The sequence below is a fragment of the Bordetella flabilis genome (assembly GCF_001676725.1).
GTDB classification, from domain to species: domain Bacteria; phylum Pseudomonadota; class Gammaproteobacteria; order Burkholderiales; family Burkholderiaceae_B; genus Bordetella_C; species Bordetella_C flabilis.
In genome coordinates this window covers 4,612,755-4,724,086 of sequence record NZ_CP016172.1, presented here as the reverse complement: position 1 = coordinate 4,724,086, position 111,332 = coordinate 4,612,755, and the positions used below count along the sequence as shown (strand labels likewise).

Sequence of the window (111,332 nt, the reverse complement as noted above, 5' to 3'; positions counted from 1 at the left end):
GAGCGCAGGCTCAAGTCCAGCTCGCATTCGATTTCCGGATATTCGTCGGTGAAGGCCTGCAGGGATTCCGGCAGCAGCAGCGTCGCCAGGCTGGTGGGCAGGCTGATCATCAACCGTCCCTGTGGCCGCGCCGACAGCGAAAACAGTTGCTCGTGGGCAAAGCGCGCCTCGTCGACCAGGCCCTGGCAGCGCTCGAAGTACTGGGATCCCGCTTCGGTCAGGTCCAGGCGGCGGGTGTTGCGGTTCAATAGCCGCATTCCCACCGCGCGCTCCAGTTCGCTGATGCGGCGCGATAAGGTGGACGTCGGGATACTCAGCGCGCGCGCGGCCACGCTGAAACTCTTGCGGCGGGCGACCTCGACAAAAAGCGCGATGTCGTTCAGTTGAACAGTGGCGGCGTCCATGCGCGATCCGGAAGAATGGCGGGATTTTACTTCGGCGGCGTGGACATCATTCCACCGTCCCCAGATACGCTTCGAGTACTGCGGGGTGTCGTTGGATCGCCGCGGGCGTGCCTTCCGCGATCTTCTCGCCGAAGTCCATCACGATGACATGGTCGGCCAGGTCCATGACGAATTCCATGTCGTGTTCGACCACGAGGATGGCCAGGCCCTCGGCCCGGAGTCTCCTCAGCAGGGCGGCGAGTTCGCGCTTCTCCTGCAAGCGCAGCCCGGCCGCCGGCTCGTCCAGCAGCAGCAGGCAGGGGTCGGCGGCCAGGGCGCGCGCCACTTCCAGGATGCGCTGCCGTCCCAGGGGCAATGTGCCGGCTTCGTCATGCATGTGGGCGCCCAGGCCGACGCGCTCCACCTGGCGCGCGGCCTCGGCCAGCAGGCGCGCCTCCTCCCGGCGGTCGGCGCGCCACGCGGCGGCGCAGACACCATGCGTTCCGCGCAGATGGGCGCCCAGCGCCGCGTTGTCGAGGACGCTCATGCGCGCCAGCAGGCGCACATGCTGGAAGGTCCGGCTCATGCCCAGCGCGGCGATATGGCGCGCTTCGCGTCCGGCCACCGGTTCGCCCAGGAACAGAATGGATCCCGAAGTCGGCGCGTCGATGCCGGACAGCAGGTTGAACAGGGTGCTCTTGCCCGCGCCATTCGGGCCGATCACCGCCACGATGCTTCCCGCCTCGACGGCCACGTCGATGCCGCTGTTGGCCACCAGCCCGCCGAAGCGCCGGGTCAGGCCGCAGGCTTCCAGTACCACGTCGCCACGCGGTGGCAGCGGTCGCCGCGGCAGCGGTTCGGCGGACATATTGAGCGGCCGGGGCTCGCGCTTGATCGGCGCCCAACGCGCGATGACCGGCCACAGGCCGCTGCGCGCGCGATGCAGCAGCAGCACCATCCCGAAGCCGAAGACGATGATCTCGAAATTGCCGTTCTCGCCCAGCAGCCGCGGCAGCCAGTCTTGCAGCCCCTGTTTGGCCAGCGTGAAGATGCCCGCGCCGGCCAGCGCCCCCCATACCTGGCCGGCGCCGCCGACGACCGTCATGAACAGGTACTCGATTCCCATCTGCAGGCCGAAGGGTGTCGGATTGACGAAGCGCTGCATGTGCGCGTACAGCCAGCCCGACGCGCAGGCCTGCAGGGCGGCAATCAGGAAAATGGCCGTGCGGGTGCGCGTGGTGTCCACGCCCATGGCTTCCGCCATGATGCGGCCGCCGCGCAGGGCGCGCATCGCCCGGCCCTGGCGCGAGTCCAGCAGGTTGCGCGTATTCCAGACCGCGAGCAGCAGGAATAGCCAGATCAGGAAGTAGGTGCCGCGCACCCCCAACGCCCAACCCGCGATGCGCACGGGCGGGATGTCGCCGATGCCGCTGTAGCCGCCGAGTCCGGGCAGCGCGCCGAACAGGAAGTAAAGGCTCAGCCCCCAGGCAATCGTCCCCAGGGGCAGGAAATGCCCCGACAGCCGCAAGGTAATGGCGCCTATCGCGCGCGCCAGCACCCATGCCAAGGCCAGGCCCGCGATCAGCGCCAGCCACGGCGAGCCGCCCAGCCATGCCAGCCAGCCCGGTAGCGTATCGGCGCGCGCGGTCAGTACGGCGGTGGTGTAGGCGCCCACGCCCACGAAGGCAGCCTGTCCGAAACTGGTGAGGCCCGCGATGCCGGTCAGGAGCACCAGTCCCAGGGCAACCAGGGCGTACAGGCCGATGGACTGCAACAGGCTGATGTAGAAAGGAGGCAGCAGCCAGGGCGCCGCGGCCAGCGCGGCAAGGAAGACCGCCAGCGCATGTCGGCGCGTCATTCCTCTTCCTCCTCGATTCCGTGGGTGCGCAGCGATCGCCACACCAGGAAGGGGATGATCAGCGTGAAGACCACGATCTCCTTGTAGGCGCTGGCCCAGAACGCTGAAAACGATTCCACCAGGCCCACCGCGACAGCGCCGGCGACCGCCAGCGGATAGCTGGCCAGCCCCCCGACGATGGCGGCCACGAAGCCCTTCAGGCTGATGAGGAAGCCGGAGTCGTAGTACAGCGTCGTGGCAGGACCGACCAGGATCCCCGAACCCGCGCCGATGGCGGCGGCGAGAAAAAACACCGTTCGCCCGGCAAAGGCCGGCGATATCCCCACCAACCGCGCGCCGGCGCGATTGTCTGCAGCGGCGCGCAGCGCTTTGCCGTACAGCGTGCGGCCGAAGAAGCGGTACAGGGCCAGCATCAGCAAACCCGCCACCGCGACGATCCACAGGTTCTGGGCCGCCAGGTTCAGCGGGCCCCAGGCCAGGCGCGCATCGTCGATCGGTGCGCTGCGCGCGCCTTCGGGACCGAAGGCGAGCAGGCCCAGCCCGACCAGGGCCAGGTGCACCGCGATGGACACGATCAGCAGGACCAGCGTCGATGCCTCCGCGGCCGGCTGGTAGAACAGGCGATAGAGCTGGGGACCCAGGGGCGCGACGATGGCCAAGGTGAGCGCGGCTTGCGACCACATGGGCAAGCTGGCCAGGGGCAGCCCATGCAGCAGGGCGGCGAGGACAAAGGGATAGGCGGTCCGTGCCGCCAGTCCCCATGATGGGTGCCGGCCTGTACCGGCGGCCTGGGCCGGCGCGCCGGGGGCGGGAGGCGCCCGGGAGACCCGTGTCCAGCGCCGGCCGGTCGTCTCGGCGAGGGCCTCGGCCACCGCGAAGGCCGCCACCAGCCACACCAGCGAAGGCGCGCGGCCGGCCTGCAGGGCGGCCATGCATAACGCGCCATAGACCACGAATTCCCCCTGGGGGATAAGCAGCACGCGGGTCACCGAAAAGACCAGCAGGATGCACAAGGCGAGCAAGGCATAGATGGCGCCGTTGGCCATTCCATCCTGGCCCAGGATCAGGGCGATCTGTGCGTTCATGCGGGCTGGTTCCTCGGCGCGGCGCGGGCGTTCTTGCGGCAGGGTCGGGTCGCAGGCGCTATTTCGCAAGCGTCCAGGCGCCGTCCTTCACGGTGATCAATTCCCGCCCGCGTTCGTCGAATCCGCTGTGGTCGGCCGGCGTCATGTTGTAGACGCCCTGCGTACCCACCAGCTCGTGCGTCTGCTCCAGGGCATCGCGCAGCGCCCGGCGGAAATCCGAAGTACCAGGCTTGCCGGCTTTTTCCGCCAGCGGCACGGCGCGCTCCAGCAGCAGGCCGGCGTCGTAGACGTTGGCGCCGAAGGTCGCGGGCGCCGTGCCATACCGCTTGCTGTAGGCGTCGATATACGCCGCCGCTACCTTCTTGGAGGGATTGCTGTCCGGTATCTCCGGCAGTACCAGCATGAGACTGGCGGCGAGGATGGTGCCTTCCACCTTCTTTCCACCCAGTTTCAGGAAGTCGGGCAGGGCGGCGCCATGCGTCTGGTAGAACTTGCCTTTGTAGCCCAGGTCGAACAGGGTGGTCTCGGGCAGCACGCTGGCGCCCCCCGGCGCGGCCACCAGGACGGCATCCGGCGCTGCCGCCAGCAGCTTCAGCGCCTGGCCCGTGACCGAACTGTCGGTGCGCAGGTACCGCTCGCTGGCGACGATGTCGATGCGTTGCTGCGCGGCCAGCGCGCTGAATACCTTGTACCAGTTCTCGCCGTACGGGTCGTTCAGGCCGATGAAGCCGACGCGCTTGATGCCCGTGCGGATCATGTGTTCGACCAGGGCCTTGGCGATGATGTCGTCGTTCTGGGTGGTCTTGAACACCCACTTGCGCTGGTTGTCCATGGGCAGCACGGCCGCCGCGCTTCCCACCGGCGCCAGCAGCGGCACGCCCGCTTCCGCGACGAAGGGCAGGATGGCCAGCGTATTGGGCGACCCGGGCGGTCCGATGATCGCGTCCACGCGGTCTTCGTTGATGAGCTTGCGTACCGCGGTGACGGACTGCGTGGTGTCGCTGGCGTCGTCGAGGACGATGTACTGCACCGTCAGGTCGCCGATTCTGGTCGGCAGCAGCGGCACGCTGTTCTTCTGCGGAATGCCGACCAGCGCGGTCGGGCCCGTGGACGAGGTGACGACACCGATCTTCAATTGGGCAAGCGCCGGTAACGCAAGGCCCAGGGCCAGCGCCGCGAGCGCGGCGCGCAGGATTCTGAACGGCATGGGGGAACTCCAGGGCGTGAACGAAATGCCCGCTATTGAACCACGCAGCCTGCTGCCCCGCGGGTGTGCCGACCGGCTGTTTCGTGCCTTGGATGAATCCGGAGCGTGCCGTCGCATGACGGAGATGTGCCGCGTCCATCCGCGGCCGGACGCGCTCAGTGGCGCGGCATCACTATCCGCGCGTGCCCGTTGTGCTCGTCGTCGTCCTGGTCGTCGTCGTCGTCATCCTCGTCGTCTTCCAGCAGCAGCAGGTTGTCTTCCGACAAGGCAAAGGGCAGGACATCGGCCAAGGTATCGGACCACGCGGATTCTTCGCCATCCTGGTCCAGCTTCACGAAATGCTCGCCTTCCGCCAGGGTGATCTGGATCGCCCAAAGATAAAGGCAGTCGTAGGCGTCTTCGTCGGTCCCGGTCAGGCCGCCGCGGTTGCCCAACAGGCGCGCATCCGGGCCGCCCAGCTGCACGCGCACCGGCTCGTGCTCGTTATCGCCGTCCAAGGCGTCTTCGTCCAGCGGGATGCCGAAGGTGACCCACTCGAGTCCGTCTTCGGCGGTGCCTACTTCGGCCAGGACCGGCTTGCCCAAATAGGCGCTGAGCGCATCGGCGGTCTTGGCCAGCATATCGAGCTCGGCCGCCTGGAAGCGGGATATGGAATCGGGGGGGGTGGCTGAAGCGGACATGGGCGTTCCTACGGCAACGACGTCACGTCATGGCTGACGCACGCCGGAAAGCTGTAAGAATATCGAAAGACAGGGCAAAGGAGAATCGGCCTGAGGGGCGTCCCTCGTTTTTATTCCTTGTCGGCTGATGGCACGCAGCGCTGCTGCCATCCCCATGCCGCGCGCCACGCCCTACAATCGCCCTTCGACACACACTTTCGAATGACCCATGGCCCAATACGTTTACACCATGCATCGCGTCGGCAAGATCGTGCCGCCCAAGCGGCAGATCCTGCGCGATATATCGCTTTCGTTCTTTCCCGGCGCCAAGATCGGCGTGCTCGGCCTGAACGGATCGGGCAAGTCGACGCTGCTGAAAATCATGGCCGGCATCGACAAGGACATCGAAGGGGAAGCCATCCCCATGCCGAGCCTGAATATCGGCTACCTGCCGCAGGAACCGCAACTCGACCCCGAGCACACGGTGCGGCAGGCGGTAGAGGAAGGCCTGGGCGCCGTATTCACGGCGCGCAAGCGCCTGGACGAGGTCTATGCCGCCTACGCGGAGCCGGACGCGGACTTCGACAAGCTGGCCGCGGAGCAGGCCGAGCTCGAGGCCATCATCGCGGCGGCCGCGACCAGCGGCGCCGACGATATCGAGCATCAGATGGAAATCGCCGCGGATGCGCTGCGCCTGCCGCCATGGGATGCCACCGTCGGCAACCTTTCGGGCGGTGAAAAGCGCCGTGTCGCGTTGTGCCGCCTGCTGCTGTCCAAGCCGGACATGCTGCTGCTGGACGAGCCGACCAACCACCTGGATGCCGAAAGCGTCGAATGGCTGGAGCAGTTCCTGCAGAAATTCCCCGGCACCGTGGTCGGCGTGACCCACGACCGCTATTTTCTCGACAACGCCGCCGAGTGGATCCTGGAACTGGACCGCGGCCATGGGATTCCATGGAAGGGCAACTACAGTTCCTGGCTCGAACAGAAGGACGCACGCCTGAAGCAGGAAGAGGCCTCGGAGTCCGCGCGCCAGAAGACGATCAAGAAGGAATTGGAATGGGTCCGGCAGAACCCCAAGGGACGCCAGGCCAAGGCCAAGGCACGTCTGGCGCGGTTCGAGGAACTGTCTTCCTATGAATACCAGAAGCGCAACGAAACCCAGGAAATCTTCATTCCCGTGGGCGAGCGGCTTGGTAACGAAGTCATCGAGTTCAACAACGTCAGCAAGGCCTATGGCGACCGCCTGTTGATCGACAACCTCAGCTTCAAGGTCCCGCCGGGCGCTATCGTGGGCATCATCGGCCCGAACGGCGCCGGCAAGTCGACGCTGTTCCGCATGATCGCCGGCCGCGAACAGCCCGATTCGGGCACGGTCACGCTGGGCCAGACCGTCAAGCTGGCGTTCGTGGACCAATCGCGCGATTCACTGGCCGACGGCAAGACGGTCTTCGACGCCGTGGCGGACGGCGCCGATGTACTTACCGTGGGCAAGTTCGAGATGTCGTCGCGCGCCTACCTTGGACGCTTCAACTTCAAGGGCGGCGACCAGAACAAAATCGTCGGCCAGCTCTCCGGGGGCGAGCGCGGCCGCCTGCATCTGGCCAAGACGCTGATCGCCGGCGGCAATGTGCTGCTGCTGGATGAACCGTCCAATGACCTCGACGTGGAAACGCTGCGTGCGCTGGAAGATGCGTTGCTCGAATTCCCCGGATGCGTGATGGTGATCAGCCACGATCGCTGGTTCCTGGACCGCATCGCGACCCATATCCTGGCGTTCGAAGGCGAGTCCCAGGTGGTGTTCTTCGACGGCAACTACCAGGAGTACGAAGCCGACAAGCGGCACCGCCTGGGCGAGGAAGCCGCCAAGCCCAAGCGCTTGCGCTACAAGGCCTTGAAATAGCGGGCGCCGGGCTGGCCCAGGCATATCGGCCAGCCCGTCGTTCGCGTACCGGAGTATCCATGTCGACGTACCACGCTGCCGACGCCACCCTGCTTATCGTCGATATGCAGGCTCGCCTGATGCCGGCCATCCACGACGGCCCCGCCGTGCTGGCGGCGGCCGCCAGGCTTTCGGCCGGCGCGCGGCTGCTGGAGGTGCCGGTGGTGGCGACGGAGCATCACCGCGCCGCGCTCGGGGCCACGGTGGATGACGTCGCGCGCCACGTGCGCGCGGTGTTTTCCAAGATGCACTTTTCCGCGGCGGCGGAAGCCGGGTTCGAAAGCTGGCTGCCCAATGCGCGCGACACGATTTTCGTGGCCGGTTGCGAAACGCATATCTGCGTGCTGCAGACTGCGCTGGGCTTGAAGCAGCTTCATCGTCGCGTCGCCCTGGTGGCCGACGCCTGCGGCTCGCGGCGCCGGGAAGATCGCGAACTGGCCTTGCAGCGCGCCCGCGCGCACGGGATCGATGTGGTGACGACTGAAATGGTCTTGTTCGAATGGCTGGGGACTTGCGAGCATCCGGCCTTCCGCGAGGTGTTACGTCTGGTCAAATAGCAGCGCGCCGTTGCAACAGGTCAAGGCGATTGTGCAATTTGCGGAACTGCTTTGACACAACTGCTGGGCATTCCTCACACCCCCCGGGCGCGCCGTTTGCGAAGCTGATCCTGTCGTTGATGACGGCATCGCCGGAGACATCTGATGGCCGCCCGGGCGGTAAACCCGAGTTCCTGCGGTGTCTTCGATGTCTGGAGGAAAGGATCATGAAAATCACATCCATTACGAAGCTTTGTGCGGTAAGCCTGCTGGCCCTGTCGGCGGCCGGCTGCTCCACCTGGGACGGCATGAGCCATCGGCAGAAGGCCACGGTAACCGGGGCCGGTGTCGGCGGCGTGGCCGGCGCGGTCATCACCAATGGCGGGGTGCTGGGCACGGTCGGAGGCGCCGCCATCGGCGGTGTCATCGGCAACCAGGTCGGCAAGTAGCCACGCGGCCGTCGGTAGCGCCCAGGCCGGGCCTGGCCCGGCGTGTACCGGCGGCGTCCCAACGAAAAGCCCGCCTGGCGCGAATGCGCCGGGCGGGCTTCTTCATGGCGGCGCCGCCTCAGGGCTGCGGCATTTCGATCTTGACTTCCAGGATCTCCAGCGTGTCCTGGCGTTCCAGGTGCACCTTGATGTCGTCCGGATTGATCTTCACGTATTTCGAAATGACGGCGATCAGCTCCTGCTGCAGTTGCGGCAGGTAATCGGGCGATCCGTCGCGTCCCGAACGTTCATGCGCCAGAATGATCTGCAAGCGCTCCTTTGCGACGCTGGCGGAGGATTTCTTCTGACCGAGTAGAAAGGACAAAAGCGACATCGGTTACTTGCCTCCGAATATGCGTTTCAGGAATCCGGGGCGCGCATAATCGGTGAAACGGAGCGACCGTTCCTCGCCCAGATAACGGGCCACGACATCCTTGTAGGCTTCCGACACGTCGGTGTTGTTCAAGTGGATGGCCGGCAGACCCTGGTTGGAGGCCTGCAGCACCGATTCCGACTCCGGAATCACGCCGATCAGCTTGATGCGCAGGATGTCTTCGATATCCGTCAGCGACAGCATTTCGCCGTCCGACACGCGTTTGGGGTTGTAGCGGGTCAGCAGCAGGTATTCCTTGACGGGCTCGTCGCCTTGCACGGCACGGCGTGACTTGGCGGCCAGGATGCCGAGGATGCGATCGGAATCCCGTACCGACGAGACTTCCGGATTCGTGACCACCAGCGCGTCGTCGGCGAAGTATGCCGCCATCAGCGCACCGGTTTCGATACCGGCCGGCGAATCGCAGATGATGTACTCGAACCCCATTTCCTTGAGTTCCTCCATCACCTTGCCGACGCCTTCCTGCGTCAGCGCGTCCTTGTCGCGGGTCTGGGACGCAGGCAGGACGAACAGGTTCTGGAGCTGCTTGTCCTTGATGAGGGCCTGGTTCAGCGTAGCTTCACCCTGGATCACGTTCACGAAGTCGTATACCACCCGGCGTTCGCAACCCATGATCAGGTCCAGATTGCGCAAGCCGACGTCGAAGTCGATTACGGCGGTCTTGTGCCCGCGCATCGCGAGGCCCGAAGAGAAACTGGCGCTGGTGGTCGTCTTGCCCACCCCGCCTTTGCCGGAAGTGACCACAACAATACGCGTCATGTCTATAGAACCCTTATGTCCTGGATAAATCGCAGTATCGTAAAGCAAAACACAGGGTTTAGCGTTTCTTCAACTGCGGCGGCAACCGTTGGTCACCAATCGCGCGGCGCGCGGCCGTCATGCCTTCAGTGCTTCGATACGTAATGTGTCGCCATCCAGGCGCACCAGCGCCGGTTGGCCGTGCAGCGTCGCATCGAGCTTGTCTTCGACTACGCGATATACCCCGGCGACAGCCAATAATTCGGCGTCCAGGTGGGTCGTGAAAATGCGCGCCGAAGTATCGCCGCGTGCGCCGGCCATGGCCTTGCCGCGCAGCGGTCCATAGACATGGACGTTGCCGTCCGCGATGACTTCCGCGCCGGGACTGACCATGCCGATGACGACCAGGTCACTGTGGCGCGCGTACACGCGTTGCCCGGATCGCAAAGGACGGCTGATTACCAGCGCGGACGACGATTGCGGATCGCCCGGGGTGGGCGTGGGAGCCGAAGTGGTGGCGCGCGCAGCCCTGGCCGGCAGCGGTTCCCGGCTTGTGGCGGGAGTGGCCGGGCGCGCGGCGCCAGCGCTGGAGGCGTCCGCGTCGGGCGCACCTTCGCCGGGGGCGGCATGCGCGGCGTCCGGCTTGCCGCCATCATTTGACGCGGGATTCGGCGCGGCATGCCCCGCTTCGGCCTGGACATCCTTCCCGGGGGCCTGTTCGGCGGCCGTGGCGCTGGCGGGATCCACATCCACGGCATCCGCGCTTTTGTCCTGGGACGCCGGGGCGTCCGGCGCCGGCGCCGTCGTCAGTGCGGCCGCGCGCTGCGTGGGCAGGGGTGGCGGCGTCGTGGCGGTGTCCACCGCGGCGGGACGCACCGGAGGCGTCGACAGTTCGACCGGGGTCAGCCCGGCCGCCTGCGCCGCGCGCAGGTTGTCGCCTTCCGCGACGACGCCTATGGGCGGCAGGTTGTGGCCGCGCAGGGCATGCAGCAGCGCCGTCCAGTCCACGGGCCCATCGACGCGGCTGGCGTCGATGACTACGGGCTCGTTCTCGAAGAAACTGCCCGCATCGGCCATGCGCTTGTCCAGCGCGGCGGCGAGCCGCTCGATTTCGGCGCTGTGCAGCACGACGCGCACGGCATAGAGCGTGGCGCTCTTGAAGTCCAGGGCGAGGGATTCGGTGTTCATGTCGGTAGGAAAGGCCCGGAGCGCTGCCCCGGTTGCGGAATGTCGGGCATGATAACCGAGCACGCTCGCGTCAGTAAGGAAGCAGGACGCTGTCAGCGCGCTCTTGGACGCCGCCCGGTCCCTCCTGGCGCCGCGCGCGGCTCGGCCCCGGCGGCGCACGGCCGTGCAGGCACAGGCCTTGCCCCTGCGAACGGCTGTATTGCGAGCCGATCCCACGAGCCCATAAGGAGCGCCCATGTCGAACGACACCACGCCGAAACGTCCCGCCGGGTTGAGCGGCCAGGAAGAGGAGGACCTGCGCGCGCTGGAAAAGGGCTATGACCCCGACGGCGGCGCCTTGCCCGATCCCGACCATTCGGACGATCCGACCCGCAAGCCGGGCGACGATTCCGCCACTGGGCAAGGCCGCAAACCCGCCGAAGGCGCGCAAGCGGGCGGGTCCTCGCCCGCGCGGGGCAAGCCCCTGGCCGACGCCGAGCGACGGGGGCTGGTGCCGTCCGGAGATGCCGCGACGCCGCCCATGGACCGCCCCGACGACAGTGCGCCGGGCGCGGTCGACCTGGATCCGGATCCCGGGCGCCGGCGCCCGTGATGGGCGCCGCACGCGCCCGCGAAGCGGAGCGCGGCCCTCGACCGGTCAGGGCTGCGTCCAGGAATCCTTCAGCGTGACGACCCGGTTGATGATCGGCCGCTCGGCGGTCGACGTCGCGCTATCCAGGATGAAGTAGCCCAGGCGTTCGAACTGCCACGCAACGCCCGGCTCCAGCGCGGTGCCCGGTTCGAGCCAGGCCTGGACCGTCTTGCGCGAATCGGGATTCAGCGCGGCGATGAAGTCCTTCTCGCCCGCGTCCGGATGCGGGTCCGCGAAGAGCCGGTCGTACAGATGTATGGTGACGCCCAGCGCGTGCGCGGCGCTGACCCAGGTAATCGTGCCCTTGACCTTCACGGCGTCCGCGCCCGGCGTGCCGCTGCGCGTCTCCGGCAGGTACTCGGCATGCACTTCCACGACATTGCCCTGGTCGTCCTTGACGCAGCCGGTGCAGCGCACGACATAGCCGTATTTCAGCCTGACCGTATTGCCGGGGAACAGCCGGAAATACTTCTTCGGCGGATCTTCGCGGAAGTCGTCCCGTTCGATCCATAGCGTGCGCGAAAAGGGGAATTCGCGCTGCCCCTGCGCCGCATCGTGCGGGTTGCGCGGCGCGCTGCACATTTCGACGCGATCTTCCGGATAGTTCGTGATGACCAGTTTCAGCGGCTGAAGCACCGCGACGGACCGTGGCGCGATCGGATCCAGTTCGTCACGCACCGCCGCTTCCAGCAGGCTGTAGTCGATGCGCGAATCGGACTTCGATACGCCGGTACGATCGCAGAACAGGCGGATGGCCGATGCCGGATAGCCGCGCCGGCGCATGCCGAACAGCGTGGGCATGCGTGGGTCGTCCCAGCCGTCGACGTGGCCGTCGCGCACCAGTTGCAGCAGCTTGCGCTTGCTGGTGACGACATAGGTCAGGTTCAGCCGGGCGAACTCGTATTGGTGCGGCAGCGGCTGCGCCAGCATGCCCAGTTCGGCCAGGCGCGCCAGCGTCCAGTCGTAGAAGGGCCGCTGGTCTTCGAATTCCAGCGTGCAGATGCTGTGCGTGATGCCTTCGAGCGCGTCTTCGATGGGGTGCGCCCAGGTGTACATGGGGTAGATGCACCACTTGTCGCCCGTGCGGTGATGCGTGGCGTGGCGAACGCGGTATATGACCGGATCGCGCAGGTTGATATTGGGCGAGGCCATGTCGATGCGCGCGCGCAGCACCAGGCTGCCATCCGGGTGGCGGCCATCGCGCATTTCGGCCAGCAGGTCCAGCGATTCCTGCGCCGGCCGGTCGCGCCACGGCGAATCCTTGCCGGGTTCGGTCAGCGTGCCGCGATTGGCGCGGATCTCCTCGGCGGACTGCTGGTCGACATAGGCGTATCCCGCGCGGATCAAGGCCTGCGCGAAGGTATACATGTAATCGAAATAGTCGCTCGCGTAATACAGCTGCTCGCGGCCATCGGATGCCTTCCAGTCGAACCCCAGCCAGCGCACGGCTTCCTCGATGGCGTCGACGTATTCCTGGTCTTCCTTCTCCGGATTCGTGTCATCGAAGCGCAAATGGCAGGTGCCGCCGTAGTCGCGCGCCAGGCCGAAGTTCAGGCAGATACTCTTGGCATGGCCGATGTGCAGGTAGCCGTTCGGTTCCGGCGGGAAGCGGGTACGGATGCGCGCCGGGTCGGGGCCGCCCTGGGTCTGGACTGTCGCCGGGCCTGGAACGCCGGCCCAGCGCTTGTCCTTGAAACGGTCGGCCTTGAGATCGGCTTCGATGATGTGCCGCAGGAAGTTGGGCGCGGCGGGAGGCGGGGAAGCGGAGGTCATGCTCGTGGGGAGGCGGCGGCAAAGCGTCAATTTTGCCACGTTCGGCCCGCGCGAGCCCGTTGGCCCGTCGGCCGGGTCCGCCACGGCGATTTTGCGTAGTCCCCGCGGCGCCGCCACGATATTGCTGAGTAGCTCTAAACTAGCGGCCATCATGAACCTCCCCCCCTTGTTCCTGGGACGGCTGCAGTTCACCGTCTGCCTGACGTTTCTGGCGCTTTTCATGGCGCTGGCGCTGGCCCTTTCCTGGCTGTTGCTCTATTTCAAGTTGCGTGCGCGGTCCAGCGGCGATGCCGGCTGGACCGCGGCCTATCGCTTCTGGGTGCGCATCTTCGCCCTGGCCTTCGTGCTGGCGCTGGCCGCCGGCGTGCCGGTGTTGCTGCAGATCGGCACCCTCTGGTCCGGGCTGATGGACAGGATAGGCAACGTGGCGGGGCCGCTGCTCGGTTTCGCCGTACTGTCCGTGTTCGCGCTCAAATCGTGCTTCCTGGGCGTCATGCTGTTCGGCCAGCGTCGCGTATCGGAAGGCGTCCACACCATAGCGGTGTTCATGGTGGCTCTGGGGCACCTGGCCAGCGCGTTCTGGGTGCTGGCGCTGGTGTCGTGGATGCAAACGCCGGATGGCGCCGTCATGGTCGACGCCCGCTACCAGGTCTACGATTGGGCGCGGGTGGTGTTCAATCCCTCGCTGGGGTGGACCCTTGCGGTCAGCGTGCTGACGGCCTTGCTGGCCACGGCTTTCATGGTCATGGGCATCACGGCGTGGCAGGCACTGCGCCGGCCGCTGAACGACGGCGAACGCCTGGGCTTTCGTGCCGCGCTCGGATTGGCCTGCGTAATGGTGGTGGCCCTGGCGCCGGTTGGCGCGGGCGCGGGCAAGATGATCGCGCACTACCAACCGGCGAAGGCCGCGGCGGCGGCCGCGTATTGGCACCAGGGGGACCCGCCGGACCTGGTCCTGGTGGGCTGGCCGGATGCGGCATCGGCCACCAATCGCGCCGCCTGGACCGTGGATGGCGCCGCGGCGCGTTGGCTCGGCCGTAACGTGGATGGCCACTTCCTGGCCCTGGAGAACTACGCCAACATGCATCCGCCGGTTGCCATCACATTCTGGTCGCTGCGTATCGTGATCCTGCTGGTGGGCTTGATGGCCATCGCCGCATGGGCGACCCTGTTCAAGCTGCGCAAGCGCGGCTTCGATCCGGCGTTCCTGCCGCGGCGCTGGCTGCGGATCCTGGCCAGCATGGCGTGTTCGGGCGGCGTGCTGGTCGTTGCCGTATGCACCTTCACCGTCGTGGGACTACAGCCTTATGCCGTCAACGCCGCCATCACGCAAACGGAAATCCTCGGTCCCGTTTCGCCGCGTGCCCTGTTCTACGGCACGCTGGGCTATGCCGCCCTGTACGCCGTGTTGCTGACCGCCTTCATGCGTATGCTTTTCCACGCGGCCCGCTACGGCGTCGTGCCCGTGCGCAAGATGACGGGAGCCGTATCTTGATCGGGGCGCTCGCCGCATCGCTGGGACTGAGTCCGGACGATCCTTCCTTCTGGATGCCGCTGGTGTTCATGGGCATGCTGTTCGTCCTGATCGTCGCCGGTACGGTGCTGGACGGCTTCGACCTGGGCGTCGGTATCCTGCTGCGCCTGGCGCCCATCGAAGAGCGCGGGCGAATGATGGCGCTGCTCAGCCCGTGGCGGGATGCGAACGAATTCTGGATGCTGCTGGGCGTAGGCCTGTTCGCGGCCGCATTCCCATTTGCCTGGGGCGTCATCCTGGGCCAGCTGTACGCGCCCTTGACGCTGATGCTCATGGGTATCGTCCTGCGCAGCGTATCCTTCGAATTCCGCCTGCGCGCACGTACCGAGGCCAAGCCGCGGTGGGTCCACGGTTTCTGGATCGGATCCTTGATGACCGCCTTCGGGCAGGGCATGGCCCTGGGCCGTATCGCAACGGGCTACCAGGACGTGGCGGGCTACTACTGGTTTTCCATGTTCGTCGGCCTGTGCGCGGTGGCGGCGTATGTGCTGCTGGGGGCGACGTGGCTCGTCATGCGCGTCGAGGGCGACCTGCAGCGCCGCGCCGTGAACTGGGCGCGGCATGCCATCCGCTGGACGGCGGCGGGTATGGTGGCGATCGCCGTCACCCTGGGCCTGGCCAACGCCGGCATCTTCTACAAATGGAGCAACCTGTCCCACCTGGGCCCGGCTGTCGCCGTATGGGTGGCGATGCTGCTGGGTTTCGTGGGAACCGAGATGGTGCTGATGCGCCTGCCGCGCCACGCCGAACGTTTCAGTTGGGTGCCTTTCGTGGGTTGCGTGGGGCTGTTCCTGCTGATGCTGGGCGGGCTGGCGTACAGCCTGTTTCCCTATCTGGTGCTGGATGACATGACGATATGGGATGGCGCCGCCGCGCTGGGCTCCATGCGCCTGGTGCTTTCGGGCGCGGTCGTGGCCGTGCCGCTGATCGTGGTCTTCAATATCCTGGCCTACCGTTCGCTTTTCGGCAAGGCCAGGCGTCCGGCGCCGATGCCCGGCGCCGACATGTCCAGCCGGAACTAGGGCCTGTTCGCGCTGGCAATCGTCCGGCACCGTGCGGGGCCCGGGCGACCCGGCAAGGCGCGCGCGATGTGGCGTACCGGACAGGGCTTCATGCCTGCAGGGGCAGGGCGACTTCCACGCTGAGCCCGCCTTCGGCGGCGCGGCCCAGCGTCAGCGTGCCGCGGTGCGCGCGCGCGATCGCGTCGGCCAGGGCCAGCCCCAGGCCCACATTCCCCGAGCGGGTGCGCGCATCGTCCAGGCGCGCGAAGGGACGCAGGGCTTCGGCGCGCCGCTCGGCCGGGATGCCGGGGCCATGGTCGGAGACGCCGAGCACCGCCATCCCGTCGCGTTCGGCCAGCGTGACCTCCACTGGCGGCGCACCGTGGTGCAGGGCGTTGCCGATCAGGTTGTCCAGCAGCCGGGCCAGCGCGACGGCGTCACCCTGTATCGTCATGGGCTGTTCGCTGGCGATGGCCAGTTGCACCGGCGTCCCCGCGCCCTGCCAGCCCTGTACGCGTTCGGACAGCCATTCAGCCAGCGGGACCGGTGCGTAGCGGTAGCCGGCCGGGTCCGTGCCCCGGACGAAACCGATGAACTGGTCCACCATGTGCTGCATGTCCTGCAAGTCCTTGCGCAGGCCTTCCTTCAAGGTGGGGTCGTCGGACATTTCGATGCGCAGCCACATGCGGGACAAGGGCGCCTTCAGGTCGTGCGGCAGCCCGGCGAGCAGAGTACGCCGCACGGATTCCGATTCCTGCAGGGCGTCGAGCATGGCATTGAATCGCTGGCCCAGCACGCGCGTTTCATGCGGCCCGGACGGCACCACGCGCTGCGGCTGTCCGGCCGCCAGCTTGTCCGCGGCTTCGGCCAGGCGCGTGAGGGGCCGCGTGATATGCCACGAGAACCAGGCCGCCAGGATCAGCACCAGGCCGAAGCCGGTCAGCCACGTCACCACCATGGGCGTGGCAAGCGGCGGATCCAGCCTGTCGAGCGGGATGACCAGCCATTCGCGCAACTGGGGCGCGTCTTCGCTGGTGGGGTTGGGCGCCAGCGATATGAAGACTTCGGGCCGCGGGCCGCGCGACAGCGCCACCCGGGTGCCATCGTTGAGCCGCTGGTTGAGCTGGCGCACCAGGCCGCGCAGGTCGCGCCGGATATCGTCGTCCGGCGGCCCGTCCGGGTGCATGCGCCGGTACTCGCGCAGTTGCGCCATGCGCGCCTCGCGGGCCGCGTCCGGCTGGGCGTCGCGCGGCGGCGGCGGGGGAAGCCCGCCGCCGTGGAAACGCTGCAACTGCGCTTCGGCGGGCAAGGCGCGGCTCCACAGGTGCCACTGCCCCTGCGATGCGTCGCGCACGAAGTCGGCGCGGTCCTCGGCCGGAACCTCCGACACCGCCGCGCGCAGGGTCCGTATGGTGGTGACGATATAGTCCATCACCACATCGTCGACAAAGCGCTTGCGGTAATGCGAACCCACGGCCAGGGTGCCGGCCTGGACCAGCAGCATGCAGCCGAGGACAAGCAGGATCAGCCGGGTGCGAAGCGAGCGCGGCAGCAGCGATTGCGGAGAAAACTTCATCAAGGCGAGAAGCGGTAGCCGATGCCCCACACGGTCTGGATCCAGCGTGGCTGCTTGGGGTCTTCCTCGATGGCGCGGCGCAGGCGCAGGATGGCGATGTCGATGGCGCGATCGTTGCGTTCGCCGCTGTCGTCGTCCCGCGCCAATGCCAGCAATCGTTCGCGCGACAGCGGCTTGCCCGCGTTGCGCACCAGCGCTTCGAGCAGATTGATTTCGCCGCCGGTCAGTTTGACCGGCACGCCCTCGCGCAGCAGCTGCCGGGTGGCGGGGTCGAACACGAAGGGGCCGAAACTTACCGGCGCATCGCGTGTCAATGCCGATGGGCCCTTCTTGCGGCGCAGGACGGCCTCGATGCGGGCCAGCAGCTCGCGCGGGTCGAACGGCTTGCCCAGGTAATCGTCGGCGCCGGCTTCCAGGCCGATGATGCGGTCGACGGCCTCGTCCCGCGCGGTAAGCAGGATCACCGGGATATCCTCGCCCTGCTCACGCAGCCGCCGGCAGGCGTCCGCGCCGTCCCCGCCGGGCAGCATCCGGTCCAGCACCAGCAGGTCGGGCGCGTAGCGCGCAATGCGGGCGGCCAGGTCGCCGGTATCCGGGGCGAGCAGCGTGTCGTAGCCATGCCGGTTCAGGTAGTCGGCCAGCAGTTGCCGCAGGGCGGGATCGTCGTCGACGACCAGCAATTTGGTATGAGGCGTTTCCATGTGCGCATATTGCGAGGCCGGAGCCTGCTGGGCAAGGGGAGGAAATGGACTGAAATCGGAAATCCCGCTGAACTATACGGCACGACTGTCGAGCATCGTCATCAAAAGCTTTTAAACTTGGCTTATGCGTTTTCCCGATTCGCGTCGCGTGGCGCGTCTGGCGCTGGCCGTACTGGCCGCCGCCGTCGGGGCCGGCACACAGGCCGCCTCGATCGCGCCCCCCGAAGCTCTTGTCCCCCTTGCATCTTACCCGGGCTCCGCGACCGCGCCGCGCCCGCCGGTGGTGCTCGCGCGCGCGGGCATCGGCACTGGATTGAGCGCGCTGGCGCCGGCCGTCCCCTTGCCGGTGCAACTCGGCGACGGTGGCGACGTCACGGCAGAGCTGCCGCCTTGCGAGCCCCTGGCCGCCCCGGACAGCACCGACGCGCCCGGGCTGCACGAGGTCCCGTCACCGGCCTGCCCGGCCGTCCCTACGGGCGACCCGAGCGTGCTGGTGGGCTCGACGCCCGTCCTGGACTATGTCCCCCCGCCTCCGGGCAGCAGCCCGCCGGTCAACTGGGGCCGGCCCCTGGGCACGCCCAAGCCCTGGTTCGCCAACGTCACGCCGCAGGAAGGCATGGTGCTGGGAGACCGCAGCCTGACCTACCGCTCGGTGGATGGTCCCTCCTTGTCGGTGGGCAGCCTGACCCCCTTTACCCCGGCGTGGGGCAGCGCGGCGCCGATCGGCGGTGTGCAGCTGTCCAACCTGACCGCGGCCAGCGATGCCACGGTGCCGGAGGGCAAGCTGGGGTACTCCTCGGTATGGGGACGTATCAACAACACGGACACATCGCAAAGCGCCGGTGGCGTCGACTATGGGCCCCCGGCGGGCACCAGCAGCCTGCGCTACGGACTGACGCCCGACCTCACCCTGGAGGGGCAGGTCCAGAGCGCGCGCGCCCTGACCGCGACGGGACTGGGCACGACGTATTCGCTGGGCCGCTGGGGCCGTGTGCAGGGCGGGGCGACCCAAAGCCATTTCGATGAGTCGCAAGGCTGGCGTTATCGCCTGGGATACAACGTCGATGTCTTCGACAGCCTGACGCTCGGCTATGCCAATGAACTGACCAGCAGCGGTTATGGCGACCTGTCCAATTACGAGGACGGCGCCGTCGGCAGCCGCCAGCTGCGCAGCACGTTTTCGGCGGGCGTGCCCATCACGGGCTGGGGGCAGATCAGCGGCACGTATTCCGGGTTGCGCGATGCCGGCGGCGATGTCCTGGAGCGCCGCTACGGTTTTTCCCAGAGCATGATGCTGTCCCCGCATGTGCGGTTCGCGGTAGGCGCCGACCATGACGTGGTCAGCGGCGACTACGCGCTGAATATGCAACTGTCCCTCCCCATCGGGGGACGATAGTGCCATGCAGGGCATCGTCGCCGGCACGGCGGCGGGGGCGTCCTATAAAATGCGGCGCATGATGCTATCGGCTTTCCCCCATGTCTGAGCCGCGCGCCCTGGATATCCTGCGGCGCGTTTTCGGCTACGAATCCTTCCGCGGCGAGCAGCAAGCCATTGTCGATCACGTGATCCAGGGCGGCGACGCGCTGGTGCTGATGCCCACCGGCGGCGGCAAATCATTGTGCTATCAGGTGCCGGCGCTCGTGCGCGAGGGCACCGGCGTGGTGGTGTCGCCGCTCATCGCGCTGATGCAGGACCAGGTCGACGCCTTGACTGAATTGGGCGTGCGCGCAGCGTACCTGAATTCGACGCAGGACTGGCGGGTGGCGCGCGAGGTCGAGCAGGCCTTCATCAATGGGGAGCTGGACCTGCTCTACGTGGCCCCGGAACGCTTGCTGACCGACCGCTGCCTGCAGTTGCTGGAGCGGGGCCGCATTGCGCTGTTCGCGATCGACGAGGCCCATTGCGTTTCGCAGTGGGGGCACGATTTCCGTCCCGAATACATGGGCCTGTCGCTCCTGCACGAACGCTGGCCGGATGTGCCCCGTATTGCGCTGACCGCGACGGCCACCGAAGTCACGCGTACGGAAATCGCGCAGCGCCTGTCGCTGGACGAGGCCCGCCATTTCGTTGCCAGTTTCGACCGCCCCAACATCCGCTATCGCATCGTGGAGAAGAACGAGGTCCGCAAGCAATTGCTGGATCTGATCCGCACCGAGCATGCCGGGGATTCGGGAGTCGTGTATTGCCTGTCGCGGGCCCGCGTGGAGGAAACCGCGGACTTCCTTTGCGGCCATGGCGTGAACGCCTTGCCTTATCACGCCGGCCTCAGTGCGACGGTACGCGCGTCGAACCAGTCTCGCTTCCTGCGCGAGGACGGCATCGTGATGGTGGCGACCATCGCTTTCGGCATGGGGATCGACAAGCCCGACGTGCGCTTCGTCGCGCATATCGACCTGCCGAAATCGGTGGAGGGCTACTACCAGGAGACGGGGCGCGCCGGTCGTGACGGCCTGCCGGCCACGGCCTGGCTGGCCTATGGCTTGCAGGATGTGGTGCAGCAGCGCCGGATGATCGACGAGTCGCCGGGCGACGAAGTGTTCCGGCGCCGCCTGGGCCAGCAACTGGACGCGATGCTGGGCCTGTGTGAAACGGTGGAATGCCGGCGCGTGCGTCTGCTGGCGTATTTCGGCCAGCAGATCGGGCCTTGCGGCAATTGCGATGTGTGCCTGGAGCCGCCGCAGGCCTGGGATGGCACGGTGGCTGCGCAGAAGGTGCTGTCCGCCGTATATCGCTTGTGGAAGGAGCGGGGCCAGCGTTACGGCGCCGGACACATCATCGATATCCTGCGCGGCAAGAGCACGGACCGGGTGAGCCAGTACGGTCACGATGCGCTGTCGGTGTTCGGCGTGGGCGCGGACCTGTCGGAGTCCGCTTGGCGCGGCGTGCTGCGGCAGTTGCTCGCGCAAGGCCTGTTGACGGTGGACCACGAGGGATACGGCACCCTGGCATTGACCGAGGGCAGCCGGGCGGTCCTGAAGGGCGAGCGGCAACTGATGTTGCGGCGCGAGTCCCCGAAGGCGGGACGCGCGGCCCGGACGGGAACCGTGCGTGGCCGGTCGCCGGCCATCGAGTTGCCGGCGGAGGCCCAGCCCCTGTTCGAGGCCCTGCGGGCCTGGCGCGGCGACGTGGCGCGCAGCCATGGCGTGCCCGCTTACGTCATCTTCCACGATGCAACCTTGCGCGAGATCGCGCTGGCGCGGCCCACGACGGTGGACGAACTGGGGCGTATCAACGGCGTGGGGGCGCGCAAGCTGGAGGCTTACGGCGCGGATATCCTGGAGCGGGTCGCCACGCTGGTCGATTGAGGCGGCCGGCGTCCGGCCCGGCCGGGCTTCAGGCGTCGAACAGGTCGCCGGTGGCGGCCGTGGCGCCGGGCGGAGGCGCCAGGCCCAGATGGCGCCATGTGGTTTGCGTCGCCATGCGGCCGCGCGAGGTGCGCTGCAAATAGCCGTGCTGGATCAGGTACGGCTCGATCACGTCTTCGATGGTGTCGCGCTCTTCGCCGATGGCCGCGGCCAGGCTGTCGACGCCGACCGGCCCGCCGTCGAACTTGTGGACAATGGCTTCCAGCAGCTTGCGGTCCATCAGGTCCAGGCCCTGTGGATCGACTTCCAGCATGGCAAGCGCGGCGCCGGCAACCTTGGCGTCGATGCGGCCTTGTGCCTTCACTTCCGCATAGTCGCGCACACGCCGCAGCAGGCGGTTGGCGATGCGCGGCGTGCCGCGTGCGCGGCGGGCGACTTCGTCGGCGCCTTCGGGCGTGATGGCGGCCTGGAGCAGGGCGGCGCTGCGCGTGACGATGCGCGCCAGGTCGGTGGCGTTGTAGAACTCCAGCCGGGAAACGATGCCGAAGCGGTCGCGCAGCGGGTTCGTCAGCATGCCGGCGCGCGTGGTGGCGCCGACCAGCGTGAAGGGCTGCAAGTCCAGCTTCACGCTGCGCGCGGCCGGCCCTTCGCCAATCAGGATGTCGATCTGGAAGTCTTCCAGCGCCGGGTAGAGGATTTCCTCGACCACGGGCGAAAGCCGATGGATCTCGTCGATGAACAGGACGTCGTTCTTTTCCAGGTTTGTAAGCAGCGCCGCCAGATCGCCGGGGCGCTCCAGCACGGGTCCGGAGGTCTGGCGCAACTGGACGCCCATTTCGTGCGCAATGATGTGCGCCAGCGTGGTCTTGCCCAGCCCGGGTGGCCCGAAGAGCAGGACGTGGTCGAGCGCTTCGCCGCGATTGCGCGCGGCGGCGATGAAGATTTCCAGTTGTTCGCGTGCCCGGTCCTGGCCGACGTATTCCCGCAGGGCCTTGGGCCGCAGGGCACGCTCGATGGATTCCTCGTTGGGCGAGACCGGCTGCGGCGCGACCAGGCGGGTGGAATCGGGACGGGACGAAAGAGAGTCGGACTGGATGGCCATGACGAAAGCGCGAGAAGGGCTGGGCTATCGTACACCAGGGGCTGGCGCGGCGTGTGCGCCGCATCCGCATTGGCCAGCACAGGGCGCACGGCGCCGATGCGCGGGCGGGCCGCGACTGTTCTATGATCGCCGGGTTCCCAAACTCCTGCAGAAAGGACCCCCCCATGTCCCGCGAATTGCCCACCTATGCCGACGTCGTCGCGGCCAGTGAAAGACTGGCAGGCGCCGCGCATCGTACGCCCGTCCTGACCTCTTCCACCGCCGATGCGCGGACCGGGGCGCGGGTTTTCTTCAAGTGCGAAAACTTCCAGCGCATGGGCGCCTTCAAGTTCCGCGGCGGCTATAACGCCATCGCGCGCTTGACGCCGGCGCAGCGCGCGGCCGGGGTGCTGACGTTTTCCTCGGGCAACCACGCCCAGGCCATTGCGCTGGCCGCGCGGCTGCAGGGTGTGTCGGCGACGATCATCATGCCCTTGGACGCGCCCGCGGCGAAGCGGGCGGCCACCGAAGGCTATGGCGGAAAGGTGGTGACCTATGACCGCTACAAGGAAGACCGCGAGGCCGTGGCCACGCGCCTGCAGGCCGAGACGGGCGCGACCCTGATCCCGCCTTATGACCACGCGGACGTGATCGCGGGCCAGGGTACGGCCGCCAAGGAGTTGTTCGAGGAAGCAGGCGAACTGGACTACCTCTTCGTCTGCCTGGGCGGCGGCGGGCTGTTGTCCGGATCGCTGCTGTCGGCGGCGGCGCTCAGCCCATCCTGCAAGGTATACGGGGTGGAGCCGGAGGCCGGCAATGACGGACAGCAGTCCTTGCGGGCGGGGCGCGTGGTGCCGATCCCGACACCGAAATCGATTGCCGATGGCGCGCTGACGACCCACCTGGGGGAACTCACATTCCCCATCATCCAGAGGCACGTCACGGACATCGTCACGGTGACCGATGCACAACTGGTGGACACCATGAAGTTTTTCGCGGAGCGCATGAAGATGGTCGTCGAGCCCACCGGCTGCCTGGCCGCGGCCGCCGTCTTGCGCGAGGTGGTACCGGTGCGCGACGCCCGGGTCGGGGTCATCATCAGCGGCGGCAATGTGGATCTGAAGGCCTACGCGGGCTTCCTGGCGTCCTGAGGCATCGGCTCGCGCCGCGCGCCTGCCCCGGGTGTACGGCATGCGGCGGCTTGCATCGCCCGGGATGGGCGCGCAGAATCACCGTGTCTGGTTCGTCCATCAGAGGTAGCGGATGCGCATCCTTGTCATAGGGGGCACGGGCTTCATCGGTCGTCACCTGGTGGCGCGCCTGGGCGTGGCGGGGCATCGGATATATGTGCCCACGCGGCTATTTGCCCGCGGCCGCGATCTTCAGGTAGTACCCACGGTGACCCTGCAACAGGCCGACGTGCACGATGACGCGGTGCTGGACCGATTGATGGGCGATTGCGACGCGGTGATCAACCTGGTCGGCGTCCTGCATGGCGACCACGGCCGTCCGTATGGCAAGACCTTCCGGCGCATGCACGTGGACCTGCCGCGGCGTATCGCGGAACACTGCCGCCGCCATGGCGTGCGGCGCCTGATCCATGTCAGTGCATTGGGCGCGGATCCGCAGGGGCCCAGCATGTACCTGCGCTCCAAGGGCGATGGCGAGGCCGCGGTCCGCGACGCCTTCGGCACGACACCTCCCGGCGGTTGGACCATCGTGCGGCCCTCGGTGGTGTTCGGACACGACGACAATTTCACGAACCTTTTCGCGCGGCTGGCGCGCTGGCTACCGGTATTGCCGCTGGCCGGCGCGCATGCCCGCATGCAGCCGGTGTATGTCGAGGACGTCGCCGTCGCCATCGGCGCCATGCTGGGCAATCCCCATGCATGCGGCAAGGTCTACGAGCTGGCCGGACCGCAGGTCCATACCCTGGGCGAGATCGCCGGCATGTGTGCGAAATGGAGCGGCCATCCCCGCCTGGTGGTGAATGTCCCCATGGGCATCGGCCGCGCGCAGGCGGCCGTGCTGGCCTGCCTGCCCGGCACGCCGTTGATGAGCCCGGACAATCTGGACAGCCTGAAAGTCGACAGCGTCGCCCATGAGCCCATGGCGCCGGAACTGGGCATCGTCCCGTTGGCGATGGAAGCCGTGGTCCCGGGCTATGTCGGCCGGCCGCGAGCACGCGGGATATGACCACAGCGCAAGGGGGTCAACCGGCCCGGTGCGGCCGCCTGTTCAGCGGGCCAGTGCCTTCAAGGCCTGCCGTATGCCGTCCGATACGCCGACGCCTTCGGGCAGGCCCTTGAGCGCGGCCAACGATTCCTTGTCCGAATAGCCCAGCGCCAGCAAGGCGTTCAGGATGTCCGATTGGCTGTCCGGCACCGCGTGCGCGGTCGCGCCGATGTCCGCGCCCAGCTTGCCGCGCATCTCCAGCAGCAGGCGCTCTGCGGTTTTCTTGCCTATGCCGGGCACCCGCGTCAGGCGGCCGGACTCCTGCAAGGTAATGGCTTGCGCCAGGTCGTTCACGGACATCCCGGACAGCACGGCCAGCGCGATGCGCGCGCCGATGCCGCTGACCTTGATGAGTTCGCGGAACGCGCTGCGCTCCGCCGGCGTGGCGAATCCGTACAGCAGATGCGCGTCTTCGCGCACCGTCAGATGCGTGTAAAGCGTGACGCGCGCCCCGGTTTCGGGCAGCGAGTACAGCGTGCTCATGGGTACGTCGATGTCATAGCCCACACCGTTCACATCGATGCATACGGTGGGCGGTGACTTCTCGATCAACGTGCCAGTGATTCGTCCGATCATGGTGTGCGATTCATCAGAGTGAGGCCGTCCCGCGCCGGCGGGCCGGCCGGGGCCGAACAGCGGGGAGTCAGCCGGACAGCCGGCCGCCGCGCAGGCGCATGCGGCCCGGCGCGGTGGAGTTGCTCAATAGGGCAAGCCGGTCCGCCAGCGGGCCGACATGCGCGTGGCAGATGGCGCATGCGAGCGCATCCGCGGAGTCGGGCGCCGGCAGGCCGTCCAGCGCGAGCAGCCGTTGCACCATGGCCTGTACCTGCTCCTTGGCGGCGCGGCCCGAACCCACCACGGACTTCTTGATCTGCAGCGCGGTGTACTCGTGCACGGCCAGGCCGGTATCGGCCATGGCGCACAGGGCCGCGCCGCGTGCCTGGCCCAGCAGCAGCGTGGACGCCGGATTGGTGTTGAGGAACACGATCTCCAGCGCGGCCACGTCGGGCCGGGTCTCGCGCACGATTTCGCGCAGGTTGTCCAGGATGACTTTCAGGCGGTCCGACAGCGCCTGCACCGGCGGCACCACCACCGTGCCGCTGGCCACATAGCGCAGCCGTGATCCTTCGGCGTCGATGACGCCGAAGCCGGTGCGGCGCAGGCCGGGATCGACGCCCAGGATACGCATCAGTGGCGGAAGTGGCGGGTGCCCGTCAGCACCATCGCGATGCCATGCTCGTCGGCCGCCGCGATGACTTCCTCGTCCCGCATGCTGCCACCGGGCTGGATCACGCAGCCCGCGCCGGCCGCGACCACCACGTCCAGGCCGTCGCGGAAGGGGAAGAAGGCGTCGGAGGCAACCGCCGATCCGCGCAGCGTCAGGCCCGCGTTCTCGGCCTTGATGGAGGCGATGCGGGCGGAGTCGACGCGGCTCATCTGGCCGGCGCCGACACCCAGAGTCATGCCGTCGGCGCAGAACACGATGGCGTTGGACTTCACGAACTTGGCCACCTTCCATGCGAACATCAGGTCGCGCATCTGCTGCTCGGTCGGCTGCTTGCGGGTCACCACCTTCAGATCGTCCAGCGACGCGGTGTGGGCGTCCGGCGTCTGCACCAGCCATCCGCCGCCCACCCGCTTGACGTCGAAGGCATTGTGGCCGGCGCCGGCCGGTACTTCCAGCACGCGCACGTTCTTCTTCTTGGCCAGCAATGCCAGCGCGGCGCCGTCGTAGGCCGGAGCCAGCAACACTTCCAGGAACTGTTCGCTGACCGCTTCCGCCATGGCGACGTCCACCGGCCGGTTGAACGCGATGATGCCGCCGAAGGCAGAGGTGGGGTCGGTCTTGAAGGCCTTGCGGTAGGCCTCCAGCGCGTGTTCGGCCACCGCGACCCCGCAGGGGTTGGCATGCTTGACGATGACGCAGGCCGCGCTATCGAAGGTGCGCACGCATTCCCAGGCGGCATCCGCGTCCGCGATGTTGTTATAGGAAAGCTCCTTGCCTTGCAGCTGGCGGTAGCTGCCCAATACGCCGGCGGGACGTTGCGCGTCCACGTAGAAGGCCGCCGACTGGTGCGGATTCTCGCCATAGCGCAGGGCCTGCTGTTGCCGCATCTGGATCGTCAGCGTCTCCGGCCACGCGTGGCGCGCGGGCTCGGCATCCTGGGCCGGAGCCGCTTCGGCCAGGCTGCTCATGTACGCGGCGATGGCGCCGTCGTAGGCCGCCGTGTGCGCATACACCTTGGTGGCCAGGGCCAGCCGCAGGGCGTAGGAGGTGCCGCCATGGGCGTCGATCTCGCCCAGCACTCGGCTGTAGTCGGAGGGATCGATGATGACCGTCACGCCCCCGGCCTCGGTGCCGTGGTTCTTGGCGGCGGCGCGCAGCATGGCCGGGCCGCCGATGTCGATGTTTTCGATCGCGTCGGCGAAACTGCACCCTTCGCGCGCGATGGTCTCGCGAAACGGATACAGGTTGACTACCAGCATATCGATGCGGTCGATGCCGTGCGACGCCAGCGTGGCCATGTGTTCGGCGCTGTCGCGGCGGGCCAGCAGGCCGCCGTGGATTTTCGGATGCAGCGTCTTCACGCGGCCGTCGAGGATTTCCGGGGAGCCGGTGTGCGTCGCGACTTCCGTCACGGACAAGCCGGCTTCGGCCAGCAGTTTCGCGGTGCCGCCGGTGGACAGCAGGCGCACGCCGCGGGCCGCCAGCGCGCGCGCGAATTCAACGATGCCGGTCTTGTCGGAGACCGAGAGGAGAGCGGTTTCTATTTTCATGATGGCCTGTCTGGATGCGAGCGGATCGCGGGCGGCGGTAGAGGTCAAACCTGGATGTTGTGCGCGAGCAGCTTCTTGCGCAGGGTATTGCGGGTGATGCCCAACATCTCGGACGCGCGGGACTGGTTCCCGCCGGCGCGTTCCATCGCCATTTCCAGGACCGGCCGCTCGACGCAACGCATCACCATGTCCCACATATCGCGGGGCTCGGCGTCGCCCAGGTCTTTGAAATAGCGCTCCAGGCTGGCGCGTACGCATTCTTCGAGGACATCTTTCTTACTCATGTGGGGGCACAACTATTTTTGTTTATGTGAGTGGCGGTCAGGCCGCCAGCAGGGCTTGCGCGCAATCGGCCTGCCCAGGGCGGCCGTCGCGCGGGAAATGGTCGAACCAGGCACCGACGGCACGGGCCTGGGCTGCCGTGTCGTCGATGCGGTTCATGCCGGCGCAGAAGACGTCCGCGCCGGCAAGGCCGGAAACATACCAGCCGATGTGCTTGCGTGCGGTGCGGACGCCGGTATGCTCGCCGTAGAAGCGGTAATGATCGTCCAGGTGCTCCAGCAGGAGGTCGCGCATCTCGCCATACGTGGGCGGCGCCAACCGCGCGCCGGTGCGCAGGTAATGATCGATCTCGCGGAACAGCCAGGGCCGGCCCTGGGCCGCCCTGCCTATCATGACGGCATCGGCGCCAGTGTAGTCGAGGACATGGCGCGCCTTCTCCGGACTATCGATATCGCCATTGGCCACGACCGGAATGCTGACCGCCGCCTTGACGGCGCGGATGGTGTCATATTCGGCGTGGCCGGTATAGAGGTCCGCGCGCGTGCGCCCGTGCAGTGTCAGCGCCGCGATGCCGGCCTCTTCGGCCAGGCGCGCGATGCGCAGCGCATTGCGGTTCTCGCGGTCCCAGCCGGTGCGGGTCTTCAGGGTCACCGGCACGCCCAGCGGCGCGCAGGCACCCACGACGGCATGCAGGATGCGGGCTACCAGGTCCTCGTGCCGCAGCAGCGCCGAGCCCGACGCCACGTTGCAGACTTTCTTGACCGGGCAACCCATGTTGATGTCGATGATGCAGGCGCCTTTGCCGGCGTTGAACACGGCGGCTTCGGCCATCATGTCCGGGTCGGCGCCGGCGATCTGCACGGCCACTGGCGCGATCTCCCCTTCATGGTTCAACCGCCGCGACGTCTTCACGCTATCCCACAGGCGCGGATTGCTGGCGGCCATTTCCGACACCGCGTACCCGGCGCCCAGGCGCTTGCACAGTTGCCGGAATGGCCGGTCCGTCACGCCCGCCATGGGCGCGACCAGTACGTTGTTGGGAAGAGTCCACGGGCCGATACGCATCCGCGGATTTTACCCGCGCGCGATCTGCCCCGAATATTGCGATTCCTTGCCTGGCCCGCCACGGGCACTTTTGTGGCTTTGGCTGCCAACCTGATGGCTACGTCGCGCAATGGCCCGCATGGCCCCGTCAGGCGCGCCATCCTTGCAACAGGTGCCGGGCCAGCGGTGCGCGCAACGGCGAGGACAGGTCCAGCGCCAGCAGCGCCAGGCCGCAGGCGTGTTCAACCGGGGCCAGTCCGGTGGCGAATACCCGTGGCAGCAGGTCCGTCAGCGCGGCGGTGATCCAGCGATCGCTGCGCCGGGCCCGGGCAAAGCCGCGCAGCGCGTCCGCGGGGTCGCGCGCGGCGTCGCGCAGCCACGGCGCCAATGCCTGCGCCAGGGCGGCCGCGTCGCGCAACCCCAGGTTCAGGCCTTGGCCGGCGACCGGGTGCAGCGTCTGCGCCGCATTGCCGATGGCAACCGTGCGCCCATCCACCTGGCTGCGCCGCAGGCTCATGGACAGCGGCGCCACATGGCGCGGTGCGATGCAGGACAAGTTGCCCAGCCTTTCTCCGAATGCCAGGTTGAGGGCACGCGAAAAGCCCGCGTCGTCCAGCGCGGCGACGGCCGCCGCATGGGCGGGCGCGCAGCACCATACGACCGCGTAGCAATCGTCGCCGCTGGGGTGCGGCAGCAGCGCCAGGGGACCTTCGCGGGTGAAGCGTTCGTAGGCCCACCCGGGTCGCGGGCGCGTCGCGCGCACGGTGGCGAGGACGGCATCCTGCCCGTACTCGCGGCGCAGCTGCCCCGCAGCGGCGCCATCGGACACGACCGCGACGGCACAGCGCAGCTCGGCGCCGTCCTCGGCCCTTACCGTGACCCCGGCGCTGTCCTGGGCGCCGATGCGGGCGCCCTGCACATGCCGCACCGTGATGCCCGCTTCGCCTACAGCCCGCGCCAGCGCTTCCCGCACGGCCGGATAGGGCGCCACGCCGCCCAGCTGCGGGACGCCGAAATCGCCATGCCGTATGACCGTATGCCCCAGCCGGCCGCGTTGCGATACATGGATGGTATGGATGGCCGCGGCCCCGCGGGGTCGCGCGGCCAGCGTTTCCAGCAGGACCAGGCTGCCATGGTTCAGCGCCAGCACACGGGTGTCCGGACTGCTGCCGGCCGTCGCGGCGGGCAAGGGCGGGGCGCCGTGGATGAGCACGATGCCGGCCGGGTCGGGCGCGGCGCGCGCAAGCATCAGCGCCAGCGCCTGCCCCACGGGGCCCGCGCCCAGGATGGCGATAGGAAATGCGGAAGCAGTCATGCCGGAATTCTAGCCGCGCTGCACTACAATCCGCGGCACCCGTGTTCCTGCGCCGACAAGAGAGTCCACATGGTCGATGCTTCCTCCGCGCTTCGTTCCGCCCCTCGTGCCCCGCGCACCAAGGTGCGCGCCGGCCTGCTCGCCCTGTTCTTTGGCTGGCTGGGTGCGCACTGGTGGTACCTGGGACGGCGTGGCGCCGCGCTGATGACGCTGTTCGCGCTGGCCTGCCTGGCCGCCACGCGCTGGTTTCCGGTCTGGTACGACAATCCGGCCTTCTTCCTGCTCTTCATTCCCATGACCGCCGGCTTCATCGAGAGCGTGGTCCTGTGCCTGCGCGCGGACGACAAATTCGACCGGGCATACAACCCGGGCCTGCAAGCGCCGTCGCGCACGGGCTGGGGCCCGGTGCTCGTGGCGTTGGCCGCGCTGCTGATCGGCTCCATCGCCACCATGTTCGCCATCGCCATGGTGGTGGTGTACGTGTGGACGGCCATGGGCTGGCTGGACGGCTACGTGCTCTGACGGGCCTGCTATTCCCGCATCAATGCTTCGATTTCCTGCGCGTCCGCGGGCACCGCGCGCGTGATGAGCTCGCAGCCTTCGTCGGTGACGAGGGCGTCATCCTCGGTGCGGATGCCGATGTTCCAGTAGGCCTCCGGCACGTCTTCGGCCGGGCGTACATAAAGGCCGGGTTCGATGGTCAGCACCATGCCTTTTTCGAGCAGCCGCCATGGGCGGTCCACCCCGGAGGGCGCCCCCGGGTCGCGATAGTCCCCGACGTCATGCACATCCAGGCCAAGCCAATGCCCGGTACGGTGCATATAGAAGCGGTTGTAGGCCTTGGATTCCAGCACGCCGTCCAGGCTGCCCTGGAGCAGGCCGGCATCGATCAAGCCCTGCGCCAGGACGCGCACCGCGGCCTCATGGCTGTCGTTCCAGGACACGCCGGGACGGGTCGCTTGGCGCGCGGCATCCTGCGCCGCCACCGTCAGGTCGTATAGCAGGCGCTGCGGCCCGCTGTAGCGGCCGTTCACCGGAAAGGTGCGCGTGATGTCGGCCGCATAGCCGTCGACTTCGCAGCCGGCATCGATCAACAGCAGTTGTCCATCGCGCAACTCGGCATCGCCCGCGGGGTAATGCAGGATGCAGGCGTTCGGTCCGGCCGCGACGATCGCGTTGTAGGCCACCGATTGCGCCCCGTGCCGCCGGAACTCGTACAGCAGTTCGGCTTCGATCTCGTATTCGCGCATGCCCGGCCGTGTATGCCGCATGGCCCGCGCGTGCGCCCCGGCGGAGATCTTCGCTGCCCGGCGCATGGTCGCGATTTCGGTCGGGTCCTTGATAAGCCGCATTTCCGCGAGGAAGGGCAGGGGATCATGCTGGCTCGCGGGTGGACGTTGTCCGCTTCGGCCCTGTTGGCGCGCGCCTTCCAGCGCGCGGCGCACGGTCTGGTCGACGCGCTCGTCCTGCAGCAGGCGGGCGAAGAGCGTGGGCCGGTCCAGGAGCAGGCCGGGCAACAGTTCATCCAGGCGCTCGATGCCATAGGCCTCGTCGAAGCCCAGGCGCGCGACGGCCGCGTCCGGCCCGAGGCGCACGCCCTCCCATAGTTCGCGTGTTTCATCCTTGTTCCGGCAGAACAGGATGGCGCGGTCGTCCTTGCCGGCAATGAGCACCAGCCAGGCATCCGGTTCCGGAAAGCCGGTCAGGTAGAGGAAATCGCTGTCCTGGCGGTAAGGGTAGTCGGCGTCGCGATTGCGCATCGCCGGTCGCGCCGCCGGCAGCAGGGCGATGCCGCCCCCCAGGCTGTGCATGTAGTCCTGCAGCCGCTTGCGGCGGGCGATATGAGGGCTTACGTCGTCGGGAGGCAGGCTCATGGCGGGTACGCTCGGCGGCGGAGGAACGGAAAGGCGGAGCGGCTACTTTACCTCGACCGGTGCCGATGTCCGCGCGCGCCGGTGGCTTACCGCCTGCTACAATCGCCCGGTTGTCATTGGGGAGTAGCCATCCTTGCCCCAAGGAGTTTGCGTCAACATGCTTGGCGGTCCGCGGACCCCATGGCGCAAACGGCTTTCGTACCGGTCGCGTTCGTCGCGCACCGGACGAAGCTGCCAGGCGAGACCTTTGGCCACGACGCGCTAACCCAGCCGGGCGAGCCGCGTCGTCGCGCCACAGGAATCCGCTCGTCCGGCTGTCATGTCATGCTTTTCACCCTCGCGCTGTTCTTCGCCGCCGCCGCGGCGATCTATGTTGCCTGCGACTATTTCGTCAATGGCGTCGAATGGGTCGGCCAGCGGCTGGAGCTGGGGGCCACAGCGGTGGGTACGGTGCTGGCCGCCTTCGGCACCGCCCTTCCGGAAAGTGCCGTCACCTTCATGGCTGTCGCCTTCGGGAGTACCGCGGAACAGAAGGATATCGGCGTGGGCGCCGCGATGGGCGGTCCGCTGGTCCTCTCCACGCTTGCCTATGCCGTGGTGGGCCTGGCCCTGATGCGCTTGCGGCGACGCCAGGCCGTGGCGGAGTGCGACTCCTGTATCAAGGCCGACCAGCAGCGGCTGGCGCGCGACCAGGGCTGGTTCATGGGCATCTTCGCCTTCAAGGTGATTCTGGGCCTGCTCGCCTTTGCCTGGAAACCTTGGCTGGGCATCCTTTTCCTGCTGGCGTACGCCCTTTATGTACGGCGCGAACTGACCGCCGACGACGCCTGTGCCGAGGCGGACGTGCTCGAGCCCTTGAAGCTGCGTCCGCGCGATGCCCAGCCGTCGATGGCGTGGGCGTGCCTGCAGACGGTGCTGGCGCTGGCGGTGATCGCGCTGGCTTCGCGCGTGTTCGTGGCGCAGATCGAGGTGCTGGGCGTGGCCATGGGAGCCTCGCCGCACATCGCGGCCCTGCTGCTCGCCCCGATCGCGACGGAACTGCCCGAGATCATGAATGCCATCATCTGGGTCCGCCAGGGCAAGGAACGCCTGGCGCTGGCCAATATTTCAGGCGCGATGATGATCCAGGCCACCATCCCGAGCGCCTTGGGGATATTCCTGACGCCGTGGAAACTGGATGCGACCCTGATTGCGGCCGGCCTGTTCACCATGGTGTCTATCGGCGTGCTGTGGCTGCGTTTCCGCCGCGAGGCCATGAGCGTCGGGGCGCTGTCGGCCGTCGGCGGCCTGTACGCCCTGTTCGCGGGGTACGTGGGCTGGCATTTCTATGCCTGACCGCGTATTTGCCATTGAAGCTCAGGGAAAACCCGATTACAATGGTAGCTTCGAATTTCCCAGGAGTTGCTTCGTGAATACAGATTCCGGCGACAGTAGTAGTCGACCTTGTGTCGGCGTCGCTGCCCGATAGGGTTCACGCAGATCAACTCTGCCGCACCCTATCCTGCAGGGTGCGGTATCCAGCAAGTCTATCGAACCCGCCGCTCGGCCTCCGGCCATGCGGCAGGTGCCCACGGTGGCAATCACAGGCATAGCACAGCCTGGTTGCCGTGGGTCCGCTAGCGCTGCCTCACCGTATATACCGTCTTGTCCATCTGGCCTTGCCGTTGGCGCCGCGTCTTGTGCGCGCGCTCCCGGAAGGTGCCTGATGTGTCAAGCATGGCCTGCTGTTGTGCAGCCCGTTGCCCGTCTCGTATCCATGCAGCACCCACTTTCGCGAGTAGGAGGCCAACATGCGTATATTCGACTTGTTCCTGCGGCGTGCCGGTGTGGATCGTGCGGCAATGCCCGATCGTCGTGGCGCCAGTTCGCGATTGACGGTGGTGTGTCCGCGCGAAGACCTCAGCGCGGTGCGCAAACAGATCTATAACGACTTCAAGGCGGCCGGACTCAGCGTGTCCCGGCTGCAAGTGGAACAGGGCGACGATGCGCGGCTTGCTTCTGCCTGCGTAACCGTTAAATGCCCGGCGGAAATGCGAACGGTTCTTGTGTCGCAAGCGCGCCAATTGCAAGAGAATCCAAGCATCCGTCACGTACACTTCGGTGACCTTCGCCGCGCGGCTTCCTGACACCACTATCGCGCGGCTTGTTCTCACCAGCAAGGGTACGCGCGCATGAAGCCAGTCTTCCTGTCCGCCGCGCTCGCCAGCGCGGCGGCATTTTTTTATCCCATGCAAAGCCATGCCGACGACACCGCCGGGGTGACGCTCTATGGCTTGATCGATATGGGCGTATCCAGCCAACATACGTCCGGTCAAGGCACGCGCAACAGCACGCTCGGCGGCGGACAAAGCGATTCCCTCTGGGGTTTGCGCGGCAAGGAAGAGCTGGACGGCGGATGGTATGCGTCCTTCCAGCTGGAAAGCGGTTTCGATCCAGGCAACGGGCAGGTCGAGGACGACAGCGGCCGCCTCTTCAACTACAACGCATGGGTCGGGATCGGCCAGGACGCGGTGGGCGAGCTGCGCCTGGGCCGCCAATACACGATCGGCCAGCAATTCGGCAGCCAGCTGGAACAGGCCGGCTGGAAGGACATGGGGCTGGGCGCCACCTTCAAGGCCTCGGACAATTTCCAGTTCGACAACACCGTCAATTATCTCTCGCCCGATATCGGCGGCCTGCAACTGGGGGCGGGCTATTCCTTCAACGCCGACGACGGCAGCGCATCGGCTTTCCGGACCGCGAACAACAACCGCGCATACAGCATCGGCCTGCGCTACGAGCAAGGGCCTTTGCTGGCGATCGCCACATGGGACGAGCTGCGGCTGGACAGCAACGGCGGTGCTCATCCTCGCACTGTGCAATTGGGTGCGGCCTACGACTTCGAGGTCTTCAAGGTGGCGCTCGCGTGGAGCCGCCAGCAGGACGGATATTCCGGCCTCGATGGCGGGGATCCCGATGGCCTGGGCCTTGGACTGGGCCCCGCCCCCTTCGTCAGGGGCGGCCGCGTGGACGCCTGGTTCGTCGGCGTGACCGTGCCCTGGGGGACGGGCAGCCTGGTGGCGCAATGGTCGCCCGCGACGCCGTCGTGGTCCTGGGAAGACGGCGAACGGGCTCGCCGGGCGCAGGTCGCCACGCTCGGCTATATCTACCCGCTGTCGCCGCGCACCAGCCTGTACAGCTTTGTCGGCTATGCCCGCAACTACACCCTGGACAATCAGTTCGACCCTGCACACTCGCACACTACGCGGGTAGCGATGGGCATCACCCATCAGTTCTGATCCCGGCGCGGACTACAATGGCGTGATCCCTTTGCCCCGGTCCCTTCGACCGGGGCCTGCCCATCAGGCCTTGCATCCTTGAACGTTCTCGACTGGCTTATTCCGTGGGAGTTTTCGCCGACACTGGTGGCCATGTTTGTCGCCGGCGGGTTTCTGTTCATTCGCGGCGTACGGGTGCACCGGGTATCGTGGGTGCGTCAGGCCCTGTTCTGGAGCGGCATGGTGCTGTTGTACCTGTCGCTGCATACGCGGGTCGACTATTACGCCGAACGGATGTTCTTCATCCATCGCATCCAGCATCTGGTGTTGCACCATCTGGGACCGCTCATGCTCATGGCCGCCTATCCGGGCTCGGTCATGCGCGCCGGTCTGCCGCTCGCGGCGCGCCGCTGGCTATACCGCTTCCGGCAAGGCGGGCTGGGCCGCGCGATCGAAGCGGCGCTGACCCACACCATCTTCGTGCCGACGCTTTTCGTCCTGTTGGTGCTGGTCTGGCTGCTCCCTTCGGTGCAGTTCTATTCGATGCTCGACTGGCGGCTGTACCGGGTGATGAACTGGTCGGTGGTCGCCAGCGGTTTCCTCTACTGGAACCTGATCCTCGACCGGCGGCCCAGTCCGCCCGCCGCGATGTCGCCGGGCGGTCGCGTTTTGTCGCCGATCTTCACCATGGCGCCTCAAATGGTCGCAGGCGCTTTTATTGCCCTGACCGAGCGCGACCTGTATCCGCTATTCGAATTGTGCGGGCGTGCGATTCCCATGCCAGCCTTGATGGACCAGAGCATCGGCGGCCTGACGATGTGGATTCCTGCCGCACTGGTGGAACTGATCGGCTTACTGGTGGCGCTGGGAACCCTGATGCGGTTGTCGGGCAAGGGGCGCTTGCCCCGCAAGGTGCGCGGACGTCGCGGGATGTCGGCGCCGTCAGCGTCGCCGTGACGCTTGAAGCACCGCGAGCGGCCGCGGCCAAATGCGCCGGCGGCCCGGGGCCCCTCTGAAGGGATCCACGGGCCGCCGGCGTTGTTGCGTGTCGATCAGTTCGAATCCGGCTCCAGGCCGTGATACTTGCGGCCCAGGGTGACGGTGGCTTGGAACATGCCCGCCTTGTTGCCGCAGTCGTAGCGCATGCCTTCATAGCGATGCGCGAAGACGGCGCGTTCGCGCATCAGCGAGGCGATGCCGTCCGTCAATTGGATCTCATTGCCCGCGCCCATCTTGGTGGCGCGCAGGTGTTCGAAGATTTCCGGTTCCAGGACGTAGCGGCCCACGACGGCCAGCGTCGATGGCGCGTCGTCCGGTTCCGGCTTTTCCACGATGTGCGTGACGCGCTCCGTGCGCTCGTCCACGCGGCGCGCGGCGACAATACCGTACTTCTTGGTTTCCGAGCGCGGCACGTCCTGCACGCCCAGCACGCTGCCGTCATACTTGATGGCCGTATTGACCAATTGCTTGAGCACAGGCGTGTCGGCGTCGATCAGGTCGTCCGCCAGTACCACGGCGAACGGTTCGTTGCCGACGGCCGGCGCCGCGGTCAGCACGGCATGGCCCAGGCCCAGCGGCGCGGACTGGCGGATATAAATGCAATTGACGCCGGCGGGCAGGATGCCGCGCACCATGTTGAGCAATTCGACCTTGCCTTTTTTCTCGAGGTCCGATTCCAATTCCGGCGCGGAGTCGAAGTGGTCTTCGATAGCGCGCTTATTGCGGCCCGTGACGAAGATCAGGTCGGTGATCCCGGCAGCCACGGCTTCCTCGACGGCGTACTGGATCAGCGGCTTGTCGACTACCGGCAGCATTTCCTTGGGCATGGCCTTGGTCGCCGGCAGAAAGCGGGTGCCCATGCCCGCGACGGGAAATACAGCTTTTCTTATGGGTCGCATTGGAACCTCGGTATGATGATTTTGTCGGTATGGTTACGGATATTTTGTGCCTGGGTATGATACTCGCATGAAACGTAAGGACCTGCGCCCAGCCGGCTGCGTAAGCAAGCCGCTCATGCTGTTGCTTTGTGCTTCATTGTTGACCGGATCGATGTCCGCCCCATGGGCTCAACCCGTCGGCCTGCCATCGATGGGCGCGGCCTCTGCCGACCAGTTGTCGCCCTATTCGGAGCGGCAACTGGGCAATGCGATCATGGCCGAAGGGCGCCGTGATCCCACCTATATCAACGATCCCGAAATCAACCAGTACCTGACGTCGATGGGGCGCAAGCTCGCGGCCTTTGCACCCGGGTCGGTGCCGGACGTGGACCTGTTCGGCGTGCGCGATCCGGAGATCAATGCGTTTGCGATGCCGGGCGGATATATCGGCGTGAACAGCGGCCTGGTCGTAGCCACCAGCAGCGAGTCCGAACTGGCGGCGGTGCTCGCGCACGAGATCGGCCACGTGGCGCAGCGGCACATCGCCCGCGGCATGACACAGCGCAATCAGACCGGGACCTTCATGCTGGCGTCGATCGCCGGCGCGCTGCTCGCCGCCCTGGCGGGCGGCGGCGGCAACCTGGCGATGGGCGTGGCGGCCTTCGGGCAGGCCGCGGCCATCGACCGGCAGCTCGGCTTCTCGCGCGATGCGGAACGCGAGGCGGACCGGGCGGGCTTCCAGATGCTGACTCGGGCGGGCTACGACCCGGACGGTATGTCGCATATGTTCCAACGGTTGATGAACGCGTCGCGCTTGAATGAGGGCTTGGGAGGGGGAGCATGGGCTTCGACACACCCTTTGTCCATCGACCGTATGTCCGATATCGAAAACCGGGTCCGCGCCCTGCCGAGGGGACACCACACGGACAGTGACGATTATTGGTATGTGCGTGCCAAGCTTCGAGTTATCCAGGGCAGCGATGCCGTCAGCCTGCGGACCGCCACGCAGCAGTTCCAGGACGAAACGCGCACCCTGACGGGCGTGCAACAATCGGCTGCCTACTATGGATTGGCATTGGGCGCCCTGCAGCGTGGCGACGTGACCGGCGCAGACCGCAACTACAAGCTTGCCACGGCCAACGGACGGTCGTCGGCCGAACTCGCCAAGCTGGCGATAGACCTGGCCAATGCGCAAAACGACCGCGCGCGGGCCCTGCAATTGGCGGAGTCCGCCTGGAAGGCCTGGCCCGGCCGTTACGCCATAGCCATGGCTTACGTCCAGGCGCTGCAGCAAAATGGGCGCGATGCCGACGCGCAGGCGTTCCTGCGGGAACGGATCAAGCAGTGGGGCCAGGACGAACCGGTGTTCTACCAGTTGCTGGCACAGAGCGAAGAAAAAACCGGCGACCGTGTCGAGGCGCGCCGTGAAATGGCGCGGTACTACGTCGCCATCGGTGCGCTGCCGGCCGCGGAATCGCAGTTGCGCCAGGCCCGCGATATCTCGCGAGACTTCTATGTGTCCTCGCAGATCGATGTCCAGATCAAGGAAGTGCGGGACCAGATGGAGGCCCAGCGCCAGCTGCTGCAGCGCTTCAAGAGCTGATGGACGGGCGCGATCGCGCCGTCGCGGCGCGGCGATGCCATTTGCCGGTGTGATCAGGTGCCCGTTTCGAAGAAGCGCCCCAGCCGTTGCGGCAGCCAGCCCAGGTGAGCCGGAAAGGGTCCGGTGGGGAAGCCGGCATGTCCGCCGTCGGCAGGTTGGTGCAACAGGACTTGCGCGGAGCAGTCCGAAGGGCCGGGCAAGGCCGGCTCCGGGAAGAAGGGATCGTTGCGGGCGTTCAGCACCAGGGTGGGCACCGCGATGCTGGCCAGCCATGGTTTGCTGGAGGCCCTTGTCCAGTAGTCCAGGGCGTTGCGAAAGCCGTGCATGGGCGCCGTGTAGGCGTCGTCGAAGTCACGCAGGTCGCGCGCGTGGGCGATGCGCATGACATCGATCGCGCCGGGAAAGCGGCGCGCCTTTTCGAGCACCTTGTGCTTCATGGTGCGCAAGAAATACGCACTGTAGATGCGCCGGTTGATGAAGCCCCGGCACAGGCTGTTGCCGCCCGCGACAAGGTCCAGCGGAACCGAGATACCCGCGCAGCCGCCCAGCCAGTCCACGGCCTGCTGTTGTTCGCCGACGTACTTCAGCAAGGCATTGCCGCCCAGCGAAACGCCAACCGCGTGCCAGCGGGCATGGGGTACGCGCTGGCGCACGCTGGCAAGCAGGAACCCTACTTCGTCGGAGTCGCCGGAGTAATACGCACGCGCCAGCCGGTTCGGTGTGCCGGAGCAGCCGCGGAAATGGGCGATGGCGACGATCCAGCCGCGCGCGCGGAAATAGTGCGATATGGACTGCGCATAGCGGCTCAGGCTGCCGCCTTCCAGGCCATGGAAAAGGATCAGGGCCGGGGTGCCCGGAAGCTGCGGCAACGAGGCCCAGTCCGCGTCGACGATCCACCGCGCGGCGGCCGTCGTGGCGGTGGCGACGGGCGGCGGCACGGGCGGCTGGCCATCCGGGGACTTGTGCGGGAACAGGCCCGGACCGGTCCAGTCGATATCGACGAAGTCGCCGTCGGGGGTTTCGACGCGTTCGCGCACGAAGGCGATGCGGTGGTATTGGGCGAGCGTCGCGGCGTAGAGAGTCTGGCTGTGCCCGTCAGGCAGCCAGCGGGGAACGGGGCAGGGGGAGGTGTCCAGGCGAGCGGCGGTCAATGCGTCTCCCACGCTAGTGAAGCATATCGGGAACGTCGTGCAGGTCCAGCAGCCCGGCCTCCGCGGGGGCCGCGGACGCATGGTGCATGACCATGCGCCATCCTGTCGGGCCCCTGTGGAAGATGTTGGTGGCGTAGCAGCTTACGAAGCTGCCGCTGGACTCCGCACGGGAGCCGACCTGTTCGACGTGGACACGCACGGCGCTCGCCATGTGCTGCATGGTCACCGATTGCATCGTGCGGACATGCAGCGGACCGGATGCGAGGATGGCTTGCCAGGATTCTTCCACCGCCTTGTGGCCGACGAAGCGCAGGCCGCCGGGGTGGATGCATACGATGTCTTCGTCGTCCGCCCACACCTGCATGAGGCGGCTCAGGTCTGCGTGCTCCAGGGCCTCGTAAAAGGCTTCTTCGGCTTCAAGTGGCGTAGCGAACATGGGCGTGGCGGGCGCGAGGCAGTGTGGACGAAGGAACGGCCGCGGCGGGGCGGCTGCCGGTCAGTGGCCGTGCTCGGGCAGTACGGTCCCGGGCTTCAGCCGGTATTCGGCGCCGCAGTAGGGACAGCGCGTGGTGCCGGTATGGGCTACATCGAGGAAGACGCGGGGGTGCATGTTCCACAGGGACGTGCCGGGCCTGGGGCAATGCAGGGGCAGGTCTTCGGCGCCGACTTCGATAATTTCATGCTCGGAGGCGGTGGCGGCAGCGGCGGCGGTCATGGTGTTTCCTGAAACGTGGGGACAGCGGGAAGCGCAACGATAACGGAGGATGGGTGGCGCGGCGACTACGCCGCGGTCAAACTTTGGTCAGCCACGCCTGGTACTTGGGATTGCGGCCCTGCACCAGGTCGAAGAACGCCTTCTGCAGGCGTTCCGTGACCGGCCCGCGGCGGCCCGCGCCGATACGGCGGTTGTCGACTTCGCGGATGGGCGTCACTTCGGCGGCCGTGCCGGTGAAGAAGGCTTCGTCGGCGATATAGACATCGTCGCGCGTCAGGCGCCGCGTGACGACGGGAATGCCCAGGTCGGCCGCCAGCGCGTGCACGGTGGAACGCGTGATGCCGGTCAGCGCGGACGCGATTTCCGGCTCGTACACGACGTTGTCCTTGACGATGAAGATGTTTTCGCCGGCCCCCTCGGCGACGAAGCCTTCGGTGTCCAGCAGCAGGGCCTCGTCATAGCCGTCCTGCAGGGCTTCGGCATTGGCGATGATCGAATTGGCGTAGGTGGTGGCCACCTTGGCGCGCGGCATGGTGACATTCACGTGCTGGCGGGCGAAGGACGACACCTTGACGCGGATGCCTTCGGCCAGGGCTTCTTCGCCCAGGTAAGCACCCCACGGCCAGGCCGCGATGGCCACGTGCACCCTCGCGCCCTTGGGGGAGACGCCCATTTTTTCGGAACCGTAGAAAACCAGCGGGCGCAGGTAGCAGGATTCCAGGCGGTTTTCACGTACGACCTCGCACTGGGCGGCTTCCAGCGTCTCCGCGTCGTAGGGGATGGCGATCTGGTAGATGTGCGCGGAGTTGAACAGGCGCCTGGTGTGGTCCTTGAGCCGGAAGATCGCGGTGCCGTTATCGGTTTTGTAGGCGCGCACCCCTTCGAACACCGACAGGCCGTAGTGCAGCGAATGCGTGAGCACGTGTGTGGTCGCGTCGCGCCAGGGCACCAGTTTGCCGTCATACCAGATGAATCCGTCGCGGTCGGCCATCGACATGTTCGTTCTCCTTGAGTGCGCGGTATTGTATCAAGCAGCCGGCTACAATATGCCCCAATGCGGTGCGCCGGTCCGGGCTCATCGCCCCATTTCGATCCGCCGTCCGGCATTGCCGTTCCACACTATTTCCACCAGGTCCCGCGTTGTCCTCCGAGCCGGCCGCCCCCGATTCCGATAGCCTCCCGGTCTGGCGCGAGCGCTGGAGCGCCGCGCGCGAAGGCATCCACGCCATCGTGCCGGCGCTCATCGCCACGGGAACCTGGGGCTTGGTCACCGGCATCGCGATGGTCAAGTCCGGCCTGACGGAATCCATGGCGCTGGCGATGACGCTGGCGCTGTACGCCGGTTCCGCCCAGCTGACTTCGCTTCCGCTCATCGCCAGCGGCGCACCCCTTTGGCTCATCTTCGCGGCCGGTTTCGTCGTCAACCTGCGCTTCCTGATCTTCGGCGCCGCGCTGCACCCGTTCTTCCGTCATCTTCCCTGGCCGCGCCGGCTGGCCCTGGGCTATTTCACGACGGACATGGGCTTCGTGCTGTTCCTGCCGCGATACGGCGATGCGGCGGTCAAGGGTACGCGCGAACAGCTCTGGTTCTTCGTGGGGGCCATCGCTCCCAGCTGGTTCGTCTGGCAGGGCGCGTCGATCGCGGGCATCTATCTGGGCACTCTGGTGCCGACCGCCTGGTCCCTAGACTTCGCGGCCGTGCTGGCGTTGCTGGCCATCACGGTGCCGCTGGCCAGTTCGCGCCCGATGCTGGTATCGATGCTCGCCGCCGGCCTGACGGCGTGGGTCGGCCAGGTTTTCCCCTTGCGGCTGGGGTTGGCCGCCGCGGTCCTGGCGGGCGTGGTGGCCGGCATCCTGGCCGAGCGTCATTTGGGGCGGGGCCGTCGAACATGAGCCTGGACCTTGCGGCCGAAGAGTTGTACGTGTATGCGGCCATCGCCCTGCTGGCCTTGTGCAGCGTGATCACGCGCGCGGGATACCAGGTCTTCGGCGATTACCTGCCCTTGTCCGACGGCGTGCGGCGGGCGCTGCGCTACGCGCCCGCCGCCGCACTGACCGCCATCATCGTGCCCGACCTGCTGCCCTGGAAAGCCGGCTTGGGGCCGCAGCTGGATATGAAGCTGCTGGCGGGCGTGGTCGGGATCGCCGTCTTCCTGCGCACGCGCAGCGCCGTGGCAGTCATCGTGACCGGGATGATGGTGCTCTGGGGCCTGCGCTGGCTGGCGCCCTGAGCCGATCCGCTCTAATCCGTCCCTAGTTTCGGGGACGTCGCGGTACACGCGGGGGGCTACTGCGCTAAAATGCCTGCTTCCACAGCAATCCGGGCCTGATCCCTTCTTGTTTCGTGCTTTGCACGTGGCTCCGGTATCTGCCTATCCAATGACTGAATCCAATCCTTCCGCAGCGTCCCCCTCGGACGTGCCGACACTCACCTTTTCGGACTTCGACCTGCATCCCTCGTTGCTGTCGTCGATCGCCGAAACGGGCTACACCGTACCGACTCCCATCCAGGCCCAGGCCATTCCCGTGGTGGTGGCCGGGCGCGACGTGATGGGCGCGGCACAGACCGGCACCGGGAAGACCGCGGCGTTCACGTTGCCCATTCTGCATCGGCTCATGCCCATGGCGAACAGCAGCGCCTCGCCGGCGCGGCATCCGGTGCGGGCCTTGATCCTGACGCCCACGCGGGAACTGGCCGACCAGGTCGCGGAAAGCGTCAAGCGCTACGGCAAGCGTACGCCCCTGCGATCCGCGGTGGTCTTCGGCGGTGTCGATATCGGCCCGCAGAAAGAGCACCTGCGCAATGGTTGCGAAGTGCTGGTGGCCACCCCTGGCCGCCTGCTGGACCATGTGGAGCAGAAGAACGTCAATCTGGGCCAGGTCGGGATTCTGGTCCTGGACGAAGCCGACCGCATGCTCGACATGGGTTTCCTGCCGGACCTCGAGCGCATCATCCGTTTGCTGCCGACCCAGCGCCAGACCCTGTTGTTCTCGGCGACCTTTAGCAACGAAATCCGCAAGCTGGCGCGCTCCTATCTGATCGAACCGGTCGAAATCGAAGTCGCGGCCCGCAATGCCACGGCGGACACGGTGACGCAGATCGCCTACGAAATGAGCAGCGAAGGCAAACGTGCCGCGGTGGTCCATCTGGTGAAGTCGCGCAAGCTGAACCAGGTGATCGTCTTCTCGAATACCAAGATCGGGACCGCCCGGCTGGCGCGCGAGCTGGAGCGTGACGGTATCAAGGCCGAATCCATCCATGGCGATAAAAGCCAGGCCGACCGCATGAAGGCGCTCGACGCCTTCAAGGCCGGCCAATTGGAAGTTCTCGTCGCCACCGACGTGGCGGCGCGTGGCCTGGACGTCGCCGGCGTGCCTTGCGTCATCAATTACGATCTGCCCTACAACGCCGAGGACTATGTCCACCGCATCGGCCGCACAGGGCGGGCGGGCGCATCGGGCGAAGCCATCGCGCTGTTCACCCCGTCCGAGGAACGCCTGCTGCTCGACATCGAAAAGCTCATCAAGCGTCCGGTGCCGCGTGGACGCCTGGACCTGCCCGCCGAGCTCGTCGCACGCAGCCGCGGGCACGGCCATGCCGCCGAATCGGGCGCTGGCCGCGAACGGCGCGAATCGCGGGGCCGTTCCGGCGACCGTCGCTACGGCGAATCCTCGCAACGCCAGGCCCCCGTCGACGATTTCTTCCTCAAGCCCTACGAGCCCAGCACGCCGGCGCCGGCGCGAAGCGCCGACAGCGATGCGCCGGCCGACAACGCGGGCGAGCCCAAGCGCAAGGTCGCGGTATTGCTGGGCGGCAACCGTAAAGCCTGACCCTTCCGCGCACTCCGGCGTGTCGACGCATTCCGTCCACGCATGCGCAGCGCCGGATGACCCTACCTGAAGCCCATGCTGGCGGCAGACGTTGCCAGCGGCGCGCTTCAGGCGGCGAGCAACCCCCGTATGTCGGGCAGCCGCGTCGCAATGGCGGGGCTGTCGGCCTGCAAACTGGCCAGCAGGCGCTCCAGATGCCCGATGTGCGGCAGCATGGGGCCGTAGAACACTGTGCGGCCGGCACGCTGGACGAGCAGCGTGGGGAAGTTTTCCACTTCTTCATCGCCCAGCAGTTCCGCGTGGTCCTCGATGTCGATCCACGCGAACGCATAGGCGGGCTGTGTGGCCGCCAGGGCGTCGAATTTGGGGCGGTATTCCCGGCAGGTGTCGCACCAGGCCGCGCAAAAGCAGACGACCAGGTCGATGTCGGAACGATGCAGAAGGTCGCGTAGCGCGGCCGAGTCGGTACCAGGTTCAAAGGCGGGCATATGGGCAGCGGCGAAAGTATTTAACTATCATACCTGCGATGCACAACCGGACTCCCACCATGCCAGCCTCTCCGTATTCGCCGCCTTCCGGCCTGTCCCGCGCTTCCGCCGGGATGGCGGGTGTGTGGCAGGCGTTCAGACGCGCCGCCGTTTCGCAGTGCCATCCCACGATGCTGTTCGCCGTGCTGCTGCCTTTCCTCATTGCGCTGGTGGGTGCCATCCTGCTGCTGTGGTTCTGCTGGACCCCGCTGACCGGCTGGCTGCGCGACGAGGCTTCCAACTGGAGCGTGGTGAACAACGTCGACGAATGGCTCGTGACGGTCGGCCTGTTTTCGCTGAAGGTCTATCTGGTCCCCGTGATTGCGGCGGCCATCCTGCTGCCGGTGTCGGGCATCCTCGGTCTTGCGATCGCCGCGGTTTTCGTGATGCCCCTGGTATTGCGGCATGTCAGTCAGCGCGAGTACGGCGTCGTCGCGCGCCAGGGCAGGTACGCCACCGCGGTCAGCGTCTGGAACGCCTTGTGGGTAAGCCTGGCGTTCGCGCTGGGCTGGCTGTTGACCCTGCCGCTCTGGCTGGTGCCGCCCATGGCCGTGCTGCTGTCGGTGTTCTGGTGGGCTTTCGCGTTCTCGCGAATGATGCGCATCGACGCCATTGTGGAACACGCCAGCCCCGAAGAGCGGAAGATCCTGTTGCGGCGGAACAATCCGGGTTTCTGGACCATCGGGCTGGTGTGCTCGCTGATCAACCTGTTGCCGCCCGCCTGGGTCGTGCTGCCGGTTTTTTCCGCCTTGGTCTTCGCTCACTATGGCCTGGACGCCCTGCAACGCCTGCGGCAGGAAAAGGTCATCGAAATGGCCCCGCACTGATCACTTCTGGAACTGACATGGCACTCGATCCCGTCACGCCCCGTATCGGCTTGATTATCGTCGGCGACGAAATCCTGTCTGGCCGCCGGCAGGACAAGCATTTCGCGAAAGTCGTCGAATTATTGTCCGCGCGCGGGCTGCGCCTGGCATGGGCGGAGATCCTGCCCGACGACCGTGACACCCTCGTGGCCGCCTTCCGGCGCAGCTTCGCCAGCGGCGATATTGTGTTTTCCTGCGGCGGCATCGGGGCCACGCCGGACGACCATACCCGCCAGGCTGCGGCGGCGGCGCTGGACCTGCCGCTGGCGCTGCATCCCGATGCCCAGCGCGAAATTGCCGCCCGCTGCGCCGAAATGGCGGAAAAAGGGCAGGGCAGCGCGGATATGAGCACTCCCGAAAACCAGCGCCGCCTGGAGATGGGCCGCTTCCCGGCAGGTTGCGAGATCGTTCCAAACCCGTACAACCGCATTCCCGGCTTTTTTGTCCGCGACCATACCTTCGTGCCTGGCTTTCCCATCATGGCCTGGCCCATGCTGGAATGGACGCTGGACACCCGCTACCGCCACTTGCAGCACCAGACCGCCCACGCGGAACACGCCTTCCTGGTCTACGGCCTGCCCGAGTCCCGCATCGCCCCGGTCATGGACGCCGTCCAGGCGCGCTGGCCGGCGGTCAAGGCCTTCAGCCTGCCCAGCGTGGGCGAGGACGGCCGCTCGCCGCATATCGATCTGGGCGTCAAGGGTGAACCGGCCGCCGCGGCGGAAGCCATGGCCTATCTGCGGGACGAGGTCAGCCGGCTTGGCGGGCGCCTGACACCGTCCGAATAGCGCGCAGGTTGCCAAAGCAGCGTCCATATTTCACAATACGGGAAACACTATTATTGCGTCGCCGCATCGTCGCGCCTTTTGTGCGGCGCGGCTCGAGACGGCGCGGTCTTTGCAGAGCCTATGACGCGTTCCCCATCCGGCCGCTCCAACGGCCCGCCCGAGCAGGGCGACGGCCACGCTTCCATTGCCATCCAGGTCATCGAGAGAGCCATGCGGCTGCTCGACGCGCTGGCCGCACAGGCCGAACCGGTCACCCTCAAGGAACTGGCGGCGACGACGGGGCTGCATGCCTCCACGGCGCATCGCATCCTCAACGACCTGGTGATCGGGCGCTATGTGGAACGTGTGGACAACGGCGTGTATCAGCTCGGTATGCGCCTGCTGGAGCTCGGCTCGCTCGTGAAGGGACGGCTGAACGTCCGCGATGCGGCGTTGGGCCCCATGCACGAGTTGCACAGGCTGACCGGGCAGACGGTGAACCTGTCCGTGCAGCAGGGCGACGAGATCGTCTATATCGATCGGGCCTGGAGCGAACGGTCCGGGATGCAGGTGGTAAGAGCGATCGGCGGCCGTGCGCCGCTGCATCTGACATCCACCGGGAAGCTGTTTCTTTCGATGGCCGAACCCCGGCATGTGCGTGCCTATGCGCTGCGCACGGGACTGGCCGGTCATACCGCCAATAGCCTGACGCGGCTTGAGTCACTGGAACGTGAGCTGGCCACGGTGCGCAGCCATGGCTATGCGCGCGACAACGAGGAACTCGAAGTAGGCGTCCGGTGCATCGCTGCCGGCATCCATGACGACAGCGGCAAGCTGGTGGCGGGCTTGTCCATTTCCGCGCCAAGCGACCGTATGCAGGATGAATGGATAGAGCGGCTCAGGGGCACTGCGGCGCAGATCTCGGCTTCCCTCGGCTACGATGCCGCCGGCGGCGACCCGGACTTCGAGCAGGACGGGGCACGCGCGGCTTAGCGGCCGGCATAAAAAAACACCCCGCGGCATGGATCGATGTCCAGCTTGCGGGGTGTGGTTCCTTGGGGGTGCGCTTCCATGGGCGCGGCAACGCCGCGCCCCGGCATTATTGCTTCTGCACGCCCGCCTTCTTGAACAGGCTTTCCCATTGCGGAACCTGTTGCTGGACGAGCTTCTCCAGGGCTTGCGGGTTCGCGTCCTGCACGAGCACCGTGGCACCCAGCGCATTCATGCGTTCCTGGAACTTGGGATCGGCCACGCCTGCCTGGAGCGCCTTGATCAACTTGTCGGTCACGGGCTTGGGCGTACCCTTCGGGACCCACATGCCGTGCCAGATGCCAACCTGGAAGCCCTTGTAGCCGGATTCGTCCATCGTGGGCAGGTTGGACAGCGTCGGCACCCGCTTCAGGCTGGTGACCGCATAGGCCTTTACCTTCTTGGCGTTGATCTGCTGGGTGGTGTTGGTCGTCTGGTCACACAGCATGTCGACCTGCTTGCCCAGCAGGTCGTTCATGGCGGGCGCGGTGCCCTTGTACGGGACCGTCAGCAGGTTCACGCCGAAGGCCTCGTTGAGCATGGTGCTGCACAGGTGGCTGGCGGCGCCGATGCCCGCATTCGCCAGGGTTATCTTGTCGCTGTTTTCCTTGACGTACTTGGCCAGCTCCTGGATGTTGTTGGGCGGAAAGTTGTCGCGCGCCAGGATGGTCATCGGCACATCGACAACCAGGCCGACCGGCTCGAAACTCTTGAAGGGATCGTAGCCGGGGTCCTTGTACAACGAAGGCGCAGTGGAAAAGCCCACGTGCATCAGCAACACCGTGTAGCCATCGGGCGGCTGCTTGGCGACGTAGCCGGTACCGATCGTGCCGCCCGCTCCGCCTTTGTTTTCGACGATAACCGTCTGGCCAAGGCTGGGACGCATCGCTTCGGCCAGGGAACGGGCGACGTTGTCGGTGGGCCCGCCCGCGGCAAACGGAACGACCATATTGATGGCGTGGTCGGGATACTCGGCGTGCGCCGCTCCTGCGCCTGACAGTGCGACAGCCGCGAATACCGCAGCCAGCCGTCGGGAAGAAATAGGCATGTTGTCTCCTGAATTACGGATGCATTATGGAGTTCTTTTGTGAGTGGTCAGCCACTCGCACGCGTCCAGTCTAGGCAAGAACGGGGGACACGTCACCTTAGTTGTTTCCCCATGTTGCGTTCGGCTCCCGGCGACTCTATCTTTTCTCCAATGGCGTCCAGGGGACACGCCGCGTGCGCGACGAAGATGTTTTACTTTGTTGCGTCGCACAAATAGTCCTTGACAGTAAATCCTCGTGGCCTAAAATGGCATTTGTGCAGTGCAACAACGGCTCGGGACGCAGCAGTCGGCCGCGAGCCGGGGCAAACGCCCCTCATGGGCGCCGCCTCTGATTCGTAACGGCCCGCAAGCCATTTTTCTGCCCCCCGCGAAGGGGCACCTCGAGGAGATTGATCAATGAGTGCTATTCCCCAACAAGTGCTGTCCCGCCAGAAAGCCAACGTCAACGCGCTGATCGCCACGCAAGCTGCCCTGTTCTCGGGTTTCGAAAAGCTGGTCGACCTGAATCTGAAGGTCATCAAGGCAACGATCGACGAAGTCGCGCTGCGCTCGCAGCAGGCCGCCGAAGTCAAGGATCCCCAGGAAGCCGTGGCGTTCTCCACCAGCCTGGTACAGCCGGGCGCGGAAAAGGCCCTGGCCTACGGTAAGCATGTGTATGACATTTTCGCCGGCGTGCAGGGCGAACTGGTCAAGCTCAGCGAAGAACAGATCGCTGAAAACCAGGCGCAGTTGTCCGAAGCCATGGACCAGTTGGCACGCAACGCCCCCACCGGCACGGAAGGCGCCGTCGCCCTGATGAAGTCTTCGCTGGCCACCGCCACCAGCGCGTACGATTCGCTGACCAAGGCCGCCAAGCAGGCCGCCGAAGTCGCCGAGTCCAACCTGAATGCCGCCGCCAACGCGACTTTCAAGGCTGCGTCGGATGCCGCCGATGCCGCCAACAAGGTTGCTACGCCGCGTAGCCGTCGCGCCGCTGCCTGAGCGCGGCCTGACGCTCCGGCGTCATTGCTGTACTTCGTTTGAGCAGAGCTGGAACGTGGGCCGCCCTAGGGCGGCCCTTTTTTGCGCGCGTCCCGCGTGGCGGACGGCGCCCGCGACGCGTACGCGCGTGCCCACCGTCCCCGGACAGCCCGGGCGCGAGGGCAACTGCCGGGGGCCTTGGACGAGTCAGCCGGCACGCACGGCGGTGGCGCGCACACATTCGTGGACCAGCGCCGGGCCGCGATAGATGAGCCCGGTGTATAGCTGCACGGCGTTGGCGCCCGCGGCGATCTTTTCGGCCGCGTGGCGGCCGTTGTGAATGCCGCCCACGCCGATGATCGACAGCGCAGACCCCAGGCGTTGCCGCAGGCGCGCGATCACCGCCAGGCTCAGTTCATGTACGGGCGGGCCGGACAGTCCGCCGGCTTCGTCGGCGTGGGGCAGGCCGGCCACGGCCTGGCGCGACAGCGTGGTGTTCGTCGCGATGATGCCGTCCACACCGTGACGAGGCAGGATATCGGCGATCGCGTCGACCTGGTCGTCGGTCAGATCCGGGGCAATCTTCACTGCCAGCGGCACGTGACGGCCATGCGTGTCGGCCAGGGCCTTGCGTGCGTCCTGCAGGCGCGACAGCAGATCGCCCAGTTCGTCGCCGCCTTGCAGCGAGCGCAGGTTCTGCGTATTGGGCGACGAAATATTGACGGTGACATAATCCGCATGCGCATACACGCCGCGCAGACCCTTCAGGTAATCGTCCGCGGCCTGAGCGATGGGCGTGTCGGCGTTCTTGCCGATATTCAAGCCCAGCACGCCGCCCCGCGCGCGCCACTGGCTGCGCGTCACATTCGCGATGAAGGCGTCCAGCCCCAGGTTGTTGAAACCCAGGCGATTGATCAACGCATTGGCGCTGGGGAGGCGGAACAGCCGTGGCTTGGGATTGCCCGGCTGCGGACGCGGCGTGACGGTGCCCACTTCCACGAAACCGAAGCCCAGGTTGCCCAGCGCATCGATATAGGCGCCGTTCTTGTCCAGGCCGGCGGCCAGGCCCACCGCGTTCGGCAGGCGCAGGCCCATCACGTTGACCGGCGCCAGCGGCGCGGCATGCAAAAGGGCACGGGTCGCGCCGCACTCGTAGGCCCGCTGCAGGGACTTCAGCGTGATGTCGTGCGCGGTTTCGGCGTCCATGGCGAACAAGGCCCGGCGCGCGAGGGGATAGGCGTGGAACAGGATAGACATGGGGCGGCATTGTAGAGCCATCCGGAGCGGCCGAGATACCCGGACCGTGGCACAGGCCGCACAGCCGAGGCCCCATCGTTGCCGCGCCGGCCTTCCCGCAAGGCTAGGGCCCTTGCCGCGCCGACCTTCCGTAAGGCTACGGTCGTTACCGTGCCGGCGCGCCGTCGTCCGCGCTTTGCCAGATCCCGCCGACGAGGAACTCGGCCGGCTGGAAGCTGGCCTTGTATGCCATCTTGCGGCTGGCCTCGATCCAGTAGCCGAGATACAGCCACGGCAGATTCAATGCGCGGCACTGTTCGATCTGCCACAGAATGCTGTAGGTGCCCAGGCTGCCCGCCATCTCCGGGTCGTAGAACGTATAGACCGACGACAAGCCTTCATCCAGCACATCAATGATGGACACCATGGCCAGCATGCCTTGCGGCGTGCGGAATTCCACCAGGCGGGTGTTGACGCGGCTGGTCAGCAGGAACTGGGCGTATTGCGTGCGGCTGTCCTCGTCCATGCCCCCGCCGGGATGGCGGCCCTGCTGGTAGCGGGTGTACAGCTCATAGTGTTCAGGGGACCATGCCAGCTCGGCGACGAAAGACTGCAAATCGCCATGGCGTTTCCAGGCGCGGCGCTGGCTGCGGTTGGGCGCGAAGCGTACCGTGTCCACGCGCACCGGGATGCATGCCTGGCAGCCGTCGCAGTGCGGCCGGTAGGTGAACAGCCCGCTGCGCCGAAAACCCTGTTCCACCAGTTGGGAGTAGGTGCCCGCATGGATCAGGTGCCCCGGGGCAGCTACCTGGGAGCGCGCCTGGCGCCCCGGCAGGTAGCTGCACGGGTAAGGCGCCGTGGCATAGAACTGCAAGGTGGAGAAAGGGAGTTCTTTGAGCTGACTCATGCGCGCCCGCCGGCGGGCATGGATCCCTGCGACGGTCGGGACATGATAACGCCAAGCCGCTAAACCGTCGCGTCGTCCAAGGGTAGTAGGCGTCCCTGCGTGTCCAGCCTGCCACGTTGCCATGGCGGCCCGGGCTGCGCTACCAGTACGGCCACGCGCGCTACGAAATGCGGCCTTGGCACGGGGCGCGCGCCCAGGCTGGCGAGATGGTGGGTCTGCTGCTGGCAATCGATCCATGGCACGTCGTGGCCGGCCAGGAAGCGCACCAGGTGGGCAAGCGCGATCTTCGATCCGTCCGTGATGCGCGTGAACATCGACTCGCCATAGAACATCCTGCCCAGGCTGATGCCATACAGTCCCGCGCACAGCTTGCCGTTCACCCACGTCTCGACGCTATGCGCGGCGCCGGCGCGGTGCCACGCCGAGTAGGCTTGCCGCATGTCGTCGGTAATCCACGTGCCCGGCTTGCCATCGCGCGGCGCCGCACAGGCTTCGAGCACGCGATCGAAAGCGGTGTCGACACGCACCTGGACGCGCGCGTCGCGCCGATGTTCCTCACGCGCCAGTCGGCGCAGCAATTTGCCGAGCGAATGGGAAACCTGGAATTCCTCGCACGCCAGCACCATGCGTGGATTCGGCGACCACCACAACACCGGTTCGCCTTCCGCATACCAGGGAAACACGCCCTTGGCATAGGCTTCGGTCAGGCGTTGCACCGACAGGTCGGCGCCGGCCGCCAGCAGGCCGTCGGGTTCGCTCATCGCGGATTCGACCGGCGGCAGCGGCGTATCGGGATCTACCCAGGGCAGTTTCAATGATGCGATTCGAGCGAATAGCGGTGCGGTTCGAAGACGCCCCGGCGACGGTCGTCCAGGAAGTGCTGCAAGGTCGTGACCACGCTGCGGAACGAGAGTTCGTCCCACGGTATGTCCGACTCCTTGTAGTAGCGGGCGTCCAGGCTTTCCGGGCCGGGCGCCAGGTCCGGCCCGAGTGCGTGCGCCAGATAGTAGATGTGCACCTGGTCCACCTGGGGTACATCGATCACGGTGAAGAGGCCTCCCAACTGCACCCGGGCGCCGGACTCTTCGAGGGTCTCGCGCGCCGCACCCTGGGCGGTGGTCTCGCCCAGCTCCATGAAGCCGGCGGGCAGGGTCCAGGTGTCGTAGCGAGGTTCGATAGCCCGGCGGCAGAGCAGGATACGGTCCTCCCATATCGGGACCGTGCCTACCACGACGCGTGGATTCTGGTAATGGATGGCGCCGCAGTGGTCACAGATATCGCGTTCGCGGTTGTCGCCTTCCGGGATGCGGCGGGCGACCGGCGATCCGCACTGGCTACAGTAGCGGGCGCGGCGCGGGGCCGGAAAGTAGGAGGGGGGCTTTGCGGTCATGACGACGATTCTAACGGCTTGCCCGCGTGCCAGTGTGACGCCCTTAGCGCGGGTCGGCCTCGGGGACGGCGACGAAGCCCAGGCGCTGTTCCAACGCGCCGCGCGGCGCGCGGTGCAAGGGCACCGCGCAGGGCGCCGTAAGGTGGCGCACCATCAGCGGCACATCGCCGTCCAGCTGGGCGGCGGCATCCAGGGCGGGCGAGCCGTCTTCCAGGCGCATGGCGTCGATCAATGCAGGTACATCGCGGCCGGCCACCATGCCGGGTCCCACGTCGGTGTTCGCATAGAGGCGATGCGCCTCGTCCAGGAACCACGCCGAGACCTCGCGCACCGGCACGCCGGTGTGGGTTTCCAGCGTCGCGCCGTCCACGCCGGTGCGCAGAATGTAGGGCGCCGCGTCCAGCCGCACGTAGACGCGTTGCGGCCCGTTCTGGAAAAACCAGCGGCCTTGTGCGTCATGTCCGTAATTGCGGCCGATGAAGGCCAGGATGGACGCGTTGCCGATAGGCTCGCCGGCTCCGCCGCCCGCTGCATCGCCTTGTGGATGCAGGCGCCACTGCCCGGCGCTGTCCAGCGACAGCCACCCGGCCACCGCCGGCACGTTGGGCCAGCGCGCGATCGCTTCAATGACGGACGGGTCCATGGCTGCTCCTGGCTATCGGGGCGGTGGGCGGCGTCGGCCGTGCGCAGGCCGGCATTGTGTCAGGTCGTTTGCCACGGCCACGTTCTTGCGGCTGGGCTGGCCGCCCGCCGGTGTGTCGAGGCGCACGGTCCTAGCCATGTGTCGCCTCGCCATCGGTCCAGCGCGAGGGCAGCAACGACATGGCGACCTTGAGCATGGCCTCCGGCGCCAGCACGGCCGTGCCGGTGGCGGGGTCGATGCCCGGCACGGCATGGCCCCCCGCGGCCGTATAACGGTTGAAGGCGTCCGTCATATGCGTTACGGGCTCGACGGCCAGATGCGGCTTGCCCACGGGCGTGAAAATGACGAGGTGACTCAGGGCCGTGTCCGTGCGCAGCGTCACGGCGGTCCCGCGCTCGGGCCAGACGACACGCGCCCGGCCCTTGAAGCCGCGGAAGACGTTGTCGTAGTCGGTTGCTGTCGCCAATTGGCCCGTGGCCAACGCCGCCGCCGCAGGCTCCAGCCGCAACGGCAGGTTGGCCTCGTTGTTCACCCACATTTGCTCGACGTCCGCCCATATCCGCGTGAGCGGCGTACGAGGAAAGTAGGGATGCCAGCCCAGGCCGGCGGGCGCCGGCGTTCCACCGGTGTTGCGCACCGAGAGGGTGACATGCAGGCCATTCTCGTCCAGCGTAAACGACTGTTCCGCTGCATAGGGAAAAGGCCACGCGGGCGCGTCACCCTCGGGCACGTACTGCTGCGTCAGCACCGCCCGGTCGCTGGCCTGGCTATGGACTTCCCATGGGCGCTGCCATGCCAGTCCATGCATGGGCAAAGGCGCGTAGTCCACGGTTTGCGGGATGGCGTGTGCGACGCCTGCAAAGCTCAACCGTCCGTTGGCAATGCGGTTGGAAAAGGGCAGCAGGGGATAGCACGCCGTCAGCCGGGCAATGGGCGGTATGCCGTCGCTGGGACGCAGGATGGGTATCCCTCGCCAGCTGTAGCGCAATATGGTGCCGCCCAGGGATGGGCAGATGTCGACGCTGGCGTCGCCATGTCGCAGGCTCAGGAGGGTGGCTACGTTCATTCCAGGGATTATAGGAACGTCGGGCAGGTACGCCGATTGCGGATTCCGGTCATGGCTCGGGCTCGCCCTGCATCCGGGCGGCGCCGGGCGCCTTTTCGGAGTTCCATCACATGAAACAGTCCGCGCTCAAGACCACGAAAACGCGTCCGCTGAGGACGACGCTGCGCATCGCAGTGGCCGTGACGCTGCTGGCGTTCCCCTGGGCCGTTGCCAGCGTCCAGGCGGCCGAACCGCGTTCTTCGTCGGGCAGTTCGCGTCCCGTCGCGCCGAACAACAATCCGGCGGGCGCTGGTACACGCGCCGAAACTCCAGGTGCCTCCACGGGCGCCAGCGTCCAGCGGCCGGGGACGCCCGGGACCGGCGCCACGCCGTCCATGACGCCGGTCCCGCAGGGCTCTCCCGCTCCCGGCACGCCCGCGCAGGGCACCGTCGAGGGCAGCAAGGGCGCACCGGGCGCGCAGGGCGACTTGCCGGGCGGCAGTGCCGGCAGCCGCGGACAAAAAGACAGCCGCCGCGGGCATTGATTTTTTCGCGTGCGCCGTCCCGCGGCATCGCTTTAAAGCGTCGGACGTGGCAACGGCTTCCGCCGGGGAATCGTTGTCGGTACGTCGCTGGCGGTTTCCGTAAGGAAGCCGCCCCTTGGAATGCGCAACGGCTCCTGCCAGGGAGCCGTTTGCCTGTCCGGGCCATGTCGAGCCGGTACTTTCCGCTCGAGGCCGGGCAGGAGATTGCCTGCTGAATGCCGCCGCACCACGCAGCATTCATGCGGCCGACGCCGTTTCGGCGGCGAAAAGATTCTCCTTGCCCCAGGCATACAAAGCCCTCAACACCGGTTCGAGCCCCCGGCCTTTCGCGGTCAGGTGGTATTCGTTATGGTCGCTGCGCTCGGCCGAGGGGCGCGTCTCCAGCACGCCCTGTTCGACCAGCTTGCGCAGCCGCGCGCTGAGTATGTTCCTGGCCAGGCCAAGGCGTTGCTGGAAGTCGCTGAAACGGCAGGTGCCGTGCAGCGCTTCCCGCACGATCAGCAGGCTCCACCAATCACCGATCACATCCAGGGACCGGGCGATGGGGCAGGGGTCTTCGCACAAGCGCTTGCGCCGCATTCGGGCCTCCGAACCATTTTGAGTTGCAATTTTAAACCTTGCGGCCTACTATTGCTATGGTTTCAACATTAAACAATGCGCCGCGGCCGGCGACGCGCCACTGGAGTGCTTATGACCACGCTTTTCGACCCTCTTTCCATCGGCGACCTGCATCTGCCCAACCGTATCGTCATGGCCCCCTTGACGCGCCTGCGCGCTCCTGGCGGCGTGCCGAATGCATTAATGGCGGAGTACTACGTACAGCGAGCTTCGGCCGGATTGATCATTACCGAGGGCACGCCCGTGAGGGATGATGGCGTCGGCTATCAGCACGTGCCCGGTATCTGGAGCCAGGCGCAGACCGAAGGCTGGAAGCGGATCACCGAGGCGGTGCATGGCGCAGGCGGCCGCATCGCCGCCCAACTCTGGCACGTCGGGCGTATTTCGCATCCGCTGCTGCTGCAGGGGCGTCAGCCGGTCGCACCGAGCGCCATCGCGGCGGAGGGACACGTCAGCCTGCTGCGCCCGAAAGTACCGTACCCGGTCCCGCGCGAACTCGGGTTGGACGAAATCCCTGCCATCGTCGACGCCTTCCGCCAGGGCGCGCGCAACGCCAAGGCCGCGGGCTTCGACGGCATCACCATCCATGGCGCGAATGGCTACCTGCTCGACCAGTTTCTGCAGGACGGTTCCAATCGCCGCACGGACGCGTATGGCGGCAGCGTGGAGAACCGCGCGCGGCTGATGCTGGAGGTGATCGACGCCGTGCTGGAAGTCTGGGATCCGAAGCGCGTCGGCCTGCATCTCGCGCCGCGTTCTCCGTCGTATTCCGTCACGGAGAGCGATCCGGCTCGCACCTTCGGCTACGTGGCGCGCGCCATGGGCGAACGCGGGCTGGGTTTCCTGTTCATCCGTGAAACGCAGGGAGAGGGCGCGTTGTTCTCCATGCTGAAGCGTGAATTCGGCGGACTTTGCATCGCGAATGATGGCTTCGATGCGGCGGCCGCGGCCGGCATCGTGGCCCGGGGCGAGGCTGAAGCTGTGGCTTTCGGCAAGGCGTACATCGCCAACCCCGACCTGGTCGAACGCTTGCGGCGCAACGCGCCGCTGAACGCTCTGGATACGGCGACCATCTATGACCTGGAGAACTGCAGCCCGGTGGGATACACCGATTATCCGGTGCTGGAGACGCAGGCGGCTTGACCGCCAGAACCAGGCGGCACGCCGCGAAGAATGCCAGGAAGAATGCTCTGCGTGCCTGCAGACCCACGGGACTGTCCGCGGACACCGTGATGGTCGCGGGATGCGCAGTGGCAGCCGCGTTCATGTCGCGCGCTGCGCGCTAGATTCTTGGAGGCGCAAGCCGGAATCGAACCGACGTACACGGATTTGCAATCCGCTGCATAACCACTCTGCCATTGCGCCGGCAGTTGCCCGGTAGCCACCGAGGCAAGCCCGGCATTCTACATCAAGCGGCGGCGGGCTGCAGGGCCCCGGGGCCGCGCGGGGACGGTGGACGCTCGGCAGGAGTGGCCCAGTGCCCCTGCATAGGGACCCCTGCGGCGCGTGGGTCCAAGCCGCGCGACACCGCCGCGCCCGCGGGCTGGCTTGAAGGCGCGTGATGCTGCCAGCGCGCCTGTGGGTAAGCTATCCTGGCGACTCACGCCACCGCATCGGAACGGCGGTGCGCAATCGTCCGCGCCAACACGCGCCGCCCCACACGAACCAGGCCGCCGTGGCAGGCGCCCCATGGGAGGTCATCATGAACATGAACCGACGCAGATGGCTCGGCGTCATGGCGACGGGCGGCTTGACGAGCGTGCTGCCCGCGAGCCGGGCGGCCGGCATGGCGGACGCCAAGCCGCGTATCGGCGTGATCGGCGCTGGCAATGTAGGCGGGACCGTGGGCGGCCTCTGGGTGCGAGCGGGGTATTCCGTCATGTTCTCGTCCCGCCATCCGGATACGCTGAAAGCCCTGGCCGGCCGCCTGGGTCCTCTCGCGTCGACGGGAACGCCGGCCGAAGCCGCGCGCTATGGCGACGTGCTTTTCGTCGCGGTGCCCTATGGCGCCTTGCCGGCGCTGGGCCGCGAGCTGGCCGAACCGATGCACGGCAAGGTCGTGCTCGACGCCTGCAATCCATTCCCGGGGCGGGATGGTCCCATCGCCGAACCGGCCTTGCATGACGGTGTGGGCCTGACGTCCGCCGCGCTGCTGCCAGGCACCCGCCTGGTGCGTGCGTTCAATTCCCTGGGCGCCAGCACCGTGGGCAGCCAGGCGCACCGCGCGGGGACGCCGTTGGCGATCCCGATTGCCGGCGACGACGCCGATGCCTTGGCGGTCGCTTCACGCCTGATACGGGATGCGGGCCTGGAGCCGGTCGTGATCGGGCCCCTGGCGGCGGCGCGGCTGACGCAGCCCGGCGGCCCGGGATGGCTGGTCGCCGAAACCGCCCCGGAACTGCGCCGCCGCCTGGGTCTGCCGGCCACATCTCCACCATGACGGCGTGCTTGTCGTGAATGCCATACGCGCCATTTTGAGGACCCGCCATCCGTGAACGAGATCCGCGCCATTTCGCTTTTCGTCCGCACTGCGGTCCTCGGCAGCCTGCGCAAGGCCGCCGTAGAGCAGGGTGTGACGCCGCAGGCCGCCAGCCTGGCCGTCGCGCAATTGGAAAAGCATTTGGACGTCAGGCTGTTCCATCGCACCACGCGCCGGCTCAGCCTGACGGAGGAAGGGCGCCGCTTCCTCGAGTCGGTCCAACCTCCGCTCGACGCCTTGACGGAGGCCCTGCACAACGCGCGCGCGGGGCGCGAGGCCGCCGCCGGCCCGCTGCGGGTCACCGCGCCGCGCACCCTGGGCAGCCACGTCCTGTGGCCCATGTTCGAGGCCTTCGCGCAGGCCCATCCCGATGTGCAGCTCGATATCCAATTGGAAGACCGCTTCCAGGACTGGGTGGCGGAACGTATCGACGTGGGGTTTCGCGCGCGGGTACAGCCGGACGATGGCATCATCGCGCGCCGCGTGCTGCCGATACAGCTCATCGTGTGTGCGTCCCCCGCCTATCTGGCGCAGCACGGCGCGCCCAACCAGATCGACGACCTCGCTACGCACCGCTGCACCGGCTTCCTGCAACCGAACACCGGCAAGGTCGTGCCGTGGGAATTCCAGGTCGGCGACGAGGTGGTCTCCCGCGACATCGTGCCGGCCATCCAGACGAATGATCCGGAATTGGAAACGCGCGCGGTGCTGGCCGGGCTGGGCATAGGCCAGTTGGCCAGTTTCACGGCGGTGCCGCTGATTCGTGAACGCCGCCTGGTGCCCCTGTTGCTGCCGCACGTCGTCGAAAGCATGGCCATGTACCTCTGCTACGCACGTCGGGCACAGATGCCGGCGCGCGTGCGCGTGTTCATCGACTTCATGCTGGACCGCCTGCGGTCCACCGCGGAGTGGTATCTGGGCGCCGAGGAATTGGGCGCAGCCGACGCCGCACGTAGCCGCTAGGCGGCACGCTTCGCGCTGTCGCCTTTCGCCTCGCGCCCCTCGCCGTGCGCCCATGCCGCCGAATGATCCGGCGTCACGGCCGACACGGTCGATCGCAGCGGCTTGTCGAGAAGGCAGCGCACCACCGCGGCTATCGGGCAAAGTCGGTCGATGCCGCCAGTTCCGCCCATGCTGCGGTCTCGGCGGTGACATGCGCATTTTTGCTGGCGATGGCGGCCAGGGTATCGGTGCCAAAGGGCATCCGCAGCGGTGGCTGTTCGGCATCGACCAGCTTGATCATGGCCGCAGCCAGTCGCAGCGGGTCGCCCGGCTGCTGGTGGTTGGCCGCACTGGCGCGTTCGCGCACGGCGCCCACCGTGGCTGCATAGTCGGCGATGACGCGCGGCGATCTCACCAGTGACGATGCGTCCAGGAAGTCCGTGCGGAAGTATCCCGGTTCCACCACGGTGGCGCGTATGCCCAGCGGCGCCAGTTCGTCATGCAGCGCCTCGGTCAGGCCTTCCACCGCAAACTTGGTGGAGGAGTAGACGCCGTATCCCGCCGCACCGCGATAGCCGCCGATGGAGGAAATGTTGAGGATATGCCCGGACTTCTGCGCGCGCATCTGCGGGAGCACCGCGCGCGTCACATTGAGCAGCCCGAAAACGTTGGTGTCGTACAGCCGGCGCACATCCGCGTCGTCCGCTTCCTCGACCGCGCCCAGCAGGCCGAAGCCGGCGTTGTTGATCAACACGTCGATGCGGCCGAAGCGCGCCACGGCGGCCGCTACCGCGGCGCGTGCCTGGGTTTCATCCGTCACGTCCAACTGCACCGGCAGCACGTTGGGCGCGTCGCCGAAGCGTTCGGCCACGGCGGCGATGTTGCGGCCGGCGGCCACCACCGCGTTGCCGTCGGCCAGGGCGGCTTCGGCGATCAATGCGCCGAGCCCGCGCGACGCGCCCGTGATGAACCAAACACGCTTGATGTTCCGGTTGGAAGTTTTCGTGGTCATGGCATTGCTCCTGGATTGGGATGGAAAGTCGATGCTTTGCGCGTCTGGCAGCATTGATTCGGCGTGACGCGTTGGATGCCACTTTAGGTGCCGCGCCGGCCGCTGCCCAGCCATGGAAGGCTTGCTGGATCGACAAGCGGAACTTGCGAATCGCCGGCACGCATCGGGATGCCTCGGACCGCGTCGGTTGGCACCGCTCCGGTTGGCACCGCGCCGGCCTCGGCCTTATGGGCGGCATGCCGCCGTCAACCGGTGCGCGCCCATCCGGGTTATCGTGGCGGCCGGGGAGACTCTCATTCCAAGGAGATGTTCATGCGCTCGCTCGCCCGCATCCAGGCATTCTTCGACGAACCGACTCACACCGTGACTTACCTCGTCGCGGATCCCGTGAGCGGGATTGGCGCTGTCATCGACCCCGTACTGGACTATGACCATCGCAGCGGAAAGGCCTCCACGGCCGCCGCGGACCATGTCCTGGACGCTGCCAGCAAGGCCGGCGTGACGATCGCCTGGGTGCTGGAAACGCATGCCCATGCCGATCACCTCAGCGCCGCCCCGTACATCAAGCAGCGTACCGGTGCCCGCGTCGCCATCGGCGAACATATCCGCGATGTCCAGACCATCTTCCGGCCCATCTTCAACGTGCCGGATGTCTCCGAAGACGGCAGCGAGTTCGATCGACTGCTCAAGGACGGCGATACGCTTGCACTGGGCGATCTCGAGGTGCACGTCCTGTATACGCCCGGCCACACGCCGGCCTGCATCGCCTATCGCATCGACGATGCCGTCTTCGTCGGCGACACCCTGTTCATGCCCGATTACGGTACGGCACGCGCCGACTTTCCCGGCGGCGACGCGCGCACGCTGTACCGCTCGATCCGCCGCCTGCTGGCGCTGCCGCCCGAAACGCGGCTATTCATGTGCCATGACTACAAGGCTCCGGGGCGCGATGTCTATGCCTGGGAAACCACCGTCGCCGAGCAACGCGCGCGCAACGTGCACGTGCATGATGGCGTGAGCGAGGATGAATACGTGGCCATGCGGGAAAAGCGCGATGCGACCCTGCCGCCTCCCGTGCTGTTGCTGCCGTCGATACAAGTCAACATCCGGGCAGGCCAGCTACCGCAGGCGGAGTCCAATGGCGTGCGGTATCTGAAGATTCCGCTGGGCCTGGCGAGGCAGGCGTAAGCCATCGTATGGGCGAGCCATTTCACGAATGGTGGCCCATACGGCCGGACCATGACGCTCCCGGGGTTCTTCCCGAAAATGCCTGCTGCATGAAGTCGACAAACGCGATCACCCGGCCCGCATACTGGTGGCGGGCCGGGTATACCGCGTAAATATCGGCGGGGTAGGTGCGATAGCGCGCCAGCACCTGCTGGAGACGGCCGGCCGCGACATGCCGGGCGACATCCCATTCCGCGCGCAGAATGATGCCGTGCCCGTCGAGCGCCCAGCGGACCGCGATTTCGCCGTCGTTCGTGCTCATATGTACGTTCACCTTCACGGTGTTCGTTTTCCTGCCTTGCTGGAAGCGCCAGACGCCGTGCGTTTCGTCGCCGTGCCGGATGTCGATGCACGCGTGCTTGGGCAGATCGGCCAAGGACCTGGGTTCGCCGTGCTTCTCGATATAGGCGGGAGACGCGCACAGGATGCGCCGGTTCGCGGCAATGGGCCGCGCGATGACGCGTGCATCGGGCGGCTCGCCGAAATGGATGCATACGTCGAAAGAGCCTTCGGTAAGGGGCGGCGGCGCCACGGTCAGCTGCAACTGGACGTCCACGCCTGGATAGCGCTTGCGGAAATGGGACAACAGGGGCGCCACATGATTCCGGCCGAAGCCCAGGGTAGCGTTGACGCGCAGCAATCCCTTGGGAATCCGGCGGGCATTCGACACATGGCGCTCCATGTCGTCGATATCGGCCAGGATCCGCCGCGCGTGCATCAAATAGATTTCGCCTTCCTCGGTCAGTTGCATCCTGCGCGTCGTGCGCGTCAGCAACTGCACGTCCAGCCGTGATTCCATCTGCGCCAGTCGCTTGGTGACGGCAGGGGCGCTCAGTCCCATTTCGCGGGCTGCCGCCGCCAGGCTGGGACCACGCGCAATCCGGGTGAAGAACGCCATTTCCGACAGAACCGTAGGTGAACTCATCATTAACCCAAACAAAATAATGGAATAACTTTCGCGATGATCGTTCCGATTCTAGTGGCACTAAAGTCGATTCCTCAAACAATCCATTGCCCTGCCGATCCGGTTCCGCGGCCCAGCGCGATGGCTAAAACGAGGAGACTGGCATGTCATTCAAGCGACTGGTACGCGGCGGCAGCAAAGCGCTGCAGATCCTGACTATCATCGGTCTTGCGGCCGCCCCATTCAGTGCACGTGCCGAGCCGGCCTATCCCGGCGACCGGCCGGTATCGATCCTGGTGCCCTATTCGCCGGGCGGGGCGACAGACGTCGTGGCGCGCCTGCTTAGCGTAAAACTCACCCAGGTCATGGGCGGCACCTTCGTGGTGGAGAACCGGCCCGGGGCGAGCGGCACGATCGCCATGTCCGCCGTCGCCCGGGCCAGGCCGGACGGGCACACGCTGTTCATGAACGAGATCACGTCGACTGTCGTCAAGGAACTCGTGCCGGGTCTCACCTTCGACCCCGTGCAGTCATTGGAACCCGCCGTGCTGGTCGCCGAGACTCCTTTCGTGCTGGTGATCAACAGCAACGTGCCGGCCCACACCCTGAAGGAGTTCATCGCCTACGCGAAGAGCAATCCCGGCAAGATCACCTATGGCTCCGGTGGCGTGGGCAGCGGCCCTCACCTGGCCGGCGAATTGTTTCGCCAGTTGACCGGTGCGGAGATCCTGCACGTGCCGTATCGAGGATCCGGGCCCGCGTTGCAGGACCTGCTCGGCGGCCAGATCCAGATGCTGATTACCGCCGCGCCGACGGTTGCGCCGATGATCAAGGACGGGCGGTTGCGCGCCCTGGCGGTGGCCCGGTCCCAACGCGTCTCGGCCGTGCCGGACGTACCGACCGCGGCCGAAGCAGGCCTGCCCGGTTTCGAGATCAGCAATTGGTTCGGCCTAGCCGCGCCGGAGGGCACGCCCAAGCCGGTCATCGATGCGATCGCCAAAGGAGTGAACCAGGCCTTGAAGGATCCAGACTTCCTGGCACGCCTGGATGGCGCCGGCGGCGTCCCGCTGGGCGGAACCCCCGCCGGCGCCAAGGAACGTGTGCTCGCCGAAACGCAGCGCTGGAGCGCCATGTTGCACGCGAGCAGCGCGCAGGCGAAATAACCAACCTGATTTACGTTCGATACAGAGGATATGGCTATGAAGATCAAGCGCGTCGAGCCCCTGCATGTAGGCCAGTTCATGTACGCCCGTGTGGAAACCGACTCGGGCCTGGTGGGTGTCGGCGAGGCCGGCACGTGGGGCCATATTGAAGCCGCGGGCGCCGCGATAAAGCGCTTCGCGGAATACCTGGAGGGAAAGTCGGCTTTCGACATCGAGCATCACTGGAATGTGATGCATCGCTTCAGCTACTTCCAGGGCCTGGCGATCAATGCGGCGATTTCCGCCATCGATATAGCCTTGTGGGATATCAAGGGACAGGCGCTCGGCGTGCCGATATATGAACTGCTGGGCGGCGCCGTACGCAAGAAAGCCCGCATCTACGGGCATGTCTACGAAAATTCGATCGACAAGATCCTCGTTGAGTGCCAGGCCAAGATGGAGGCCGGCTTCAATGCCTTCGGTCATTTGAATCCTTTCCTGGATGAGGGCAATGAACAGGTGTGGTTCAAGACCCACATCAAGAAGATGCGCGATGCCGTCGACAATGTAGAACGCATGCGGGAGGTGGTAGGCGACCGTGTCGACCTGCTCATCGAGCTTCATCGCCGTCTCACGCCGGCCGAAGCGATCACCTTTGTCGACGCGATCGAACATACCCATCCCATGTTCGTGGAAGACCCCATCCGGCCGGAAGGGCCCGACGCCATGGCGCGCGTCGCCGACAAGGTCCGCGTGCCCATCGCGACCGGGGAACGGTTCGCCACCATCTACGAGTTCCAGGCGCTGCTGGCCCGCAATGCGGTGGAGTTCGCGCGCGTGGACCTGTGCCTGTGCGGCGGTATCACCGGCGGCCGGAAAGTCGCGGCCATGGCCGAGGCGCACCATGTGCAGGTTGTTCCGCACAATCCCTTGTCGCCCGTCGGCCTGGCGGCCTGCCTGCAGCTGGCAGCCGCGATCCCGAACTTCGCGATCCAGGAGTACGCGACAGGATTCGAAGCCGGCATTTTCGAAAGTCGGCCGGAACATCTGGGCAGCAATGTGGTCGACGAAGTGCCGTTGCCGGACAATGGCTTCGTCAGCATTCCGACCCGGCCTGGCCTGGGCATGTGTCTGCTGCCCGATGCACAACGGATCCGGCCGCCGCTCTCCAAGCCCATCAGCATGCGACCGCATTTCGATGGCTTTGTCGTGGACCAGTAGCGCGGACCGCCGGACTTAGCCAAGCGTAGTCGTGGCCGTGGCGCTTGCCCACGGTCACGACGGCCATGCTACCGCGCCGGGGCATGCCCGAAATCCGATTGCCGTGGACGGCCGGCTGCACGCCGGGCGCACCCGAGGACGCCATGTCCATTGCGTCTGTTATGATATAACATAACGAAAACACGCAATCCCGCGGGCAGCTGCGGGCCGACATACGCACAATGCCACGTAGAAAATCCACCGCCGACGGGAATGACGCATTCCTGCGGTCCGCCATGGCCTGGGGCGCCGTACGTCGCGTGCTGTGCGTCTCGATCGTTCTATCGGCACTTTGGGCCGCCATCGCCTGGGCCGTGGCGCTCCCATGAACAGTCACGCCATCCGCTTTTCCGATGTGACGCTGAGCTACGACCGACACCCGGCGGTGCATCATTTATCCGGAACGTTCGAGCCGGGTAGCCTGACCGCCATCGTGGGGCCGAACGGTGCCGGGAAGTCGACCTTGCTCAAGTCGATGATGGGCGAAGCATGCCAGATCGAAGGGCTGATCGATTTCGGCTCGCTCAAGCCGGAGCACTTCGGCTACCTGCCGCAGGCCACCAGCATCGAACGCCAATTCCCGCTGACCGTGGCGGATGTCGTGCTCCTTGGAGCGTGGAGACGTATCGGGCCGTTGCGCGGGGTGACCCGAGCCATTGCCCGCGAGGCCGCGTCCGCGCTGGCGGCCGTAGGTCTGGAGGGTTTCGAGCGTCGTCATGTCGGCTCGCTTTCAGGTGGACAGATGCAGCGTGTCCTGTTCGCGCGCCTGTTGCTGCAGGACGTGCGTGTGGTGCTGCTGGATGAGCCCTTCACTGCGATCGACGACGCGACGACCCGCGACCTGTTCGATGTCATTCGGCGCTGGCATCACGACGGGCGTACCGTCATTGCCGTATTGCACGACTACGAGCAGGTACGGTCATACTTTCCCCAGACCCTGCTGATTTCCCGCCGGATGGTCGCATGGGGAAAGACGGCCCAGGTCATGACGGACGAGAACCTCAAGCGCGCGCGTGGACTTTCCGAGGCGTGGCAGGAAGGGGCGGCCATGTGCGCTGAAGCGCAGGCGCCGGCATGAGTCTTTATTCAGCCCTCGCGCTTCCCTTCGTCGAGTACGGCTTCATGCGCCGGGCATTGCTCGCGTCCATTTCGCTTGGTCTTGGCGCTGGGCCGGTCGGCGTGATCCTGATGCTGCGCCGGATGAGCCTGGTCGGCGATGCAATGAGCCACGCCGTCCTGCCCGGCGCGGCGATAGGGTTTCTTGTGTCGGGCGGATTGTCGCTGTTCGCGATGGGGGTAGGCGGCGTCATCGCAGGGCTGAGCGTGGCGCTGCTGTCCGGCATGGTGAGCCGCGGGACCCCGCTGAAGGAAGATGCCAGCTTTGCCACGTTCTACCTCGCCTCCCTGGCGCTGGGCGTACTGATCGTCTCGCTGCGGGGATCGAACATCGATTTGCTGCATGTGCTGTTCGGCACGATCCTGTCGATAGATCACCAGGCCATCTTCATGGTCGGGGGAATCACGTCGTTCACGCTGATCGCTTTGGCCTTGATCTACCGCCCCTTGGTCGCGGAGTGTTTCGACCCGTCGTTCCTGCGCTCGGTCCGGGGCCGCGGCGCGCTGTACCACCTGCTGTTCCTGTTCCTGCTGGTAATCAACCTCGTGGCCGGGTTCCAGACACTCGGGACCTTGATGTCGGTCGGCATGATGATGCTGCCGGCCGCCGTCGCGCAACTGTGGGGCCGGACACTGCTCGGGATGGCCGTCATTGCGGCGTGCGTGGCGGCCTTTTCCGGTTTCGTGGGGCTGTTGATTTCCTATCACCTGGAGTTGGCATCAGGACCCACGATCATCCTGGTGGCCACTGCCCTATATCTTTTGTCGCTGCTGGCTGCGCCCTCCGGCGTTCTCCTGCGGCGATTCAAGCGGCCCCACCTTGCGGGCTAACTCAAAGAGAGGCGTGCATGCGTTTCAAAACCCTTTTGCGCCTGATGGCGGGCGGCGTCGTGCTCTGCCTGGGCGCGGTGAACCCGGCGGCAGCCAGAACCCTCAATGTCGTGGCGAGTTTCAGCGTGCTGGCGGACGTCGTCAAGAACGTGGGCGGCGACCACGTTGCCGTCAGGAGCCTGGTGCCGCCGAACGGCGACCCTCACGACTTCGAACCTTCGCCCACTGACGCCAGGGCAGTGGGCCAGGCGGCGGTCACCTTCATCAGTGGCGAAGGACTGGAAACCTGGTTCCAGCGGTTGACCAAGGCGGCGGGCGCCAGTATCCCGCCCGTCGTCGTTTCCGAGGGTATCCAGACGCATACTTTCGAAGAGGACGGCCGGACGCTGACGGATCCTCATGTCTGGAACAGCATCCCGAATGTGCTGGTCTGGATCGACAACATCGAGAAGGCGCTGGCGAAAGCCGACCCTGACGATGCCGCCGCCTTCAGGAAGAACGCGGCCGCCTACAAGGAACGGTTGACGGCGCTCGATGCCTCGATCCGTGCCGAGATTGCCGCTGTCCCCGTCCAAGAACGCAAAGTGCTCACCAGTCACGATGCCTTTGGCTACTACGGCAAGGAATACGGCGTGCAGTTTCTCGCCCCACAAGGACTTTCCACGGAAACCGAGGCTTCCGCCGCCGACGTCGCGAAACTCATCGACCAGATCAAGGCCGATCGGGTGCGGACCTATTTCATCGAGAATTCCAACGACCCCAGGCTGGTCAGGCAGATTGCCCAGGCTACGGGGGCCAAGCCCGGCGGCGAACTGTATCCCGAGGCGCTGTCGGAATCGAACGGGCCCGTGCCGACCTATGAGCAGTTGATGCGCTTCAATACCGACCAGATCGTCAAGGCAATATCCCGGTAGGCATACCGGAGTGGCGCGCAAGGCGATGCCTCACCGGCCTCATATCGATGGGTGCGCCAATACAGCAAACATGGGTCCAGCATCGTGCCGCCGGCAGGGCGCCTGGCCGCCATGCCGGCGTGCGACGGCGATGTCGTGGAACGGTGGCGTTACGCATCGCCAGGGGAACATTGTGCACAGGTGCCGCGCATCTCGATGATTGCCGATTCCAATGTGAAGGCATGGTTTCTTGACCAGCCTTGCAGCCGCTTTTCTATCGCCGGGTCGGCGATTTCCTCTGCCTTTCCGCAGTTCGTGCAGATGGCGAAGGCGGCCAGGCCATGGGTGTGCGGATGCGGGTGCGTGCAGGCAACAAAGGCATTGAGGCTGTCCAGCTTGTGGACCAAGGTGGCATGTGCCCGGTGCACGCAATGCACGACATGCAAAACCGCTGAAGGCGCCGGGCCGCCGCGCGCCCCTACTTGGCGGAGACATGTGCCGCCGCACGCCGCGACATCGTTGCCGGCGCCGCCGTCCCACTTTGAACCTGAACATTTCGAGGTCCCCATCATGGCGCAGATTCCAGTCACCATCCTCACCGGATTTCTGGGCAGCGGCAAAACAACGCTGCTCAACCGCATCCTGCAGGAGAAGCACGGTCATCGTATCGCCGTGATCGAAAATGAGTTCGGCGAAACCGGCATCGACAACGATCTGCTGGTCCAGGAGGCCGACGAGCAGATCATCGAGATGAACAACGGCTGCATCTGCTGCACCGTGCGCGGCGATCTCGTACGCATCCTGGGCGACCTGGCGCGACGACAGGCGGCCGGCGAGGCGAGGTTCGAACGCGTCATCATCGAAACCACCGGATTGGCCGACCCCGCCCCTGTCGCGCAGACCTTCTTCGTGGACGACGAGATTGCAGAGGCCTATCTGCTGGACGCGATCGTCACGGTCGTCGATGCCAGGCACGCGCCCGGCCAACTGGACGAGCACCACGAGGCCCAGGAACAGGTCGGTTTCGCGGATCGCATTCTGATATCCAAGACCGACCTGGTCGAACCACGGGAACTGGAACACCTGGAGCAGCGCCTGCGGCGCATGAATCCGAGGGCGCCGCTCTCGCGGGTCAATTTCGGCAAGACGGCGATCGATGAAATCCTGGACATCCGCGGCTTCAATTTGAACGCCGTGCTCGAAATCGAACCCACGTTCCTCACCGACACGGACCACGACCACGATGACGATGTCGGCAGCTTCGTCTTCCACTCCCGAAAACCCTTCGATCCCTTGTTGCTGGAGGAGTTCTTCGGCGGCATCGTCCAGGTCTACGGCGGCGACCTCCTGCGCTACAAGGGCGTGCTTTCGGTGAAGGGCTCGAACCGGCGCATCGTGTTGCAGGGCGTGCACATGATGGTGGGTTCGGAGCCAGGAACGCCATGGAAGCCCGGTGAGGCGCGCGAAAGCCGGATTGTCTTCATAGGCCGCAAGCTGCCCCGCGATGTATTCGAGCGCGGCCTGACCCAGGCCCTGGCCTCTTCCCACTAGGGCGGACCGCCCTTCATTGCCGAACCGCCACAGGCGCAAGAAAGAGAATCAATATGCGAGTAGCCGGTCTCGCGGCGCTGCTCGGGACCTGCCAGCGCCCTTCCCAGGAAACGGATGCACCGACAGCGGTGATGGCGTCCAGGTCCAAGGGGTATATGTCGCCCTCTATGTCGATGGCGATCTTAGCGATGGCTATCGCGCGCTGGAAGACGTCCAGCGAGGCGCGTCAACGAATGAAGCAGCCGCGGCTCCGTTTGACCCGGACAGCCCCCTCCCGGACCCAGGATGAAAGGCAGGGTAAACACGAGCGATGGATACCAACCAGGAATAATTGGCGGCGGGAAAATTCAGTTTTCTATCGTTTGTGGCGCCGATAAACTGCCCGTATCCAATGAAAGAAAACGGGGGGCGCAATGATTTCACGTCGCGGCATTCTGAAGCTGGGCTACGGTGGTGTCCTCGTGGCGGGGACCTCTTTCGGGCGCGTACAGGCCAATTCGGCACCGGTCAGCATCATCATCCCGGGGCCCCCGGGAGGCGGCGCCGACGCGATCGCACGCATCGTGGCGGAAAAGCTGGGCGGAAAGATCAACGAGACGATTATCGTCGAAGCACGTCCGGGCGCTGGCGGACTGATCGCCAGCAATTACGTGAAACGCCAGGCCGCGGATGGCAGGGTGCTTTACCTGAGCTCGTCCATGCTCGTCACCGCACCCGCGGTGTATCCCGACGTCCAGAAGCTGGACCCGGTGACCGACTTCACGCCTTTGGCGAGGCTCTCGGTCAACACCTACCTATTCCTGGCCAGCAAGCAGCTGCCGGTTTCCAATGTGCCAGAGTTCATCGAGTACTGCCGCGCGAATCCCAAGAAAGTAAGGATCGGGACGGTGGGGCAAGGGTCATCCAGCCACCTGGCGGCCGCCTATCTGGCCAAGGCGGCAAACCTGGATGTCATCGTCGTGCATTACAAGGGCTCCGCGCCTGCGAATCAGGATCTGATGGGCGGTTTCATCGACGCGAAGTTCGAGAATCTCGCGGGAACCCGCGCGACGCTCGATTCCGGCAAGGTGAAGATCCTCGGTGTGTCCAACGCTGAGCGGTCGCCGCTGTTCCCCGATGTGCCCACCGTGAACGAGTCGGTGCCCGGCATGGTGGTCGACGATTTTTTCGTCATGGTGGCCCCGAAGGGGATGGATAAGGAGCGGGCTCAGGCGCTCAGCAAGAGCCTGGGTGAAGTGGTCCGGATGCCGGACGTGCAAGCGAAGCTGCGCAACCAGCTTGGCGCCATCTCGGCGCCGCTCGATCCCGAACAAACCGTGGTCTACATGCGCGAATCCTTCGATCGGACCAGGACCTGGGCGGCCGATCTGCTTGGTCCTGCGGAACTGGCGAACAGCTAGCTTGCCGATCCGGGGCCGTATCCATGTTCCAGCCGCCGCCGACGGTCGACGCCGAGGTCTTCGCCCGGTACCCCGATGGGTTGCGTACGGCGGCGGCCGGCAGTGAATGGAATAAAGGGCAGCCAGCCGGTCTCGGCGCCTCGAGTTTTCTTGAAGGCCCCTCGTTCGATCGCGCCGGCGTTCTGTGGTGCGTGGACATCGTCAATGGAAGAATCCTCAATGTCGACGCATCAGGCAGTTTCTCGGTCGCGGTCGAATACGACGGTTGGCCGAATGGCCTGAAGATCCGCGACGATGGACTGGTGTTCATCGCGGACTACAAGCACGGGATCATGGTGCACGAGCCGGGGTCCCGGGCCGTGAAACCCTACCTGCCGCGCGCGGGGCTGGAGCGCTTCAAGGGCGTCAACGATTTGTTCTTCGCCCGGAATGGCGATCTTTATTTCACCGATCAAGGCATGACCGGGCTTCATGATCCATCCGGCCGCCTGTTCCGCCTGGCGCCAGATGGTCGACTCGACTGCCTTTTGTCGAATCTGCCAAGTCCCAATGGCGTCGTCATGGACCTCCAGGAGCATTGCCTGCTCGTTGCGGTCACACGGGCAAACGCCATCTGGAGAATCCCGTTATCGGACAACGGCGTTACGAAAGTCGGCGTGTTCCTGCAGCTCATGGGCGGCCTCGGGCCCGATGGCCTGGCATTGAATGCAGCGGGTGGCCTTGCGGTCGCGCATGCAGGATTGGGATCGGTATGGCTTTTCGACGTCCGGGGAGAGCCGCTGCTGCGCGCCAGGACGCCTGGCGGCGCGCTTTCCACCAATATCGCCTACGGTGGGCCGGACAACGCAGACCTGTTCATCACGGAGTCGGAGAGCGCGCAGATATTCCGGGTAACCATGCCCGTACCGGGAAAGCCGCTGGTTTCCCACCGTCAGTCCGAGTGCCCCGGGGCAGGTACTCCTCGGATGAATAGTTGAAGAGCGCGCAGGTCTGGTCGGCTGACGGCGGGATGCGACCGGGCGGCACATGCGTAGCTCATTTTGATTCCATCATTGCAAGCTCAGGGGTTCGACGAAGCGAGCCGGGCGCACGCGGCCTCGATCCCGTTGCAACCACGATAGATCTCGTTCATCGACGTGGCGAAGGAAAATCGCAGGAAAGGCGACATTCCGTAGGAACTGCCATCGATCGCCACGACCCCAGCCTCCTCACGCAGGAAATCCGCCACGTCGACATCGGTGTTCAGGATCTGGCCCTGGGGCGTCCGGCGGCCGAGGAGGCCCGCCACGCAGGCAAAAACATAGAAGGCGCCATCCGGGCTGTCGCAGGTAATACCATCGATCGCGTTCAGGCGCTTGACGATGCAATCACGGCGCTCTTGGAAGCGCGCGGCGGCCTCGCCGACGCATTGCTGCGGACCCTCCAGGGCTTCCACCGCCGCGGCCTGGGCCGCAGCGGTCGCGCAGGTGGTGCTCTGGGTAATCAGCAAAGTGATCGCCTTGATGAGCGCGGCAGGGCCGCAGCCATAGCCGATACGCCAACCCGTCATCGCGTGCGATTTCGACAGCCCATTGACCAGGAGTGTGCGCGAGCGAAGTTCGGGCTCGATGTCCAGGATGCAGGCATGCCGCGCATCTCCGTAGACAAAATGTTCATAGATTTCATCCGTCAGGACACTGACGTGCGGATTTCCAAGCAGTACGTCCGCCAATTCGCGGAGTTCGGCGCGATCGTAGACGGCGCCCGTCGGATTGCTGGGCGTATTGAGAATGACCCATCGCGTCCTTTCCGTGATCGCCGCCTGCAACTGCGCGCCGGTCAGCTTGAAGCCTGCCGCGGCCGGGCATTGCACTGCCACGGGCACACCGCCGTTGATCAGAACCATCTCCGGGTAGGACACCCAGTACGGTGCCGGGACGATAACCTCGTCGCCTGCATTCACCGTGGCCATCAATGCGTTGAAGATCACATGCTTCGCGCCGCTGCCCACGACGATCTCGTCCATGCCGAATTCAAGGCCGTTCTCGCGTTTCAGCTTGCCCGCTATCGCCCTGCGCAGCGCCGGCGTTCCCGCGGACGCCGTGTAGCGCGTGTGGCCGCTTTCCAATGCGGCCATGCCTGCCCGGACGATATGGGCGGGCGTGGGAAAGTCCGGCTCGCCTAGCGTGAAGTCCATGATGTCCCTGCCGGCGGCGCGCATCGCGTCGGCACGCGCTTTCGCCGCGACACTGGCGGATGGTTGCACGTGGCCGAGCCGGTCGGCAATGATCTGGGGTTGTGTAGGCATAGTGGCCCGCTCCACGAAGACTGTTCAGAGGATTGTCCGCAGGGCAAAGAATTCTGAAAAGCGATATTTATTGATGTGGGATAATTCCATTCGGGTATGAAAACATGGGGTGTTTCCCAGGATGACCACTTTCCGGGAACTCGAAGCCTTCGTCGCCGTCGCCGACATGGGATCTTTTGAAAAGGCCGCGCGAAATCTCGGCACGTCCCAATCCGGCATTTCGCGCTTGATCCATGAGTTCGAACAAGGCTTCGCACAGCCGCTGTTCAACCGTGACCGTCGCGCCGCGAGATTGACATTGAAGGGGCAGGAGGTCCTGCTGCACGCGCGGGCAATCCTGCGGCAGCGGATGAACCTGCTGGACCGCTTCGGCGGCGCGGATCTGCTCGCGCCTACGCTCAGGCTCGGAGTCACCGAGTTATCCGCCGTCACCTGGCTCGGAGCCTTCATCGCAGCGCTCAAGGCCCGTTATCCCGGACTGCGCCTGGACTTGAAAGTAGGCGCATCGGTCGGCCTGCACGCGTTGATGCAGGATGGGCAGTTGGATGCGGCGGTCATCATGGAGTCAGTCCGCTCCCACAATATGGTTCGCCTACCGATAGGCGTAGCCAAATGCGGCTGGTATTGCGCGGTGGACGCTCCGCTCCCTGGTTCGCTGAAACTGGCCGAGTTCGAACGGCAGACCGTGCTGCTGCAGGGACGATCGCAGGGAGGCGGCACCCAGACCGAGAATTGGTTGGTGGAGCGAGGCGTCAAGCTGGCCAATTCGATCCAGAGCGACAGCCTGGCCGCCCTCGCGGGGATCTGTGCCGCGGGCCTGGGCATTGCGAGCCTGCCACGCGCGGTTGCCGCGCAGGGCATGGCATCCGGCCTGCTTCGGGAACTGAAGATCCCCATCGGCGCCCCGAGCTTGCAGTACGTGCTGCTCATGCACATCGGCGCCATGACGGAATTCCACTCGACTGTTGCCGATCTTGCCCGGAGCACCTGCGATTTCAACAAGGCGCTCGCGCCGCGCAAGGCGGGATGACATGCTTACGATCAAGCAGTTGCAGGCGTTCTACTGGGTGGCGCGGCTGGGCACGCTGAACAAGGCGGCGGAAAAGCTGCACATTACGCAATCCGCCGCGACCAAGCGGTTGCAGGAGGTCGAGGCTGCCGCGGCGGGGCCGCTGTTCGAAGGCGAAGGACGGAAGAGCCAACTGACGCGGCTCGGCCGGGAACTCGAGGCGGAGTGTGAACGTCTTTTCGAACAGCTCCAGGCGCTTGACCAGTTGAAGCGCTCAGGTCATCCGCCTGTCCGGGTTCTGAAAGTCGGTTTGACCGAGATGGTCGCGCTGACCTGGTTTTCTGACTTCCTGAAACGGATGAAAGACCAGTATCCCTCGATCATCGTTCAACCCCAGATCGACCTTTCGCTGACATTGCAGGAAAAGCTGGAATGCGGCGACCTGGACTTCGCGATCTTGCCTGACCCCGGTTCGTTGGAAACGGTGGTGAGGGTGAGCATCGGCGACGTGAAGTTCGGATGGTTTTCCGCTCCGGGGATTTTTCCCACGGACGTCACGCATTCGCTGCAGGAGCTTGCCTCGAAGCCGATGATTGAACAGTCCGAGAATTCGATCATCACGCTTGTCTGCAACCGGCTCTGGGAAGGCGCGGGGGTGCGGCCCGAGCGCATCTATGGTGGCAACAATATCCAAGCCTTGGCCGGTCTGGTCGCGGCCGGCATCGGTATCAGCTGCCTGCCCGTGCAGCTCTTCCGAAGCGAACTTCGCTCCGGAAGCCTCGTTCTGGTGAAGACCTCCGTTCCCGGGCCTGCTGTCACCTACTCCTGCTGCTTCCTCAAGCATCCCGACGCGGCCCTTGGCCACAAGGTCGCGGAAGTGGCGCGACAGTCCAGTAGTTTCGGGCGGCGTGAGTTGCTCGGCAGGCGCGCTGTCCGCCGGCCCGTATAAGCGATAGCGCAGCCGTCGTGCAAACAAGCGCGTGATGGCGCGGTTCAAGCCGCCCCGGTTCGCGCGCCGAATCAGTATAGCCACGCTCGAATTCCGCTGGCGTTCGCGCGGTCGATGGCTGTCGCGAACCTTGCTCCTCGATCCACGCGTTCGCTCTCGCCGTCGCGAACCTTGTTCCTTGATCCCCGGGTTCGTTAGGGCCGTCGCGAACCGTGCTCCTCGTTCCCGCCGTTCGCTGCACGCGCCCCGCATGCGGCGCTCATTCATTCACGCTGATTCGACGGAACGGCTACATCGTACAAAACACGACGGATGATCGCGGCGCCCTTGTGGATGGTATCCACGCGTAGTTTTTCAATCGTTTAGATAGGCCCTAAGAATGAGGTTTTCAGCGTTGGATGGTATCCGCTTCTTAAGTTCTTGGGATTAAGAAAAAAGCGGTATACATTGCGTTTTTTTTTGCGAAGAGCTCTTCCGTTTACGCAGATTGGTTCATCACGCCGCAATCGTTTTTTACGGTAGTCCAGCACGCTCGAGCATCCAACCGTTGACCGACATATGGGGGATCCATGTTGATGAATGGCACGAAGAAATGGCTGAAGGCGACGCTCGCGCTTAGCGCGTCCTATTGTGGCGGCGTCACTGCTGCGGACCTGACGATTGCGTCAGGCGACACGCGGGTGTTCGACGGCTCGGCCAGCTTTCCCGGCGGAATCTCCGCCAGCGGCGGCACGCTGGTCATCGGCGGCAACGGTGGCGGAGCGGGCGTCACGATCGATGGGAACGTCGATGCGAACTCGAACGGCACCGTCGCCGGCTTCGGCTCGATCAATGGCGATCTCAGCGTGACGGGCAACGCTCGCGTGGCGCCCGGATACTCTGTCGGGACGCCGACCGGTGTGTCCAACGGCAACCTCGTCGTCAGGGGCAACCTGTCGATGAACAATGCCGTGTTCGACTTCGAGACGGGCTATGCGGGACTGCCCATCACGCAGCCAGGCACTGGCGACAACATTACCGTAGGCGGCAACGCCGCACTCAACAACACGACGCTGAACGTCACGGTGAACACCTTGGGTGTCAACGCCGGCTACTACCGGATCCTGTCATACGGCGGGACGCTGAGCGGCAGCGGCCTGTCGTTGGGCACGGTCACCGGCGACTCCGTGCCTGCGGCGACCATCCAGTCACTGACCGGGGACAAGCAGATCAACCTCATCCTGGGCCCGAGCACGACCAACTTGTGGAACGGCAACGGCGTGGCGTCCGCCACCCGGGCCGGGGGTGGCGATGGCACCTGGAGCGCCGCCAGCACGAACTGGAATAGTCCCGGCAATGCCACGGGAGCGCTGCCCGATGGCGGCTATGCGATTTTCACAGGCGCGGTCGGCACGGTGACCGTCGATGGCGGCGCCGGGCCGGTACGCGTGTCCGGCATCCAGTTCGCCACCGATCGATATCGGCTGCAAGGCGCTCCCATTACCCTGGTCCCCAACGGCGGCAACCCGCCGGCCATCGTGGTCGGCGACGGCACTTATGCCTCCGGACAATTCGTCGACACGATCGACAACCCTCTGCAAGGCACGAACGGCTTCGTCAAGACCGGACCGGGATCGCTGATCCTGACCGCGGACAGCAGCGGTCTGAGCGGCCCCATCCTGATCGCCGACGGCGCCCTGGAAATCGACGGCAAGTTGAACGGTCCCGTCGATATCGGCCGCGAAGTCGTACTGGCGGGTGTCGGCCAATTGGGCAGCACGACGCTTTATCCCACCGCGGTTGTCTCTCCAGGCAACGATGGTTCGCCCATCGGGACGCTCACCATCAATGGCAACCTTACCTTCGGCCAGGACGCCGTCTATCGTGTGCATGCCGATCCCGCCAGCAACGCGAGCGACCGCATCCACGTCACGGGTGTCGCCTACCTCGACGGCACCGTGGCGCACGTGGGACCCGACGGCAACTATGCACCGCGCACGACCTACAACATCCTGACGGCGGATGGCGGCATACAGGGCCGGTTCACCGGCGCGTCGAGCGCGTATGCGTTCTTGACTCCCACGCTTTCCTACGACACGAACAATGCGTTCATGACGCTCTCGCGCAACGACGTGCCGATCGGCAGTGTGGGCAACACAGGCAACCAGAGCAGCGTGGGCGGTGCGTTGGATAACGAAGCGCCACCCGTGAACGGCAGTGGATCGGCGCCGACGGGGAACGGCAGCGCTCCGGGCAGCGGTTCGGGCAGCGCAAGTGGCGCGAGTGGCACAGGTGGCGCAAGTAGTACGGGCGCGGCGGCCGCGACACCGGACGGCAACGGCGGACTGGCGGGTTCGGTCGCGCAGGCGGCCGGCGGTACTGGCGCGAGCCAGGTGGCGAGCGCAGTGCTTACCATGACGCCGGACGAAGCGCGCTCGGCCTTGAACATGCTTTCCGGCGAAGCGTACGCGAGCACCGCCAGTGTGTTGCAGAGCCTGGCGGACACCGTCCGCATGCTGCCTCTGGCGCGTTTGCGCGGCAACCTGGATGCGCCGACGCTTGCCGGACGACCCACGGCCCAATTGGGCGCGGCGTCCGCCGACGCCATGCCGCAAAGCGGTGCGTATCCGGTGTGGGCCCAGGTTTTCGGCAACTGGCGCACATTTTCAAGCGACGGCAACGCGTCGCGCGTACGCCAATCGGACGGCGGGCTGTTCGTCGGTGGCGACGGCGCGGTGGGCGGCGACTGGCGCTTGGGCGGAGCGCTCGGCTATACCGGCAGCCACAGTTCCATCGCCAATGTGTCGTCGCGCACGCATGTCGACAGCTATACGGCGACCTTGTTCGGCGGACGGAACTTCCATGTCGGCCCGGGCCATTTCCGCTTCACGGCCGGCGCGGCCTACACCTGGCACGATATCGAGACGAAGCGCGACGTGGCGGCGGGCACCCTGAACCAGCAGCTGGAGTCGTCCTATCACGCCAATTCGACCCAAGTGTTCACCGAACTCGGCTACAACCTGCCGCTGGGCGAGGCCTACACGATTGAACCTTTCGCCGGCGTGGCGTGGAACCAGTTGCGCACGCGCGACTTCGACGAATCGGGCGGTACGGCCGCCCTGCACGGGACCGGACGTACCGACAATGTGACCAGCACCACGCTGGGACTGCGCGGCGCGTGGCAGTTCGGTGCCGACCGCGCGCCCAGCCGCCTGACTGCATCGCTGGGCTGGCGCCACGCAATGGGCGACGTGAAGCCCAGGCAGGAACTGGCGTTCGACGGCGGCGGCCCCTTCACGGTGACGGGCGTGCCTATTGCGCGCGACGCCGTCGTGCTGGGTCTTGGCGCGGAAATGACCATCGCGCGCAATACGACGGCCGGCATCGCCTACGACGCGCAGTTCGGGGGAGGGAACCGGCAGCAGTCGGGCTTGCTGAAGGTGGCCATGCGGTTTTAGGCCGGGGCCGGCAGGGCAGAGGCGCCGCGGCGCGGCAAGACCTTTCTTGGCTTGTTTCTCTCGGAAGTCGAAACTGGCGGAAAGCATGGCCGTGCGCGGCGCGGTCATATAAATCGCGCCATAGGGGGGCGCCGCCCCGTCCAGTAATCCGTTCGCACAGGGAGGCTGCCTTGGTGCCGACGTACGGGTGCCGCGCGGCTGATCTGCTTCGGGTGTCAGGAAAATACATAATCAAGGGGCGAAGCCGCTCCAACTCTCTCTTGTGCTCCCGACCGCGGGGCTCTTCAAAGCCGGGCTGGGCATTATGCCGAAGCGGTATCCAAGGAATCGGCCAACGGACGCATTTTCCCCCCTTCAAATCGACTTCGATTCGACGCTCATCTTGGGTCGAATGCCATCCGGCGGCTAAGGCCATGCCCGGAATATGCGCACTCCACCGGCGCGGTGTGCATATCTGAATAAGAGATAGGTCCAATCTCAAGAATTCAATTTTCAAGATTACATACCGCGCGTAGCCTTGCGGCATCGGAATTTTGGAGAGTTGGGACCGATACCCGCAAGGCTCCTGGCCGGCAAGATCGGATTTTGCCAAGGCAATCCGTCACAGGCGCCGTACCGCTGGTGGTCCGACGTATTCGCGAGCTGCCCGCCCGTGGCCAGAGTCAGCACGGTGCTGTCTGGAAGAGGCCGACAGTCGGCTTTGCGATAACACGGACTGTGGCTGCATATGCGTTGTCGCGCGCCTTCGCTCGAACATGCGGCGACTACGCACTCCTGTCTGTCGTTGGCGCTGCGGCAATGGTCGGCGCATGGATTCTGGACGTGGCCGCGAATCGAAACATCGCTCGGAATGCGAAACATGAATCCCCGTGAAACATCCGTGAGCGCCTCAGGCCGTGATCTCGCACCAGGCAAAGCGAAGAACGAGTTTCCCATGCGTGGTTACGCTGAACGCAATGAGTTGTACTGGAAGCGAAATCTGGCAGTCTGTGTTTTCGGCTCTTTCACCACCTTGGTCAGTCTGAGTATGTTGCTGCCGTTTCTGCCGCTATACGTCCAACAGTTGGGAGCGAAGTCCTCGGACGACATCGTTCAGTGGTCGGCAATCGCCTTCGGAGCGACGTTTCTGGGAACTGCAGTCACGGCGCCCATCTGGGGAAAACTCGCCGACCGGTACGGGCGTAAACCGATGCTGATACGGGCAGCCGTGGGTATGGCCATCGTGATGTCCTTGATCGGTCTGGCGCGCAATATCACCGATCTCGTGGTACTGCGACTGATCGCTGGGCTCGTCGGTGGCTACGCCTCGGCTTCGACGGTGATGATCGGCACACAGGCTCCCAGGGAGCGGGCCGGTTGGGCGTTAGGCGTCCTGTCCACTGGCGCATTGGCGGGCAGCCTGGTCGGGCCGCTGGTGGGAGGCTTCCTGCCCGGCCTTGTCGGGATACGAGGCACATTCTTCGTCGGGGGCGGAGTTATTGCTGTCGCCGCGCTTGCGACCATTTTTCTGGTACGCGAGGCGTTTGACGCGCAGAGCCATCGGTCCTCGAAGGCCAGAGCTTTCAGTTTGAACCATAACGCGATCAACAGTCCGTACATATGGACACTGCTGATCACGGCCATGATGGTCCTGCTCTCGAACATGTCGATCGAGCCCATCATCACGGTCTACCTCGGAGGACTCGGTGTCCCGCACGAAAAGCTGGCTCAGTCCGCCGGAATCATCATGGCATGCTCCGCGCTCGGCAGCATTCTGGCCGCTCCTCGCCTTGGCGCGCTGGCGGATCGGGTTGGTAGCAGAAGGGTCATCATTGGATGCCTGGTGGCCACGTCCTTGGTCCTGCTCCCACAGGCATTCGTCAAAGAATGGTGGCAGCTCGGTGCGCTTCGAGGCCTCATGGGGGCGACCCTGGCGGGGTTGCTGCCTTCAGTAGCAAAGCTGATTCGCCATTCGGTGTACGAGGGGAACTCTGGATCGGCATTGGGCTATCTCCAGTCCGCGCAGTTTTCGGGTCAAGTCGTCGGCCCTTTGTTGGGTGGAGCCATTGGCATCCATATGGGATTGCCGCACGTTTTCTTTGTGACAAGTGCGCTGTTGGTGCTCTGCGCGGGGATGAACCACTGGTCCGAGCGCTGCCATCTCCGCGGCCCGAGCGCAAATCCGCTTTAGTCCAACGCAGGAAGGAAGACCATGAAAAAAGTCGATGACTTCGTATCCAGGCTGGGTATCAGGCACCCGATCATCCAAGCTCCGATGGTGGGGGTTTCCACGCCAGCGCTGGCGGCCGCCGTGTCCGACGCGGGGGCGCTCGGCTCGTTGGGGATCGGCGCGATCGGCGCTACCCAGGCAAAGAAGATGATCCAGCAGACGCGGGCACTGACCGGCCGTCCATTCTCCGTCAACATGTTTTGCCATCCTCCCGCGCCGCGCGACCCCGGGGTCGAGGCCGCATGGGTCCGCTTTATCGAGCCGCTTTTTGCCGAAATGGGCGAAGCATGCCCCACCCAGTTGAGCGAGATATACACCTCTTTTCTGGAACAGGAAGACACCTTCGAAGTGCTTTGCGAGCAGCGCCCCGCTGCCGTGAGCTTTCACTTCGGAATTCCCAAGCGTGAATGGATCGACGGTTTTCGCAGCCGGGGCATTGTCACCATGGCTACGGCCACCAACCTGTATGAGGCGAAATTGATCGAGGAAGCGGGTATCGACATGATCGTGGCCCAGGGCTCCGAAGCCGGAGGCCACCGCGGCATGTTCGACCAGTTTGCCGTCGACGAACTCCTCAGCACGTCGGTGCTTGTGCAACTTCTCGCTCGCGCTACGCCGCTGCCCGTAGTTGCCGCCGGAGGCATCATGGACGGTAGGGGCATCCGTGCCATGCTCGCTCTCGGAGCATCGGCCGTGCAACTTGGAACGGCATTCGTGCTGTGCCCGGAGTCGTCGGCTAATGGGAACTATCGCCGAAATCTGAAGAGCGAGCGGGCGATGCAGACTCGCCTGACATCGGTGATCTCCGGCAGGCCCGCAAGAGGCATCGTGAACCGGTTGATCAGGCACGGGGAGCAACTTGGCGCGCCGCCCGTGCCGGCTTATCCGGTGGCCTACGACGTAACCAAGCGCCTGAATGCCTTCGAGGGCAGGCACGAGAACCATGGGGAGTTCGCCGTGCAGTGGGCCGGCCAGGGGGCTACGCTTGCCCGCGAGCTGCCCGCGGCGGATATGGTCGCCCTGCTCGTAGAGGAACTGCGCAGGGAAATGCGGCCGCCGAACGCCGTATGAGTTCGCTTGGCGCGAGGGAGCGGCATGTCTTCAGACATAGGCCCGAGGGTGCTGGGCAACATTCCGAGCCAATCCTGGCAATAAGCCGGAACCGGCACCGCGCGCATTCTGTGGCCTCGTTCCTGGCCTGCAACACGATTGCCGCAGCTAGATTTCCCTGGCTGATGCTGCAATGAAAAAAGGAGCCGAAGCTCCTTTTTTCAACGACTTACAGATGCCAATGAGGGTCTGTAGAGCCAAAACTGGAGCGGGAAACGAGTCTCGAACTCGCGACCTCAACCTTGGCAAGGTTGCGCTCTACCAACTGAGCTATTCCCGCATGATGGCGCAGGGGCATCAGAGCCACCCGCAGGACAGGATGTGATGCGCTCCCTGCCCGCCGCGCGCCACTGCAACGGCGACACCGGACAAGGATTATACATAAACCCGGGCATGGGTGCGGACCACTGCAGAGGGCGGCCGGCATGGCGTGGTGGCGCCGGTATGCATCGCCGACCCGCCGTTATACGAAATGTGAGCGGTACGGAGCGCCCCCGTACGCAACGCGCCTTCTACACCGCGCCTTATACCGAAAGGTGCCGTCGCACTTCGGCGTCGCCCATCTCCGCCTGCGCGCCCTGGGCGACCACTTCGCCGCGTGACATGACGACGAAGCGGTCGGCCAGTTCGTGCGCGAAGTCGAAGTACTGTTCGCACAGCAGGATGCCGATATCGCCGCGCTGCCGCAGCATCCGGATGACGCGTCCGATGTCCTTGATGATGGAGGGCTGGATGCCTTCGGTCGGCTCGTCGAAGATGATCAGTTTCGGTTCGGCGACCAGTGCCCGGGCGATGGCCAGTTGCTGCTGCTGCCCGCCGGACAAATCCCCGCCGCGGCGCCCCAGCATGCTCTTGAGGACAGGAAACAGCTCGAACACCTCTTCCTTGATACGCCGCGCACGCGCCCCGGGCAACGCCGCCATGCCCATCACGATGTTCTCTTCCACGGTGAGCCGGGCGAATATGTCGCGGCCCTGCGGCACGTAGGCCATGCCCAGGGCGGCGCGCCGGTGCGGCGGCAGCCGGGAGATGTCCTGGCCTTCCAGCAGTACCTTGCCACTGGCCAGCGGCAGCACGCCCATCAGGCACTTCAGCAGTGTGGTCTTGCCGACGCCGTTGCGCCCCAGCAAGGCCAGGCATTCGCCGCGCTTCAGGTGCAGCGATACGCCGCGCAGGGTGTGGCTGCCGCCGTAGTATTGGTTGATGTCTTGGACGTCCAGCATGTCATCGGCCCAGATAGACTTCGATTACGCGCGGATCCGCCTGGACCTGGGCCATGGTGCCTTCGGCCAGGACCGAGCCTTCATGCAGCACGGTGACCTTGCCGCCGTCCGCGATGCGGGTGACGAAATCCATGTCGTGCTCCACGACCATCAGGGAATGGTGGCCGCGCAATTCGTTCAGCAGCTCGCCGGTGCGCTCGGTTTCGGCGTCCGTCATGCCTGCGACCGGTTCGTCCAGCAACAGCAATTGCGGCTCCTGCATCAACAGCATGCCGATCTCCAGCCACTGCTTCTGGCCGTGCGACAACAGCCCCGCGGGTCGCCACACCTCGGCCGACAAACGGATCAGGGCCAGCGTGGCGGCGATCTTGTCCGCCTGCGCGCTGTCGAGGCGGGAGAACAACGTGGGGCGCACCCGCTTGTCCGCCTTCATGGCGAGTTCCAGGTTCTCGAACACGGTGTGGTTCTCGAACACGGTCGGCCGCTGGAACTTGCGCCCGATGCCGGCGTGCGCGATCTGCGCTTCGTTCAGCGTGGTCAGGTCGATGCTCTGGCCGAAGAACGCCGTGCCGGAAGTCGGCCGCGCCTTGCCGGTGATGACGTCCATCATCGTGGTCTTGCCGGCGCCATTGGGGCCGATGATGCAGCGCAGTTCGCCCACGCTGATGTCCAGGTTCAGGTCGTTCAGGGCCTTGAAACCGTCGAAGCTGACCGTGATGCCGTCCAGGTACAGGATGGCGCCATGGGTCGTGTCCACGTCGCTGGGCTTGACGCGGTCATAGCCCGGGCTGCCGCTGGGGCCGCCCTCCGCCAGCGCGTCTTCGTGTGCGGATGCCGCAGGGGTCGTCACGCTTGCTTCTCCTCGCGTTTCAGGAACCGCCGCACCAGGCCGACGATGCCGTGTGGCAGGAACAGGGTGACCAGCACGAAGATCAGGCCCAGGGCATAGAGCCAGAATTCGGGAAACACGCTGGTGAACCAGGTCTTCAGCCCATTGACGACGCCTGCGCCCAGGATCGGACCGATGAGCGTGCCCCGTCCGCCGGTGGCGACCCAGATCACCATTTCGATGGAGGTTTCGGTGGACATTTCGCCGGGATTGATGATGCCGACCTGCGGCACGTACAGCGCGCCCGCCACCCCGCACATCACCGCGGACAAGGTCCATACGAACAGCTTGAATCCCAGCGGTTCGTAGCCGATGAATCGCAACCGGCTTTCCGAGTCGCGCACCGCCGTCAGGACCCGGCCGAGCTTGGACTGCGTGATGACGCGGGCGAGCACCAGCGAGCCGGCCAGGAACACGAGCGTCGCCCAATACAGCGCGGCCCGCGTGCCGGCGGCCGTTATATCGAACCCCAGGATGCGCTTGAAATCGGTGAAACCGTTGTTGCCGCCGAAACCGGTGTCGTTGCGGAAGAACAGCAGCATGGCCGCGAAAGTCATCGCTTGCGTGATGATGGAGAAATAGACGCCCTTGATGCGCGAGCGGAAGGCGAAGTAGCCGAACAGGAAGGCCAGCACCCCGGGAACCAGTACCACCAGCAGCATGGCGTACCAGAAATGCTCGGTGAAGGACCAGTACCAGGGATACGTCTTCCAGTTCAGGAAGACCATGAAGTCCGGCAGATCGCTCTTGTAGACGCCGTCATGGCCGATGGCGCGCATCAGGTACATGCCGTGCGCATAGCCGCCCAGGGCGAAGAACACGCCATGGCCCAGCGAGAGGATGCCGGCATAGCCCCACACCAGGTCCAGGGCGAGGGCGGCCAGGGCATAGCACATGAACTTGCCCAGCAGCGCGACGGCATAGGAAGACATATGCAGCGGGCTGCCGGGCGGAAAGACCAGGTTCAGCAGCGGCGGCAGCGCCAGCGCGATGCAGGCAAGGGCCAGGCCGGTCCACGCGCGCCTGGAGTAGAGGGGCGGCCGCGCCATCGCGGCCAGGTCCATGGATGCTGACATCTTCATTCGACGCTCCGGCCGCGCGGGGCGAACAGGCCTTGCGGACGCTTCTGCACGAAAAGCACGATCAGCACGAGGATCGCGATCTTCGCCAGTACGGCGCCCGCGTAGGGTTCCAGGAATTTATTGAGTCCGCCCAGCCCCAGGGCGGCGATAACGGTGCCGGCCAACTGGCCGACGCCGCCAAGCACGACGACCATGAAAGAGTCCACGATGTAGCCCCGCCCCAGGTCCGGCCCGACATTGCCCAGTTGCGACAGCGCGACGCCGGCCAGGCCGGCGATGCCGGAGCCGAGGCCGAAGGCCAGCATGTCGATGCGTCCGGTCGGCACGCCGACGCAGTCGGCCATGCGCCGGTTCTGCGTGATGGCGCGCACGAACAAGCCCAGCCGCGTGTGATTGAGCAGCGCCCAGACGAAGAACAGCACCAGAAAGGCGAAGCCGATGATGACGATGCGGTTGTACGTCAGCACCAGGCCGCCCATGACCGTGATGCCGCCCGTCATCCAGCCCGGATTGCTGACTTCGACGTTCTGCGCCCCGAACAGCGAACGGACCAGCTGCATGAGGATCAGGCTGATGCCCCAGGTCGCCAGCAGCGTCTCCAGCGGCCGGCCATACAGCCAGCGGATGACGGTGCGCTCCAGCGCCATCCCGACCAGCGCGGTAACGACGAACGCCACGGGCAGCGCGGCGATCACGTACCAGTCCAGCCAGGCCGGCGCCCAGGCGCGGAAGGCGGACTGCACGATGTAGGTCGCGTATGCGCCGATCATGAGCAGCTCACCGTGCGCCATGTTGATGACGCCCATCAGCCCGAAGGTGATGGCCAGCCCCAGCGCCGCGAGCAGCAGAACGCTGCCGAGGCTGACGCCATAGAACAGGTTGCCGGCCCACTCGATGGCGGTCTGGTGGCGGTCGATGGCGCGCAGCGCCGCCTGGGCCGCTTCGCGTACGCCGGCGTCGGGCTCCGCATAGCCGCCCTGGCTGTCCTGGCTCGTCATGGCCGTCAGCACGGGAATGAAGGTGGAGTTTTCACTGCGCCCAAGTATCTGTACCGCGTGCCGCCGTACCGCGGGGTCCGCGCTTTTCAGTTCCAGGTTCGCTTGCGCGATTTCCAGGGCCGACCGCACCTGCGCATCGGTTTCGCTGGCCAGTGCCTGCACGATGAGCGGCAGCACCGATTCCTGCGAGGTCTGCTGCAGTCTCTGCGCGGCGGCCATGCGCACGGCGGGGTCCGGCGCGCGCAACCGCGATTCCGCCAGGGCGCCGTCGATCGCGCGCCGCAGTCGGTTGTTGATGGTGACCGTGCCGGCATCCGGCGGCAGCGTCGCGCCCATGCCCGTGCCCGGATCTATCGCGCCCTTGCCGGTGTCCAGCAGCACGCGACCCTCCCCGGTGACATAGAGGCGTTCCGATGCCAAACCCTCCAGAAGCCGGGAGGCGGCCGGATCCGGCGACCGGCCGAGTTCGCCGATCGCTTGCAATTTGGCGTCGGTGTCATCGCCGGCCAGGGCCGCCAGCACGGCGGGATCGAGTCCCGCGCCCAGCGCTGTGGCCACTGGCGCGGCGAGCAGCCACGCGATCAGGAATCGAACCAGGTATCTGGCGATGAGCGCGATGCGCATGGCTGTGCTGTCCCGTCGTCAGAGATTTTGCTTGCCTTCGTTACCCGGGATGTACGGGCTCCAGGGTTGCGCGCGGATGGGCCCCTTGCTCTTCCAGACCACGTTGAACTGGCCATCGGCGCGGATCTCGCCGATGTAGACGGGCTTGTGCAGGTGATGGTTGGTCTTGTCCATTTCCACCGTATAGCCGTCGGGGGCATTGAACTTCTGCCCGCCCACGGCGGCGATCACCTTTTCCACATCCGTGCTCTTTGCCTGCTCGACGGCCTGCTTCCACATGTGGATGCCGATGTAGGTGGCTTCCATGGGGTCGTTGGTCACGACCGTGTCGGCGTTCGGCAGGTTCTTGGCTTTCGCGTAGGCCTTCCACTTCTTGATGAAGTCCGCGTTGACCGGGTTCTTGATGGACTCGAAGTAATTCCAGGCGGCCAGGTGCCCGACCAGGGGCTTGGTGTCGACGCCGCGCAGTTCTTCCTCGCCGACCGAGAACGCCACGACGGGGACGTCGGTAGCCTTGAGCCCGGCATTGCCCAACTCCTTGTAGAAGGGAACGTTGGAATCGCCGTTGATGGTGGAGACGACCGCCGTCTTGCCGCCGGTGGCGAACTTCTTGATGTTGGCCACGATGGTCTGGTAGTCGGAATGGCCGAAGGGCGTGTAGACCTCCTGGATGTTCTCGTCCTTCACGCCCTTGGAATGCAGGAAGGCGCGCAGGATTTTGTTGGTCGTGCGCGGATACACGTAGTCGGTGCCCAGAAGCACGAAGCGCTTGGCGCCGCCGCCGTCCTCGCTCATCAGGTATTCCACCGCCGGGATGGCCTGCTGGTTGGGGGCCGCGCCGGTGTAGAACACATTGTGTTCGAGTTCCTCGCCTTCATATTGCACGGGGTAGAACAGCAGGCCGTTCAGTTCCTTGAACACCGGCAGGACCGATTTGCGCGACACCGACGTCCAGCAGCCGAATACCGCCGCCACCTTGTCCTGCGACAGCAGTTGGCGCGCTTTCTCGGCGAACAGCGGCCAGTTCGAGGCCGGATCCACCACCACGGGTTCGAGCTTCTTGCCCAGGACGCCGCCCTGCGCATTGATCTCCTCGATGGCCATCAGCGCCACGTCCTTCAGGGAGGTCTCGGAGATTGCCATCGTTCCCGACAGCGAATGCAGAATGCCCACCTTGATGGTGTCATCGGCGGCCAAGGCTTCGGGTATCCAGCCGGACATCGCCAGCATGCTGGCCGCCGTCAATTGTTTGAGTACGTGTCTGCGGTTCATTGTTGGAATCCTTATTGGGCGGGGGTGCGCCCGGCAAATGGTCTGTATGAACAACCTTCGAAAAGCCGCCACCCTTGCATCGCGCGCTGACGCCGAGTGCACCACCTTCAAAGCAAAACGTATGCCAATTTGCCGGCCGGGCGTCGCATGCGGCGGCCCGCATGAATCATGGCGGCTGCCGGCGGCTTCGGGTCATGCGGCGCGCGGGTGCACCGGGCCGGGCGGGCGTGCGGGACGCCGGCGTGCGCACCTGGCCGAGGAGGCCAGCCGCTCCAATCTTGTTCCTTGGGCACACCGTCGCGGCGCCCGCGCACGGTCCTGGTGCGTCGAGGCATCGAGATGGTGCGCATCATGTACGGCGATGGGCATGGCGCGGACTCTCGGCGTCCGCAAGGCGGAATGGCGGAACGCTAAACTAACGGGCCCGAGCCGCCCAGGGCGGCCACAGCAACCTGGATCCGTTGATAGTGCCTTTCATGGTGCGCGCCGCTCCCCATCACGCGTTCAAACCCAATCGCGCCAGCCGCTCGGAGCGCCCCGCTGCGCGGAGGCCCTCATGAGCTATGTCATGGCAGTGGATCTGGGCGGTACGCGCTTCCGTGCCGCGCTGGTGGATAGGGCGGGCACCATCGTCCAGTCTTGCGCGATCGACAGTCCCGCAGGCGCCGGAGACCGTCCGGGTTGGGATCAGGTCGATGCCGACGACTGGTGGCGGGGCCTGCAATGCCTGTCCGATAGCCTGGCGGCCAGAGCCGGTTCCGGCTTCGAGGCCGTCGAAGCCATCGCCATCTGTGGCGTCACGCGCACGCAGGTATTCGTCGATGCGCAAGGGGCCGCCGTCCGACCCGCCATCACCTGGCGCGATGCGCGTACGGCGGCGGAGGTCGCCGATTGGCTGGCCACCATGCCGCCGGGTCATCCCGAACTGAAGCAGGTCAACGCCTTCCATCCCTGGGCCCGCGTCGCGTGGCTGCTGCGGTCCGAGCCTCGCCACGCGGCGCGCGTAAGGTTGGTGCTGGATCCCAAGGACTACCTCAATCTCCGCCTCACGGGCCGCGCCGTCAGCGATACCGTGTCCATGGCCAGGCTGGCGGCGGCCGCGGTCGCTTCGGCATCGGGACCGGACCTGCTGACGGCCGTGGGTGGCGATCCGGGCTGGGTGCCGCCCCTGCTCGGGCCGCTGGATGTCGTCGGACCGGTACGGGATGGCTTGACCGGCTCGTTGCGCCGCCTGGCGGGGCGTCCCGTCGTGGCCTGCTCCAACGACACCTGGGCCGCGGTGGCCGGGCTGGGCGCATTGCGGCCGGGCTACGCCTACAACATCTCGGGGACCACCGAAGTCTTCGGCGCCGTGGGCGCCGAGCCGGTGCAGGCGCAGGGCCTGATGACGGTGGACTGGGGCCATGGCCACCACCAGATCGGCGGACCGGGCCAGAACGGCGCCGATACCGTTGCCTGGCTTTTGCGCTTGCTGGGCCGTCTGGGCGAAGAAGGCATGGCCGGTGTGGGAGACGCAATGAACGCCTTGCTAGGCACGTCGCGCGACCCGCAGCCCGCTCTCTTTCTGCCCTACCTGCAAGGCGAACGCGTGCCGTATTGGGATCCGGACCTGCGTGGCGCATTCCTGGGCTTGAACCGCCGCCATGGTCCGGGCGATCTGGCCTGGGCGGTGCTGGAAGGCGTTGCCTTCCTGAACCGCATCGTGCTGGAGCGTGCGGAAACGGCCCTGGGTCGTCTGGTCAGGGAGATCCGTTTCGGCGGCGGCGCCGCGTCCAATCCGCAGTGGTGCCAGGTCAAGGCCGACATTTGCGAGCGTGCCGTCGTCGTGGGGCATGCGGATCAGCCTGGTGTGCTGGGCGCGGCGGTGGCCGCGTGGACGGCGCTCGGCCGACACGACGGTTTCGCCGCCGCGCAGGACGCGCTGGTACGGGTGGCGCGGCGCTATGAACCCCGGACGGAGCAGGTGCAAGCCTACCGCCCGCTGTACCGGCAGTTTCGCGCCGCCGAGGCGGCGCTGGCGCCGGTATCCCACGCGCTGGCGGGCATCCAGGCGCCTTTTCCCGGCCGCGCCGGGGTATAAACTACGACGCCATCACGGTGGGCAAGGACCGTCATGCGGTTGCCGGGGAACAGCACCGCACCATCATTGAACGCAGCAGGGATCGAGTCGATGCGGGGCATTCTGGAGAAGTACGGCACGGCAATCGCGGGATTGGTTCTGGTCGGCTTCTTCGCGTTGGCCGCCCCCAACTTCGCGGCGCCCAATAACCTGCTGAATATCGCCAAGGAAACCAGCTTTCTGGCCATCATTGCCACCGGCTTCACGCTGGCGCTGGTCACGGCCGAACTGGATTTGTCGGTGGCCGACGTCGCGAGCCTGGCGGCGGTCGTTACCGGAGCCCTGGTGCACACCAACCAGCCCGTCATGCTGGCCGTCGCCGCGGGCCTGGGCGTGGGGCTGATCTGCGGCCTGTTCAACGGCATTGCAGTCACGCGCCTGCGGGTGCCTTCGCTGATCGCCACATTGGGCATGGCGGCGATGGCGCGCGGCTTCGCCTTCATGCTGACCGACGGCGTATCGTACGTTGGCCGTTGGCCTGCTGCCTTCACCGATCTGGCCCGCGGCAAGCCCCTGGGCATCCCGGCGCTGATCCTATGGATGCTGGGCGCCGTGCTGCTGGCCTTCTTCCTGGTCAAGTGGACCCGCACCGGGGCGCGCATGACTGCCACGGGCGAGGCCGGTGAATCCGCCCGTCTGGCCGGTATCGATATCCGCGCCATGAAGAGCGTCGGCCTCGTGCTTTCCGGCCTGTTCGCCAGCCTGGCCGCGGTGCTGCTGACTTCCAGCCTGTCTTCCGCGGCGCCGAACATGGCGGGGGATTATTTCCTGTACGCGATCGCCGCGGTACTGCTGGGAATGACCATGTTCAACCCCGGGCACGCCAACATTCCCGGCACACTGGTCGCGGCGCTGATTCTCAAAGTGCTGGGCAACGGCCTGGTGCTGCTGGGCGCGCCTTACTACGTACAGGACATCGTGCTGGGTTTCATCATGATCGCCTCCGTCGCGGTGTCGTCGGCTGTTCTGAAGAAAGCGGCTTTCAAATTCTGAGAGGAAGGGGAACCAATATGATCAGGTCCATGAAACGTGCGGTGGTGCTGGGCGCGTTCGCCGTCCAGGCCTTGGCCGCCAGCGCCGCCCATGCGTTCGACGTCGGCATCGTTGCGTTCCAGATGTCTTCGGAGACGCATGCCCGCGTCGCCAACGCAGCCGCCCAGGCGGCCCGCGCCAAGGGTTGGACCGTCACCCAGCTGAACGCCGAGGGTTCGCTGCCCAAGCTGGCCGAACAGCTCGATACGCTGGTGAACAAAAAAGTCGACGCCATCGTCATCGCCATGGGTAAGCCCGTGGAAACCGATGCCCAGTTGCAGGCCGCCAAGGAAAAAGGCATTCCGGTGGTGGGGGTGATGTCCGGCGCCAGCCCGCACATGCTGTTCGATGTCGAAGTGAACGAATACGCCACGGGTGCCCAGTCGGTGTTGTATCTGCTGGGAAAGATGGGCTACCAGGGCAATATCGTTTCCGCGCGCTTCGACGGCAATTCAGGGACCCGCATCCGGGGCAAGATGCTCGACGCCGTGCTGTCCGAAAATACCGGCGTCAAGGACCTGGCCAAATTCAGCATGGCCCGTACGCAAAGCTGGCGCGACGATGTCCGCAACGGCATGCAGGCCCTGTTCCTGCGTCATCAGGGCCAGTTCAAAGGCATCTGGGCATCCTTCGACGGCCAGGCCTATGTCATCGATGACCTGCTCCAGGCCCAGGGCATGAAAAAGGGCGACATCACCCTGGTTTCCGTGGATGGCGGCCCTGAAACCTACCGGCGGATCGCCGACCCCAATAGCCTCATGACGGCCACCATGATGATCCCGTTCGAGCAATTGGGCATCAGCGCCATCGATTCGATCGACCGCATCGTCGTCAGGAAGGAACCCAAGGAAGCCATCGCAGCCGGCCCCTACCTGTTCATGGACTCGGTGCTGGTCGACGCGGGCAACGTGCAGAAATTCCTGCAGGCCAAATAAGAGTCCGGCTTATGTCCATCGCGTTGTCGCTACGGCAGGTCAGGAAGTCCTACGGTGCCGTCGAGGCCTTGAAAGGCATAGACCTGGACGTGCCCAAGGGCAAGGTCATGGCGATCTGCGGCGACAACGGCGCGGGCAAGTCCACGCTGATCCGCATCGTCTCGGGCGCACAGGCGCCCAGCGGCGGCGAGCTCAGCCTGGACGGCAATAAGGTGGTGTTCGCTTCACCGCATGATGCGCTGGTGCAAGGCATCGCAACCATCTACCAGGATCTGGCGCTGGCGCCGCGCCTGTCCATCTGGGAAAACGTCTTCATGGGCGCGGAACTGGTGCGCCGCATCGGACCCGTCAGCGTGCTGGACAAACGCCGCATGGCCGACGATGCGCGCGGCTATCTGCAGCGCCTCTCGGTGCCCATTGCCGACATGGATCGCCCGGTCGAACGCATGTCCGGCGGCCAGCGCCAGGCCGTGGCCATCGCGCGCGCCCTGCGCTGGAACGCCCGCGTCGTCATCATGGACGAGCCCACGGCCGCGCTCGGGGTCAAGGAGACCGCCCTGGTCCTGAACCTGGTGCGCAAGCTGCGCGAAGAAGGCCGCACGGTCATCCTGGTCAGCCACAACATGGCCGATGTGGTTGCACTGGCAGACCGGGTGGCGATCCTGAAGAGCGGCGTCAAGGTCATCGAACGCGACGTCGCGGGCCTGGATGCCGATGCGCTCGCGCATATGGTGATGACGGGCAAGGCGTAGCGCCGCCGATGGGAGCGGCACGATGGCGCTGCTCCTTCCCGCCAATCTCCGGTAAATCTCCGGGCAGTTCCCACGCGATCCGCGGCGCTAGAGCAGGTTGGCGCCGGACAATGCCGGCGTCTGTGCGATGCGTTGCGTGATGGCGTGGCACACTTCCAGCAATGGCGCGACATACGCGGCCTGCGGATCGGCTTTCTGACGGAACCGCAGCGTACTGACGCTGATAGCCGCGACGGGCACGCCATCCCGGCCGAAGATCGGCGCGCCGAAACAATAGATACCGGCCTCGTTTTCCTCTTCGTCCACGGCCCAGCCGCGGCGGCGCGTTTCCTGCAGTTGCCGTTTCAGGGCCGCCATGTCCGCGGTCGTATTCGCGGTGTAGCGCGCGAAAGGCTGCGGCAAGCTCTCCAGCGCAGCCTGCTGGGCGTCGTCAGCCAGCATGGCCAGGTAAGCCTTGCCTACGGCGGTCGAATACATCGACACATTGGTGCCGATGCGGGAATTCATCTGCACGGCGCTGGGGCTTTCCAGTTTCTCGATATAGACCATATGCGTGCCATTGGGCACGGCCAGGTGCACGGTTTCGCCGGTGACGTCCCGCAGGCGCTTCAGGTCTTCGACGGCGGCCAGCCGCATTTCGGATCGTCCCCAGCTGCGGCTGGCCAGTTGGATCAGGCGCGGCCCCAGGACGAGTACGCCCGTCTGCGGATGCTCGGCCAGCAGGCGTTCGGCCGTCAGCGCCGCCACGGTACGGTAGACCGTGGCGCGCGGGTATCCGCTGACCTTGCTCAGCTCCGCCACCGTCATCGCCTCGGGCGTGTCCGCCACCAGTTGCAGCAGGTGCATGAATTTCGAGAAGGCGGCTGTGCCGGCCACCTGCGCGGCGGGGGGCGTGGAACGAGAACGGTCGACAGGCATGGCGGTATGCGGACGCAGGTGAAACAACGGCGAAAGAGTATCGCGATTCCGGATTATTCCCCCAAACTTGATACCGCACACGTCCGCCGGCGCTTCAGGCCACCAGATAGCCGCCGTCGACGGGCAGGATGACGCCGGTCATGAACCCCGAAGCCGGCGTGCACAGGAAGGCGACCGCGTCGGCCACATCGGCGGGCGTGCCCCAGCGGCCCAATGGCGTGCGCGACAGAATCGGGCCGGAGCGTTCGGGATCGTCCTGCAAGGCCTGGGTCAGTGGCGTTGCGATCCAGCCTGGCGCCACCGCGTTGACGCGGATCCCATCGGCGGCATAGGCCAATGCCAGGGACTTGGTCAATTGCGCCACGCCGCCTTTGCTGGCCGCATAGGCGGGCACCAGCGAACCGCCGAAGAAACTCAACATGGAGGCCGTGTTGACGATGCAGCCCCGGCGGCGGGCCAGCCGGTCGCGCGCGGCCGTGCATATGCGCATGGTGCCCGTCAGGTTGACGGCCAGCACTTGTTCGAAGACGGCGGGGTCGTGTTCCGCGCCGCGCCGTATGATGCCGGCGCAATTCACCACGATGTCCAGCTCGTCCAATCCGCGCAGCATGGCGTCGATGTCGTCGGCCTGGCTGACATCACCGAGGCGCACATCGATGTCGGGGCTCAGTTCGCCGACATCGGAGCGCAGCCCGGTGGCGACGGTGCGTGCGCCCAGCGAGGCGAGGCGGTTGGCCACGGCCGCGCCGATGCCTTGGGTCGCCCCGGTCACCAGCGCGGTTTTTCCAGCGAATAGGTCTGCTCGATACGTCATGGATGTTCGCTCACGAAGTGCCAGGGGCAGGCGCCGCCGTTCCTGCCTGCGGTCCTGCCCGGGATACCTGGATTCATCGTTGTTTCCCCCCGCGTGCGCGTGGTGTCCCTAAGGACGCATGTTGAACTTCTCGATCAGCGCCTTGAACGTCGCGTTGTCGCGCGCCATCAAGGCCGTGAAGGTCTGTTGATCCGCGACGACGTAGCCCAGGTTCTGTTCGGCCATGAACTTCTTCAGGTTCGGTTCGGCGGCGGCTTCGCGCAGTGCCACGGCGAGCTTGTCCAGCACGGGCTGCGGCGTGCCCTTCGGCGCCGCAATGCCGCGCCAGGTGCCGATGGACAGGTCGATGTTGCGTTCCTTCAGGGTAGGCACGTTCTCGAAGCCCGGCACGCGCTGGTCGGCCATCACGGCCAGGGTCCTGAGCTTGCCGGCTTTTACGTACTGGATGACTTCCGCTGGGCTGACCGCCACCGCATCGATATGCCCGCCCAACAGGGCCAGGACAGCCGGGTTGCCGCCATTGAAGGGAATGTGGTTGAACTTCGCGCCTGTCTTGTCTTCAAGCGCGGCGGCGGCCAGGTGCCAGATCGAGCCGATGCCCGCGTTGCCCAGCTGGATCGCTTCCGGCTTGGCACGCGCGGCGTTCAGGAACTCTTCTATGGTTTTGTAGGGGGAGTCGGCCCGCACGGTGATGGCCGAGGGGTCCGCGTTGAGCTGGATGATGGGGCTGAATTTCTCGTAGGTCGTCTTGGTCAGGCCCAGGTGCGGAATGATGACCATGTCGGCGGTGACCAGGGCCAGCTTGTACCCGTCCGCGGGGCTGTTGGCCACGTCCGTCAGGCCTATGGCGCCCGCCGCGCCGGGTTTGTTCAACACCACTACAGGCTGCGAAAGATGGGTGCGCGAGGCGTCCGACATGGCGCGGGCCAGGGCGTCGGTGCCGCCGCCCGCGGCGAACGGCACCACCAGCTCGATGGAGCGGGCAGGAAAGTCCTGGGCTCGTGCCGCGGGTAGGGCGGCCAGCATGGCGGCGCCGCCGAGCAGCGCGGAAAAAAGGCCGCGATTGAACGCGCGACGTTGCATGGTGTTGTCTCCGATCTAATGGTTATGGGCTTGGCCCTTCTTGCGTCGGGTCAGCGGATGAATTGGTCCACGTACGCTTCGCCGAGCCCCACGTCGGTGAAATGCCTGCGGCACATGTCGATTTTGGTGAAGACATCTTCGTAGCCCATGCCCTTGCCCCACGGGTCGGTGTAGTACATGACGCCATTCACCTGGAAGTACGTGATCATCTCTTCCACGTCGGGCGGCACATAAAGCGTGTGCGTTTCGCCCGGCGGCTCGAAGACGTAGCTGCCTTCGGTGGCTTCCCAATCGTGCTCCAGGTACCGCCAGCGGCCTTTCAGTACCAGGCCATGCACGGCCTGCGGATGCCGGTGGCGGCTGAGTACGCCGGATTTGCGCACCCGCAGCAGGTTCATCCAGTAGCCCTGGCTGGCGTTCAGGCAGAGCGGACGGAACCACACGTTCTCTGCCTGCGGGACCCACAGGCGTTCGTCGACGGGGATGGCGTTGGGGACGACGATTTCCGGCAGCGCTTCGCGCGGATTGGGATATTGGTATGGAGTTAGAGGCTCGGCATCCGGCTTATCGATAGGCATGCTTGGTCCTGTTGCCCATAATATGGACGAGTTGTTTATGTTATGGACAAAGTATATCGACAGCAGCGCCGGCGCAAAGGCAGTGCTTACCCTTATTCGAAGGGTCCAGGCGGGAAGCGGGGAGGGGGAGCGGAGGCGGGATGGCGATGGCGCTTGCGCTGGGCGGTGACCACCGCGGGACGATGCGCTGATTTCCAGGCGGCCGAAACGCCTGCCGTAGAGGGGTGGCCGCCTGTCGCGAGCGACGCGGCCGCCGGGTCGGCCGCCGCGCCGTGCGAGCCGGCGCGGGGGGGGCTTGTGCTTACTTGATCCGGGTGGGCGCGGCCTGTCCGGCCGTATCGCGGGTCGCAGCGATGAGGATCCCGTCGTGGAACAGCGCGGTGACGATGCCGCCGCCGTTCGCCGCCGTCTGCTGGAAGCGATATTGCCAGCCATAGACGAAGCCGCCAGGGTTGTCCAGGTCCGTGGCCCAGCCCGGGCTCAGCTTGTCGCGAGCGCTCTGGCCGCTGCTCCGGGAGGCCAGTTCGGGCGCTTCCCCGCCCAATGCCCGGACGCCTTCCATGAGCTGGCCGACGGTGGGCGGCGGGCCATAATCCGCGGACTCGAGCGCCGAAGTGCTGGGTACATTCGAGCAGGCGTAAAGCACGGACAGCAGGCAAAAGCCCATGAAAAACTTGATCCACTTCCGCGCCTTGAGTCCTTGCACCTTCGATCTCCCGTGACGTTACCTGTATGTGGCGATTCGACCGTCCTGCCTGTGCGGCCCGTCGTTGACAGAATCGCGCCGCGCCGTGTCGGATCATACGCCGATGTGCCCCGGGCACGGGCCTATGGCGGCCTCTGGCCCTCGGCGTGCATTCCCCTGGACGCCATCGCGTAGCCGAGCAGCCCCAGGATGGGGCCCGGCACCAGTAGCCAGGTCGCATCCAGGCCCACTTGCTGGAACAGCGCGGTCGCGCCGGCGATGGATACGACGGTAATCGCGAAGCCGACGGAGTTCTGGATCGCCAGCGCGCTGCCGACCCATTCGGGGGGACAGGCCCGCGCGCTCAGCGCGGAAAACTGCGGCGAATCGGCGACTACTGCCGCACCCCATATCAACAGCAGCAGCACCAGCACGGCCGGAGGCAGGCTGTTCCAGGCCAGAGAGAAAGCGATGGCGCAGAGTCCGGACAGGCCGAGCGCGCTCAACGCCACGGGGGCGCTGCCGACGCGGCGCGACAGCAGGCCGCCCAGGATGCATCCCAGCGCGCCAATCCCAATGACGCAGAAGGACGCGCCGGACACGCCCAACCCGGGAAATACGCTGGCGGCGGACGATCGGGCGATCAGCAGCGGGACCAGCGTCCAGAAGGCATACAGTTCCCACATGTGGCCGAAGTAGCCCAAGGCGGCGGCACGCAAGCGCGGCCGGCGGAAGGCGTCGAGCACGGTGGGGCGGCGAACGGCCGTCGTGGCGGAACTCCCGGATGGCGATGCGCCATGCGGCGCGCGGGCAGCGGCCGAAACGGCACGACCCGGGCCATCGCCAAGAAGATGAATCATGAGCGCCCCCAGCAAGGCCAGCGCTGACGATGCCAAGATGATTTCCTGCCATGGCAAGCCGGTGCCGGCGGCGCGCAGTGCATGCGGCAAGGCAGTGCCGAGGGTAAGCATGGCGACCAACTGGGCCAGCGCGGAGCCCGTGCGCTCCGGCGCCCAGCCGACGATGAGTTTCATGCCCACCGGATAGATGCCGGCCAGGCAGATGCCGACCAGGAAGCGGAACAGGGCGCCCGCCGCGACGCCGTCGGCGATCCAGGCGAAGGCCGCGTTGAAGCAGGCGCCCGCGATGGCGCTGCAGACGAAGATGGCGCTGGCGCGGAAGCGGTCGGCAAAGCCGGTGAGGGAGATGGCGAGTGTGCCCAGGATGAAGCCGAGCTGCACGGCACCGGTCAGGATGCCGATGTCCGAGGCGGTGGCGCCCCAAACGCGCATCAGGTCATCGGCCGCGCTATTGGCGCTGAACCACAGCGACGTGCCCAATAGCTGCGCCACCGAGATGACCAGGACGGGCCGCCGCGCACGGCGTGGAACGGCGCGCGCGGCTCCGCCGGTTTCGCTGGCGGGGGCGATCGCACCTTCGCTCGTCTCTTTCATCGTGTCTCCGGCTTGTTTCCGGCGCAGGCCTCCAAATCTAGCCCAGGCCGCCACCGGGCACCAGGGCCCGCGCCAACCGGTCGACACTGGCCGCGCCCGCGAGCGTCCAGATTTCCTCCTGGATTTCCTGCGCGCGCTCGGCGCCCAGTATGGGGACGCAGAGCGTGTCGAACTTGGCGGCCAGCCGCCGCTCCTCTTCGTCCAGGTCCTGCTCCGACTGTCCGGCGTCGCGCCGGATGACGTGCTGCGCGCCGTCGTCGGTAAGGATGGTCAGTTCGCTTTCCATCATGTTCAGGTCGTCGACGTACACGACCTCCACCAGGTCGCGCAGGCGCACCGCGTCAGGGTCGTTCAAACGCTCGGGCGTATAAACGTCCACGTCCGCGGTATCGAAGCCCAGCAGGCCGAAGGCGATGTTCAGCCGCAAACTGAATTTGGCCTGCGCGGCGTTCTGCGGCTTGGCGATATTGCACATGTTCGCCCCGCTGACATGCGCGCGCGCCACGATGCGGACGATGCCGACGACCTGCTGTGGGTGTTCGCGCCGGTAGGCCCGCGCGCATTCGATGCCCGCGTTCACGCCGTAGCAGGCGGCGTGATACTTGAACAGGCGATTGCGGATGTGCATGCCGGCGGCCGGCGTGGCCAGGGCCGCGGCGGCGTCGGGGGCCGGACTGAGCGCGGCGCCGTAACCCTGGGACGCTTCCAGCTTGTCGAGGCCGCCGTCGAAATGCAGCGCTGCCAACCGCGCTGCCATCAGGCCGTTGCGCGCTGCAAGGCCGGCGTGCAGGGGCTTCGCCATGGTGCCGAACATGCATTTCAAACCGGCGGCCTGGGTCGCGGCCAGGGCCAGCGCGGTTTGCATCTGCGCCTCGTTCAAGCGCAGCAGGCGTCCGCAGGCGGCCGCCACGCCGATCACCCCAGCGGTGGCGCTGGCATGGAAGCCGCGCTCGTAATGCGCATCGCCCAGGTAACGACCGGCGCGGCAGGCCACTTCGTAGCCCGCCACGAAGGCGGCGATCAGGTCGGCGCCGCTGGCTTGCCGTGCTTCGGCCAAGGCCAGGACCGCGGGCAGGATGACGGCCGTCGGATGTCCGGTAATGGCGACATTGACGTCGTCGTAGTCGAGCGCATGCGCCGCGGTGCCGTTCACCAGGGCGGCTGCGTACATGGCGCCCTTGCGTGGCTGACCGGCGATCGTCGCATGCGGCGCGCCGCCTTCCTGCATGGCGTCCGCCGCCGCGATGGCCACGCAGGGCTCGCGCAGGCCCGCCAGCGTTACCGCATACCAGTCCAGGATGCAGTGCAGCGCGATACGCCGCACGTCGGAAGGCAGGTGCACGTGGCGCACCGCGCGCGCCTGGCGAGCCAACTCGCCGGTCAATGGGGCGTGCCGCATCAACTGCCCGGCTTCAGGCCGGCCTGGCGCATGATGTCAGCGTACCTGGGCAACTCCCTGGCGATCAGCTCGCCGAACTGCTGACGGGTTTCCGTAGGCTGGTCGAGGCCGCGTTGTGCCATCTGCTCACGCACGTCCGGCATGTTCAGGACTTCGCGCAACGCATCGCTCAGTTCTTCCACCACATCCCGCGGCGTTCCGGCCGGCGCCAGCAGGCCGATCCAGGCCGCCATTTCGTAGTCCTTGACGCCCGCTTCCTGCATGGTGGGAACCTGCGGCAGCGAGCCGGATCGCTTCAGCGGGGTCACCGCCAGGGCGGTGAGCTTCCCTGTCTGGATGAATGGCAAGGACTGGGCGACCGTGTCGAACATCATGTCGACTTGTCCGCCCACCAGGTCGGTGATGGCTGGCGCCGCGCCCTTGTAAGGCACGTGCACCATCTTCACCCCGGCTTGCGTCTTGAACAGTTCGCCAGCCAGCTGGATCGAACTGCCTGTGCCGGACGATGCGAAGGTGTAGTGTCCCGGCGACTTTTTCAGCAGCGCGATAAGTTCCTTGACCGTGTGCACCTTCAGCTTGGGATTGACCACCAGCACGTTGGGCGCCCACGCGAGCAGTCCCACTGGCTCGAAATCCTTGACGGGATCCCAGGTGTTGTGCTCGCTCAGGTAGGGCGCCATGGTATGACTGCTGCTGGTAGCGACCAGCAAGGTGTAGCCGTCTGGGGCCGACTTGGCGACGTAGTTCGACCCGATACTGCCGGTCGCGCCGGCACGGTTTTCCACGATGACCGGTACATTCCATTTGGCCGCCAGTTTCTGGGCCACTAGGCGCGCGATGGCGTCCGTGGCGGCGCCGGCCGGGAAGGGGACGACCATTTTGATGGACTTGTCCGGATAGTCCTGTGCCGGCGCGGCGGCTGTCGTGGCGGCGACGCCGGCCAGCATCCACAAGCCCAGCGCCAGATGGCGCGCAGCCTTGGTCAATGTCATGATGTTCTCCTTCCCTTTATGTGGCAGGCGCGTCACGGCCGACGGTCCTGCTCATTTCGTTCTTCAACACCATCAAGCCTTCATCGAAACCCATGCCCGGCTTGGTGAACAGGCGCCAGGCGCCGAACGCCAGGCCCACGTGCACGGTGGCACGCGCCGAGATATCGGTCTCGTTGCAGCTTCCCCCCAGGTAGGCCAGCACATCATTCTGCTTGCATGCCTGCACGGCCTCGATCGTCGTCAGCAGGGATCCGTTGTCCGGCATCTTGATCTGGATCGCGTGCGCGGCCCGCGCCTGCGCGAACTGCGCCACCTTGCCGGGACCGTTGGCCCATTCGTCCGCGATCAGGCGGCAGTTCTCGACGCGCGACGACAGTTTCTCGCGCAGGGACCGCATGCGGGCCAGCGCTTCCTCCGAGCCGCGCGCATGCATGGGGTCCTCGAAGTAGACCTGCAGGGTCGGCGTACGCGCACAGATTCCCGCCAGGTAATCGATGACCTTGTCCTCGTCGTTGTTCAACAGGCGCCCCAGAGAGGAATGAAAGTCGAAGTGCAGGTCGGGCAGGTAGCCGGCGCCGCCCCATTTCTCGATACGCCGCATGATCCACGACGCGTATTCGGGAAGACGCTCGCATTCGGCCGCGGTCTGGATGGCGGACTGCGGGAACATGTCGACGTGGCGCACGATCGCCTTGTCTACATTGGCTTCCCAGTCGCCGCCGCACGATCCGGCGAAGCCGGGCAGCGTGCGGGGCTTTTCCAGATCGAACTCGTCCAGCAGCACGTCGCGCATGGGCGCCTTGCGCGCCAGCGCCGCCGCGCCCAGCAACGCCTGGGAGGCGCCGAACTGAACTGGCAGCACGAGTTCAGGCGGGAGATCCAGGGCTTCCAGCACGGCGGCAGCCGGGCGGAAGCCGTCGAACTGCCGTCCCTTCAATGCCGCGGCCAGCGCTTTGCCTGTTTTGCCGGCATCGTGCTCGCGCAATGGGTTGGGACGTCCCGCATGCCCGGCGTTCGCCACGGTCACGCAGTCGCCATAGGCTACCTGGCCATCGTCGAGTTCCAGCGATATCAGGTAGGCTATGCTTGGCGAGCGCACCGCCGGAAAGGCGCTGGAACTCGGCTCGCCGTCGAAGAAAAAGCCGTCGGGGCGTGCCCCGGATCCTTGAACGGCCGCCTGGTCGTGTATCCAATAACCGCCGATGCCGACGTCCACGCGAACATTGGCTATCCGGAACGGAGTTGTTTTGCTGCCCATGATGCTCCCATGTGATGTCGGCCGACGCGCCTGTCCTTCGCCGTACCCCGGGTGCCCAGGAACGCTCATGGTGCGGTAAGCTTCGCCTTTTAAAAAGAATAGTTAACTATGGTTTTAAAGTCAACCAAGACGGGCGCGGGTTCGGGTATGCCCCTGTACCTAGTCATCCAGAATGCGCTGCGGGCAGCCATCGGAAACGGCACGTATGCCCCCGGCGGCCGGCTTCCCACGGAGGCCGAATTGGCGCAGCAGTTCGGGACGACGAAGGCGACCGTCGTGCATGCGCTGCAGCAATTGGTGTTCGAAGGCCTGATCGAACGCCGTCGGGGCGCGGGCAGCTTCGTCGCGCAGCCGGCCGTCGACACCACCGTGGATACGCACAACCTGGCGTATTTCGAGCGCGACATCTTCGCCAGCGGCAAGGACCTGGTCTACAAGGTGGTGTCGTTCGCGCAAGCGCCCGTGGACGACCATGTGCGTGAGGCGCTGCGGCTGGGCGGGGACGAGCCGGTATTCGAACTGCGGCGCATAAGAATCCTTGCCGGACAGCCCTTCGCCTATGAGCGGCGCTACATGCCGGCGCTGGTGGCCAGCGGGATGACCGAAGAAATGCTGGCCCGGCACGCGGTCCAGCACATCCTCGAACACCATATGCACACGCCCATCGTGAAGTTCATCAACGCGGTGCGCGTGTCCCTGCCGCCTGCCGACATCGCCAGGCACCTGGACATCGAGCGCTCGCGCCCCGTCCTCGTGCGCACCCACACGTTCCTGGACAAGCGCGATATCGCACTGCTATGGGGCGAGACCGTATATCGCGAGGAATACAAGATCCACTACGTGCTGACGGCGTGACGCCGCCGGCGGGCGGCCCCATATCGCAAGGCCGTGCCGCGCGGAATAGCGATCATCCGCGCCTGGGGCGGATGTCGGCCTGGCGCCGCACTTCGTCGGCCACGGGATGGATATCCGCTGCGGACGCGGGTGCGACCACGCTGTAGCCCAGGCCCTGGTCCGACCAGGCGTAGCCCGCCACGCCGTCCTGCTCGTGCGCCGACATCGGCGTGTTGCGCTCCACGGCCATGGGCCGCACCATCACGGCGATTCGCTTGCCTTGCGCATCGTCGTACATGAACAGGCCCGCCGGACCATGTTCCGTGGAGACCAGGCGGCCGCCGATGAAGCGGTAGCCGGCCGGGGCCAGGTCGGGTAGGGCGATGGGACGCCCCAGCCGTTGCGAAATCCATGTCACCAGTTGCGCGCTCGCGGCGGCCGGCATTTCGACCGGGCGCGTGGGATCGGCCGCATAGACCTGGTAGCTGGCTGCCGCCTCGCGGGCCAACGCGGCGATTCCTCCGGCTGGCGCCTGCGACGTGCTGCGCAGGTTCCAGCCACCCACGCCGCCTATGCCCAACGCCAGCACGATCGACGCCGCGATCCGCCAGGGAACACGACGGCGCTGGCGGTGGGCTTCCACCATGCGGCCCAGATCGAGTTCCGGGGGAATGGGCTCTTCGGTGACCTGCGCCAGCGCATCGCGCAGTCGCTGGCGCAGGTCGGCATGGCCTTGCACCCGTGCCGCGACATCGGGGTGCCTGGCCAGGTAGTCTTCGATCTGCCTGCGCCGCGCGCCCTCGAGCGCACCATCAACGTAGGCGTGCAAGTCCTCTTCCCGCACAGGGGCCTCGCCCTTGGTCATTTCACTCTCCGCAATACCGCGCGGCCTGTCGCCTCCGGCGCATTACTGCGCGGGTCAACCGTCACGGCACCGCGCATGATGCGCAACAGCTTTTCCCTTGCCCGCGACAGGCGCGATGTGACGGTCCCGGTGGGAATGTCCAGCACCTTGGCGGCTTCTTCGTAAGTCATATCTTCCACCGACACCAGCAGCAGGACACTGCGCTGTTCCTCCGGCAACTGCTCCAGCGCCCGCAGCACATCACCATAATGCAGCCCGTCTTCTTGTGACCCTCGCACCGCCAGCGCCGCGTCATCCACCGCATCCAGCGGCACGTCGCCCCCGCGCGGACGTGCGCGCCGCAATTGGTCCATGGCCAAGTTGTGAAGGATGGCGAACACCCATTTGCGCGCATCGCCGCCGTCGCGCCGCTGATGCCAGCGGCCAATGACCCGCTCCAGGCAATCCTGCACCAGATCGTCCGCCGCCGACCTGTCGTGCAGCAGGGCGCGCGCATAGCGGCGCAGTGAGGGGATCAGCGGCTCGACGAGCCGCATCATATCGTCCAAGGAAGCATCCTTATGCCATCAAAGCGCCTGTACCTGCACCGGCGCGCCCGGCTTGCCATCCGCCTGCGGCGCGATCACCAGATAGCGCTGCACGTCGTTTGCCGTCGCATCGGCCTGTACCAGCTGGCGTATGGGGCCGATGGCATTGACGATAGCCGATCCCGCCGGATTGGTGACGAAGCTGGCCAGCGGCTGAAGCTCGCCGCCGCCGTCTGGCTGCCTGGACAAGGCCAGCACGTACGGACGCTTGGGGTCCAGGCCGGTCGCGGACGCCTGCAGCACCTGCAGCAGTCCCTGGTCGAACAGGCTGACGGAGGTCGGCGGCATACTGTCTGACTGCGGCTTGCCGTCCTTGATTGCGTGCAAGGTCAGGTGGGCTGCCTGTCCGGCCACGCCCAGCGGCTGCAGATTCTGCATGCCGTCACCCTGGGGTACCGCGCCGGGCACATAGGCGATGGCCTGCGGCGCCTGGCCGATGGGTACGTTGGCAATGACCGTATTGGTCGCGGTGTCGATGGCTGCCAGCGCGTCTGCGTTTTCCAGGCCCACGTAGACACGCGTGCCGTCGCCGGACGGCCAGACGCCATGGGGCAGCTTGCCGACCGGGATCGTGGCGATCTGCGTGTAGTCGTCCGTGCGAAATACCTTGACCTGGTTGAGGCCGCCGACCGTCACGTACGCGAAGCTTCCGGCCCGGTTCCGGGCAAAGTTCACATGATTGGTGATGGGCCCGGTATCCAGGGTCTTGAGCAACTTGAACGGCGGGCGCGCGTCGAATACCTGCACCTTGCCCACGTCTTTCAGGGTGAACCATACCTGTTTGCCATCCGGCGTGGCAGCGATATTCGGGCAGAAGGGGCTGGCCTGGGGCACGCGGCCGACGATCTTGTGGGTCGATACCTGGACCACCACGGTCTCCGGATTGAACGACGAGCAGACATAGCCATACTTGCCGTCCGGCGAGAATATCTGCATGCCGGGCCCCGCCGCCGTAGTGATGCGGGTTTTTTCCTTGTAGGTCGAAGCGTCGATCACCGACACGTAGTTTTCGCCACGCACGGTGACCCAGACTTCCTTGCCGTCCGGCGTGTAGAACGCTTCATGCGGCGAACGGCCGACATAGGTGACGTGCTTTACCGCATTGGTGGCCGTATCGATGAAGGTTACCGAATTGGAGCCTATGGACACGACAGCCAGGGTCCGATGGTCGGGCGAATAACCCATGCCGTGCACCAGGACCTGGCCGCGATACAGCGGACTGAAATTGCCCGGCGCGGGATCGCCGAGGCGGATCACGCCTAGCAGCCGATTATCGACCGGGTCGGTGACCGAGACGGTATTCGAGAACTGTTCGGCGGCGTAGACACGGTCGCGGTGGCTGACCGGTACATCCGCTGCACCGGACGCGCCTGGCGCCTGGCCGGCTTGCGACAACACGCTGGCAGCCGCCAGCACGGCGCCCGCCAGGACATTCAAGACAAACATGCGCTTCATTGCTTAGTACTCCCGGGGAGATCACATACCGTGGTGATGGGACATGGACATGGGGGCCGGCGCGGCGGGAGCCGGTTCGGGCCCCGTCGGGGCGGGCGCCGACGGAGGCGCCGGCTCGCCCAGGGCCAGGCGCATGGCGGCGATCTCCTGCAACTGCTCGACGATGATTTCCTGGGCGATGCGCCGCAGTTGCTCGTTCTTGCCGTAACGCAGCTCGGCCTGGGCCATCTCGATGGCGCCTTGGTGGTGGGGCGCCATCATTGCGACGAAGTCCCGGTCGATGTCGCCACTGGGCTGTGCCGCCATGGCAGCCATCATCCGGTCCATGGCGGCATTGTTCTCGGCCAGAAAGGCCGCCTCGTTGCTCTCGGTTGCCCAGGCGGCCGCGCCCAGTGCCATGCCGGCCGCCAGCAGCAGGGCGGCGCCGAGTTTCCCGCCTGCAAAAAGAATCTTCATTGCATCCTCGTATTGGGAAGTCCGCCAATACAGGGGTAGACGAACGCGATGCCGGAATCCTTCCATCCGAAGCAAAAAATTCTCCGGGCTGGCGCGCGAACGCCTACCGGCTGGCAGCCCCAGTGCGGCCGTCGCGGTACTTCACACCGGGCTAACGCTTTTTCATGCTGACAAACACGGCTGCCGCCGAACCGCCTGCCAGCAAGGCCGCCGCGAGAAATGCGTGGGAGAATCCGATGCTATAGCCATTCCGGGCGATCGCTGCCACGGTTGCAGCGAGGCTTGCGGGATAGGCGGTGACGGCACGATCGAGATCCCCCGCGACGACGTTATCGACAAAGCCCGCTTCGGTGGTCAGTCGGGCGGCGGGCATGGCATGTTCAAGCGCGGAGCGGGCATTGCTGGCCAGGACGGCGCCCAGGCCCGCGAAGCCAAGCAGAATGCCCGAGAAACGGGATGTCGTGCTGATACCCGAGGCCATGCCGGCGCGATGCGGAGGTATCGTGCCCATGATCGCTTTCTGGGTTTCACCATTGAGCAAGCCGCCGCCCATACCCAATGTACACATGCCGATGATCGATGCGGCCTCGCCGTGCTGGCGGGCGGCATATATCATAATGAAGTTTCCCAACGCCACCACACCCAGCCCCAGCGTCAGGATGCCCGCGCTATTCAGCCGGGACGACAGCCGACGGCCGACTTGCGGGAAGAACAGCATCGCCAGGCCGAATGGCAGCATGGCCATCGCCGCTTCCAGCGGCCCGTGTCCGCGCCCATTCTGCAGGAATTGCGGCAGCAGCGAAGCCATGACCTGTACCGATGCGGCATAGGCGAACATCGCCATCACCGCACCTCGGAACGGCCACGCTGCAAAGATGTCCAGGTCCAGCATGGGATGAGGCATACGTCGTTCGACCCACCCGAACGCGGCGAATAGCGCCAGGCCCGCCACACCGCCCGACACGACAGGGCTGCTATCCCAGCCGTGGACAGGCCCCTGGATCAGCGCCCAGGTCGCGCAGAACATCCCCAGGGCAAATAGCACGATGCCGGGATAATCCAGGCGACGCGCGTGAGTGTCGCGCGACTCGTCGACATGACGCAATACAGCGCCGGCGAGCAGGGCGCAAATCGGGATGTTGACGTGGAAGGCCCACCTCCAGCCGAGTAAGCCGTTGATTGCCCCGCCGATCAGTGGCGCCACGACCATCGTCAGGCCCATGATGCCCCCCCAGACGCCCCACGCCCGGCCGCGCGCAGGTTCTTCGTGGAAGCGATGGCCGATGATCGCCAGTGACGGTGCCAGCAGGAAAGCCGCTCCGACACCTTGCGCGCCCCGAGCCAGGTACAGGCCCGGCGCCGAGGGCGCCAGGCCACACGCCAGGGAGGCGAGCGCGAATACCGTGATCCCGGCGAGGAACACGCGTCGCCGGCCATAACGGTCGGCAATAGACCCGGCTGGCAACAGCAGGGCGGCGAAGCAAAGCACGTAAGCGCTGATCACCCATTCGACCTGGGCGAACGAGGCCTGCAGATCGCGCGCGATCGCGGGCAGCACGATGCCTACGACATTCGTATCCAGCACGGTCATCGCGCAGCCCGCGGAGGCGACCAGCAGGATAGCCTTGTCCTTGCCCGCTGTCCGGGCCGCGAGCATGGCTGTCATGGCGTCGATCGGGTCACTTGAGCGCGGCCGCGCCGGCCAGGGCGATTTCCTCATCGTGTTGCGGCGTATCGGCGGATACGCCGATGGCGCCGACGATCTGTCCCGCGGCCATGAGCGGGATGCCCCCGCGCATCAGCACGAAGCCCTGCGCCGTGATGGCGGCCGGCCGCGGTCCATTGATCGCGTCTTCCAATGCTCCGCTTGGACGGCGGAATAGCGCCGCGGTCCGCGCCTTGCCCGGGGCGAGCTCGACGCCGGCGGGGACCGCGGCGTTATCCATGCGCACCAGCAGGATGGGAGCGCCTGCGGCGTCGACGATCGCGATGACGCAGGGCCAGTTCGCGGCCTCCGCCTTGGCCTGGGCGGCGGCCATCGCTTGCTGGGCGGCGGCGAGGGTCAGAATCGGCCGAGCAGGCAGATCCACCGCGTTGGCCGGAGCCGAACACAGCGCGACAGAACCGGCGAAAGCGAACGTTGCTGCAATGTGGCTGATGCGGGGCATGGAGGGACTCCCAGGAGTTCATTTCGACCATGGCCATTTAATCGAGAAGAATAATTCGGATCAATAAGCCGAACTTCTGAAATAATTCGGCGGTGCTGAATACTATTGGAGCGAGAGCCATGGAATTGCGCCATCTGCGCTCGTTTATCGCCGTTGCGGAGAAACTGCATTTCTCGCAAGCCGCGGAACAGCTTGGGATATCGCCCCCGACACTGACGGCGCAGATACAGGAGTTGGAGCAGATGCTGCAGGCGCGTCTGTTCAACCGCACCAAAAGGTCTGTCGCCCTGACGTCCGCAGGGGAAGCTTTCCTGGCCGAGGCCCGTGCGACGCTGGATCAGCTCGAACGCGCCGTCCATGTCGGTCGCCGGGCGGGCCGTGGTCAGATCGGGCGGGTGGAGATCGGCTACGTCGGTTCGGCCGCTTTCTTCGGCGTACTCCAGGACCAGGTCCGTCGGTTCAGGGCAACGTGGCCTGATGTGATGGTCAATACGAACGAGATCCCGATGAACCAACTGACTTCGCTCGTGGAAGAAGGGAGGATCGACGTCGCGTTTGTACGGGGGCCGGTGGCGTCTTCACCGGCCCTCAGGAGCCATGTGCTGGCTCGGGACCGGTTCTGCCTCGCCTTGTCGGGGAGTCACCGGCTTGCCGAGAGCGGCAACGCCATTCGCGCCAGGATGTTGGCGAACGAGCGCTTCGTGGTCCCTGAACAGGAGCGCGGGTTGCGGGAGGTGGCGCGGCGCGGGAAGTTCGATCCGCGTATTGTGTCGTTGCCCGGTTCGCTCGTCGCGGTGTTGACCCAGGTTGCACTGGGCGCCGGGGTGGCGATCGTGCCCAGTATCCTGGTGCAGGTGATTCGGCTGCCTGGCCTCGTTTTCCGGGAGATCGCCGGTCCGGTCGTCCCATCGGAGATTGAAGCGCTGTTCCGACGGCATGAACGGTCACCGGAAGTGCGCAACCTCCTCGGGCAGATACTGGACACGCATCCAAGCCAGTGGGCCGATGGGATGCGGGGTGAATGGGGGGCGTTCGCAGCCAGTCCGCGGTAAGGCTCGGATCTGCGCCTATGGCGCTCCGGGCAGGCCGAGGCAGTCGCCGCGCAAGGCTGCGTGGCGCCGTCGGCCTCTGGCCATTTCAGCTCGCCTTGCCGCCCAGGAAATCCACCAGCACCGGGACGGGCATCTGCGCCAGGCCGGCGGCATCGGCCTTTGCATAGCTTTCCCTGACCGCCTGCGCGGTGGTGGCCGGCGCGCCCGTATCGTCGGCCATGGTGTTGTAGTACCCCATATCCTTCAGCGCGTTGGCGATGGTGAAGCGGAATCCGGAGTCATCGCCCGTCTCGATAAAGGGGCGCAAACGATCCAGCACGACGCCCTTGCCGCCGCCGTGGGCCAGGATGTCGACAAACACGCTGGCATCGACGCCCGCACGCCGCGCGCACGCGGCGGCTTCGGCCAGCACGGCGGAAAATCCCAGGGAGACGAAGTTATGCAGCAGCTTCAGCCTGTGTCCCGATCCGATCGGACCGGCATGGGTGATGTTCTCGGCATAGCAGCGCAGCAGCGGCAGGCAGTACTCGTACAGCCCGGTATCGCCGCCGACGATCAGGTTGAGACGGCCTTCGGCGGCCTCCTTCGGTGTGCGTGTCATGGGCGCGTCCAGGAACCGGCCACCGGCCCCGGCCACCGCCGCCGCCACCTTGAGCGTGGAGGACGGCACGGCGGTGGAACAATCGATGACGACCGCATCCTTCGCCAGGCCCGCGATCACGCCGTCGGGGCGGAACAGGGCGTCCTCGACCTGAGGCGTGCCTGTCACGCACAGGATGATGACATCGGACTTCTCGGCCACGGCGCGTGGCGTGGCGACCGATGTCGCACCGGCCGCCAGCAGGTCGTCGACGGGCTGGTTGCCCGGATGGTCCAGCAACGTCAGGCCATAGCCGTGCTTGACGATGTTCGCCGCAATGCCGTGGCCCATGAGCCCGACCCCGATGATGCCGATGCGCGTATTCTGCTTGTCCATATCTTCCTCTTCGTGTTGTCTGGTCGTCGGGCCGGTCAGGCGTGCAGGCCGCCGGCGCAGATGTACTTGACCTCGAGGTAGTCCTCAATGCCGTACTTCGAGCCTTCGCGTCCGATGCCGGACTCCTTGATGCCGCCGAAGGGGGCCAGTTCGGTGGAGATGATGCCCTCGTTCAGGCCCACGATGCCGCATTCCAGCGCCTCGGCCACGCGCCACGCGCGTGCATAGTCGCGCGTGTAGAAATAGGCCGCCAGCCCGAAGGGTGTGTCGTTGGCCATGGCGACGGCCTCGGACTCGCTATTGAAGCGTATCAACGGCGCGACGGGACCGAAGGTTTCCTCGTTCATCAGCATGGCCTTCGGCGAGACGTCCGCCAGGATGGTCGGCTGGAAAAACAGGCCGCCCAGGCGGTGCGGATTGCCCCCGGTCACTACTCGCGCGCCAAGCGCGAGCGCGTCGTCGATGTGCTGGCGGACCTTGGCCACCGCGGCATCGTCGATCAGCGGGCCCAGGTCCACCCCATTTTCCAGGCCGTTGCCGACCGCCTGTGCTTCGACCGCCGGCTTCAGCCGCTCCACGAATTTGTCGTAGATGCCGTCCTGCACGAAGATGCGGTTGGCGCAGACGCAGGTCTGGCCGGCGTTACGGAACTTGGACGCCATGACGCCGGCCACCGCGGCGTCCAGGTCGGCATCGTCGAAGATGATGAACGGCGCGTTGCCGCCCAGCTCCATCGATACTTTCTTGATGGTGCCCGCGCACTGCGCCATCAATTGCTTGCCGATTTCCGTGGATCCGGTGAAAGACAGCTTGCGTACCACCGGGCTGCCGGTGAGTTCGGCGCCGATCACGGATGCGCTGCCCGTTACGACATTGAACACGCCAGGGGGGATGCCGGCCTGGGTGGCGAGCTCGCCGAGCGCCAGGGCCGAATAGGGTGTCGCCGTCGCCGGCTTCACAACGATGGTGCAGCCCGCGGCGAGTGCTGCGCCGGCCTTGCGGGTAATCATGGCGTTGGGGAAATTCCAGGGCGTGATGGCCGCCACGACGCCCACAGGCTGTTTGATCACGACGATACGCCGGTCGTTGCTCGCCGCCGGAATGACGTCGCCGTAGACGCGCTTTGCCTCCTCGGCGAACCATTCGAGGAACGCGGCGCCGTAGGCGATCTCGCCCCGCGACTCCTTCAGCGGCTTGCCCTGCTCCAGGGTCAGCAAGCGCGCCAGGTCCTCCTGGTGTGTCATGCACAGTTCGAACCAGCGCCGGATCGCGCGCGAGCGCTCCTTGGCGCTGGTGGCGCGCCAGGCCGGCAGCGCGCGGTTCGCGGCCTGGATGGCCTGGCGCACGTCCCCGGCGGTCAGTCGTGGCACGGTGCCTATGGTGCTGCCGTCCGCGGGGTTGTGCACCGGGATGGATTGCCCGTCGGCGGCGTCGATCCAGCGGCCGTCGA

General features: G+C 66.0%; 106 protein-coding genes, 2 tRNA genes and 1 riboswitch (2 of these 109 cut by a window edge). Of the genes, 47 read left to right on the top strand and 61 right to left on the bottom strand.

What is annotated here, in order from left to right; genetic code table 11:
- The 5 genes from BAU07_RS21060 to BAU07_RS21040 all read right to left on the bottom strand — a co-directional run.
- Nucleotides 1–404, bottom strand: the start of a protein-coding gene (locus BAU07_RS21060; protein WP_066662051.1) for a LysR family transcriptional regulator. Its footprint begins 514 nt before the window's first position; only the first 404 of its 918 coding nucleotides appear in the window; its start codon is at nt 402–404; its stop codon lies beyond the left edge, outside the window.
- 46 nt (nt 405–450) lie between these two features.
- Complete coding sequence (locus BAU07_RS21055; RefSeq protein WP_066662048.1) at nt 451–2,241, bottom strand: branched-chain amino acid ABC transporter ATP-binding protein/permease; 1,791 nt, start codon at nt 2,239–2,241, stop codon at nt 451–453.
- Complete coding sequence (locus BAU07_RS21050; protein ID WP_066662044.1) at nt 2,238–3,326, bottom strand: branched-chain amino acid ABC transporter permease; 1,089 nt, start codon at nt 3,324–3,326, stop codon at nt 2,238–2,240. The genes BAU07_RS21055 and BAU07_RS21050 overlap by 4 nt, the downstream gene beginning before the upstream one ends.
- 58 nt (nt 3,327–3,384) lie before the next feature.
- On the bottom strand, nt 3,385–4,533 hold the full coding sequence (locus BAU07_RS21045; RefSeq protein WP_066662042.1) for an ABC transporter substrate-binding protein: 1,149 nt from the start codon (nt 4,531–4,533) through the stop codon (nt 3,385–3,387).
- A 155-nt stretch (nt 4,534–4,688) separates the two neighbouring features.
- Nucleotides 4,689–5,213, bottom strand: a complete 525-nt coding sequence (locus tag BAU07_RS21040) for a hypothetical protein (protein WP_066662039.1) — start codon at nt 5,211–5,213, stop codon at nt 4,689–4,691.
- Nucleotides 5,214–5,421: 208 nt separating this feature from the next.
- On the opposite strand from BAU07_RS21040, the gene ettA reads away from it, so the two are divergent.
- From ettA to BAU07_RS21025, 3 genes are all read left to right on the top strand, one after another.
- Nucleotides 5,422–7,095, top strand: coding sequence for an energy-dependent translational throttle protein EttA (gene ettA, locus BAU07_RS21035; RefSeq protein WP_066662037.1), 1,674 nt, complete (start codon nt 5,422–5,424; stop codon nt 7,093–7,095).
- A 59-nt stretch (nt 7,096–7,154) separates the two neighbouring features.
- Nucleotides 7,155–7,691: an isochorismatase family protein gene (locus tag BAU07_RS21030; protein WP_066662034.1), complete on the top strand. Its 537-nt coding sequence runs from the start codon at nt 7,155–7,157 to the stop codon at nt 7,689–7,691.
- A gap of 206 nt (nt 7,692–7,897) precedes the next feature.
- Nucleotides 7,898–8,119 carry a glycine zipper 2TM domain-containing protein gene (locus BAU07_RS21025; RefSeq protein WP_066662028.1) on the top strand — a complete coding sequence of 74 codons (222 nt, stop codon included), beginning with the start codon at nt 7,898–7,900 and terminating at the stop codon, nt 8,117–8,119.
- Between the two features lie 118 nt (nt 8,120–8,237).
- On the opposite strand, the gene minE is transcribed toward BAU07_RS21025, so the two are convergent.
- The 3 genes from minE to minC all read right to left on the bottom strand — a co-directional run bounded on the left by minE (nt 8,238) and on the right by minC (nt 10,478).
- Nucleotides 8,238–8,492: a cell division topological specificity factor MinE gene (minE, locus tag BAU07_RS21020; RefSeq protein WP_066662021.1), complete on the bottom strand. Its 255-nt coding sequence runs from the start codon at nt 8,490–8,492 to the stop codon at nt 8,238–8,240.
- Between the two features lie 3 nt (nt 8,493–8,495).
- On the bottom strand, nt 8,496–9,311 hold the full coding sequence (minD, locus tag BAU07_RS21015; RefSeq protein WP_066662020.1) for a septum site-determining protein MinD: 816 nt from the start codon (nt 9,309–9,311) through the stop codon (nt 8,496–8,498).
- A 117-nt stretch (nt 9,312–9,428) separates the two neighbouring features.
- Entirely contained in the window at nt 9,429–10,478 is a 1,050-nt protein-coding gene (minC, locus tag BAU07_RS21010) for a septum site-determining protein MinC (protein ID WP_066662019.1), read from the bottom strand.
- Between the two features lie 235 nt (nt 10,479–10,713).
- Between minC and BAU07_RS21005 the strand changes: the two genes are divergently transcribed.
- Nucleotides 10,714–11,070: a hypothetical protein gene (locus BAU07_RS21005; RefSeq protein ID WP_066662017.1), complete on the top strand. Its 357-nt coding sequence runs from the start codon at nt 10,714–10,716 to the stop codon at nt 11,068–11,070.
- 45 nt (nt 11,071–11,115) lie between these two features.
- On the opposite strand, the gene BAU07_RS21000 is transcribed toward BAU07_RS21005, so the two are convergent.
- Entirely contained in the window at nt 11,116–12,882 is a 1,767-nt protein-coding gene (locus BAU07_RS21000; RefSeq protein WP_066662012.1) for a glutamine--tRNA ligase/YqeY domain fusion protein, read from the bottom strand.
- A gap of 151 nt (nt 12,883–13,033) precedes the next feature.
- Between BAU07_RS21000 and BAU07_RS20995 the strand changes: the two genes are divergently transcribed.
- Both BAU07_RS20995 and BAU07_RS20990 read left to right on the top strand, forming a co-directional pair.
- A complete protein-coding gene (locus tag BAU07_RS20995; protein ID WP_066662010.1) occupies nt 13,034–14,377 on the top strand; it encodes a cytochrome ubiquinol oxidase subunit I in 1,344 nt (447 codons plus the stop codon).
- Nucleotides 14,374–15,438 (top strand): cytochrome d ubiquinol oxidase subunit II, encoded by a 1,065-nt coding sequence (locus BAU07_RS20990; protein ID WP_066662007.1) that lies wholly within the window; start codon nt 14,374–14,376, stop codon nt 15,436–15,438. The genes BAU07_RS20995 and BAU07_RS20990 overlap by 4 nt, the downstream gene beginning before the upstream one ends.
- 88 nt (nt 15,439–15,526) lie before the next feature.
- Here the strand turns inward: BAU07_RS20990 and risK are convergent, their stop codons facing one another.
- Both risK and BAU07_RS20980 read right to left on the bottom strand, forming a co-directional pair.
- Nucleotides 15,527–16,993 (bottom strand): sensor histidine kinase RisK, encoded by a 1,467-nt coding sequence (risK, locus tag BAU07_RS20985; RefSeq protein ID WP_066662004.1) that lies wholly within the window; start codon nt 16,991–16,993, stop codon nt 15,527–15,529.
- The gene (locus tag BAU07_RS20980; RefSeq protein WP_066662001.1) at nt 16,993–17,694 is read right to left on the bottom strand and encodes a response regulator; all 702 of its coding nucleotides are present in this window, start codon (nt 17,692–17,694) and stop codon (nt 16,993–16,995) included. Before BAU07_RS20980 ends, risK begins: the two co-directional genes overlap by 1 nt.
- 124 nt (nt 17,695–17,818) lie before the next feature.
- On the opposite strand from BAU07_RS20980, the gene BAU07_RS20975 reads away from it, so the two are divergent.
- Nucleotides 17,819–19,090 (top strand): fimbria/pilus outer membrane usher protein, encoded by a 1,272-nt coding sequence (locus BAU07_RS20975; protein WP_084025900.1) that lies wholly within the window; start codon nt 17,819–17,821, stop codon nt 19,088–19,090.
- Between the two features lie 80 nt (nt 19,091–19,170).
- Nucleotides 19,171–21,000 carry a DNA helicase RecQ gene (gene recQ / locus BAU07_RS20970; RefSeq protein WP_066661999.1) on the top strand — a complete coding sequence of 610 codons (1,830 nt, stop codon included), beginning with the start codon at nt 19,171–19,173 and terminating at the stop codon, nt 20,998–21,000.
- Between the two features lie 28 nt (nt 21,001–21,028).
- On the opposite strand, the gene ruvB is transcribed toward recQ, so the two are convergent.
- The gene (ruvB, locus tag BAU07_RS20965; RefSeq protein WP_066661997.1) at nt 21,029–22,102 is read right to left on the bottom strand and encodes a Holliday junction branch migration DNA helicase RuvB; all 1,074 of its coding nucleotides are present in this window, start codon (nt 22,100–22,102) and stop codon (nt 21,029–21,031) included.
- A gap of 164 nt (nt 22,103–22,266) precedes the next feature.
- On the opposite strand from ruvB, the gene BAU07_RS20960 reads away from it, so the two are divergent.
- Both BAU07_RS20960 and BAU07_RS20955 read left to right on the top strand, forming a co-directional pair.
- Entirely contained in the window at nt 22,267–23,232 is a 966-nt protein-coding gene (locus BAU07_RS20960; RefSeq protein WP_066661995.1) for a threo-3-hydroxy-L-aspartate ammonia-lyase, read from the top strand.
- Between the two features lie 112 nt (nt 23,233–23,344).
- Nucleotides 23,345–24,277 carry a complex I NDUFA9 subunit family protein gene (locus BAU07_RS20955; protein ID WP_066661992.1) on the top strand — a complete coding sequence of 311 codons (933 nt, stop codon included), beginning with the start codon at nt 23,345–23,347 and terminating at the stop codon, nt 24,275–24,277.
- A 42-nt stretch (nt 24,278–24,319) separates the two neighbouring features.
- On the opposite strand, the gene ruvA is transcribed toward BAU07_RS20955, so the two are convergent.
- The 6 genes from ruvA to BAU07_RS20925 form a co-directional block, all read right to left on the bottom strand.
- Nucleotides 24,320–24,892 carry a Holliday junction branch migration protein RuvA gene (gene ruvA / locus BAU07_RS20950; RefSeq protein WP_066661990.1) on the bottom strand — a complete coding sequence of 191 codons (573 nt, stop codon included), beginning with the start codon at nt 24,890–24,892 and terminating at the stop codon, nt 24,320–24,322.
- A gap of 67 nt (nt 24,893–24,959) precedes the next feature.
- Complete coding sequence (ruvC, locus tag BAU07_RS20945) at nt 24,960–25,505, bottom strand: crossover junction endodeoxyribonuclease RuvC (RefSeq protein WP_066661987.1); 546 nt, start codon at nt 25,503–25,505, stop codon at nt 24,960–24,962.
- Nucleotides 25,505–27,094, bottom strand: a complete 1,590-nt coding sequence (gene purH, locus BAU07_RS20940; protein WP_066661984.1) for a bifunctional phosphoribosylaminoimidazolecarboxamide formyltransferase/IMP cyclohydrolase — start codon at nt 27,092–27,094, stop codon at nt 25,505–25,507. The genes ruvC and purH overlap by 1 nt, the downstream gene beginning before the upstream one ends.
- Nucleotides 27,095–27,138: 44 nt before the next feature.
- Complete coding sequence (locus BAU07_RS20935) at nt 27,139–27,378, bottom strand: helix-turn-helix domain-containing protein (protein ID WP_066661982.1); 240 nt, start codon at nt 27,376–27,378, stop codon at nt 27,139–27,141.
- A 37-nt stretch (nt 27,379–27,415) separates the two neighbouring features.
- A complete protein-coding gene (gene dusB / locus BAU07_RS20930; protein WP_066661980.1) occupies nt 27,416–28,441 on the bottom strand; it encodes a tRNA dihydrouridine synthase DusB in 1,026 nt (341 codons plus the stop codon).
- Between the two features lie 127 nt (nt 28,442–28,568).
- On the bottom strand, nt 28,569–29,735 hold the full coding sequence (locus tag BAU07_RS20925) for an FAD-dependent monooxygenase (protein ID WP_066661978.1): 1,167 nt from the start codon (nt 29,733–29,735) through the stop codon (nt 28,569–28,571).
- A gap of 69 nt (nt 29,736–29,804) precedes the next feature.
- Here BAU07_RS20925 and BAU07_RS20920 point away from each other — a divergent pair, with 69 nt between their 5' ends.
- Nucleotides 29,805–30,257, top strand: coding sequence for a TM2 domain-containing protein (locus tag BAU07_RS20920; RefSeq protein WP_066661975.1), 453 nt, complete (start codon nt 29,805–29,807; stop codon nt 30,255–30,257).
- 8 nt (nt 30,258–30,265) lie between these two features.
- On the opposite strand, the gene BAU07_RS20915 is transcribed toward BAU07_RS20920, so the two are convergent.
- On the bottom strand, nt 30,266–31,609 hold the full coding sequence (locus BAU07_RS20915) for an aminopeptidase P N-terminal domain-containing protein (protein WP_066661974.1): 1,344 nt from the start codon (nt 31,607–31,609) through the stop codon (nt 30,266–30,268).
- Nucleotides 31,610–31,715: 106 nt separating this feature from the next.
- A riboswitch (yybP-ykoY riboswitch) is annotated at nt 31,716–31,842 on the top strand.
- Nucleotides 31,843–31,933: 91 nt separating this feature from the next.
- Here BAU07_RS20915 and BAU07_RS20910 point away from each other — a divergent pair.
- From BAU07_RS20910 to BAU07_RS20895, 4 genes are all read left to right on the top strand, one after another.
- On the top strand, nt 31,934–32,944 hold the full coding sequence (locus BAU07_RS20910) for a sodium:calcium antiporter (protein WP_066665603.1): 1,011 nt from the start codon (nt 31,934–31,936) through the stop codon (nt 32,942–32,944).
- A 455-nt stretch (nt 32,945–33,399) separates the two neighbouring features.
- Entirely contained in the window at nt 33,400–33,735 is a 336-nt protein-coding gene (locus BAU07_RS20905; RefSeq protein ID WP_066661972.1) for a hypothetical protein, read from the top strand.
- A gap of 45 nt (nt 33,736–33,780) precedes the next feature.
- Entirely contained in the window at nt 33,781–34,887 is a 1,107-nt protein-coding gene (locus BAU07_RS20900; protein ID WP_066661966.1) for a porin, read from the top strand.
- A 132-nt stretch (nt 34,888–35,019) separates the two neighbouring features.
- Complete coding sequence (locus BAU07_RS20895) at nt 35,020–35,823, top strand: cytochrome c oxidase assembly protein (RefSeq protein ID WP_157122547.1); 804 nt, start codon at nt 35,020–35,022, stop codon at nt 35,821–35,823.
- 95 nt (nt 35,824–35,918) lie between these two features.
- On the opposite strand, the gene galU is transcribed toward BAU07_RS20895, so the two are convergent.
- Nucleotides 35,919–36,764 carry a UTP--glucose-1-phosphate uridylyltransferase GalU gene (galU, locus tag BAU07_RS20890; RefSeq protein ID WP_066661963.1) on the bottom strand — a complete coding sequence of 282 codons (846 nt, stop codon included), beginning with the start codon at nt 36,762–36,764 and terminating at the stop codon, nt 35,919–35,921.
- Between the two features lie 67 nt (nt 36,765–36,831).
- On the opposite strand from galU, the gene BAU07_RS20885 reads away from it, so the two are divergent.
- Nucleotides 36,832–38,346 (top strand): M48 family metalloprotease, encoded by a 1,515-nt coding sequence (locus BAU07_RS20885; protein WP_066661962.1) that lies wholly within the window; start codon nt 36,832–36,834, stop codon nt 38,344–38,346.
- 53 nt (nt 38,347–38,399) lie between these two features.
- On the opposite strand, the gene BAU07_RS20880 is transcribed toward BAU07_RS20885, so the two are convergent.
- The 4 genes from BAU07_RS20880 to BAU07_RS20865 all read right to left on the bottom strand — a co-directional run bounded on the left by BAU07_RS20880 (nt 38,400) and on the right by BAU07_RS20865 (nt 41,209).
- The gene (locus tag BAU07_RS20880) at nt 38,400–39,497 is read right to left on the bottom strand and encodes a YheT family hydrolase (protein WP_066661959.1); all 1,098 of its coding nucleotides are present in this window, start codon (nt 39,495–39,497) and stop codon (nt 38,400–38,402) included.
- Nucleotides 39,498–39,510: 13 nt separating this feature from the next.
- A complete protein-coding gene (locus tag BAU07_RS20875) occupies nt 39,511–39,933 on the bottom strand; it encodes a YybH family protein (protein WP_066661956.1) in 423 nt (140 codons plus the stop codon).
- Nucleotides 39,934–39,993: 60 nt separating this feature from the next.
- Complete coding sequence (locus tag BAU07_RS20870) at nt 39,994–40,212, bottom strand: zinc-finger domain-containing protein (protein WP_066661954.1); 219 nt, start codon at nt 40,210–40,212, stop codon at nt 39,994–39,996.
- A gap of 76 nt (nt 40,213–40,288) precedes the next feature.
- Nucleotides 40,289–41,209 (bottom strand): branched-chain amino acid transaminase, encoded by a 921-nt coding sequence (locus BAU07_RS20865; protein WP_066661952.1) that lies wholly within the window; start codon nt 41,207–41,209, stop codon nt 40,289–40,291.
- A 143-nt stretch (nt 41,210–41,352) separates the two neighbouring features.
- Here BAU07_RS20865 and BAU07_RS20860 point away from each other — a divergent pair, with 143 nt between their 5' ends.
- The 3 genes from BAU07_RS20860 (at nt 41,353) to BAU07_RS20850 (ending at nt 44,043) form a co-directional block, all read left to right on the top strand.
- The gene (locus BAU07_RS20860) at nt 41,353–42,105 is read left to right on the top strand and encodes an AzlC family ABC transporter permease (RefSeq protein WP_066661950.1); all 753 of its coding nucleotides are present in this window, start codon (nt 41,353–41,355) and stop codon (nt 42,103–42,105) included.
- Nucleotides 42,102–42,443 (top strand): AzlD domain-containing protein, encoded by a 342-nt coding sequence (locus tag BAU07_RS20855; RefSeq protein WP_066661947.1) that lies wholly within the window; start codon nt 42,102–42,104, stop codon nt 42,441–42,443. The genes BAU07_RS20860 and BAU07_RS20855 overlap by 4 nt, the downstream gene beginning before the upstream one ends.
- 148 nt (nt 42,444–42,591) lie before the next feature.
- The gene (locus BAU07_RS20850; protein WP_084025899.1) at nt 42,592–44,043 is read left to right on the top strand and encodes a DEAD/DEAH box helicase; all 1,452 of its coding nucleotides are present in this window, start codon (nt 42,592–42,594) and stop codon (nt 44,041–44,043) included.
- 107 nt (nt 44,044–44,150) lie between these two features.
- Here BAU07_RS20850 and BAU07_RS20845 read toward each other — a convergent pair whose 3' ends face one another.
- Entirely contained in the window at nt 44,151–44,531 is a 381-nt protein-coding gene (locus tag BAU07_RS20845) for a thioredoxin family protein (RefSeq protein ID WP_066661944.1), read from the bottom strand.
- Between the two features lie 59 nt (nt 44,532–44,590).
- Here BAU07_RS20845 and BAU07_RS20840 point away from each other — a divergent pair, with 59 nt between their 5' ends.
- The 3 genes from BAU07_RS20840 to BAU07_RS20830 all read left to right on the top strand — a co-directional run bounded on the left by BAU07_RS20840 (nt 44,591) and on the right by BAU07_RS20830 (nt 47,196).
- Nucleotides 44,591–45,397, top strand: coding sequence for an EI24 domain-containing protein (locus BAU07_RS20840; RefSeq protein ID WP_157122369.1), 807 nt, complete (start codon nt 44,591–44,593; stop codon nt 45,395–45,397).
- Nucleotides 45,398–45,414: 17 nt separating this feature from the next.
- Complete coding sequence (locus BAU07_RS20835; RefSeq protein ID WP_066661936.1) at nt 45,415–46,224, top strand: competence/damage-inducible protein A; 810 nt, start codon at nt 45,415–45,417, stop codon at nt 46,222–46,224.
- Between the two features lie 120 nt (nt 46,225–46,344).
- Nucleotides 46,345–47,196, top strand: a complete 852-nt coding sequence (locus tag BAU07_RS20830; RefSeq protein ID WP_066661931.1) for an IclR family transcriptional regulator — start codon at nt 46,345–46,347, stop codon at nt 47,194–47,196.
- A gap of 106 nt (nt 47,197–47,302) precedes the next feature.
- Here the strand turns inward: BAU07_RS20830 and BAU07_RS20825 are convergent, their stop codons facing one another.
- Entirely contained in the window at nt 47,303–48,280 is a 978-nt protein-coding gene (locus BAU07_RS20825) for a tripartite tricarboxylate transporter substrate-binding protein (protein ID WP_066661928.1), read from the bottom strand.
- Between the two features lie 396 nt (nt 48,281–48,676).
- Here BAU07_RS20825 and phaP point away from each other — a divergent pair, with 396 nt between their 5' ends.
- A complete protein-coding gene (gene phaP / locus BAU07_RS20820) occupies nt 48,677–49,261 on the top strand; it encodes a TIGR01841 family phasin (RefSeq protein ID WP_066661926.1) in 585 nt (194 codons plus the stop codon).
- Nucleotides 49,262–49,447: 186 nt separating this feature from the next.
- On the opposite strand, the gene BAU07_RS20815 is transcribed toward phaP, so the two are convergent.
- From BAU07_RS20815 to BAU07_RS20790, 6 genes are all read right to left on the bottom strand, one after another.
- Entirely contained in the window at nt 49,448–50,497 is a 1,050-nt protein-coding gene (locus BAU07_RS20815; RefSeq protein ID WP_066661921.1) for a quinone-dependent dihydroorotate dehydrogenase, read from the bottom strand.
- Between the two features lie 145 nt (nt 50,498–50,642).
- Nucleotides 50,643–51,383, bottom strand: coding sequence for an arginyltransferase (locus BAU07_RS20810; RefSeq protein WP_066661919.1), 741 nt, complete (start codon nt 51,381–51,383; stop codon nt 50,643–50,645).
- A gap of 59 nt (nt 51,384–51,442) precedes the next feature.
- The gene (gene aat, locus BAU07_RS20805; RefSeq protein WP_066661917.1) at nt 51,443–52,198 is read right to left on the bottom strand and encodes a leucyl/phenylalanyl-tRNA--protein transferase; all 756 of its coding nucleotides are present in this window, start codon (nt 52,196–52,198) and stop codon (nt 51,443–51,445) included.
- Nucleotides 52,195–52,773, bottom strand: coding sequence for an NUDIX hydrolase (locus BAU07_RS20800; protein ID WP_066661914.1), 579 nt, complete (start codon nt 52,771–52,773; stop codon nt 52,195–52,197). The genes aat and BAU07_RS20800 overlap by 4 nt, the downstream gene beginning before the upstream one ends.
- A gap of 43 nt (nt 52,774–52,816) precedes the next feature.
- Nucleotides 52,817–53,416: a DUF2946 family protein gene (locus tag BAU07_RS20795; protein WP_066661912.1), complete on the bottom strand. Its 600-nt coding sequence runs from the start codon at nt 53,414–53,416 to the stop codon at nt 52,817–52,819.
- Nucleotides 53,417–53,546: 130 nt separating this feature from the next.
- Entirely contained in the window at nt 53,547–54,482 is a 936-nt protein-coding gene (locus tag BAU07_RS20790) for an aldose 1-epimerase (protein ID WP_066661909.1), read from the bottom strand.
- A 110-nt stretch (nt 54,483–54,592) separates the two neighbouring features.
- Here BAU07_RS20790 and BAU07_RS20785 point away from each other — a divergent pair, with 110 nt between their 5' ends.
- Nucleotides 54,593–55,006, top strand: a complete 414-nt coding sequence (locus BAU07_RS20785; RefSeq protein WP_066661903.1) for a hypothetical protein — start codon at nt 54,593–54,595, stop codon at nt 55,004–55,006.
- Nucleotides 55,007–55,243: 237 nt separating this feature from the next.
- On the opposite strand, the gene BAU07_RS20780 is transcribed toward BAU07_RS20785, so the two are convergent.
- Nucleotides 55,244–55,585, bottom strand: coding sequence for a winged helix-turn-helix transcriptional regulator (locus BAU07_RS20780; RefSeq protein ID WP_066661900.1), 342 nt, complete (start codon nt 55,583–55,585; stop codon nt 55,244–55,246).
- 111 nt (nt 55,586–55,696) lie between these two features.
- Here BAU07_RS20780 and BAU07_RS20775 point away from each other — a divergent pair, with 111 nt between their 5' ends.
- Entirely contained in the window at nt 55,697–56,767 is a 1,071-nt protein-coding gene (locus BAU07_RS20775; protein ID WP_066661897.1) for an alkene reductase, read from the top strand.
- A 148-nt stretch (nt 56,768–56,915) separates the two neighbouring features.
- Here BAU07_RS20775 and BAU07_RS20770 read toward each other — a convergent pair.
- Nucleotides 56,916–56,989 (bottom strand) — tRNA-Cys (locus BAU07_RS20770).
- A gap of 337 nt (nt 56,990–57,326) precedes the next feature.
- On the opposite strand from BAU07_RS20770, the gene BAU07_RS20765 reads away from it, so the two are divergent.
- Entirely contained in the window at nt 57,327–58,064 is a 738-nt protein-coding gene (locus BAU07_RS20765; protein ID WP_066665601.1) for an NADPH-dependent F420 reductase, read from the top strand.
- A gap of 51 nt (nt 58,065–58,115) precedes the next feature.
- Nucleotides 58,116–59,066 carry a LysR family transcriptional regulator gene (locus tag BAU07_RS20760; protein ID WP_066661892.1) on the top strand — a complete coding sequence of 317 codons (951 nt, stop codon included), beginning with the start codon at nt 58,116–58,118 and terminating at the stop codon, nt 59,064–59,066.
- 130 nt (nt 59,067–59,196) lie between these two features.
- Here BAU07_RS20760 and BAU07_RS20755 read toward each other — a convergent pair whose 3' ends face one another.
- On the bottom strand, nt 59,197–60,057 hold the full coding sequence (locus BAU07_RS20755; protein WP_066661889.1) for an oxidoreductase: 861 nt from the start codon (nt 60,055–60,057) through the stop codon (nt 59,197–59,199).
- Nucleotides 60,058–60,369: 312 nt separating this feature from the next.
- Between BAU07_RS20755 and BAU07_RS20750 the strand changes: the two genes are divergently transcribed.
- On the top strand, nt 60,370–61,245 hold the full coding sequence (locus BAU07_RS20750) for an MBL fold metallo-hydrolase (protein WP_066661885.1): 876 nt from the start codon (nt 60,370–60,372) through the stop codon (nt 61,243–61,245).
- Between the two features lie 22 nt (nt 61,246–61,267).
- Here BAU07_RS20750 and BAU07_RS20745 read toward each other — a convergent pair whose 3' ends face one another.
- Nucleotides 61,268–62,209 (bottom strand): LysR substrate-binding domain-containing protein, encoded by a 942-nt coding sequence (locus BAU07_RS20745; RefSeq protein WP_066665600.1) that lies wholly within the window; start codon nt 62,207–62,209, stop codon nt 61,268–61,270.
- Nucleotides 62,210–62,352: 143 nt separating this feature from the next.
- Here BAU07_RS20745 and BAU07_RS20740 point away from each other — a divergent pair, with 143 nt between their 5' ends.
- The 5 genes from BAU07_RS20740 (at nt 62,353) to BAU07_RS20720 (ending at nt 67,451) form a co-directional block, all read left to right on the top strand.
- Nucleotides 62,353–63,351: a Bug family tripartite tricarboxylate transporter substrate binding protein gene (locus BAU07_RS20740; protein ID WP_066661883.1), complete on the top strand. Its 999-nt coding sequence runs from the start codon at nt 62,353–62,355 to the stop codon at nt 63,349–63,351.
- A gap of 36 nt (nt 63,352–63,387) precedes the next feature.
- On the top strand, nt 63,388–64,551 hold the full coding sequence (locus BAU07_RS20735; protein ID WP_066661882.1) for a mandelate racemase/muconate lactonizing enzyme family protein: 1,164 nt from the start codon (nt 63,388–63,390) through the stop codon (nt 64,549–64,551).
- Between the two features lie 364 nt (nt 64,552–64,915).
- Nucleotides 64,916–65,668: a metal ABC transporter ATP-binding protein gene (locus tag BAU07_RS20730; protein ID WP_066661879.1), complete on the top strand. Its 753-nt coding sequence runs from the start codon at nt 64,916–64,918 to the stop codon at nt 65,666–65,668.
- On the top strand, nt 65,665–66,537 hold the full coding sequence (locus BAU07_RS20725; protein ID WP_066661877.1) for a metal ABC transporter permease: 873 nt from the start codon (nt 65,665–65,667) through the stop codon (nt 66,535–66,537). The genes BAU07_RS20730 and BAU07_RS20725 overlap by 4 nt, the downstream gene beginning before the upstream one ends.
- A gap of 17 nt (nt 66,538–66,554) precedes the next feature.
- Nucleotides 66,555–67,451, top strand: coding sequence for a metal ABC transporter solute-binding protein, Zn/Mn family (locus BAU07_RS20720; protein ID WP_066661874.1), 897 nt, complete (start codon nt 66,555–66,557; stop codon nt 67,449–67,451).
- Between the two features lie 149 nt (nt 67,452–67,600).
- Here the strand turns inward: BAU07_RS20720 and BAU07_RS27255 are convergent, their stop codons facing one another.
- Nucleotides 67,601–68,002 (bottom strand): Fur family transcriptional regulator, encoded by a 402-nt coding sequence (locus BAU07_RS27255; protein WP_198168829.1) that lies wholly within the window; start codon nt 68,000–68,002, stop codon nt 67,601–67,603.
- Between BAU07_RS27255 and BAU07_RS20710 the strand changes: the two genes are divergently transcribed.
- The 3 genes from BAU07_RS20710 to BAU07_RS20700 all read left to right on the top strand — a co-directional run bounded on the left by BAU07_RS20710 (nt 68,001) and on the right by BAU07_RS20700 (nt 71,358).
- A complete protein-coding gene (locus tag BAU07_RS20710; RefSeq protein WP_066665599.1) occupies nt 68,001–68,981 on the top strand; it encodes a CobW family GTP-binding protein in 981 nt (326 codons plus the stop codon). The two genes, BAU07_RS27255 and BAU07_RS20710, sit on opposite strands and share 2 nt — an antisense overlap.
- A 413-nt stretch (nt 68,982–69,394) precedes the next feature.
- The gene (locus tag BAU07_RS20705; protein ID WP_066661869.1) at nt 69,395–70,381 is read left to right on the top strand and encodes a Bug family tripartite tricarboxylate transporter substrate binding protein; all 987 of its coding nucleotides are present in this window, start codon (nt 69,395–69,397) and stop codon (nt 70,379–70,381) included.
- 23 nt (nt 70,382–70,404) lie between these two features.
- Nucleotides 70,405–71,358 carry an SMP-30/gluconolactonase/LRE family protein gene (locus tag BAU07_RS20700; RefSeq protein ID WP_066661866.1) on the top strand — a complete coding sequence of 318 codons (954 nt, stop codon included), beginning with the start codon at nt 70,405–70,407 and terminating at the stop codon, nt 71,356–71,358.
- Nucleotides 71,359–71,441: 83 nt separating this feature from the next.
- Here BAU07_RS20700 and BAU07_RS20695 read toward each other — a convergent pair whose 3' ends face one another.
- Nucleotides 71,442–72,668: an aminotransferase class I/II-fold pyridoxal phosphate-dependent enzyme gene (locus BAU07_RS20695; RefSeq protein WP_066661862.1), complete on the bottom strand. Its 1,227-nt coding sequence runs from the start codon at nt 72,666–72,668 to the stop codon at nt 71,442–71,444.
- A gap of 121 nt (nt 72,669–72,789) precedes the next feature.
- Between BAU07_RS20695 and BAU07_RS20690 the strand changes: the two genes are divergently transcribed.
- The 5 genes from BAU07_RS20690 to BAU07_RS20670 all read left to right on the top strand — a co-directional run bounded on the left by BAU07_RS20690 (nt 72,790) and on the right by BAU07_RS20670 (nt 81,343).
- Nucleotides 72,790–73,698 carry a LysR family transcriptional regulator gene (locus BAU07_RS20690; protein WP_066661855.1) on the top strand — a complete coding sequence of 303 codons (909 nt, stop codon included), beginning with the start codon at nt 72,790–72,792 and terminating at the stop codon, nt 73,696–73,698.
- Between the two features lies 1 nt (nt 73,699).
- A complete protein-coding gene (locus BAU07_RS20685) occupies nt 73,700–74,626 on the top strand; it encodes a LysR family transcriptional regulator (protein ID WP_066661854.1) in 927 nt (308 codons plus the stop codon).
- Between the two features lie 569 nt (nt 74,627–75,195).
- Nucleotides 75,196–78,063: an autotransporter family protein gene (locus BAU07_RS20680; RefSeq protein WP_415830323.1), complete on the top strand. Its 2,868-nt coding sequence runs from the start codon at nt 75,196–75,198 to the stop codon at nt 78,061–78,063.
- A 934-nt stretch (nt 78,064–78,997) separates the two neighbouring features.
- A complete protein-coding gene (locus tag BAU07_RS20675; protein WP_066661852.1) occupies nt 78,998–80,233 on the top strand; it encodes an MFS transporter in 1,236 nt (411 codons plus the stop codon).
- Between the two features lie 21 nt (nt 80,234–80,254).
- Complete coding sequence (locus BAU07_RS20670) at nt 80,255–81,343, top strand: NAD(P)H-dependent flavin oxidoreductase (protein WP_066661851.1); 1,089 nt, start codon at nt 80,255–80,257, stop codon at nt 81,341–81,343.
- Between the two features lie 243 nt (nt 81,344–81,586).
- On the opposite strand, the gene BAU07_RS20665 is transcribed toward BAU07_RS20670, so the two are convergent.
- The 6 genes from BAU07_RS20665 to urtA form a co-directional block, all read right to left on the bottom strand.
- Nucleotides 81,587–81,662, bottom strand: a tRNA-Gly gene (locus tag BAU07_RS20665).
- A gap of 244 nt (nt 81,663–81,906) precedes the next feature.
- The gene (urtE, locus tag BAU07_RS20660) at nt 81,907–82,605 is read right to left on the bottom strand and encodes an urea ABC transporter ATP-binding subunit UrtE (protein ID WP_066661841.1); all 699 of its coding nucleotides are present in this window, start codon (nt 82,603–82,605) and stop codon (nt 81,907–81,909) included.
- 1 nt (nt 82,606) lies between these two features.
- Entirely contained in the window at nt 82,607–83,419 is an 813-nt protein-coding gene (gene urtD, locus BAU07_RS20655) for an urea ABC transporter ATP-binding protein UrtD (RefSeq protein WP_066665597.1), read from the bottom strand.
- Between the two features lie 32 nt (nt 83,420–83,451).
- A complete protein-coding gene (gene urtC / locus BAU07_RS20650; RefSeq protein ID WP_066661839.1) occupies nt 83,452–84,576 on the bottom strand; it encodes an urea ABC transporter permease subunit UrtC in 1,125 nt (374 codons plus the stop codon).
- Nucleotides 84,573–86,198, bottom strand: coding sequence for an urea ABC transporter permease subunit UrtB (urtB, locus tag BAU07_RS20645; RefSeq protein WP_066661838.1), 1,626 nt, complete (start codon nt 86,196–86,198; stop codon nt 84,573–84,575). Before urtB ends, urtC begins: the two co-directional genes overlap by 4 nt.
- A gap of 18 nt (nt 86,199–86,216) precedes the next feature.
- Entirely contained in the window at nt 86,217–87,470 is a 1,254-nt protein-coding gene (gene urtA / locus BAU07_RS20640) for an urea ABC transporter substrate-binding protein (protein WP_066661835.1), read from the bottom strand.
- Nucleotides 87,471–88,026: 556 nt separating this feature from the next.
- Here urtA and BAU07_RS20635 point away from each other — a divergent pair.
- The 4 genes from BAU07_RS20635 (at nt 88,027) to BAU07_RS20620 (ending at nt 92,308) form a co-directional block, all read left to right on the top strand.
- The gene (locus tag BAU07_RS20635; protein ID WP_066661833.1) at nt 88,027–89,550 is read left to right on the top strand and encodes a xylulokinase; all 1,524 of its coding nucleotides are present in this window, start codon (nt 88,027–88,029) and stop codon (nt 89,548–89,550) included.
- A gap of 90 nt (nt 89,551–89,640) precedes the next feature.
- Nucleotides 89,641–90,582, top strand: a complete 942-nt coding sequence (locus tag BAU07_RS20630) for an ABC transporter permease (protein WP_066661831.1) — start codon at nt 89,641–89,643, stop codon at nt 90,580–90,582.
- A gap of 29 nt (nt 90,583–90,611) precedes the next feature.
- Nucleotides 90,612–91,556 (top strand): sugar ABC transporter substrate-binding protein, encoded by a 945-nt coding sequence (locus BAU07_RS20625; protein ID WP_415830324.1) that lies wholly within the window; start codon nt 90,612–90,614, stop codon nt 91,554–91,556.
- Between the two features lie 11 nt (nt 91,557–91,567).
- On the top strand, nt 91,568–92,308 hold the full coding sequence (locus BAU07_RS20620) for an ATP-binding cassette domain-containing protein (protein WP_066661824.1): 741 nt from the start codon (nt 91,568–91,570) through the stop codon (nt 92,306–92,308).
- 87 nt (nt 92,309–92,395) lie between these two features.
- Here BAU07_RS20620 and BAU07_RS20615 read toward each other — a convergent pair whose 3' ends face one another.
- From BAU07_RS20615 to BAU07_RS20575, 9 genes are all read right to left on the bottom strand, one after another.
- Nucleotides 92,396–93,226 (bottom strand): IclR family transcriptional regulator, encoded by an 831-nt coding sequence (locus BAU07_RS20615; RefSeq protein ID WP_066665596.1) that lies wholly within the window; start codon nt 93,224–93,226, stop codon nt 92,396–92,398.
- A gap of 94 nt (nt 93,227–93,320) precedes the next feature.
- Nucleotides 93,321–94,040 carry an SDR family NAD(P)-dependent oxidoreductase gene (locus BAU07_RS20610; RefSeq protein ID WP_066661819.1) on the bottom strand — a complete coding sequence of 240 codons (720 nt, stop codon included), beginning with the start codon at nt 94,038–94,040 and terminating at the stop codon, nt 93,321–93,323.
- A 108-nt stretch (nt 94,041–94,148) separates the two neighbouring features.
- Nucleotides 94,149–95,123 carry a tripartite tricarboxylate transporter substrate binding protein gene (locus BAU07_RS20605; protein WP_066661812.1) on the bottom strand — a complete coding sequence of 325 codons (975 nt, stop codon included), beginning with the start codon at nt 95,121–95,123 and terminating at the stop codon, nt 94,149–94,151.
- A gap of 50 nt (nt 95,124–95,173) precedes the next feature.
- The gene (locus BAU07_RS20600; protein ID WP_066661809.1) at nt 95,174–95,701 is read right to left on the bottom strand and encodes a 2,4'-dihydroxyacetophenone dioxygenase family protein; all 528 of its coding nucleotides are present in this window, start codon (nt 95,699–95,701) and stop codon (nt 95,174–95,176) included.
- Nucleotides 95,702–96,002: 301 nt separating this feature from the next.
- Entirely contained in the window at nt 96,003–96,407 is a 405-nt protein-coding gene (locus BAU07_RS20595) for a hypothetical protein (protein ID WP_066661807.1), read from the bottom strand.
- A 122-nt stretch (nt 96,408–96,529) separates the two neighbouring features.
- The gene (locus tag BAU07_RS20590) at nt 96,530–97,840 is read right to left on the bottom strand and encodes an MFS transporter (protein ID WP_084025896.1); all 1,311 of its coding nucleotides are present in this window, start codon (nt 97,838–97,840) and stop codon (nt 96,530–96,532) included.
- Between the two features lie 37 nt (nt 97,841–97,877).
- Nucleotides 97,878–99,239 (bottom strand): MmgE/PrpD family protein, encoded by a 1,362-nt coding sequence (locus BAU07_RS20585; protein WP_084025895.1) that lies wholly within the window; start codon nt 99,237–99,239, stop codon nt 97,878–97,880.
- Nucleotides 99,239–100,231: a Bug family tripartite tricarboxylate transporter substrate binding protein gene (locus tag BAU07_RS20580; protein WP_066661803.1), complete on the bottom strand. Its 993-nt coding sequence runs from the start codon at nt 100,229–100,231 to the stop codon at nt 99,239–99,241. The genes BAU07_RS20585 and BAU07_RS20580 overlap by 1 nt, the downstream gene beginning before the upstream one ends.
- A gap of 16 nt (nt 100,232–100,247) precedes the next feature.
- Nucleotides 100,248–101,489 (bottom strand): methylaspartate ammonia-lyase, encoded by a 1,242-nt coding sequence (locus tag BAU07_RS20575; protein ID WP_066661801.1) that lies wholly within the window; start codon nt 101,487–101,489, stop codon nt 100,248–100,250.
- A 147-nt stretch (nt 101,490–101,636) separates the two neighbouring features.
- On the opposite strand from BAU07_RS20575, the gene BAU07_RS20570 reads away from it, so the two are divergent.
- Complete coding sequence (locus BAU07_RS20570; protein WP_066661797.1) at nt 101,637–102,344, top strand: GntR family transcriptional regulator; 708 nt, start codon at nt 101,637–101,639, stop codon at nt 102,342–102,344.
- A gap of 52 nt (nt 102,345–102,396) precedes the next feature.
- On the opposite strand, the gene BAU07_RS20565 is transcribed toward BAU07_RS20570, so the two are convergent.
- From BAU07_RS20565 to BAU07_RS20540, 6 genes are all read right to left on the bottom strand, one after another.
- Complete coding sequence (locus BAU07_RS20565) at nt 102,397–103,188, bottom strand: anti-sigma factor family protein (RefSeq protein WP_066661795.1); 792 nt, start codon at nt 103,186–103,188, stop codon at nt 102,397–102,399.
- On the bottom strand, nt 103,185–103,727 hold the full coding sequence (locus tag BAU07_RS20560) for an RNA polymerase sigma factor (RefSeq protein ID WP_066665594.1): 543 nt from the start codon (nt 103,725–103,727) through the stop codon (nt 103,185–103,187). Before BAU07_RS20560 ends, BAU07_RS20565 begins: the two co-directional genes overlap by 4 nt.
- Before the next feature lie 27 nt (nt 103,728–103,754).
- Entirely contained in the window at nt 103,755–105,221 is a 1,467-nt protein-coding gene (locus tag BAU07_RS20555) for a YncE family protein (RefSeq protein WP_232338364.1), read from the bottom strand.
- 30 nt (nt 105,222–105,251) lie between these two features.
- Nucleotides 105,252–105,686, bottom strand: coding sequence for a DUF305 domain-containing protein (locus BAU07_RS20550; protein ID WP_066661790.1), 435 nt, complete (start codon nt 105,684–105,686; stop codon nt 105,252–105,254).
- Between the two features lie 151 nt (nt 105,687–105,837).
- A complete protein-coding gene (locus tag BAU07_RS20545) occupies nt 105,838–107,352 on the bottom strand; it encodes an MFS transporter (RefSeq protein ID WP_066661786.1) in 1,515 nt (504 codons plus the stop codon).
- 13 nt (nt 107,353–107,365) lie between these two features.
- Nucleotides 107,366–107,854: a GlcG/HbpS family heme-binding protein gene (locus tag BAU07_RS20540; protein ID WP_066661778.1), complete on the bottom strand. Its 489-nt coding sequence runs from the start codon at nt 107,852–107,854 to the stop codon at nt 107,366–107,368.
- 119 nt (nt 107,855–107,973) lie between these two features.
- Here BAU07_RS20540 and BAU07_RS20535 point away from each other — a divergent pair, with 119 nt between their 5' ends.
- Nucleotides 107,974–108,906, top strand: a complete 933-nt coding sequence (locus tag BAU07_RS20535) for a LysR family transcriptional regulator (protein WP_066661775.1) — start codon at nt 107,974–107,976, stop codon at nt 108,904–108,906.
- An 85-nt stretch (nt 108,907–108,991) separates the two neighbouring features.
- Here the strand turns inward: BAU07_RS20535 and BAU07_RS20530 are convergent, their stop codons facing one another.
- Together BAU07_RS20530 and gabD are read right to left on the bottom strand one after the other, a co-directional pair.
- Complete coding sequence (locus BAU07_RS20530) at nt 108,992–109,882, bottom strand: NAD(P)-dependent oxidoreductase (protein ID WP_066661773.1); 891 nt, start codon at nt 109,880–109,882, stop codon at nt 108,992–108,994.
- Nucleotides 109,883–109,917: 35 nt separating this feature from the next.
- Nucleotides 109,918–111,332, bottom strand: partial view of an NADP-dependent succinate-semialdehyde dehydrogenase gene (gene gabD / locus BAU07_RS20525; RefSeq protein WP_066661770.1) — the 3' portion only. 46 nt of this gene lie beyond the right edge of the window; the window shows 1,415 of its 1,461 coding nt (coding positions 47–1,461); the start codon falls outside the window, past its right edge — the gene reads right to left on this strand; the stop codon is at nt 109,918–109,920.

Excerpts from the sequence above, each read along its gene's own strand:
- BAU07_RS21055 (WP_066662048.1), bottom strand. The coding sequence starts at position 2,241 with ATGACGCGCCGACATGCGCTGGCGGTCTTCCTTGCCGCGCTGGCCGCG.
- BAU07_RS21050 (WP_066662044.1), bottom strand. The coding sequence starts at position 3,326 with ATGAACGCACAGATCGCCCTGATCCTGGGCCAGGATGGAATGGCCAAC.
- BAU07_RS21045 (WP_066662042.1), bottom strand. The coding sequence starts at position 4,533 with ATGCCGTTCAGAATCCTGCGCGCCGCGCTCGCGGCGCTGGCCCTGGGC.
- BAU07_RS21040 (WP_066662039.1), bottom strand. The coding sequence starts at position 5,213 with ATGTCCGCTTCAGCCACCCCCCCCGATTCCATATCCCGCTTCCAGGCG.
- ettA (WP_066662037.1), top strand. The coding sequence starts at position 5,422 with ATGGCCCAATACGTTTACACCATGCATCGCGTCGGCAAGATCGTGCCG.
- BAU07_RS21030 (WP_066662034.1), top strand. The coding sequence starts at position 7,155 with ATGTCGACGTACCACGCTGCCGACGCCACCCTGCTTATCGTCGATATG.
- BAU07_RS21025 (WP_066662028.1), top strand. The coding sequence starts at position 7,898 with ATGAAAATCACATCCATTACGAAGCTTTGTGCGGTAAGCCTGCTGGCC.
- minE (WP_066662021.1), bottom strand. The coding sequence starts at position 8,492 with ATGTCGCTTTTGTCCTTTCTACTCGGTCAGAAGAAATCCTCCGCCAGC.
- minD (WP_066662020.1), bottom strand. The coding sequence starts at position 9,311 with ATGACGCGTATTGTTGTGGTCACTTCCGGCAAAGGCGGGGTGGGCAAG.
- minC (WP_066662019.1), bottom strand. The coding sequence starts at position 10,478 with ATGAACACCGAATCCCTCGCCCTGGACTTCAAGAGCGCCACGCTCTAT.
- BAU07_RS21005 (WP_066662017.1), top strand. The coding sequence starts at position 10,714 with ATGTCGAACGACACCACGCCGAAACGTCCCGCCGGGTTGAGCGGCCAG.
- BAU07_RS21000 (WP_066662012.1), bottom strand. The coding sequence starts at position 12,882 with ATGACCTCCGCTTCCCCGCCTCCCGCCGCGCCCAACTTCCTGCGGCAC.
- BAU07_RS20995 (WP_066662010.1), top strand. The coding sequence starts at position 13,034 with ATGAACCTCCCCCCCTTGTTCCTGGGACGGCTGCAGTTCACCGTCTGC.
- risK (WP_066662004.1), bottom strand. The coding sequence starts at position 16,993 with ATGAAGTTTTCTCCGCAATCGCTGCTGCCGCGCTCGCTTCGCACCCGG.
- BAU07_RS20980 (WP_066662001.1), bottom strand. The coding sequence starts at position 17,694 with ATGGAAACGCCTCATACCAAATTGCTGGTCGTCGACGACGATCCCGCC.
- BAU07_RS20975 (WP_084025900.1), top strand. The coding sequence starts at position 17,819 with ATGCGTTTTCCCGATTCGCGTCGCGTGGCGCGTCTGGCGCTGGCCGTA.
- recQ (WP_066661999.1), top strand. The coding sequence starts at position 19,171 with ATGTCTGAGCCGCGCGCCCTGGATATCCTGCGGCGCGTTTTCGGCTAC.
- ruvB (WP_066661997.1), bottom strand. The coding sequence starts at position 22,102 with ATGGCCATCCAGTCCGACTCTCTTTCGTCCCGTCCCGATTCCACCCGC.
- BAU07_RS20960 (WP_066661995.1), top strand. The coding sequence starts at position 22,267 with ATGTCCCGCGAATTGCCCACCTATGCCGACGTCGTCGCGGCCAGTGAA.
- BAU07_RS20955 (WP_066661992.1), top strand. The coding sequence starts at position 23,345 with ATGCGCATCCTTGTCATAGGGGGCACGGGCTTCATCGGTCGTCACCTG.
- ruvA (WP_066661990.1), bottom strand. The coding sequence starts at position 24,892 with ATGATCGGACGAATCACTGGCACGTTGATCGAGAAGTCACCGCCCACC.
- ruvC (WP_066661987.1), bottom strand. The coding sequence starts at position 25,505 with ATGCGTATCCTGGGCGTCGATCCCGGCCTGCGCCGCACCGGCTTCGGC.
- purH (WP_066661984.1), bottom strand. The coding sequence starts at position 27,094 with ATGAAAATAGAAACCGCTCTCCTCTCGGTCTCCGACAAGACCGGCATC.
- BAU07_RS20935 (WP_066661982.1), bottom strand. The coding sequence starts at position 27,378 with ATGAGTAAGAAAGATGTCCTCGAAGAATGCGTACGCGCCAGCCTGGAG.
- dusB (WP_066661980.1), bottom strand. The coding sequence starts at position 28,441 with ATGCGTATCGGCCCGTGGACTCTTCCCAACAACGTACTGGTCGCGCCC.
- BAU07_RS20925 (WP_066661978.1), bottom strand. The coding sequence starts at position 29,735 with ATGACTGCTTCCGCATTTCCTATCGCCATCCTGGGCGCGGGCCCCGTG.
- BAU07_RS20920 (WP_066661975.1), top strand. The coding sequence starts at position 29,805 with ATGGTCGATGCTTCCTCCGCGCTTCGTTCCGCCCCTCGTGCCCCGCGC.
- BAU07_RS20915 (WP_066661974.1), bottom strand. The coding sequence starts at position 31,609 with ATGAGCCTGCCTCCCGACGACGTAAGCCCTCATATCGCCCGCCGCAAG.
- BAU07_RS20910 (WP_066665603.1), top strand. The coding sequence starts at position 31,934 with ATGCTTTTCACCCTCGCGCTGTTCTTCGCCGCCGCCGCGGCGATCTAT.
- BAU07_RS20905 (WP_066661972.1), top strand. The coding sequence starts at position 33,400 with ATGCGTATATTCGACTTGTTCCTGCGGCGTGCCGGTGTGGATCGTGCG.
- BAU07_RS20900 (WP_066661966.1), top strand. The coding sequence starts at position 33,781 with ATGAAGCCAGTCTTCCTGTCCGCCGCGCTCGCCAGCGCGGCGGCATTT.
- BAU07_RS20895 (WP_157122547.1), top strand. The coding sequence starts at position 35,020 with ATGTTTGTCGCCGGCGGGTTTCTGTTCATTCGCGGCGTACGGGTGCAC.
- galU (WP_066661963.1), bottom strand. The coding sequence starts at position 36,764 with ATGCGACCCATAAGAAAAGCTGTATTTCCCGTCGCGGGCATGGGCACC.
- BAU07_RS20885 (WP_066661962.1), top strand. The coding sequence starts at position 36,832 with ATGAAACGTAAGGACCTGCGCCCAGCCGGCTGCGTAAGCAAGCCGCTC.
- BAU07_RS20875 (WP_066661956.1), bottom strand. The coding sequence starts at position 39,933 with ATGTTCGCTACGCCACTTGAAGCCGAAGAAGCCTTTTACGAGGCCCTG.
- BAU07_RS20870 (WP_066661954.1), bottom strand. The coding sequence starts at position 40,212 with ATGACCGCCGCCGCTGCCGCCACCGCCTCCGAGCATGAAATTATCGAA.
- BAU07_RS20865 (WP_066661952.1), bottom strand. The coding sequence starts at position 41,209 with ATGTCGATGGCCGACCGCGACGGATTCATCTGGTATGACGGCAAACTG.
- BAU07_RS20855 (WP_066661947.1), top strand. The coding sequence starts at position 42,102 with ATGAGCCTGGACCTTGCGGCCGAAGAGTTGTACGTGTATGCGGCCATC.
- BAU07_RS20850 (WP_084025899.1), top strand. The coding sequence starts at position 42,592 with ATGACTGAATCCAATCCTTCCGCAGCGTCCCCCTCGGACGTGCCGACA.
- BAU07_RS20845 (WP_066661944.1), bottom strand. The coding sequence starts at position 44,531 with ATGCCCGCCTTTGAACCTGGTACCGACTCGGCCGCGCTACGCGACCTT.
- BAU07_RS20840 (WP_157122369.1), top strand. The coding sequence starts at position 44,591 with ATGCCAGCCTCTCCGTATTCGCCGCCTTCCGGCCTGTCCCGCGCTTCC.
- BAU07_RS20835 (WP_066661936.1), top strand. The coding sequence starts at position 45,415 with ATGGCACTCGATCCCGTCACGCCCCGTATCGGCTTGATTATCGTCGGC.
- BAU07_RS20830 (WP_066661931.1), top strand. The coding sequence starts at position 46,345 with ATGACGCGTTCCCCATCCGGCCGCTCCAACGGCCCGCCCGAGCAGGGC.
- BAU07_RS20825 (WP_066661928.1), bottom strand. The coding sequence starts at position 48,280 with ATGCCTATTTCTTCCCGACGGCTGGCTGCGGTATTCGCGGCTGTCGCA.
- phaP (WP_066661926.1), top strand. The coding sequence starts at position 48,677 with ATGAGTGCTATTCCCCAACAAGTGCTGTCCCGCCAGAAAGCCAACGTC.
- BAU07_RS20815 (WP_066661921.1), bottom strand. The coding sequence starts at position 50,497 with ATGTCTATCCTGTTCCACGCCTATCCCCTCGCGCGCCGGGCCTTGTTC.
- BAU07_RS20810 (WP_066661919.1), bottom strand. The coding sequence starts at position 51,383 with ATGAGTCAGCTCAAAGAACTCCCTTTCTCCACCTTGCAGTTCTATGCC.
- BAU07_RS20800 (WP_066661914.1), bottom strand. The coding sequence starts at position 52,773 with ATGACCGCAAAGCCCCCCTCCTACTTTCCGGCCCCGCGCCGCGCCCGC.
- BAU07_RS20795 (WP_066661912.1), bottom strand. The coding sequence starts at position 53,416 with ATGGACCCGTCCGTCATTGAAGCGATCGCGCGCTGGCCCAACGTGCCG.
- BAU07_RS20790 (WP_066661909.1), bottom strand. The coding sequence starts at position 54,482 with ATGAACGTAGCCACCCTCCTGAGCCTGCGACATGGCGACGCCAGCGTC.
- BAU07_RS20785 (WP_066661903.1), top strand. The coding sequence starts at position 54,593 with ATGAAACAGTCCGCGCTCAAGACCACGAAAACGCGTCCGCTGAGGACG.
- BAU07_RS20780 (WP_066661900.1), bottom strand. The coding sequence starts at position 55,585 with ATGCGGCGCAAGCGCTTGTGCGAAGACCCCTGCCCCATCGCCCGGTCC.
- BAU07_RS20775 (WP_066661897.1), top strand. The coding sequence starts at position 55,697 with ATGACCACGCTTTTCGACCCTCTTTCCATCGGCGACCTGCATCTGCCC.
- BAU07_RS20765 (WP_066665601.1), top strand. The coding sequence starts at position 57,327 with ATGAACATGAACCGACGCAGATGGCTCGGCGTCATGGCGACGGGCGGC.
- BAU07_RS20755 (WP_066661889.1), bottom strand. The coding sequence starts at position 60,057 with ATGACCACGAAAACTTCCAACCGGAACATCAAGCGTGTTTGGTTCATC.
- BAU07_RS20750 (WP_066661885.1), top strand. The coding sequence starts at position 60,370 with ATGCGCTCGCTCGCCCGCATCCAGGCATTCTTCGACGAACCGACTCAC.
- BAU07_RS20745 (WP_066665600.1), bottom strand. The coding sequence starts at position 62,209 with ATGAGTTCACCTACGGTTCTGTCGGAAATGGCGTTCTTCACCCGGATT.
- BAU07_RS20740 (WP_066661883.1), top strand. The coding sequence starts at position 62,353 with ATGTCATTCAAGCGACTGGTACGCGGCGGCAGCAAAGCGCTGCAGATC.
- BAU07_RS20735 (WP_066661882.1), top strand. The coding sequence starts at position 63,388 with ATGAAGATCAAGCGCGTCGAGCCCCTGCATGTAGGCCAGTTCATGTAC.
- BAU07_RS20730 (WP_066661879.1), top strand. The coding sequence starts at position 64,916 with ATGAACAGTCACGCCATCCGCTTTTCCGATGTGACGCTGAGCTACGAC.
- BAU07_RS20725 (WP_066661877.1), top strand. The coding sequence starts at position 65,665 with ATGAGTCTTTATTCAGCCCTCGCGCTTCCCTTCGTCGAGTACGGCTTC.
- BAU07_RS20720 (WP_066661874.1), top strand. The coding sequence starts at position 66,555 with ATGCGTTTCAAAACCCTTTTGCGCCTGATGGCGGGCGGCGTCGTGCTC.
- BAU07_RS20710 (WP_066665599.1), top strand. The coding sequence starts at position 68,001 with ATGGCGCAGATTCCAGTCACCATCCTCACCGGATTTCTGGGCAGCGGC.
- BAU07_RS27255 (WP_198168829.1), bottom strand. The coding sequence starts at position 68,002 with ATGATGGGGACCTCGAAATGTTCAGGTTCAAAGTGGGACGGCGGCGCC.
- BAU07_RS20705 (WP_066661869.1), top strand. The coding sequence starts at position 69,395 with ATGATTTCACGTCGCGGCATTCTGAAGCTGGGCTACGGTGGTGTCCTC.
- BAU07_RS20700 (WP_066661866.1), top strand. The coding sequence starts at position 70,405 with ATGTTCCAGCCGCCGCCGACGGTCGACGCCGAGGTCTTCGCCCGGTAC.
- BAU07_RS20695 (WP_066661862.1), bottom strand. The coding sequence starts at position 72,668 with ATGCCTACACAACCCCAGATCATTGCCGACCGGCTCGGCCACGTGCAA.
- BAU07_RS20690 (WP_066661855.1), top strand. The coding sequence starts at position 72,790 with ATGACCACTTTCCGGGAACTCGAAGCCTTCGTCGCCGTCGCCGACATG.
- BAU07_RS20685 (WP_066661854.1), top strand. The coding sequence starts at position 73,700 with ATGCTTACGATCAAGCAGTTGCAGGCGTTCTACTGGGTGGCGCGGCTG.
- BAU07_RS20680 (WP_415830323.1), top strand. The coding sequence starts at position 75,196 with ATGTTGATGAATGGCACGAAGAAATGGCTGAAGGCGACGCTCGCGCTT.
- BAU07_RS20675 (WP_066661852.1), top strand. The coding sequence starts at position 78,998 with ATGCGTGGTTACGCTGAACGCAATGAGTTGTACTGGAAGCGAAATCTG.
- BAU07_RS20670 (WP_066661851.1), top strand. The coding sequence starts at position 80,255 with ATGAAAAAAGTCGATGACTTCGTATCCAGGCTGGGTATCAGGCACCCG.
- urtE (WP_066661841.1), bottom strand. The coding sequence starts at position 82,605 with ATGCTGGACGTCCAAGACATCAACCAATACTACGGCGGCAGCCACACC.
- urtC (WP_066661839.1), bottom strand. The coding sequence starts at position 84,576 with ATGAAGATGTCAGCATCCATGGACCTGGCCGCGATGGCGCGGCCGCCC.
- urtB (WP_066661838.1), bottom strand. The coding sequence starts at position 86,198 with ATGCGCATCGCGCTCATCGCCAGATACCTGGTTCGATTCCTGATCGCG.
- urtA (WP_066661835.1), bottom strand. The coding sequence starts at position 87,470 with ATGAACCGCAGACACGTACTCAAACAATTGACGGCGGCCAGCATGCTG.
- BAU07_RS20635 (WP_066661833.1), top strand. The coding sequence starts at position 88,027 with ATGAGCTATGTCATGGCAGTGGATCTGGGCGGTACGCGCTTCCGTGCC.
- BAU07_RS20630 (WP_066661831.1), top strand. The coding sequence starts at position 89,641 with ATGCGGGGCATTCTGGAGAAGTACGGCACGGCAATCGCGGGATTGGTT.
- BAU07_RS20625 (WP_415830324.1), top strand. The coding sequence starts at position 90,612 with ATGAAACGTGCGGTGGTGCTGGGCGCGTTCGCCGTCCAGGCCTTGGCC.
- BAU07_RS20620 (WP_066661824.1), top strand. The coding sequence starts at position 91,568 with ATGTCCATCGCGTTGTCGCTACGGCAGGTCAGGAAGTCCTACGGTGCC.
- BAU07_RS20615 (WP_066665596.1), bottom strand. The coding sequence starts at position 93,226 with ATGCCTGTCGACCGTTCTCGTTCCACGCCCCCCGCCGCGCAGGTGGCC.
- BAU07_RS20610 (WP_066661819.1), bottom strand. The coding sequence starts at position 94,040 with ATGACGTATCGAGCAGACCTATTCGCTGGAAAAACCGCGCTGGTGACC.
- BAU07_RS20605 (WP_066661812.1), bottom strand. The coding sequence starts at position 95,123 with ATGCAACGTCGCGCGTTCAATCGCGGCCTTTTTTCCGCGCTGCTCGGC.
- BAU07_RS20600 (WP_066661809.1), bottom strand. The coding sequence starts at position 95,701 with ATGCCTATCGATAAGCCGGATGCCGAGCCTCTAACTCCATACCAATAT.
- BAU07_RS20590 (WP_084025896.1), bottom strand. The coding sequence starts at position 97,840 with ATGAAAGAGACGAGCGAAGGTGCGATCGCCCCCGCCAGCGAAACCGGC.
- BAU07_RS20585 (WP_084025895.1), bottom strand. The coding sequence starts at position 99,239 with ATGCGGCACGCCCCATTGACCGGCGAGTTGGCTCGCCAGGCGCGCGCG.
- BAU07_RS20580 (WP_066661803.1), bottom strand. The coding sequence starts at position 100,231 with ATGACATTGACCAAGGCTGCGCGCCATCTGGCGCTGGGCTTGTGGATG.
- BAU07_RS20575 (WP_066661801.1), bottom strand. The coding sequence starts at position 101,489 with ATGGGCAGCAAAACAACTCCGTTCCGGATAGCCAATGTTCGCGTGGAC.
- BAU07_RS20570 (WP_066661797.1), top strand. The coding sequence starts at position 101,637 with ATGCCCCTGTACCTAGTCATCCAGAATGCGCTGCGGGCAGCCATCGGA.
- BAU07_RS20565 (WP_066661795.1), bottom strand. The coding sequence starts at position 103,188 with ATGACCAAGGGCGAGGCCCCTGTGCGGGAAGAGGACTTGCACGCCTAC.
- BAU07_RS20560 (WP_066665594.1), bottom strand. The coding sequence starts at position 103,727 with ATGATGCGGCTCGTCGAGCCGCTGATCCCCTCACTGCGCCGCTATGCG.
- BAU07_RS20555 (WP_232338364.1), bottom strand. The coding sequence starts at position 105,221 with ATGTTTGTCTTGAATGTCCTGGCGGGCGCCGTGCTGGCGGCTGCCAGC.
- BAU07_RS20550 (WP_066661790.1), bottom strand. The coding sequence starts at position 105,686 with ATGAAGATTCTTTTTGCAGGCGGGAAACTCGGCGCCGCCCTGCTGCTG.
- BAU07_RS20545 (WP_066661786.1), bottom strand. The coding sequence starts at position 107,352 with ATGACAGCCATGCTCGCGGCCCGGACAGCGGGCAAGGACAAGGCTATC.
- BAU07_RS20540 (WP_066661778.1), bottom strand. The coding sequence starts at position 107,854 with ATGCCCCGCATCAGCCACATTGCAGCAACGTTCGCTTTCGCCGGTTCT.
- BAU07_RS20535 (WP_066661775.1), top strand. The coding sequence starts at position 107,974 with ATGGAATTGCGCCATCTGCGCTCGTTTATCGCCGTTGCGGAGAAACTG.
- BAU07_RS20530 (WP_066661773.1), bottom strand. The coding sequence starts at position 109,882 with ATGGACAAGCAGAATACGCGCATCGGCATCATCGGGGTCGGGCTCATG.